General features: G+C 71.0%; 102 protein-coding genes, 4 pseudogenes and 1 riboswitch (2 of these 107 cut by a window edge). Of the genes and pseudogenes, 68 read left to right on the top strand and 38 right to left on the bottom strand.

Translation table 11 applies throughout. The features are described from left to right. Window positions 1-381, top strand: partial view of a D-alanine--D-alanine ligase family protein gene (locus ACFXI4_RS26365; protein ID WP_384995290.1) — the 3' portion only. Its footprint begins 777 nt before the window's first position; 381 of the gene's 1,158 nt are visible here — the last part of the coding sequence; the start codon falls outside the window, past its left edge; its stop codon occupies window positions 379-381. 251 nt (window positions 382-632) lie between these two features. Here the strand turns inward: ACFXI4_RS26365 and ACFXI4_RS26370 are convergent, their stop codons facing one another. Next, window positions 633-1,118 carry a DUF3515 domain-containing protein gene (locus ACFXI4_RS26370; RefSeq protein ID WP_384995292.1) on the bottom strand — a complete coding sequence of 162 codons (486 nt, stop codon included), beginning with the start codon at window positions 1,116-1,118 and terminating at the stop codon, window positions 633-635. Between the two features lie 20 nt (window positions 1,119-1,138). Next, the gene (locus tag ACFXI4_RS26375; RefSeq protein WP_352219363.1) at window positions 1,139-1,372 is read right to left on the bottom strand and encodes an Lrp/AsnC ligand binding domain-containing protein; all 234 of its coding nucleotides are present in this window, start codon (window positions 1,370-1,372) and stop codon (window positions 1,139-1,141) included. A 206-nt stretch (window positions 1,373-1,578) separates the two neighbouring features. Between ACFXI4_RS26375 and ACFXI4_RS26380 the strand changes: the two genes are divergently transcribed. Beyond that, window positions 1,579-2,544: a thiamine-phosphate kinase gene (locus ACFXI4_RS26380; protein WP_046733970.1), complete on the top strand. Its 966-nt coding sequence runs from the start codon at window positions 1,579-1,581 to the stop codon at window positions 2,542-2,544. Continuing rightward, complete coding sequence (gene thiD, locus ACFXI4_RS26385) at window positions 2,541-3,338, top strand: bifunctional hydroxymethylpyrimidine kinase/phosphomethylpyrimidine kinase (protein ID WP_384995297.1); 798 nt, start codon at window positions 2,541-2,543, stop codon at window positions 3,336-3,338. The genes ACFXI4_RS26380 and thiD overlap by 4 nt, the downstream gene beginning before the upstream one ends. 351 nt (window positions 3,339-3,689) lie before the next feature. Here the strand turns inward: thiD and rpmB are convergent, their stop codons facing one another. Further along, entirely contained in the window at window positions 3,690-3,875 is a 186-nt protein-coding gene (gene rpmB, locus ACFXI4_RS26390; RefSeq protein ID WP_384995299.1) for a 50S ribosomal protein L28, read from the bottom strand. A gap of 259 nt (window positions 3,876-4,134) precedes the next feature. Here rpmB and ACFXI4_RS26395 point away from each other — a divergent pair, with 259 nt between their 5' ends. Beyond that, window positions 4,135-5,808, top strand: a complete 1,674-nt coding sequence (locus tag ACFXI4_RS26395; protein ID WP_384995302.1) for a DAK2 domain-containing protein — start codon at window positions 4,135-4,137, stop codon at window positions 5,806-5,808. Window positions 5,809-5,827: 19 nt separating this feature from the next. On the opposite strand, the gene ACFXI4_RS26400 is transcribed toward ACFXI4_RS26395, so the two are convergent. After that, window positions 5,828-8,746: a tetratricopeptide repeat protein gene (locus ACFXI4_RS26400; protein WP_384995305.1), complete on the bottom strand. Its 2,919-nt coding sequence runs from the start codon at window positions 8,744-8,746 to the stop codon at window positions 5,828-5,830. Beyond that, a complete protein-coding gene (locus ACFXI4_RS26405) occupies window positions 8,746-10,572 on the bottom strand; it encodes an HSP90 family protein (protein WP_384995308.1) in 1,827 nt (608 codons plus the stop codon). Before ACFXI4_RS26405 ends, ACFXI4_RS26400 begins: the two co-directional genes overlap by 1 nt. A 172-nt stretch (window positions 10,573-10,744) precedes the next feature. Between ACFXI4_RS26405 and recG the strand changes: the two genes are divergently transcribed. The 8 genes from recG to mutM all read left to right on the top strand — a co-directional run bounded on the left by recG (window position 10,745) and on the right by mutM (window position 18,109). After that, on the top strand, window positions 10,745-12,961 hold the full coding sequence (gene recG / locus ACFXI4_RS26410) for an ATP-dependent DNA helicase RecG (protein WP_384995310.1): 2,217 nt from the start codon (window positions 10,745-10,747) through the stop codon (window positions 12,959-12,961). Window positions 12,962-13,098: 137 nt separating this feature from the next. Continuing rightward, window positions 13,099-13,686, top strand: coding sequence for a 16S rRNA (guanine(966)-N(2))-methyltransferase RsmD (gene rsmD, locus ACFXI4_RS26415; protein WP_362721236.1), 588 nt, complete (start codon window positions 13,099-13,101; stop codon window positions 13,684-13,686). A 26-nt stretch (window positions 13,687-13,712) separates the two neighbouring features. Beyond that, the gene (gene coaD / locus ACFXI4_RS26420) at window positions 13,713-14,192 is read left to right on the top strand and encodes a pantetheine-phosphate adenylyltransferase (protein ID WP_362721239.1); all 480 of its coding nucleotides are present in this window, start codon (window positions 13,713-13,715) and stop codon (window positions 14,190-14,192) included. Window positions 14,193-14,250: 58 nt separating this feature from the next. Next, entirely contained in the window at window positions 14,251-15,330 is a 1,080-nt protein-coding gene (locus ACFXI4_RS26425) for an ATP synthase F0 subunit B (protein WP_384995313.1), read from the top strand. Window positions 15,331-15,473: 143 nt separating this feature from the next. Continuing rightward, complete coding sequence (locus ACFXI4_RS26430; RefSeq protein WP_384995316.1) at window positions 15,474-16,124, top strand: YceD family protein; 651 nt, start codon at window positions 15,474-15,476, stop codon at window positions 16,122-16,124. Window positions 16,125-16,126: 2 nt separating this feature from the next. Next, complete coding sequence (rpmF, locus tag ACFXI4_RS26435) at window positions 16,127-16,300, top strand: 50S ribosomal protein L32 (protein ID WP_007493396.1); 174 nt, start codon at window positions 16,127-16,129, stop codon at window positions 16,298-16,300. Between the two features lie 8 nt (window positions 16,301-16,308). Next, complete coding sequence (rnc, locus tag ACFXI4_RS26440) at window positions 16,309-17,166, top strand: ribonuclease III (protein WP_384995318.1); 858 nt, start codon at window positions 16,309-16,311, stop codon at window positions 17,164-17,166. An 82-nt stretch (window positions 17,167-17,248) separates the two neighbouring features. Next, window positions 17,249-18,109, top strand: coding sequence for a bifunctional DNA-formamidopyrimidine glycosylase/DNA-(apurinic or apyrimidinic site) lyase (mutM, locus tag ACFXI4_RS26445; protein WP_362724981.1), 861 nt, complete (start codon window positions 17,249-17,251; stop codon window positions 18,107-18,109). Here the strand turns inward: mutM and ACFXI4_RS26450 are convergent. The 3 genes from ACFXI4_RS26450 to ACFXI4_RS26460 all read right to left on the bottom strand — a co-directional run bounded on the left by ACFXI4_RS26450 (window position 18,082) and on the right by ACFXI4_RS26460 (window position 20,135). Next, complete coding sequence (locus ACFXI4_RS26450) at window positions 18,082-18,486, bottom strand: winged helix-turn-helix transcriptional regulator (RefSeq protein WP_384995320.1); 405 nt, start codon at window positions 18,484-18,486, stop codon at window positions 18,082-18,084. The genes mutM and ACFXI4_RS26450 overlap by 28 nt on opposite strands. Window positions 18,487-18,601: 115 nt before the next feature. Next, on the bottom strand, window positions 18,602-18,790 hold the full coding sequence (locus ACFXI4_RS26455) for a hypothetical protein (protein WP_384995322.1): 189 nt from the start codon (window positions 18,788-18,790) through the stop codon (window positions 18,602-18,604). A 208-nt stretch (window positions 18,791-18,998) separates the two neighbouring features. Further along, window positions 18,999-20,135 carry a CAP domain-containing protein gene (locus tag ACFXI4_RS26460; protein WP_384995325.1) on the bottom strand — a complete coding sequence of 379 codons (1,137 nt, stop codon included), beginning with the start codon at window positions 20,133-20,135 and terminating at the stop codon, window positions 18,999-19,001. Window positions 20,136-20,323: 188 nt separating this feature from the next. On the opposite strand from ACFXI4_RS26460, the gene ACFXI4_RS26465 reads away from it, so the two are divergent. The 4 genes from ACFXI4_RS26465 (at window position 20,324) to ACFXI4_RS26480 (ending at window position 26,809) form a co-directional block, all read left to right on the top strand. Beyond that, window positions 20,324-20,605, top strand: coding sequence for an acylphosphatase (locus ACFXI4_RS26465; RefSeq protein WP_384995328.1), 282 nt, complete (start codon window positions 20,324-20,326; stop codon window positions 20,603-20,605). Between the two features lie 383 nt (window positions 20,606-20,988). Beyond that, entirely contained in the window at window positions 20,989-21,192 is a 204-nt protein-coding gene (locus ACFXI4_RS26470) for a hypothetical protein (protein ID WP_093498859.1), read from the top strand. A gap of 269 nt (window positions 21,193-21,461) precedes the next feature. Next, entirely contained in the window at window positions 21,462-25,085 is a 3,624-nt protein-coding gene (smc, locus tag ACFXI4_RS26475; RefSeq protein WP_384995331.1) for a chromosome segregation protein SMC, read from the top strand. Window positions 25,086-25,390: 305 nt separating this feature from the next. Then, entirely contained in the window at window positions 25,391-26,809 is a 1,419-nt protein-coding gene (locus ACFXI4_RS26480) for a sugar porter family MFS transporter (RefSeq protein ID WP_384995333.1), read from the top strand. Between the two features lie 130 nt (window positions 26,810-26,939). Here ACFXI4_RS26480 and ACFXI4_RS26485 read toward each other — a convergent pair whose 3' ends face one another. Both ACFXI4_RS26485 and ACFXI4_RS26490 read right to left on the bottom strand, forming a co-directional pair. Beyond that, window positions 26,940-27,911 (bottom strand): LLM class flavin-dependent oxidoreductase, encoded by a 972-nt coding sequence (locus ACFXI4_RS26485; RefSeq protein WP_384995336.1) that lies wholly within the window; start codon window positions 27,909-27,911, stop codon window positions 26,940-26,942. A gap of 94 nt (window positions 27,912-28,005) precedes the next feature. Beyond that, window positions 28,006-29,478 (bottom strand): purine-cytosine permease family protein, encoded by a 1,473-nt coding sequence (locus ACFXI4_RS26490; RefSeq protein WP_384995339.1) that lies wholly within the window; start codon window positions 29,476-29,478, stop codon window positions 28,006-28,008. A 128-nt stretch (window positions 29,479-29,606) separates the two neighbouring features. On the opposite strand from ACFXI4_RS26490, the gene ftsY reads away from it, so the two are divergent. Next, complete coding sequence (gene ftsY / locus ACFXI4_RS26495) at window positions 29,607-30,800, top strand: signal recognition particle-docking protein FtsY (RefSeq protein ID WP_384995341.1); 1,194 nt, start codon at window positions 29,607-29,609, stop codon at window positions 30,798-30,800. Window positions 30,801-30,971: 171 nt separating this feature from the next. Here ftsY and ACFXI4_RS26500 read toward each other — a convergent pair whose 3' ends face one another. Beyond that, window positions 30,972-31,628: a bifunctional DNA primase/polymerase gene (locus tag ACFXI4_RS26500; protein WP_362721355.1), complete on the bottom strand. Its 657-nt coding sequence runs from the start codon at window positions 31,626-31,628 to the stop codon at window positions 30,972-30,974. 457 nt (window positions 31,629-32,085) lie between these two features. On the opposite strand from ACFXI4_RS26500, the gene ACFXI4_RS26505 reads away from it, so the two are divergent. From ACFXI4_RS26505 to ftsH, 6 genes are all read left to right on the top strand, one after another. Continuing rightward, window positions 32,086-33,570, top strand: coding sequence for a hypothetical protein (locus ACFXI4_RS26505; RefSeq protein WP_384995344.1), 1,485 nt, complete (start codon window positions 32,086-32,088; stop codon window positions 33,568-33,570). A 356-nt stretch (window positions 33,571-33,926) separates the two neighbouring features. Further along, window positions 33,927-35,264, top strand: coding sequence for an ammonium transporter (locus ACFXI4_RS26510; RefSeq protein WP_362721349.1), 1,338 nt, complete (start codon window positions 33,927-33,929; stop codon window positions 35,262-35,264). Next, window positions 35,261-35,599 (top strand): P-II family nitrogen regulator, encoded by a 339-nt coding sequence (locus tag ACFXI4_RS26515; RefSeq protein WP_093498850.1) that lies wholly within the window; start codon window positions 35,261-35,263, stop codon window positions 35,597-35,599. Before ACFXI4_RS26510 ends, ACFXI4_RS26515 begins: the two co-directional genes overlap by 4 nt. A gap of 35 nt (window positions 35,600-35,634) precedes the next feature. Then, window positions 35,635-38,091 (top strand): [protein-PII] uridylyltransferase, encoded by a 2,457-nt coding sequence (locus ACFXI4_RS26520; protein WP_384995348.1) that lies wholly within the window; start codon window positions 35,635-35,637, stop codon window positions 38,089-38,091. A 93-nt stretch (window positions 38,092-38,184) separates the two neighbouring features. Continuing rightward, window positions 38,185-39,735, top strand: a complete 1,551-nt coding sequence (gene ffh / locus ACFXI4_RS26525; RefSeq protein ID WP_362726765.1) for a signal recognition particle protein — start codon at window positions 38,185-38,187, stop codon at window positions 39,733-39,735. A gap of 48 nt (window positions 39,736-39,783) precedes the next feature. Further along, a complete protein-coding gene (gene ftsH / locus ACFXI4_RS26530; protein ID WP_384995351.1) occupies window positions 39,784-41,727 on the top strand; it encodes an ATP-dependent zinc metalloprotease FtsH in 1,944 nt (647 codons plus the stop codon). Window positions 41,728-41,872: 145 nt separating this feature from the next. Here the strand turns inward: ftsH and ACFXI4_RS26535 are convergent, their stop codons facing one another. Further along, complete coding sequence (locus ACFXI4_RS26535) at window positions 41,873-42,733, bottom strand: SAM-dependent methyltransferase (protein WP_384995354.1); 861 nt, start codon at window positions 42,731-42,733, stop codon at window positions 41,873-41,875. A gap of 585 nt (window positions 42,734-43,318) precedes the next feature. On the opposite strand from ACFXI4_RS26535, the gene ACFXI4_RS26540 reads away from it, so the two are divergent. The 17 genes from ACFXI4_RS26540 (at window position 43,319) to ACFXI4_RS26620 (ending at window position 56,642) form a co-directional block, all read left to right on the top strand. Next, entirely contained in the window at window positions 43,319-43,921 is a 603-nt protein-coding gene (locus ACFXI4_RS26540) for a hypothetical protein (RefSeq protein WP_351323543.1), read from the top strand. Window positions 43,922-44,223: 302 nt separating this feature from the next. After that, window positions 44,224-44,643: a 30S ribosomal protein S16 gene (gene rpsP, locus ACFXI4_RS26545; RefSeq protein WP_362718974.1), complete on the top strand. Its 420-nt coding sequence runs from the start codon at window positions 44,224-44,226 to the stop codon at window positions 44,641-44,643. A 5-nt stretch (window positions 44,644-44,648) separates the two neighbouring features. Next, window positions 44,649-44,888: an RNA-binding protein gene (locus ACFXI4_RS26550; RefSeq protein ID WP_005479813.1), complete on the top strand. Its 240-nt coding sequence runs from the start codon at window positions 44,649-44,651 to the stop codon at window positions 44,886-44,888. 103 nt (window positions 44,889-44,991) lie between these two features. Further along, window positions 44,992-45,534: a ribosome maturation factor RimM gene (rimM, locus tag ACFXI4_RS26555; RefSeq protein ID WP_384995356.1), complete on the top strand. Its 543-nt coding sequence runs from the start codon at window positions 44,992-44,994 to the stop codon at window positions 45,532-45,534. 3 nt (window positions 45,535-45,537) lie between these two features. Then, entirely contained in the window at window positions 45,538-46,371 is an 834-nt protein-coding gene (gene trmD, locus ACFXI4_RS26560; protein ID WP_384995359.1) for a tRNA (guanosine(37)-N1)-methyltransferase TrmD, read from the top strand. A 140-nt stretch (window positions 46,372-46,511) separates the two neighbouring features. After that, complete coding sequence (gene rplS / locus ACFXI4_RS26565; protein WP_362718966.1) at window positions 46,512-46,862, top strand: 50S ribosomal protein L19; 351 nt, start codon at window positions 46,512-46,514, stop codon at window positions 46,860-46,862. Window positions 46,863-46,942: 80 nt separating this feature from the next. Continuing rightward, complete coding sequence (gene lepB / locus ACFXI4_RS26570; RefSeq protein ID WP_384995361.1) at window positions 46,943-47,656, top strand: signal peptidase I; 714 nt, start codon at window positions 46,943-46,945, stop codon at window positions 47,654-47,656. After that, on the top strand, window positions 47,649-48,737 hold the full coding sequence (lepB, locus tag ACFXI4_RS26575) for a signal peptidase I (RefSeq protein ID WP_384995363.1): 1,089 nt from the start codon (window positions 47,649-47,651) through the stop codon (window positions 48,735-48,737). The genes lepB (ACFXI4_RS26570) and lepB (ACFXI4_RS26575) overlap by 8 nt, the downstream gene beginning before the upstream one ends. Then, window positions 48,628-49,656 (top strand): signal peptidase I, encoded by a 1,029-nt coding sequence (lepB, locus tag ACFXI4_RS26580; RefSeq protein ID WP_362718958.1) that lies wholly within the window; start codon window positions 48,628-48,630, stop codon window positions 49,654-49,656. Before lepB (ACFXI4_RS26575) ends, lepB (ACFXI4_RS26580) begins: the two co-directional genes overlap by 110 nt. Before the next feature lie 187 nt (window positions 49,657-49,843). Further along, window positions 49,844-50,629 carry a signal peptidase I gene (gene lepB, locus ACFXI4_RS26585; protein WP_362718955.1) on the top strand — a complete coding sequence of 262 codons (786 nt, stop codon included), beginning with the start codon at window positions 49,844-49,846 and terminating at the stop codon, window positions 50,627-50,629. Further along, window positions 50,619-51,143, top strand: a complete 525-nt coding sequence (locus ACFXI4_RS26590) for an NUDIX hydrolase (protein ID WP_384995366.1) — start codon at window positions 50,619-50,621, stop codon at window positions 51,141-51,143. The genes lepB (ACFXI4_RS26585) and ACFXI4_RS26590 overlap by 11 nt, the downstream gene beginning before the upstream one ends. A 56-nt stretch (window positions 51,144-51,199) precedes the next feature. Further along, entirely contained in the window at window positions 51,200-51,508 is a 309-nt protein-coding gene (locus tag ACFXI4_RS26595; RefSeq protein ID WP_008745401.1) for a DUF2469 domain-containing protein, read from the top strand. Between the two features lie 131 nt (window positions 51,509-51,639). Further along, the gene (locus ACFXI4_RS26600) at window positions 51,640-52,011 is read left to right on the top strand and encodes a YraN family protein (protein WP_362718951.1); all 372 of its coding nucleotides are present in this window, start codon (window positions 51,640-51,642) and stop codon (window positions 52,009-52,011) included. Between the two features lies 1 nt (window position 52,012). Then, window positions 52,013-53,638 (top strand): YifB family Mg chelatase-like AAA ATPase, encoded by a 1,626-nt coding sequence (locus ACFXI4_RS26605; protein ID WP_384995370.1) that lies wholly within the window; start codon window positions 52,013-52,015, stop codon window positions 53,636-53,638. Then, entirely contained in the window at window positions 53,635-54,783 is a 1,149-nt protein-coding gene (dprA, locus tag ACFXI4_RS26610) for a DNA-processing protein DprA (RefSeq protein WP_384995373.1), read from the top strand. The genes ACFXI4_RS26605 and dprA overlap by 4 nt, the downstream gene beginning before the upstream one ends. Window positions 54,784-55,104: 321 nt before the next feature. After that, entirely contained in the window at window positions 55,105-55,947 is an 843-nt protein-coding gene (gene whiG, locus ACFXI4_RS26615; protein WP_362730496.1) for an RNA polymerase sigma factor WhiG, read from the top strand. 137 nt (window positions 55,948-56,084) lie between these two features. Further along, window positions 56,085-56,642, top strand: coding sequence for a TetR/AcrR family transcriptional regulator (locus ACFXI4_RS26620; protein WP_384995491.1), 558 nt, complete (start codon window positions 56,085-56,087; stop codon window positions 56,640-56,642). Between the two features lie 21 nt (window positions 56,643-56,663). On the opposite strand, the gene ACFXI4_RS26625 is transcribed toward ACFXI4_RS26620, so the two are convergent. Next, entirely contained in the window at window positions 56,664-57,254 is a 591-nt protein-coding gene (locus ACFXI4_RS26625; protein ID WP_384995494.1) for a murein hydrolase activator EnvC family protein, read from the bottom strand. 281 nt (window positions 57,255-57,535) lie between these two features. Between ACFXI4_RS26625 and rpsB the strand changes: the two genes are divergently transcribed. From rpsB to frr, 4 genes are all read left to right on the top strand, one after another. Further along, on the top strand, window positions 57,536-58,450 hold the full coding sequence (rpsB, locus tag ACFXI4_RS26630; RefSeq protein WP_384995377.1) for a 30S ribosomal protein S2: 915 nt from the start codon (window positions 57,536-57,538) through the stop codon (window positions 58,448-58,450). Between the two features lie 133 nt (window positions 58,451-58,583). After that, window positions 58,584-59,420: a translation elongation factor Ts gene (tsf, locus tag ACFXI4_RS26635; protein WP_362715577.1), complete on the top strand. Its 837-nt coding sequence runs from the start codon at window positions 58,584-58,586 to the stop codon at window positions 59,418-59,420. A 207-nt stretch (window positions 59,421-59,627) separates the two neighbouring features. After that, window positions 59,628-60,386 (top strand): UMP kinase, encoded by a 759-nt coding sequence (gene pyrH / locus ACFXI4_RS26640; protein WP_351323560.1) that lies wholly within the window; start codon window positions 59,628-59,630, stop codon window positions 60,384-60,386. Window positions 60,387-60,531: 145 nt separating this feature from the next. Beyond that, entirely contained in the window at window positions 60,532-61,089 is a 558-nt protein-coding gene (gene frr / locus ACFXI4_RS26645) for a ribosome recycling factor (protein ID WP_132889831.1), read from the top strand. A gap of 8 nt (window positions 61,090-61,097) precedes the next feature. Here frr and ACFXI4_RS26650 read toward each other — a convergent pair whose 3' ends face one another. After that, entirely contained in the window at window positions 61,098-61,400 is a 303-nt protein-coding gene (locus tag ACFXI4_RS26650) for a hypothetical protein (protein WP_384995381.1), read from the bottom strand. Window positions 61,401-61,421: 21 nt separating this feature from the next. Between ACFXI4_RS26650 and ACFXI4_RS26655 the strand changes: the two genes are divergently transcribed. Beyond that, window positions 61,422-62,471, top strand: coding sequence for a phosphatidate cytidylyltransferase (locus ACFXI4_RS26655; protein WP_384995384.1), 1,050 nt, complete (start codon window positions 61,422-61,424; stop codon window positions 62,469-62,471). 223 nt (window positions 62,472-62,694) lie between these two features. Next, window positions 62,695-63,882: a cytochrome P450 gene (locus ACFXI4_RS26660; protein WP_384995387.1), complete on the top strand. Its 1,188-nt coding sequence runs from the start codon at window positions 62,695-62,697 to the stop codon at window positions 63,880-63,882. A gap of 252 nt (window positions 63,883-64,134) precedes the next feature. Here ACFXI4_RS26660 and ACFXI4_RS26665 read toward each other — a convergent pair whose 3' ends face one another. Next, window positions 64,135-65,349 (bottom strand): PP2C family protein-serine/threonine phosphatase, encoded by a 1,215-nt coding sequence (locus ACFXI4_RS26665; protein ID WP_384995389.1) that lies wholly within the window; start codon window positions 65,347-65,349, stop codon window positions 64,135-64,137. Between the two features lie 339 nt (window positions 65,350-65,688). Between ACFXI4_RS26665 and rlmN the strand changes: the two genes are divergently transcribed. The 4 genes from rlmN to ACFXI4_RS26685 all read left to right on the top strand — a co-directional run bounded on the left by rlmN (window position 65,689) and on the right by ACFXI4_RS26685 (window position 70,726). Then, window positions 65,689-66,795 carry a 23S rRNA (adenine(2503)-C(2))-methyltransferase RlmN gene (gene rlmN / locus ACFXI4_RS26670; RefSeq protein WP_384995391.1) on the top strand — a complete coding sequence of 369 codons (1,107 nt, stop codon included), beginning with the start codon at window positions 65,689-65,691 and terminating at the stop codon, window positions 66,793-66,795. 17 nt (window positions 66,796-66,812) lie between these two features. Continuing rightward, window positions 66,813-66,920, top strand: a riboswitch (TPP riboswitch). Window positions 66,921-66,996: 76 nt separating this feature from the next. Next, the gene (locus ACFXI4_RS26675; RefSeq protein ID WP_384995394.1) at window positions 66,997-68,067 is read left to right on the top strand and encodes a thiamine ABC transporter substrate binding subunit; all 1,071 of its coding nucleotides are present in this window, start codon (window positions 66,997-66,999) and stop codon (window positions 68,065-68,067) included. 35 nt (window positions 68,068-68,102) lie between these two features. Then, entirely contained in the window at window positions 68,103-69,701 is a 1,599-nt protein-coding gene (locus ACFXI4_RS26680; RefSeq protein ID WP_384995496.1) for an ABC transporter permease, read from the top strand. Continuing rightward, window positions 69,701-70,726, top strand: coding sequence for an ABC transporter ATP-binding protein (locus ACFXI4_RS26685; RefSeq protein WP_384995397.1), 1,026 nt, complete (start codon window positions 69,701-69,703; stop codon window positions 70,724-70,726). The genes ACFXI4_RS26680 and ACFXI4_RS26685 overlap by 1 nt, the downstream gene beginning before the upstream one ends. A 90-nt stretch (window positions 70,727-70,816) precedes the next feature. On the opposite strand, the gene ACFXI4_RS26690 is transcribed toward ACFXI4_RS26685, so the two are convergent. From ACFXI4_RS26690 to ACFXI4_RS26720, 7 genes are all read right to left on the bottom strand, one after another. Beyond that, window positions 70,817-71,548, bottom strand: coding sequence for an LAETG motif-containing sortase-dependent surface protein (locus tag ACFXI4_RS26690; RefSeq protein WP_384995399.1), 732 nt, complete (start codon window positions 71,546-71,548; stop codon window positions 70,817-70,819). Window positions 71,549-71,686: 138 nt separating this feature from the next. Further along, window positions 71,687-72,817, bottom strand: coding sequence for an LOG family protein (locus ACFXI4_RS26695; protein WP_384995401.1), 1,131 nt, complete (start codon window positions 72,815-72,817; stop codon window positions 71,687-71,689). Window positions 72,818-72,833: 16 nt separating this feature from the next. Then, on the bottom strand, window positions 72,834-73,241 hold the full coding sequence (locus tag ACFXI4_RS26700; RefSeq protein ID WP_384995403.1) for a VOC family protein: 408 nt from the start codon (window positions 73,239-73,241) through the stop codon (window positions 72,834-72,836). Between the two features lie 109 nt (window positions 73,242-73,350). Beyond that, complete coding sequence (locus ACFXI4_RS26705) at window positions 73,351-74,673, bottom strand: hypothetical protein (RefSeq protein WP_384995405.1); 1,323 nt, start codon at window positions 74,671-74,673, stop codon at window positions 73,351-73,353. Beyond that, the gene (locus ACFXI4_RS26710) at window positions 74,655-75,395 is read right to left on the bottom strand and encodes an ABC transporter ATP-binding protein (protein ID WP_384995408.1); all 741 of its coding nucleotides are present in this window, start codon (window positions 75,393-75,395) and stop codon (window positions 74,655-74,657) included. The genes ACFXI4_RS26705 and ACFXI4_RS26710 overlap by 19 nt, the downstream gene beginning before the upstream one ends. Window positions 75,396-75,584: 189 nt before the next feature. Further along, the gene (locus ACFXI4_RS26715) at window positions 75,585-76,967 is read right to left on the bottom strand and encodes an aspartate aminotransferase family protein (RefSeq protein ID WP_384995411.1); all 1,383 of its coding nucleotides are present in this window, start codon (window positions 76,965-76,967) and stop codon (window positions 75,585-75,587) included. Continuing rightward, entirely contained in the window at window positions 76,952-77,470 is a 519-nt protein-coding gene (locus ACFXI4_RS26720; protein ID WP_384995413.1) for an Lrp/AsnC family transcriptional regulator, read from the bottom strand. The genes ACFXI4_RS26715 and ACFXI4_RS26720 overlap by 16 nt, the downstream gene beginning before the upstream one ends. Before the next feature lie 164 nt (window positions 77,471-77,634). Here ACFXI4_RS26720 and ACFXI4_RS26725 point away from each other — a divergent pair, with 164 nt between their 5' ends. After that, a complete protein-coding gene (locus ACFXI4_RS26725) occupies window positions 77,635-79,074 on the top strand; it encodes a gamma-aminobutyraldehyde dehydrogenase (protein WP_384995416.1) in 1,440 nt (479 codons plus the stop codon). 256 nt (window positions 79,075-79,330) lie between these two features. Continuing rightward, entirely contained in the window at window positions 79,331-80,524 is a 1,194-nt protein-coding gene (locus ACFXI4_RS26730; RefSeq protein WP_384995418.1) for a spermidine/putrescine ABC transporter substrate-binding protein, read from the top strand. Window positions 80,525-81,402: 878 nt separating this feature from the next. On the opposite strand, the gene ACFXI4_RS26735 is transcribed toward ACFXI4_RS26730, so the two are convergent. Next, on the bottom strand, window positions 81,403-82,215 hold the full coding sequence (locus ACFXI4_RS26735; protein WP_384995499.1) for an AraC family transcriptional regulator N-terminal domain-containing protein: 813 nt from the start codon (window positions 82,213-82,215) through the stop codon (window positions 81,403-81,405). Between the two features lie 342 nt (window positions 82,216-82,557). Here ACFXI4_RS26735 and ACFXI4_RS26740 point away from each other — a divergent pair, with 342 nt between their 5' ends. From ACFXI4_RS26740 to ACFXI4_RS26750, 3 genes and pseudogenes are all read left to right on the top strand, one after another. Next, window positions 82,558-83,640, top strand: a complete 1,083-nt coding sequence (locus ACFXI4_RS26740) for an aldo/keto reductase (protein WP_362723248.1) — start codon at window positions 82,558-82,560, stop codon at window positions 83,638-83,640. Window positions 83,641-83,686: 46 nt separating this feature from the next. Beyond that, the gene (locus ACFXI4_RS26745; RefSeq protein ID WP_384995421.1) at window positions 83,687-84,439 is read left to right on the top strand and encodes an SDR family NAD(P)-dependent oxidoreductase; all 753 of its coding nucleotides are present in this window, start codon (window positions 83,687-83,689) and stop codon (window positions 84,437-84,439) included. 199 nt (window positions 84,440-84,638) lie between these two features. Next, a pseudogene (locus ACFXI4_RS26750) lies at window positions 84,639-84,828 on the top strand (ATP-binding protein); the annotation flags it as partial. Here the strand turns inward: ACFXI4_RS26750 and ACFXI4_RS26755 are convergent. The 9 genes and pseudogenes from ACFXI4_RS26755 to ACFXI4_RS26795 all read right to left on the bottom strand — a co-directional run. Continuing rightward, window positions 84,829-85,707 carry an SDR family NAD(P)-dependent oxidoreductase gene (locus tag ACFXI4_RS26755; protein WP_384995423.1) on the bottom strand — a complete coding sequence of 293 codons (879 nt, stop codon included), beginning with the start codon at window positions 85,705-85,707 and terminating at the stop codon, window positions 84,829-84,831. It abuts the pseudogene before it with no gap. A 73-nt stretch (window positions 85,708-85,780) separates the two neighbouring features. Continuing rightward, window positions 85,781-86,704 carry a LysR family transcriptional regulator gene (locus ACFXI4_RS26760; RefSeq protein WP_362723252.1) on the bottom strand — a complete coding sequence of 308 codons (924 nt, stop codon included), beginning with the start codon at window positions 86,702-86,704 and terminating at the stop codon, window positions 85,781-85,783. 107 nt (window positions 86,705-86,811) lie between these two features. Continuing rightward, window positions 86,812-88,515 (bottom strand): NAD-dependent malic enzyme, encoded by a 1,704-nt coding sequence (locus ACFXI4_RS26765; protein ID WP_384995427.1) that lies wholly within the window; start codon window positions 88,513-88,515, stop codon window positions 86,812-86,814. A 367-nt stretch (window positions 88,516-88,882) separates the two neighbouring features. After that, window positions 88,883-89,590: a LuxR C-terminal-related transcriptional regulator gene (locus ACFXI4_RS26770; RefSeq protein WP_384995501.1), complete on the bottom strand. Its 708-nt coding sequence runs from the start codon at window positions 89,588-89,590 to the stop codon at window positions 88,883-88,885. 171 nt (window positions 89,591-89,761) lie between these two features. Further along, window positions 89,762-90,100 carry a hypothetical protein gene (locus ACFXI4_RS26775; RefSeq protein WP_384995430.1) on the bottom strand — a complete coding sequence of 113 codons (339 nt, stop codon included), beginning with the start codon at window positions 90,098-90,100 and terminating at the stop codon, window positions 89,762-89,764. Between the two features lie 217 nt (window positions 90,101-90,317). After that, window positions 90,318-90,494, bottom strand: a complete 177-nt coding sequence (locus ACFXI4_RS26780) for a hypothetical protein (RefSeq protein WP_384995433.1) — start codon at window positions 90,492-90,494, stop codon at window positions 90,318-90,320. A gap of 51 nt (window positions 90,495-90,545) precedes the next feature. Beyond that, a pseudogene (locus ACFXI4_RS26785) lies at window positions 90,546-90,821 on the bottom strand (glycerophosphodiester phosphodiesterase); the annotation flags it as partial. Window positions 90,822-90,838: 17 nt separating this feature from the next. Next, a complete protein-coding gene (locus tag ACFXI4_RS26790; protein ID WP_362726254.1) occupies window positions 90,839-91,531 on the bottom strand; it encodes a glycerophosphodiester phosphodiesterase in 693 nt (230 codons plus the stop codon). A 33-nt stretch (window positions 91,532-91,564) separates the two neighbouring features. Then, a pseudogene (locus ACFXI4_RS26795) lies at window positions 91,565-92,738 on the bottom strand (adenosine deaminase); the annotation flags it as partial. A gap of 62 nt (window positions 92,739-92,800) precedes the next feature. Between ACFXI4_RS26795 and ACFXI4_RS26800 the strand changes: the two are divergent. Then, window positions 92,801-93,523 carry a DUF4190 domain-containing protein gene (locus ACFXI4_RS26800; protein ID WP_384995436.1) on the top strand — a complete coding sequence of 241 codons (723 nt, stop codon included), beginning with the start codon at window positions 92,801-92,803 and terminating at the stop codon, window positions 93,521-93,523. A gap of 91 nt (window positions 93,524-93,614) precedes the next feature. Here the strand turns inward: ACFXI4_RS26800 and ACFXI4_RS26805 are convergent, their stop codons facing one another. Then, window positions 93,615-94,187 carry an NADAR family protein gene (locus ACFXI4_RS26805; protein WP_384995439.1) on the bottom strand — a complete coding sequence of 191 codons (573 nt, stop codon included), beginning with the start codon at window positions 94,185-94,187 and terminating at the stop codon, window positions 93,615-93,617. A 208-nt stretch (window positions 94,188-94,395) separates the two neighbouring features. Between ACFXI4_RS26805 and ACFXI4_RS26810 the strand changes: the two genes are divergently transcribed. The 8 genes from ACFXI4_RS26810 to ACFXI4_RS26845 all read left to right on the top strand — a co-directional run bounded on the left by ACFXI4_RS26810 (window position 94,396) and on the right by ACFXI4_RS26845 (window position 104,129). Continuing rightward, entirely contained in the window at window positions 94,396-95,931 is a 1,536-nt protein-coding gene (locus ACFXI4_RS26810; protein WP_384995442.1) for a gamma-aminobutyraldehyde dehydrogenase, read from the top strand. A 52-nt stretch (window positions 95,932-95,983) separates the two neighbouring features. Next, window positions 95,984-97,219 (top strand): PotD/PotF family extracellular solute-binding protein, encoded by a 1,236-nt coding sequence (locus tag ACFXI4_RS26815; protein ID WP_384995445.1) that lies wholly within the window; start codon window positions 95,984-95,986, stop codon window positions 97,217-97,219. A gap of 7 nt (window positions 97,220-97,226) precedes the next feature. Continuing rightward, the gene (locus ACFXI4_RS26820) at window positions 97,227-98,375 is read left to right on the top strand and encodes an ABC transporter ATP-binding protein (RefSeq protein ID WP_384995447.1); all 1,149 of its coding nucleotides are present in this window, start codon (window positions 97,227-97,229) and stop codon (window positions 98,373-98,375) included. Then, window positions 98,375-99,307 (top strand): ABC transporter permease, encoded by a 933-nt coding sequence (locus ACFXI4_RS26825; protein WP_384995449.1) that lies wholly within the window; start codon window positions 98,375-98,377, stop codon window positions 99,305-99,307. Before ACFXI4_RS26820 ends, ACFXI4_RS26825 begins: the two co-directional genes overlap by 1 nt. Next, entirely contained in the window at window positions 99,308-100,108 is an 801-nt protein-coding gene (locus ACFXI4_RS26830; protein WP_384995452.1) for an ABC transporter permease, read from the top strand. It begins immediately after the preceding gene. A 33-nt stretch (window positions 100,109-100,141) separates the two neighbouring features. Beyond that, the gene (locus ACFXI4_RS26835) at window positions 100,142-101,569 is read left to right on the top strand and encodes an NAD(P)/FAD-dependent oxidoreductase (RefSeq protein WP_384995455.1); all 1,428 of its coding nucleotides are present in this window, start codon (window positions 100,142-100,144) and stop codon (window positions 101,567-101,569) included. 127 nt (window positions 101,570-101,696) lie between these two features. Further along, the gene (locus tag ACFXI4_RS26840) at window positions 101,697-102,143 is read left to right on the top strand and encodes a hypothetical protein (protein ID WP_362716238.1); all 447 of its coding nucleotides are present in this window, start codon (window positions 101,697-101,699) and stop codon (window positions 102,141-102,143) included. A 216-nt stretch (window positions 102,144-102,359) separates the two neighbouring features. Beyond that, a complete protein-coding gene (locus ACFXI4_RS26845; RefSeq protein ID WP_384995458.1) occupies window positions 102,360-104,129 on the top strand; it encodes a chitinase in 1,770 nt (589 codons plus the stop codon). Here ACFXI4_RS26845 and ACFXI4_RS26850 read toward each other — a convergent pair. Together ACFXI4_RS26850 and gabT are read right to left on the bottom strand one after the other, a co-directional pair. Next, the gene (locus ACFXI4_RS26850) at window positions 104,068-104,934 is read right to left on the bottom strand and encodes a phosphatase PAP2 family protein (RefSeq protein WP_384995460.1); all 867 of its coding nucleotides are present in this window, start codon (window positions 104,932-104,934) and stop codon (window positions 104,068-104,070) included. The genes ACFXI4_RS26845 and ACFXI4_RS26850 overlap by 62 nt on opposite strands. A 222-nt stretch (window positions 104,935-105,156) precedes the next feature. Continuing rightward, complete coding sequence (gabT, locus tag ACFXI4_RS26855; RefSeq protein ID WP_384995462.1) at window positions 105,157-106,491, bottom strand: 4-aminobutyrate--2-oxoglutarate transaminase; 1,335 nt, start codon at window positions 106,489-106,491, stop codon at window positions 105,157-105,159. A 307-nt stretch (window positions 106,492-106,798) separates the two neighbouring features. Between gabT and ACFXI4_RS26860 the strand changes: the two genes are divergently transcribed. The 3 genes from ACFXI4_RS26860 to ACFXI4_RS26870 all read left to right on the top strand — a co-directional run bounded on the left by ACFXI4_RS26860 (window position 106,799) and on the right by ACFXI4_RS26870 (window position 112,288). Beyond that, window positions 106,799-108,967 carry an ATP-binding protein gene (locus ACFXI4_RS26860; RefSeq protein WP_384995464.1) on the top strand — a complete coding sequence of 723 codons (2,169 nt, stop codon included), beginning with the start codon at window positions 106,799-106,801 and terminating at the stop codon, window positions 108,965-108,967. Between the two features lie 131 nt (window positions 108,968-109,098). Further along, on the top strand, window positions 109,099-110,664 hold the full coding sequence (locus tag ACFXI4_RS26865; protein ID WP_384995466.1) for a PucR family transcriptional regulator: 1,566 nt from the start codon (window positions 109,099-109,101) through the stop codon (window positions 110,662-110,664). A gap of 175 nt (window positions 110,665-110,839) precedes the next feature. Next, complete coding sequence (locus ACFXI4_RS26870; RefSeq protein ID WP_362731467.1) at window positions 110,840-112,288, top strand: aldehyde dehydrogenase family protein; 1,449 nt, start codon at window positions 110,840-110,842, stop codon at window positions 112,286-112,288. A gap of 93 nt (window positions 112,289-112,381) precedes the next feature. Here ACFXI4_RS26870 and ACFXI4_RS26875 read toward each other — a convergent pair whose 3' ends face one another. Both ACFXI4_RS26875 and ACFXI4_RS26880 read right to left on the bottom strand, forming a co-directional pair. Further along, window positions 112,382-113,113, bottom strand: coding sequence for a dienelactone hydrolase family protein (locus ACFXI4_RS26875; RefSeq protein WP_384995469.1), 732 nt, complete (start codon window positions 113,111-113,113; stop codon window positions 112,382-112,384). 45 nt (window positions 113,114-113,158) lie between these two features. Continuing rightward, the gene (locus ACFXI4_RS26880; protein ID WP_384995504.1) at window positions 113,159-113,461 is read right to left on the bottom strand and encodes a hypothetical protein; all 303 of its coding nucleotides are present in this window, start codon (window positions 113,459-113,461) and stop codon (window positions 113,159-113,161) included. A 12-nt stretch (window positions 113,462-113,473) separates the two neighbouring features. Between ACFXI4_RS26880 and ACFXI4_RS26885 the strand changes: the two are divergent. Further along, window positions 113,474-113,762: pseudogene (locus ACFXI4_RS26885) on the top strand (hypothetical protein); the annotation flags it as partial. Window positions 113,763-113,786: 24 nt separating this feature from the next. Here the strand turns inward: ACFXI4_RS26885 and ACFXI4_RS26890 are convergent. After that, window positions 113,787-113,894, bottom strand: partial view of a sulfotransferase family protein gene (locus tag ACFXI4_RS26890; protein WP_384995472.1) — the final stretch only. The gene runs 1,080 nt beyond the window's last position; the window shows 108 of its 1,188 coding nt (coding positions 1,081-1,188); its start codon lies beyond the right edge, outside the window — the gene reads right to left on this strand; its stop codon occupies window positions 113,787-113,789.

Raw genomic sequence — 113,894 nt, forward strand, 5'->3', positions numbered from 1 at the left:
CTGGAGTTCGAGGACGGCCCGCGCGCCTCGGTGCCGGCCGAGATCCCGCCGGCCGACACGCACGCGTACTACGACTTCGAGGCCAAGTACATCGACTCGACCCCTGGCATCGTCCCGGCCCCGCTGACCGAGGCGGAGACCGCCGAGATCCAGGCGCTCGCGGTGGACGCCTTCGAGGCCGCGTCCTGCGAGGGGCTGGTCCGCGCGGACTTCTTCCTCACCGAGGAGGGCGATTTCGTGATCAACGAGATCAACACGATGCCCGGCTTCACCCCGATCTCGATGTACCCCCAGATGTGGCAGGCGACGGGCGTCAGCTACCCGGACCTGATCGACCGCCTGATCCAGGCGGCGCTGAACCGCTCGACGGGCCTGCGCTGACACGCCCCCTCAGCCGATGGCCGGGGAGGAGCAACCGCGCGACACGCCACGACGAACCGGCACACGACGCCGGTGAGCGGGATCTGGCGCGTCCGACCTCAGGGCGGCGGAGGGCGGCAGCGTGGTGGGGGCGCCTCCCGGCGGCCCGAAGGCCGGGGACGTGGACGACCGGCGACAACGACGCCCCTGGGGGTCCCCCTGCGGGGGAGGTCCGGCGGACTCCGCGTCCGGCCTGATCCGCCGGAGCGGCCTCAGTCGGCGATGCCCTCCGGGACCGCCTTCTTGATGGCCGGCGCCAGGTTCACCAATGGCGCCATACCGTCCCCGGTCCGCCCCGCGGGGATCGTCACCTCGACATACGCCTTCCGCAGCGTCGTCGTGAAGCGAAACGATTTGTCGGCCTCCTGCTCGAGCAGCCAGCCGACCCCGTCGACCTCGACCCCGTCGGCTTCGGGGTCGGCCATCTTCGCAGGCCGCTCGACACCGCAGCGCAGTATGATCGCGGGGTTCCCCCAGCCCGCCGTCAGCGCGGAGGCGGGCTCGGGGTCACGCCGGGCGAGCTTGTCCACCTTCTCCGGCAACCCCTCGTCGAGGTTCCGGCACAGCTCGGCAACCGCCGCACCCGGACGGGGAACCGCCGCCGACGGGCGGTCGTCTGCTGAAGAGCAGCCCGCTGCCGCGATCATCAGCACGACGAGCGCGGACAGACCGAATGGCCGGTGACGGAAGAAGTTCACCGGCCAAGCGTAGACGGGGGTTACAGATGGACGACCGGGCAGGTCAGGGTACGCGTGATGCCCTCCACTTGCTGGACTCTCGCGACCACGAGCCGGCCGAGTTCGTCGACCGTCTCCGCCTGCGCGCGCACGATGACGTCATACGGTCCTGTCACATCCTCGGCCTGGATGACACCAGGGATCTTGCTGATGATCTCGGCGACGGTCGACGCTTTGCCGACCTCCGTCTGGATCAGGATGTACGCCTGTACCACGGAACCTCCAGGGCGGCCACGAGGATCATGTGGGGAAAAGGAACGCCACGGTATCGCGTCGCCGCTCACCGCGGGGAGACCTGCGCGGACAGGGGCTTGCGCGCCAGGGTGCAGGCAGGACAGAAGTTGACGGTCACCTCGACCGTATCCAGGACGACGATGACGCGCGAGCGGGCACGGCAAGGCAGAGAAGGGGCGTAAGGGCAATGAAGGGCACTGTTGGTGAGCTGGGGGAGTTCGGGCTCATCAGGGAGCTCACCTCCCGTCTCACCACCACTCCGGCGGTCCGGGTCGGCCCCGGCGACGACGCCGCGGTGGTCGCCGCGCCCGACCGCAGGGTCGTGGCGAGCACCGACATCCTGCTGGAGGGCCGGCACTTCCGCCGCGACTGGTCCACGGCCTACGACGTGGGCCGCAAGGCGGCCGCCCAGAACCTCGCGGACATCGCCGCCATGGGTGCCGTGCCGACCGCGTTGCTGCTCGGCCTGGTCGTCCCCGCCGAACTGCCGGTGACCTGGCCCAGCGAACTGATGGACGGCATCCGGGACGAGTGCCAGGTGGCCGGTGCCTCGGTGGTCGGCGGGGACGTGGTCCGGGGCGACACGATCATGGTCTCCATCACCGCGCTCGGCGATCTGCGCAACCAGGAGCCGGTCACCCGGGCCGGTGCCCAGCCCGGTGACCTGGTGGCAGTCACCGGCTGGCTGGGCTGGTCCGCGGCCGGGTACGCGGTACTCTCCCGGGGCTTCCGGTCGCCGCGCGCCTTCGTGGAGGCGCACCGCCGCCCCGAGCCGCCGTACCACGCCGGCCCGGCGGCCGCGGGTCTCGGCGCCACCGCGATGTGCGACGTCAGCGACGGACTGATCGCCGACCTCGGCCACATCGCGGAGGCCAGCAAGGTGCGGATCGACATCCGCTCCGGTGCGATCGACGTCCCGACCCAGATGAACGACATCGGCCAGGCCGTCGGCGTCGATCCCATCCAGTGGGTGCTGACCGGCGGCGAGGACCACGCGATCGTGGCGACCTTCCCGCCGGACGTGAAGCTGCCCGCCCGCTGGAAGGTGATCGGCGAGGTCCTCAACCCGTCGGCGCTGCCCCAGGTGACCGTCGACGGGGCGCCCTGGACCAGCAAGGGCGGCTGGGACCACTTCGGGGACATCGAGTCATGACGCTCCCGCGGGTGCTGACGGTCGCGGGCTCCGACTCCGGAGGCGGGGCCGGGATCCAGGCCGACCTGAAGACGATGCTGGCACTGGGCGTGCACGGCATGAGCGTGATCACGGCGGTCACCGCGCAGAACTCCGTGGGCGTGCAGGGCGCTTGGGAGCTGCCGGTGGCGGCTGTGCGGGCCCAGTACCGCAGCGTGGCCGACGACATCGGCGTGGACGCGGTGAAGACCGGGATGCTCGCCTCGGCCGAACTCGTCGAGACGGTGGCGGAGTTGATCGCCGGTACCGACGCGCCCGTGGTCGTCGACCCGGTGGGGGTCTCCAAGCACGGCGACTCCCTGCTCGCGGCCTCCGCGCTGGACTCGGTGCGCACCAAGCTCCTCCCGCTGGCCACCGTGGCCACCCCCAACCTGGACGAGGTGGCCCAACTCACCGGTGTACAGGTCGAGTCGGAGTCGGATCTGCGCCGGGCCGCGGCGGCCGTGCTGGCGTACGGGCCGCGCTGGGTGCTGATCAAGGGCGGGCATCTGCCGGGCGAGGCAGTGGACCTGCTCACGGACGGCACCGACGAGTTCCGGCTGCGCGCACCCCGGCACGACAACCGGCACACGCATGGCACGGGCTGCACCCTCGCGTCCGCGATCGCCTCGCAGCTCGCGAAGGGACAGTCCGTGCCGGAGGCGGTGGCGGCGGCCAAGGAGTACGTCACCGGGGCGATCGCCGCCGGGTTCGCGCTCGGCGCCGGGATCGGGCCGGTGGACCACGGCTGGGCCCTGCGCCGGGACCCTCGGTAGGGGTACTCCCGTGGCGCGACGCGGGTGGCCGTCCTCTCCGTCGTCCTCTTGGGGAAACGGGCCGGCGGGCGGCACCCGGGAACCCGGCACCCGCGGTCCCGGACATCCTCTGGCGCCCCCTGGCGAAGTCCCGGATCCAGGTCTCGTACCCGGCGGACGCCGTGCGGCGGCCACCGTCCGCGAGGGCCGGCCCACCGGCGAGAAGACGGGCGCCGACGACCGCCACACCGCGCCGACGGGGACCCGGAAGCAGGTCTGCCCGAAGACGGGTACGGCAAAAAGCCGGTCCACCCTCGGGTGGACCGGCTCAGTGCGGCGAACCGGCTGTGGCCGCGCGCTAGCAGCAGTGCGTCAGCGCGAGATCTTGCCGGCCTTGATGCACGAGGTGCAGGCGTTCACGCGCTTCGGCGTCCCGCCGACCACGGTACGCACACGCTGGATGTTCGGGTTCCAGCGACGGGACGTACGGCGGTGCGAGTGCGAGATGTTGTTGCCGAAGCCCGGCCCCTTGCCGCAGACGTCGCAGTTGGCAGCCACGGGTCACTCCAAAGACTTCAGATGCACTTACGGTTGGATCCCGGCTTGCCGGGATCGAGATCCAGGGATCTGAGATCTTGAGTGGCGTTGCCAGGGGTAATGGCCCGATCGGATCGGGCAACCGGAGCAGCATACAACGGCCGCGACGGTTAGACGAAACTAGCATGGCAGCTCAGGGGCCCGCTCACGGCCCACTTCCGGTGGACGCCCTTGCGGGGTCTACGCTGCGACCACGTCGGGCCAGCTCAAGGAGGCGCAGGTGGCGCAGGTGCCGCAGACATTCTTCGATGCTCTCGCGGTACGCACCTGGTGCGGTCTCGCGCTCGGGGCGATCGGCCGGGCACGCGAGGAGATCGACGCGATCAACGTCTATCCGGTGGCCGACGGCGACACGGGCACGAACCTCTATCTGACGGTGGAGTCGGCCGCCGGGGCCGTGGAGGCCGTCTTCGCCGGCTACGAGCTGGGCGAGGAGGTCCCCACCCTGGCCGACGCGGTCCGCGCGATGGCGCACGGCGCGCTGATAGGCGCGCGCGGCAACTCCGGCACGATCCTGGCCCAGCTCCTGCGCGGCATGGCCCAGGTTCTCACCAAGGGTGAGACGACTCACAGCGAGGGCGAGCGGCTGCGGCTCGCCCTGCGGCACGCCGCCGACGCCGCCCGCCAGGCCGTGGCCCACCCCGTGGAGGGCACCGTGCTGTCGGTCGCCACGGCGGCGGCCGACGCGGCCCACGCGGCCGAGGGCGACGGCGGGGCGATCGTCCGGGCCGCCTACGAGGGCGCGTGCGAGGCGCTCGCCAGGACCCCGGGGCAGCTGGCCGTGCTGGAGCGGGCCGGCGTGGTCGACGCGGGCGGGCGGGGCCTGGTCGCGGTGCTCGGGGCGCTGGTGGAGGCGTTCACGGGGGAGACGCCGACGGCTTTCGACCTGCACGCCTACGGAGCGCTCCCGGTCGCGCACGCACGCGTGGACGCCGTTTCCGACGCCCGGGCCGAGGCGTGCGCCCAGTCGGCCACGGGCCCCGCCTTCGAGGTCATCTACCTCCTGGAGGCCGAGGACGCCGCGGTGGTGCGGCTGCGAGCCCGGCTCGACGCGCTCGGTGACTCCCTGGTCGTGGTCGGCGGCGACGGTCTGTGGAACGTCCACGTGCACGTCGACGACGCCGGCGCCGCCGTGGAGGCGGGCGTCGAGGCGGGCCGTCCGCACCGGATCCGGATCACGCACTTCGGCGCGGGGGACGTGCACACCGGCGCGGAGCCGCCGCGCGAGCGGGTGCAGCGGGCCGTGGTGGCCGTGGTGCCGGGAGAGGGGCTGGTCGGGCTGTACGGCGAGTCCGGCGCGACCACCGTGCTCGCGCGCCCCGGGGAGCCGCCCGCCAGCGGGGAGCTGGTGGACGCCGTACGACGGGCCCACGCGCGCGAGGTGGTGCTGCTGCCCAACGACGCCGACCTGCGGCACACGGCGGCCGCGGCGGCCGAGCAGGTCCGTGCGGAGGGCATCCGGGTCGCCCTCATCCCGACCCGCTCCGCGGTCCAGGGCATCGCCGCGCTCGCGGTGCACCAGCCGGACCGCCGCTTCGACGAGGACGTCGTCCAGATGACCTCGGCGGCCGGTGCCACCCGCTACGCCGAGGTCGTGGTCGCGGAACGGCAGTCCTGGACCATGGCCGGCATCTGCCAGGCCGGTGACGTGCTCGGCCTGATCGACGGTGACGTGGCCGTGATCGGCTCGGACGTGACCGCCACCGCCGAGAGCGTCCTGGACCGCATGCTCCAGGCCGGCGGCGAACTGGTCACCCTCGTCCTCGGCGCCGAGGCGCCCGAAGGCGTCAGCGAACGCCTCCAGGCACGGGTGCGCGAGGCCTACCTCGCCGTCGACACGGTGGTCTACGACGGCGGCCGGCAGGGGGCCCCGCTCCTCATCGGCGTCGAGTGAGCCCGCTGCGCACGCCTCCTCACGCCTCCGTGGGCTCCAGCAGCTGCCGGGCCTCCGCCCGCCGGGCCCGGACCGTCTCGTCGTCCGGGTCGGCGCCCTCGTAGGCGTCCAGCACCGCACGCGCGCGTGCCGCCGCGTCGGCCGGCCGGCTCAGGTCGGCCTCCAGCCAGCCCGCCGCGAGTTCGGCGCCGGTACGGCTGTGCAGCCCGTCCGCGCCCAGCTCGGCGAAGACGGCGATCGCGGCCGTCGTCTCGGCCAGCGCCGCCTCGAACGCGTCCCGGATCGCCGCGTCCTGCGCGTCCTCGGACACGGACCGGGCCAGCAGATCTCCGAACTGCCGGTGGGTGTGGCCCAGTTCACCGGCGAGCCGGTCCCGGGCCGCCGGGTCCCTGAGCCCCTTCAGTGCCGTCTCGCACTCCGTCACCGCGGCCGTCATCAGGTGCCGCGCGCCCGCCGTCCCGGCCTCCGTGCGCAGCGCCAGCCACGCCCGGGCCCGCAGTGAGCGGACCAGGAAGTGCACGTTGCCCATCGCCCGCCACAGCTCGCCCGCGCGCGTGTACGCCCGGTCCGCCTCGGCGGCCAGGCCCGCGTTGCCCAGCGACTCGGCGGCCAGGTGCGCGAGGGTGGCGTGGTCGTGCTGCTCGGGCCAGTGCCGGGCGATCTCGGCCGCCTGGAGCCGCCGTTCGGCCGCCGCGTGGTGCTCGCCGAGCTCGCTCAGACAGTCCCCGAGCCACCACTGGGTCTGCACGACCGCGCCGTCCCCGTGCGTCTCGGCGCTCAGGTCGGCCAGCGCCGACTCCAGCACCTCGGCGGCCTCCGCGAACCGCCCCTGCCGCAGCAGGAGGCCGCCCAGCTGGTGCCGCGCCCAGGCGCCCAGGGTGGAGCTCTCCCCGGCCTCGTCCGCCCAGTGCGCCGCCTGAAGGGCATGTTCGGCGGCCTCCTCGGCCGCGCCGCGGCCGCCGAGCACCTCGGCCAGCTGGAGATGCAGCTGCGCCCGCCCCACCGGCTCCACGTGCGGGCCGCCGTGCTCCAGGGCCGCGCGCAGCGCCCGCTCCGCCTCGGCCATGTCGCCCTGCTCATGGGCGAGCGCGGCCACCCGCACCTCGTACTCCACCGCGAACCACGGCAGCTTCGCACCGACGAACTGCGCCGACGCCTGCCGGAACAGCTCACCCGCCCGCTCGCCGTCGCCGGCCTGCTCGGCCAGTTCGGCGAGCATCGCCCGCCCCTCGGCCGCCCGGGACACCAGCCGGACGTCGGACCCGCCGCGCCCGCCGACCAGCGCCAGCAGCTCCCGTACGGCCCGCTCGGCGTCGGCGGTGCCCTCCGACCGCTCGTGGACCCGCCGCATCAGGATCCGCGCCCGGCTCATCAGCACGGACGCCGTCTGCCGTACGCCGGTGGCGTCGTCGGCGTACAGCGCGAGGATCCGGTCGTACGGCTCGCCGATCGCGGCCGTCGCCTCGTCCAGCTCCCCGGACAGCGCGCGGACGTAGGCGGCACGCGCGCGTGCCGCGATCGCCTCGCCCTCGTCACCGGCCTCCGCGTACAGCTCCGCCGCCCGCTCGAACAGCTCGGCGCCCTCGGGGCCGCGGCCCATCGCCGTGTGGTCGGCGATCTCCGCGCGGACGTAGGTGTCCACCTCGGCGCCTGCGGCACCCTCGGCGGCCTCCGCCACCGCCGCCCAGGCGTCCAGGGCGTGCGGCTGGAGGGTGTCCGAGAGCCGGCGCGCCTCGGCGAGCAGCGCGGGCAGCGACGGCCGCTCCGGCGCGGGCGCCCGCACCACCGGCGCGATGGGCCCGGCGGGCGCCGTCCGTGCCGCCCGCACGCCCAGCGGCAGCCGGTCCACCAGCGGCCGCTGGTCCATGCGCTCGCGCAGTTGGTCGCCGACGTGGGAGGTGCCGTTGCGGGCATCGAACCGCGCGGCCAGCTCCAGGGCCTCCGCGCGCGCGTGCCCGGCGAGTTCCGTGGCGGTCCACGCCCGCCCGGCGGGGCCCGGTACCCGCTGCGCACCGAGACCCAGCCCGGTCAGCCGGTCCATCAGCAGCGTCACCACCGCCAGGAAGTCCATCCGGGTGCGCGGCTGCCCGGTGTCCGTGAAGTAGGCGGGACGTTCCGCCAGCAGTTCGAGACCGCGCGCCTCGTTGCCGGTCAGCGCGCAGAACTCCACATGGTCCGCGAACGCGCCCCGCATGCTCTCCATGGGGCGGACGAGACGGAAACCGCGCAGGTGGTGCGCGCGGGCCTCGTCGACCCGGCCGAGCCGCAGCAGCGGGACCAGGGAGGAGGCCAGGACCGTGTGCGGCTCGTGGGCGCAGCTGTACTCGCCCTCCAGGACCGGCCGCCACAGCTGAAGCGCCTCGGCGTCGCGGCCGTTGCGCAGCTGCCAGCCGCCCTGCCCGTGCAGCTCGCACGCGTGGCAGTCGGCCATCCGGTCCCGGTCCGCCGCCAGCCAGGCCGTGTACGCCCGCTCCGCGCGCGGGAAGTCACCGATGTGCGCGGCGACACTGAACTCGGCGCTGCGCACCGCCCGCTCGGAGTGCCCGGCCAGCCGGTAGCGGTGCTCCATCTCGCCCAGCCACTTCTCGACCGAGGCGAGCGGGATGTGCGGCTGGTCGAGCATGCCGGCCGACATCCACTTGAAGACCCAGTGAAGGGAATGCGTCTCGTACTCGTCGAAGTCCCCGGGCCGCTCGTCCCACAGGCGCAGCAGACGCGCGAAGGGGACGAACATCTTGTCCTTCTCGGAGCTGTAGTTGTAGACCTTCAGCTGGTGTCCGAGCGCCTCGATCACGGCGAGCGGGACGTTCAGCTTCTCGGCCTCCGCCAGCAGCTGCTCCGCGCGCGCGTTGCGGGCGGGACCCTCCGGCTCCTCGGAGTTCTCGGCCATCGCGCGGCGCAGCGCGTCGAAGTCCGCGATCCCGCCGGTTTCCTCCATCAGCGGTCACCCTCCCCATGAGTGGCCCACTCCAGGAGGCCGATGAACGAGCGGTTGATCAGCACCGAGTCGGCGGGCCGCAGCGGGCGCTGGGCCATCAGCAGCGCCTGCCCGTAGAGCGATTCGCTCGCGGTGCCGATCAGCTCCGGATCCGTCAGGGAACTGATCCGCCGGACCAGCGGGTTGAGATGGTTGAGCACCAGCCGCGCCCGGGGCGCGCTGCCGCGCAGCGAGCCCAGGATGCCCGCCCACAGGTCGTCGGCCTGTTCCTCGGCCTCCGCACGGGCCTGCTCGTGCCGTGCGGCCCGGTCGTCCAGGTGCAGCGCGGGCACGGAGAGCGGGTGGAAGGCGCGCAGGACGACATCGCACCCCAGCGGGTCCAGCTTCGCCCGCGCGGCCCCGAGAAAGCCCGCCAGCGCCAGCTCCTCCGCCGGATCCACCGCGTCCAGGTGCGCGGTCACGGTGTCCGCGTCCAGCTCGGCGACCACCGTGCCGGGCCGCACCGAGGGCAGCGCCTCGACCAGCTCGCTGTCGTACGTGTAACCGCCGTTGATCACCCCGACGCCCTGCGCGGAGGCGATCGGCGCGACCTGCCGGTACTCCTCGACCGTCCGCGTGAAGTGCACCACCGGGTGGCGCTGTGCGAACTCCTCCAGGGACAGCTGCCCGTCGGTGGTCTCGAAGGGGAGCCACGGCAGCATCGTGCGCAGCATCTCCCGGTCGTGCCGGGCCAGCGACTTCACCCCGAGGTGGTGCACCGACAAGAACGCCGAGAGCCGTTCCGGATCGCCTGCGGCAAGGCCGGTCAGCCAGGACCGAATCCTTTCGCCGAGCGCCTCCCGTACGGCGGCCAGGGTCTCGTCCTCGTACAGCGACTCGCGCGAGGCGGTCGGCCGCAGACTGTCCGTGTCCAGGACGCAGCGCACGAAGAACGCCCAGTCCGGCAGCAGCTGTTCGGCCCGCTCGGTGAGCAGCATGCCCTTGAGGTGCACGCGATGGGTGGCCCGCTGGGCGGGACTCACCGCCGACGGCAGCACGTACGCCACACCCCGGATCCCGGCCAGCGGCACGTCCAGCGCGATCGAGTCCAGCGGCGCGAACCCGAACAGCTCCTGACAGTGCCGGGCCAGCGCCACCCGGCGGGTGCCGGGGGAGGGGTACGGCCGGTCCCAGGGCGCGGGCAGGTCGGTGACCGCCTCGTCCCCCACCCGGACGTCGTAGGGCAGCAGCGAACCGAAGTCCCGCGCCAGCGCGAGCACCCGCCGCTCGTCCAGCCACTCCGCCGCCCCCGCCCGCGCCACCAGATGCACGGTGGTGCCGGGCTCGGGCCGCGCCTCGGGCGCCAGCGTCCGCACCGTGTACGACCCGTCGTCGCGCGCCGTCCACTCCACGGGGGGCGCGTCCGGGGTGCGGGCGCTGCGGCTGACCACACGGATCCGTTCGGCGACCACGAAACAGGCCAGCAGTCCGATGCCGAACTGGCCCAGGAAGTCCGAGCGGGCCTCCTGCAGCCCGTCCGACCGCTTGGAGCTGCGCCCGATGGTCGCGAGCAGACCGTGCACGTCCGACTCGGTGAGCCCGACGCCGCTGTCCTCCACCCGCAGGGCGCTGCCGTCGGCGTACAGCCGCACCCGTGCCGGGGCGTCGGGCTGTTCGGCCCGTCTCGCGGTGATCGCGTCCACAGCGTTCTGCAGCAGCTCGCGCAGGTAGACCTTGGGACTGGAGTACAGGTGATGGGAGAGCAGGTCCACCAGACCACGCAGGTCGACCTGGAACGAATGAGGTGGCTGTGATGCCTGGGATGACTGTGAGGTCTGGGAGTCCATCGTCGCTGCGCCGGAGGGGGGAAGAAGACGTGGTCGGCGCGGGGTCGGGCGGTCCCGGGTGGGGTGGTGACCGCGGAAGGATGGCCGGAGCGCGCCATCCTATGACTCAAGACGGCCGCCTGACCAGGGGTTTCCCGAGACATATACGGCATTGTCAGTGGCGTGGTGTGCAATGGATCTCGTGCCCGCACTGGAAGAACCGCTGAAACAACCCCTGAAGTCAGTGCTCGGCCCAGCCACCGCGAAGGTGATGGCCGAGCACCTCGGCCTGCACACGGTCGGCGATCTCCTGCACCACTACCCCCGCAGATACGAGGAGCGCGGCCAGCTCACCCACCTCGCCGACCTGCCCATGGACGAACACGTCACGGTGGTCGCCATGGTGGCCGAGGCACGGCTGCACACCTTCGCCTCCGCCAAGGCGCCGCGCGGCAAGGGCCAGCGGCTGGAGGTCACGATCACCGACGGCAGCGGCCGGCTCCAACTGGTCTTCTTCGGCAACGGCGTGCACAAGCCCCACAAGGAACTCCTGCCGGGCACGCGCGCGATGTTCGCCGGCAAGGTCTCGGTCTTCAACCGCCGCCTCCAACTGGCCCACCCGGCCTACGAACTGCTGCGCGGCGACGACCCGGACGAATCGGTGGAGACCTGGGCCGGAACCCTGATCCCGCTCTACCCGGCCACCGCCAAGCTGGAGTCCTGGAAGATCGGCAAGGCCGTCCAGACGGTCCTGCCGAGCGCCCAGGAGGCCCTGGACCCCCTGCCGCCCGCCCTCTGCGAGGGCCGCGGCCTGGTCTCCCTTCCCGAGGCCCTGCTCAAGATCCACCGCCCGCACACCAAGGCGGACATCGCGCAGGCCCGCGACCGCCTCAAGTGGGACGAGGCCTTCGTCCTCCAGGTCGCCCTCGCCCGCCGCCGCCACACCGACGCCCAACTCCCGGCGGTGGCCCGCAGGCCCCGTCCCGACGGCCTCCTGACGGCCTTCGACGACCGCCTCCCGTTCACCCTCACGGACGGCCAGCAGAAGGTCTCGAAGGAGATCTTCGACGACCTGGCGACGGAGCATCCGATGCACCGGCTCCTGCAGGGCGAGGTCGGCAGCGGAAAGACGCTGGTGGCCCTGCGCGCCATGCTCGCGGTGGTCGACGCGGGCGGCCAGGCGGCCATGCTCGCGCCCACCGAGGTGCTCGCCCAGCAGCACCACCGCTCGATCACCGAGATGATGGGGGAGCTGGCCGAAGGCGGCATGCTGGGCGGTGCAGAGCACGCCACCAAGGTGGTCCTGCTCACCGGCTCGACGGGCACGGCCGCCCGTCGCCAGGCCATGCTCGACCTCGTCACCGGCGACGCCGGACTGGTGATCGGCACGCACGCGCTGATCGAGGACAAGGTCCAGTTCCACGACCTGGGCCTGGTGGTCGTCGACGAACAGCACCGCTTCGGCGTCGAGCAGCGGGACGCCCTGCGCGGCAAGGGCAAGAAGCCGCCCCACCTGCTCGTCATGACCGCCACCCCGATCCCGCGCACGGTCGCGATGACGGTCTTCGGCGACCTGGAGACCTCCGTGCTGGACCAGCTGCCGGCCGGCCGCTCCCCGATCGCCACCCATGTCGTCCCCGCCGCCGACAAGCCCCACTTCCTGGCCCGAGCCTGGGAGCGGGTGCGGGAGGAGGTCGTGAACGGGCACCAGGCGTATGTCGTCTGCCCCCGCATCGGCGACGAGGAGGACGACCCGAAGAAGGCGAGGAAGTCGGCCGAGGACGAGGCGGAGAAGCGCCCCCCGCTCGCCGTCCTGGACGTGGCCGACCACCTCGCCAAGGGCCCGCTGAGCGGCCTGCGGGTTGAGGTCCTGCACGGCCGTATGCACCCGGACGACAAGGACGCGGTGATGCGCCGCTTCGCGGCCGGCGACACGGACGTCCTGGTCGCCACCACGGTCATCGAGGTCGGTGTGAACGTCCCCAACGCCACCGCAATGGTGATCATGGACGCCGACCGCTTCGGCGTGTCCCAGCTGCACCAGCTGCGCGGCCGCGTGGGCCGCGGTTCCGCCGCCGGACTCTGTCTGCTGGTCACGGAGATGGCCGAGGCGAGCCCGGCCCGCCAGCGCCTGACGGCCGTCGCCTCGACCCTGGACGGCTTCGAGCTCTCCCGCATCGACCTCGAACAGCGCAGAGAGGGCGACGTCCTCGGCCAGGCCCAGTCGGGAGCCCGCTCCAGCCTCCGCGTCCTGGCGGTGATCGAGGACGAGGAGATCATCGCGGAGGCCCGCGAGGAGGCGACGGCGCTGGTGGCCGGCGACCCGGAGCTGACCGGCCTGACCGGTCTCCGAACGGCCCTGGACGCCCTTCTGGACGAGGAGAGGGAGCAGTACCTGGAGAAGGGCTGAGCCTGACGCGCCCCGAAAGGGTGCGGGGATCTGGGCGACAGGCCACGCCGGACCCGCAGCCGCCGTCGCACCAGGCACCCACCCCGGTCGGCCTGCCAGACTGAACCCGTGAAGCCGCCCCCGAAGAAGGACCCCCCATGACCCGCGTGATCGCCGGCCGGGCAGGCGGACGGCGCCTCTCCGTGCCGCCCGGCACAGGCACCCGCCCCACCTCCGACCGCGCACGCGAGGGCCTCTTCTCCACCTGGCAGTCCCTCCTCGGCGGCCCCCTGGACGGCGACCGGGTCCTCGACCTCTACGCCGGTTCGGGAGCCGTGGGCCTGGAGGCCCTCTCCCGGGGCGCCGGCCACACCCTCCTCGTGGAGGCCGACCCCCGGGCCGCCCGCGTCGTGCGCGAGAACGTGAGGAACCTGGGCCTGCCCGGCGCCGAGGTGAGGGCGGGCAGAGCGGAACAGATCGTCCGGACACCGGCGCCCGCGCAGCCGTACGACATCGTCTTCCTGGACCCCCCGTACGCGGTCTCGGACGACGATCTTCGGGAGATTCTCCTCACACTCCACTCGGGGGGCTGGCTAGCGCCCGAGGCGCTCGTCACCGTGGAGCGCAGCACCAGAGGCGGTGACTTCCCGTGGCCGGCCGGCTTCGAGGCCCTCCGGTCCCGTCGCTACGGCGAGGGAACGTTTTGGTACGGTCGCGCCGCCTCTACGTGCGAAGACGCACGATGACCGGACCGGAGAGCGAGGGATCACAAGTGCGCCGCGCCGTCTGTCCCGGGTCGTTCGACCCGATCACCAACGGACACCTCGACATCATTGCCCGAGCGTCCCGCCTCTACGACGAGGTCTACGTCGCGGTGATGATCAACAAGTCCAAGAAGGGCCTGTTCGAGATCGACGAGCGGATCGACCTGATCCGCCAGGTCACGGCCGACCACGGGAACGTCCGCGTCGAGGCGTTCCACGGCCTCCTCGTCGACTTCTGCAAGCAGCGTGAGATCCCTGCCATCGTCAAGGGTCTGCGGGCCGTCAGCGACTTCGACTACGAGCTGCAGATGGCCCAGATGAACATCGGTCTGTCGGGCGTGGAGACGCTCTTCGTGCCGACCAACCCCACCTACAGCTTCCTCTCGTCCTCCCTGGTCAAGGAGGTCGCCCAGTGGGGCGGAGACGTGTCGCACCTGGTTCCGGAGCCCGTCTTCGAGGCTCTCAACAAGCGTATTCACCGGGACTGATGGGGCTACAGTCGTCCCGTCCGTCTCCAACACAGCTGTAGAGAGTGGCGAGCGCAGGGTGGACGTACAGAACAAGCTCGACGAGATCGTGGCCACCGTCTCCGGTGCCCGGGCCATGCCCATGTCGGCGTCGTGCGTGGTCAACCGGGCCGACCTGCTCGCGATGCTCGAAGAACTGCGCCAGGCGCTGCCCGGCTCCCTCGCCCAGGCCCAGGAGCTGATCGGCGGCCGTGAGCAGATGGTCGAGCAGGCGCGCATGGAGGCGGAGCGGATCATCGAGACCGCGCACGCCGAGCGCGGTTCGCTGATCTCCGACACCGAGGTGGCCCGCCGTTCCCAGGCGGAGGCCGACCGGATCCTCGGCGAGGCCCGCAGGGAGGCCGAGGAGGTCCGCGCCGACGCGGACGACTACGTCGACTCCAAGCTCGCCAACTTCGAGGTCGTCCTCACCAAGACCCTCGGCTCGGTCGGCCGTGGCCGCGAGAAGCTCCTCGGCACCGGACCCGGCCTCGACGAGCAGGGTTACGAGGACGAGGACGCCCCCGAGCGCAGCCACGACCCGGAGACGCTGCGCCGGGACGCCGACGCCTACGTCGACGTCAAGCTCGGCGCCTTCGAGGCGGTCCTCGCCAAGACCCTGGAGGCCGTCGGCAAGGGCCGCGCCAAGCTGCACGGCCGGATCGCCTCCGACGCCCTCGGCGCCCTGTCCGACGACAACACGACCTTCCAGCACTCCAGCGACGCCGACTACCTCGCCGACCTCGCGGCCCTCGCCGACCAGGACGCCCAGGCGGCGCAGCCCGAGCAGCAGCCGGTCGCCGCCCAGCAGCAGCCGCAGTACGACCAGCAGCCGGCGCAGCAGCCCGTCGCGCAGGACCCGTACGGCTACCCGCAGCAGCAGGACCCCTACGGCGGCTACCCCCAGCAGCAGCCCGCCTACGCGCAGCAGGACCCCTACGGCTACCAGCAGGCCGACCCCTACGCCTACCAGGGCTACGACACCGGCCAGCAGCCCGTCTACGATCCCCAGCAGCAGGCCCAGCACCAGGCGTACGCCCTCGACGAGACCAGCCTCTTCGACACCGGCATGATCACGCCGGAGCAGCTGAGGGCCTACGAGCAGGGCCGCGGCCTGTAGGAAGGGGCCGGAGGACGGCGGATTGGGCCGACAGCGAAAGGTCCAGTATCCTGGCTCTTCGGTCGCGTCCACATCCGCGATCACCGCTGCCCGGAGACGTCTTCCGGACGGCGTCCCTCTGAACTCGAAGATCGAAAGCAGGAATGGCTCCTCACGCACGTCTCGACCACCGCGACCCGTTCGTGTTCGACACGCACGAGCTGGGGCGGCGTCCTGGCGCGCTGCAGCGCCTGACCCGCACGATCGACGCCCCCGAGGACTTCGGTATCAAGGGGGTCATCGGAGTGCCGGAAGGTGCCCCGGTGGAGCTGGACCTCCGTCTCGAGTCGGTCATCGAAGGGGTGCTCGTCACAGGCACCGCCCGTGCACAGGCCGAGGGGGAGTGCGTAAGGTGTCTGGAGCCGGTCGAGCAGGAGCTCGAAGCGGACTTCCAGGAACTGTTCTCGTACCCTGACGCCGACGACCGGGGCCGTGTGATCGCGGAACCGGGCGACGACGCCGAGGACGACGAGGACAGGTACTTCATCGAGGACGGCTTGTTCGACCTCGAACCCGTGCTGCGGGATGCGGTGGTGCTCGCACTGCCGATGCAGCCGGTGTGCCAGGACGACTGTGCGGGACTGTGCTCCGAGTGCGGAGCCCGGCTCGCGGACGACCCGGACCACCACCACGACGCCGTCGACATCCGTTGGGCGGCTTTGCAGGGACTCGCCGGTTCCACCAAGGACGGCGAGAAGGTCGAGATGAGCGGCGCTGACGCGGAAGCGGGCGTCGACGAGAAGCAGGAGAAGTAGCCGTGGCTGTTCCGAAGCGGAAGATGTCGCGCAGCAACACGCGCCACCGCCGGTCGCAGTGGAAGGCTGCGGTCCCCACCCTGGTTGCGTGCGAGCGCTGCCACGAGCCCAAGCTGCAGCACATCGCGTGCCCGTCGTGCGGCACCTACAACAAGCGCCAGGTCCTCGAAGTCTGAGCGGCCAGGTGAGAGGCACTGTGTCCAGTCCCAAGAAGGCGGATGACGCCAAGGCGGATCCATCTGCCAAGAAGAAAACGGACAGCACGGCCTCGTCCCACACGCTTCTGGAAGGGCGGCTCGGCTACAAGCTCGAGTCCGCCCTTCTGGTGCGTGCGCTGACCCACCGTTCCTACGCGTACGAGAACGGCGGCCTGCCGACGAACGAGCGGCTGGAGTTCCTCGGTGACTCCGTCCTCGGCCTCGTCGTCACGGACACGCTGTACAACACCCACCCGGACCTGCCCGAGGGCCAGCTGGCCAAACTCCGGGCAGCGGTGGTGAACTCGCGTGCGCTCGCGGAAGTGGGCCGCGGTCTCGACCTGGGTTCCTTCATCCGGCTCGGCCGCGGTGAAGAGGGCACGGGCGGCCGGGACAAGGCGTCCATCCTTGCCGACACCCTGGAAGCGGTGATCGGTGCGGTCTATCTCGACCAGGGCCTCGACTCGGCGTCCGAGCTGGTACACCGGCTCTTCGACCCGCTGATCGAGAAGTCCTCGAACCTCGGAGCCGGCCTGGACTGGAAGACCAGTCTCCAGGAGCTCACCGCGACGGAGGGCCTCGGCGTGCCCGAGTACCTGGTCACGGAGACCGGCCCCGATCACGAGAAGACCTTCACTGCTGCCGCCCGCGTCGGAGGCGTCTCGTACGGCACCGGCACCGGCCGCAGCAAGAAGGAGGCGGAGCAGCAGGCCGCCGAGTCCGCCTGGCGCGCCATCCGCGCCGCGGCGGACGAGCGGGCCAAGGCCGCCAAGGCGGCAGCGGCAGCCGAACAGGCCGCCGCGGCCGAGGAGGACGACGGCTCGTCGTCCGCCGCCTCCGCCTGAAGAACAGCGCGACGATCCGAGCGCCCGGCCCCTTCGCGGGGCCGGGCGCTCGGACCGTCCAGGGTCCTGCACGGGAGACGCGATGCCCGAATTGCCCGAGGTCGAGGTCGTACGGCGTGGCCTGGAGCGATGGGTCGCCCACCGTGTCGTGGGCGAGACCGAGGTCCTGCACCCGCGTGCCGTACGGCGGCACCTCGCCGGTGCCGACGACTTCACGCACCGGCTCAAGGGCCACCGCGTCGGCACTCCGAGCCGGCGCGGCAAGTACCTGTGGCTGCCGCTGGAGGACACCGGCCAGTCGATCCTCGCCCACCTCGGCATGAGCGGCCAGCTGCTGGTGCAGCCCCATGAGTCACCGGACGAGAAGCACCTCAGGATCCGCGTCAGGTTCGCCGACGGCCTGGGCACCGAACTCCGGTTCGTCGACCAACGGACCTTCGGCGGGCTGTCGTTGCACGACAACACCCTCGACGGGCTGCCGGACGTCATCGCGCACATCGCCCGTGATCCCCTCGACCCGCTCTTCGACGACGAGGCCTTCCACCAGGCGCTGCGCAGGAAGCGATCGACCATCAAGAGGGCGCTGCTCGACCAGTCGCTGATCAGCGGGGTCGGCAACATCTACGCGGACGAGGCGCTCTGGCGGGCCCGGGTCCACTACGAGCGTCCGACGGCCGGCTTCACCCGCCCGCGCACCGCCGAACTCCTCGGCCATGTGCGGGACGTGATGAACGCGGCCCTGGCCGTCGGCGGTACCAGCTTCGACAGCCTCTACGTCAACGTGAACGGCGAGTCGGGATACTTCGACCGCTCGCTGGACGCCTACGGGAGGGAGGGACTGCCCTGCCGGCGCTGCGGTACCCCGATGCGCAGGCGGCCCTGGATGAACCGGTCCAGCTACTTCTGCCCGACGTGTCAGCGGGCGCCGCGCGTCTCGTCGTAGCGTCCGCGGGCGGCCAGCACCTCGTCCATCCGGCTCTCCACGAAGTGGACGACGGACAGCAGGCGGTCGGCGACCTCGCGGCCGAGCGGGGTGAGTTCGTAGTCGACCCGCGGCGGGTTGGTCGGCTGGGCCTCGCGGTGCACCAGGCCGTCGCGCTCCAGTGCCTGGAGGGTCTGGGAGAGCATCTTCTCGCTGACGCCGTCCACGCGCCGGCGCAGCTCGTTGAACCGGAACGACCCCTCGTGCAGCGCGCTCAGCGTCAGCCCGCCCCAGCGGCCCATGACGTGTTCGAGCGTGCTGCGCGAGGGACAGGCCCGGGCGAAGGCGTCGTACGCAGGACGCTCTTCCTCGGGACGGTCCTCGGTGCTGATGGTCATGCGTCAAGATTAGGCGAACGCAGCGCTAACCAACAGGGTGCGCTAACCACTGGTTAGCGCACCCTCACGCGGGTGCGCCCCGCAGCACGTGGCTGCGGGGCGCACCCACTGGGGTTCAGTCGACCATCTGCCCGTCGTACGAGCCGCCCTTGCAGAGGTTGGTCGCCCAATTGACCGTTCCGCCACCCTGCTCGCACTCACCCGGGGTGAGGCTGGCGGCGGAGGCGGTGGTGGCGCCTGTGAGGCCCAGTCCGGCGAGGGCTGCCGCGGCGATGGCGGCGGCGAGGAACCGTCGAATGCGCATGTCGTTGGCCTTTCACGGATTGCCTCGGTTAGGACACCAATCAGCTTGATGTTCCTCCGTATGGGCGACACGTCAGGTTGGGCCGTTCGGGTGACAGTGCGGGCGGATGCGTCTGTCGGCCGCCGCCGTGGGATCTTCGCTCACATCCGCGGCGGACGGCCCGGAATCCGGCCAGGACGATTCCCGGACCCACTGGCCCGCGGTTATCTCAGTAGCCGAAGTCCTGCGTCCACCAGGGGCCGCCCGAACCGAGGTGCACGCCGACCCCGAGGGTCTTGAAGTCGCAGTTCAGTATGTTGGCGCGGTGGCCCTCGCTGTTCATCCAGGCGTCCATGACGGCCTCGGCGGTGGCCTGGCCCCGGGCTATGTTCTCGCCGCCCAGGTTGGATATGCCGACGGCCGCGGCCCGGTCCCACGGCGTCCTGCCGTCCGGGTCGGTGTGGTCGAAGAAGTCCCGCGCGGCCATGTCCTCGCTGAACGACTCGGCCAGCCCGGTCAGCGAGGAGTTCACGGACACCGCGCTGCAGCCGACCTTGGCCCGCTCCTCGTTCACCAGCTTGAGCACCTCGGCCTCGGCGGCGGCCGCCTCGGACACGGTGACCGGCACCGCGGTCTTCACCGGCGCCCTGGTGGCCGTCTTGGCGGGCGCGGGCGTCGCCTTGCCGGACGGCGTGGCGCTGGGCTCCGGCTGCTCGGGCGCCGTCTTCGCCGGCGCGGGTGAGGCGGAGGTGGACGCCGGAGCGGGCGCGGCCGCCGTCCCGGTGGGCGAGCCGGAACGCTGGGTGTCCCGGCTGGTCGAGGAGCCGGTGTCCCGGCTCTGGGCGCTGCCGGAGGTGCCGCCCTGCTCGGCGGCCGTGTTGCTGGGCACCCCGTCGGCCTGCACCCGGTCGTCGCCGGTGGTGCTGGTGTTCCCGCCGAGCCTGTAGTTCTCCAGGCCCGGCACCACACCGGTGGCCACCGCGACGGTGCCGATGGCGACGGCCGCCGAGACTCCGAGCAGACCGGTGCGCATGGGCCGGGCGCCGGCCTTCTTCTTGCGCCGGTGTCCGCTGCCGCCCGCCGGGGAGCCGCCGATGACCGGGGCGAACTCCTCGGTGGAGAAGAGGGCCGTGCCGTCGGCCCGGGCGTAGTCGTCGTGGGTCTCGTACAGGTAGGCGGAGCTGCGCGCGTTGGCGTCGGCGTAGGCCTCCTGGTGCAGGTAGGCCGCGGTACCCGTCCCGAAGCGGAGACCCGCGTACGACTCCTGCGGGTCGAGGCCGCCCGTGTAGGGGCCGTCGCTCTCCGTGCCCCCCATGGCGCGGCCCGTGGCGGCGCGGCCGGCGGCGGAGCGTCGGTGGCGTCCCATGTCCTTGCCCTCTTCCCTCGTCCTCGCGGTAGCGGTCGACCAGGGGCCGGTGTGGCCAATGACTCCTTCTGGTCGACCAGCCTCACTCGATCGAGTGAGTTTCAGATGAGATTCATTGGGTCGGGACGGTACCGCATGGCGGTGGGGGCGGAAGCGTTCCGCGTGACATTGGCCGTTAGGTTGCACTCATGAGCGAGGATGTGCGGCTGGTCGCCTGGGTTCGTGGCCGGGTACAGGGTGTCGGTTTCCGCTGGTTCACACGGGCCAGGGCGCTGGAGATCGGCGGCCTGAGCGGTTTTGCTCTGAATCTGGGCGACGGCCGCGTACAGGTGGTCGCCGAGGGCTCCCGGACGGGCTGCGAAAGCCTGCTCGACTGGCTCCAGGGCGATGACACGCCCGGGCGGGTGGAGGGTGTCACCGAGATCTGGGACACACCCCGCGGCGGCTACGACGGCTTCGCCATCCGCTGACCCCGTCCCGCGCAGACCCGCGGGCGCAACCCTCGTGACCTGCCACCGGCATGTGCACAAAGTGGGAATGGCCTGGTGGTTGCCAAGAATCGCATGTCGTGGCAGGCTCCGCGGATAAAGCTGATCGCCGTGCTCCGAGGGCCCCGCGGGAGTCGCGGCGCCGCCGGTCCTGAGCCGCGCGTGCCCGGGTTCGCCCGCCAATACAGGGCGTGATCGTGTTGACCGTCAAACTTTTTGGTGAGACGCTGAAAGCCCCGCGCACCTTAGCTGTTTGGCATGGAGCAACAGGCGAGTAACACTCGGATGTGTCAAGCACCGCGGGTGCGATTCCCTCACGACCCACACCGCTACGGTCGGTCACTCAGTGTGGAGGACCATCCATCATGGCAAAGGCGCTTCTCGGTTACGTCGGCGGCTCTGACCCGCGACTCCTCGCCGAGATGCGACGGCTCCAGCAGCGTGTCCAGGACCTCGAATCCGAGCTCGTACGGATTCAGGCAGAGAACGACGCGCTGACGGCTGCCGCTTCTCCCGACAGGATCATGGAGAGCATCGACGCAAACCAGGCGGAGCCTGCGCTCACCTGATCGCTGCATCGCTCCACAACAGCACATGCGGCGGTCGGGCAGCCTTTTCAACCGCTACGTTGTCAAGATCTGCAAGGGACGCCCCGGCGTCCCTTCTTTTCTTCCTGCTCCCCTGGTATGCCCCCGCGCCCCCGCGCCCGGCACCTTCCAGCCCCGCGCATCCTTTCACCTTCTTTAACGTCTGATGTGCCCTGCATGTTCATGCGCGAAACCGCGAGGTTGCGAGGGGTCGTGGAGTGCGGTAGCGCCGCCGGGTAAAGTCCCACGGCGTGCATCTCAAGGCCCTGACCCTTCGCGGGTTCAAGTCGTTCGCCTCGGCGACCACGCTCCGGTTCGAACCGGGGATCACGTGCGTCGTCGGTCCGAACGGCTCGGGCAAGTCCAACGTCGTGGACGCGCTCACCTGGGTCATGGGCGAGCACAGCGCCAAGTCGCTGCGCGGCGGCAAGATGGAGGACGTCATCTTCGCCGGCACCACCGGCCGCCCCCCGCTGGGCCGCGCCGAGGTGTCCCTGACCATCGACAACTCCGACGGCGCGCTGCCCATCGAGTACGCCGAGGTCACCATCACGCGGATCATGTTCCGCAACGGCGGCAGCGAATACCAGATCAACGGCGACACCTGCCGCCTCCTGGACATCCAGGAACTGCTCTCCGACTCCGGCATCGGCCGCGAGATGCACGTCATCGTCGGCCAGGGCCAGCTCGACTCCGTCCTGCACGCGGACCCGATGGGCCGCCGGGCCTTCATCGAGGAGGCGGCCGGCGTCCTCAAGCACCGCAAGCGCAAGGAGAAGGCCCTCCGCAAGCTGGACGCGATGCAGGCCAACCTCGCCCGCGTGCAGGACCTGACCGACGAGCTGCGACGTCAGCTGAAGCCACTCGGCCGCCAGGCGGCGGTGGCTCGCCGGGCCGCCGTCATCCAGGCCGACCTGCGCGACGCCCGCCTGCGCCTGCTCGCCGACGACCTCGTACGCCTGCGCCAGGCGCTGCAGAGCGAGATCGCCGACGAGGCTGCCCTCAAGGAACGCAAGGAGGCCGCCGAGCAGGAGCTGAAGAAGGCCCTCCAGCGCGAGGCGCTCCTGGAGGACGAGGTGCGGCAGCTCAGCCCGCGCCTGCAGCGTGCTCAGCAGACCTGGTACGAGCTGTCGCAGCTGGCCGAGCGGGTGCGCGGCACCGTCTCGCTGGCCGACGCCCGGGTGAAGAGCGCCACCTCCGCGCCGCCCGAGGAACGGCGCGGCCGCGACCCCGAGGACATGGAGCGCGAGGCCCACCGCATCCGTGAGCAGGAGGCCGAGCTGGAGGCGGCCCTGGAGGCGGCCCAGCACGCCCTCGACGACACCGTCGCGCACCGCGCCGAACTGGAGCGCGAACTGGCCGTGGAGGAACGGCGCCTGAAGGACGTGGCCCGCTCCATCGCCGACCACCGGGAGAGCCTGGCCCGGCTGAACGGCCAGGTCAACGCCGCTCGTTCCCGGGCAGGCTCGGCCCAGGCGGAGATCGACCGGCTGGCCGCCGCCCGTGACGAGGCACAGGAACGGGCGGTGTCGGCACAGGAGGAGTACGAGGCACTCAAAGCCGAGGTCGACGGACTCGACGCCGGTGACGAGGAACTGGCCGCACAGCACGACCGGGCCAGACACCGGCTCGCCGAGGCGGAGGCGGCCCTGACCGCGGCCCGCGAGGCGTCCACCGCGGCGGAACGCAGGCGCGCCGCGACCCAGGCCCGTCACGAGGCGCTGGCGCTCGGCCTGCGCCGCAAGGACGGCACCGGCATACTGCTCGGCGCCCGGGACCGCCTCACCGGTGTCCTCGGCCCGGCGGCCGAACTGCTCACGGTGACCCCGGGCCACGAGACGGCCCTGGCGGCGGCCTTCGGCACCGCGGCCGACGCCGTCGCGATGACGGCTCCCGCGTCGGCGGCAGACGCGATCCGCCTGCTGCGCAAACAGGACGGGGGCCGAGCGGCCCTGCTGCTGTCGGGAGCCCCCGAGACGCCCCGGCCCGAAGCGCCCCACAGGGGCGCGGGGAACGGCGAGACCGGCCACGACGTACCCGCGGCCGACCGGCGGCCTCCGGCGGCACCCCCCGCCGGGCACTTCGCGGCCGACCTGGTGCGGGGCCCGGCCGACCTGATGCCCGCCGTACGGCGGCTGCTCCGCGACATCGTCGTCGTCGACACCCTCGAAGCCGCCGAGGACCTCGTCTACCGCCACCCCCACCTCACCGCCGTCACCGCCGAAGGCGACCTCCTCGGCGCGCACTTCGCGCACGGCGGCTCCGCGGGCGCCCCCAGCCTCCTCGAAGTACAGGCGTCCGTCGACGAGGCGGCCGCCGAACTGGAGGAGCTGGCGGTCCGCTGCGAGGCGCTGGCCGAGGCCCAGCGGACGGCCCAGGAGTATCGCAAGGACTGCACCGCCGAGGTCGAGGAGCTGGCGGAACGCCGCCGCGCCGCCGACCGGGAGAAGTCGGCCGTGGCCCAGCAGCTCGGCGGCCTCGCCGGACAGGCGCGCGGCGCGGCAGGTGAGGCGGAACGGTCCACGGCGGCGGCCGCCCGCGCCCAGGATTCCCTCGACAAGGCCCTGGAAGAGGTCGAGGTACTGGCCGAGCGGCTCGCCGTGGCCGAGGAGATGCCGGTCGAGGAGGAGCCGGACACCTCGGCCCGGGACCGTCTCGCCGCCGACGGCGCCAACGCCCGCCAGACCGAGATGGAGGCCCGCCTCCAGGTCCGTACCCACGAGGAGCGGGTCAAGGGTCTCGCCGGCCGCGCCGACTCCCTGGACCGCGCCGCCCGCGCGGAACGCGAGGCACGCGCGCGTGCCGAGCAGCGCCGGGCCCGGCTGCGCCACGAGGCCGCGGTCGCGGAGGCCGTCGCCGCCGGCGCCCGCCAGCTGCTCGCCCACGTCGAGGTCTCGGCCGGCCGGGCCGACCGGGAACGCGCCGCCGCCGAGGCCGCGAAGGCCCGGCGCGAGCAGGAACTGGCCGCCGCCCGCACCACCGGCCGCGACCTCAAGGCGGAACTCGACAAACTCACGGATTCAGTTCACCGGGGTGAGGTACTCGGCGCCGAGAAGCGGCTGCGGATCGAGCAGCTGGAGACCAAGGCGCTGGAGGAACTCGGTGTCGAACCGGCGGGACTCGTCGACGAGTACGGACCGCACCAACCGGTGCCGCCCTCGCCCCCCGCCGAGGGCGAGGTGCTGCCGGAGGACCCCGAGCACCCGCGCAACCAGCCCAAGTCCTTCCACCGGGCCGAACAGGAACGCCGGCTCAAGGCGGCCGAGCGGGCCTACCAGCAGCTGGGCAAGGTCAACCCGCTCGCCCTGGAGGAGTTCGCGGCCCTTGAGGAACGGCACAAGTTCCTCAGCGAGCAGCTGGAGGACCTGAAGAAGACCCGCACCGACCTGCTTCAGGTGGTGAAGGAGGTCGACGAGCGTGTCGAGCAGGTCTTCACGGAGGCCTTCCGGGACACCGCCCGCGAGTTCGAGGGCGTCTTCAGCAGGCTCTTCCCGGGCGGCGAGGGACGGCTGATCCTGACCGACCCCGACAACATGCTCACCACGGGCGTGGACGTCGAGGCCCGGCCGCCGGGCAAGAAGGTCAAGCGGCTCTCCCTGCTCTCGGGTGGCGAGCGTTCGCTGACCGCCGTGGCGATGCTGGTGTCGATCTTCAAGGCGCGGCCCAGCCCGTTCTACGTCATGGACGAGGTCGAGGCGGCCCTGGACGACACCAACCTCCAGCGGCTGATCCGCATCATGCAGGAGCTCCAGGAGTCCTCCCAGCTGATCGTGATCACCCACCAGAAGCGCACGATGGAGGTCGCGGACGCGCTGTACGGCGTGTCCATGCAGGGCGACGGTGTGTCCAAGGTCATCAGTCAGCGGCTTCGCTGACGCCGGGTCCCGGCGGGGTTCCCTCCGCGTGCGGTGCGGTGTGGTGCGGCCGCGGCCGGTTGCGCGCATCCCCGCGCCTTCGGGGAGATCATCTCTCTATCTTCTTCAAGAAGTGAACGCATCTCTCTTGCGTGGTATCTGCAACTTCACACCGTACCGACTATTGACTTCAAAACTTGAAGGCATAGTCTCTGCAACGTTGCTTTTACCTTCAGGTATGAGCGGTGTGGAGTTCTGCGCCACTCAACCTGAGAGGGCTCACCCCCACCCCCGGCAGTGCTGCCGGGTGGCCCGAGGAGTTTTCTGTGACCAGCACTGCGCAGGCACCCCATTCAGGAGCCGGGACGGCTCACCCCGATCATCTCGGGCATGTCATCTTCATCGCGGCGGCCGCCGCGATGGGCGGTTTCCTCTTCGGCTACGACAGCTCCGTCATCAACGGTGCCGTCGAGGCCATCCGAAGCCGCTATGACGTCGGGTCCGCCGCCCTGGCCCAGGTCATCGCCATCGCCCTGATCGGCTGTGCCATCGGCGCCGCGACCGCCGGCCGGATAGCCGACCGGATCGGCCGTATCCGCTGCATGCAGATCGCCGCCGTGCTGTTCACCATCAGCGCCGTCGGTTCGGCGCTGCCCTTCGCCCTGTGGGACCTGGCCTTCTGGCGGATCATCGGCGGCTTCGCCATCGGTATGGCCTCCGTGATCGGCCCCGCCTACATCGCCGAGGTCGCCCCGCCCGCCTACCGGGGCCGCCTCGGTTCCTTCCAGCAGGCCGCGATCGTCGTCGGTATCGCCATCTCCCAGCTGGTCAACTGGGGTCTGCTCAACGCCGCCGACGGCGACCAGCGCGGCAAGCTGATGGGCCTGGAGGCCTGGCAGGTCATGCTGGGCGTCATGGTGGTCCCGGCCGTCCTGTACGGCCTGCTCTCCTTCGCGATCCCCGAGTCCCCGCGCTTCCTGCTCTCCGTCGGCAAGCGTGAGCGCGCCCGCGAGATCCTCGAAGAGGTCGAGGGCGGCAAGGCCGACCTGGACGCCCGCGTCGCCGAGATCGAGCACGCGATGAAGAGCGAGCACAAGTCGACGTTCAAGGACCTGCTCGGCGGCTCCTTCTTCTTCAAGCCGATCGTCTGGGTCGGCATCGGTCTCTCGGTCTTCCAGCAGTTCGTCGGCATCAACGTCGCGTTCTACTACTCCTCGACCCTGTGGCAGTCGGTCGGCGTGGACCCGGCGGACTCGTTCTTCTACTCCTTCACGACGTCGATCATCAACATCATCGGCACCGTGATCGCGATGATCTTCGTGGACCGGATCGGCCGCAAGCCGCTCGCCCTCATCGGCTCGGTCGGCATGGTCGTCGGTCTCGCCCTGGAGGCCTGGGCCTTCTCCTACCACCTGGTCGACGGCAAGCTCCCGGCCGCGCAGGGCTGGACCGCGCTGGTGGCCGCGCACATCTTCGTCCTCTTCTTCGCCCTGTCCTGGGGTGTCGTCGTCTGGGTCTTCCTCGGCGAGATGTTCCCGAACCGGATCCGTGCCGCCGCGCTCGGCGTGGCCGCCTCCGCGCAGTGGATCGCCAACTGGGCCATCACCGCGAGCTTCCCGTCGCTGGCCGACTGGAACCTCTCCGGCACCTATGTGATCTACACGGTCTTCGCGGCCCTCTCCATCCCGTTCGTCCTCAAGTACGTCAAGGAGACGAAGGGCAAGTCCCTGGAGGAGATGGGCTGACCTCGCCCCGAGGTCCCCGACTCGAGGAGGGGGGCCAAGTCCCCGCTGCCCCTCTCCTCGTATCCCCCCGTCGCCCCGCCCGGTCACTGCCCGGGCGGGGCGACGGTCCGTTTCCGCACGGCGGTCCTGCCTAGGCCCCCAGCGCCGGAAGTACGGACTCCCCGAACAGGCGCAGGCTTCGCCAGCCCTCCTCCACGGGCATGCCGCCCGCCAGCGGGTGCAGCACCAGGTTGTCCAGCCCCGCCGCCACGCACTCCTGCGGCGTGAGGATGCGGTAGACGCCCTCCGCGCGGAGTTCCTCCACCGTCGTGGCCGCCGAGCGCACCGCCGAGCGGATGTCCCCCGACTGCCAGGACGCGTACGTCCGCGCCTCGTGCAGGAAGTGCTGCCCGTACCGGGCCCACGCCCGGTCGGGATCCTCGGCGATGTGCAGCAGCGGCGTCTCCTGCGTGGGCATCATCGTCCAGCCCTCGGTGCCGTACTCGGTGAGCTTCTCCTTGTAGTACGCCTCCAGCTCGGGCAGATGCGCGCTGGGGAAGAACGGCAGGCCGAGCCGGGCGGCACGGCGGGCGGCGGCGTGGGAGGAGCCGCCGACCAGCAGCAGCGGGTGCGGCTCGGTGAAGGGCCGCGGTGTGACCCGTACGGTACGGCCCCGGTACTCGAACTCCTCCCCGGTCCACGCCTTGAGCAGCGTCTCCAGCACTTCGTCCTGCAACCGCCCCCGCCGTTTCCACTCCACGTCGAACAGGGCGTACTCCTCCGGCCGGTAACCGATCCCGGCCACCGTCACCAGCCGCCCCCCGCTGAGCAGATCGAGCACCGCGATGTCCTCCGCCAGCCGCAGCGGGTCGTGCAGCGGGCCGATCACCGCCGACACGGTCACCGCGATGTTCCGCGTGGCTCCGAAGACGGCGCCCGCGAAGGCGAACGGCGACGGCAGCCAGTTGTTGTCCACCCCGTGGTGTTCCTCGGTCTGGACGGTGGTGACCCCGTGTTCGTCGGCGTACGCGGCCATCTCAACGGCGGCCCGGTAGCGGGCGCCCAGGGAGGCGGAGTCGGCTCCGGGCTCGACGAGGTTGAAGCGAACGACCGAGACGGGCATGGGAGTTCCCCTTCACCTAGGGCCTGCCGTGTGGATCACGGCGCAGACGCGGGGTCCGGCGCGCGGGTGTGCGGGGACAGTAGCTGACGGTGCGTCAGACGGCCAGAGGTGCGCGCCCCCCGGCCGACGCGGGCACCACCGCCGGCTTCGGCAGCACCGCGTACAGCAGACCCGAGACGACGATCGTCGCGATCCAGCCCAGCCCGTACCGGCCGACGGGGTTGTTCGCGGCGAACGGGCCGGTGAACCAGTCGGACCTGGTGAACAGGGATCCGGCCAGCAGGCCGAGCGCCCAGGCCGTGACGGCGGCGGGGGAGAAGCCCGCCCGGTACCAGTAGGCGCTGGCGCGGCTGGTGTCGAGGAGCGCCGTGGCGTCGTACTCCCGCCGCCGGAGCATGTCGACCCCGAAGACGCCCACCCATGCCGAGAACGCCACCGCCAGCAGCGACAGGAAGGCGATGAACGTGCCCATGAACGAGGTCGCCGCCAGCATCAGCACCCCGGCGAGGACCAGTGAGATCACCGCGTTGACGGCGACAGCCCAGTGGCGGGGGATCCGGAAGCCGAGGGTCTGCGCGGTGAAGCCCGCCGAGTACATCGACATCGCGTTGATCAGGAGCATGCCCGCCAGGGCGACGAGCAGATAGGGGACCGCGAGCCACAGCGGGAGGATCTCGCCGAGGAAGGAGACGGGGTCGCCCGCCCGGGCGAGCTCCGGCATGCCGGACGCCATCACCGCGCCCATCAGGACCATCGGCAGGACGACGATCACGGCGCCGCCGACCGTGTTGCACACGATCGCCGCCGAGGACGCCGTGGACGGCAGATACCGCGTGAAGTCCGGCGAGGCCGGCGCCCAGCTCATCCCGCCCGCGGCGATCAGCCCGATGCCGGTGATCATCGCCGCTGTGGAACCGGCGTGCTGTGCCAGCAGCCTGCTCCACTCCGTCGTCGCGATCAGCCGGCCGAGGACCAGCAGCGTGAAGGCCCCGAACAGCCAGGTCGCCCACCGGTTGCAGCGCCGCACCGCCCTGATGCCCATGCCCGAGATCGCGAACGTGGTGATCACGAAGAGAAGGAGGGTGGCGATGATCAGGACGGGGCCGCTCCGGACCCCGAAGAGGATGTCCAGGACCGTCAGCAGCGCATAGGCGCCGGTCACCGCGTTGATCGTCTCCCAGCCCCAGCGCGCCACCCAGATCAGCGCACCGGGCAGCAGGTTGCCGCGCTGCCCGAAGACCGCGCGGGAGAGGGTCATACCCGGCGCGGCACCACGTCGGCCCGCGATGCCGATCAGTCCGACCAGGCCGTACGACACGGTCGGGGCCGCGATGCCGGCCGCCAGGGCCTGCCAGAAGTTCAGTCCGAACAGCACCGCCAGGGTCGCGCCCATGGTCAGCAGCAGGACGGTGATGTTGGCGGCGATCCAGGTGGGGAGCAGTCCGCCGGGTGTGGCGGTGCGCTCGGAGTCCGGGACGGGTTCGAGGCCCCGGGTTTCGAGGCCGTGCCGCTCCAGCGACTCTTCCAGATGTTCGAGGGCGCCATCGTGGTGGGCGGTGGTCCTCATGGGCAGTCATCGTACTTTAGTCCAATGAATACCCCCCAAATGGGCATGCCGATTCGGAGCATCGCCCGGAAACTCCTTCGCGAGGGAGCAAAGTCGTGCCCGGGGGAGGGATGGATACTGGACGCGTTATGGAAACCGTCATCCTTGCTGTAGTCATCGCCGTGGTCGTGCTCGGTGCGCTCGGCGGGCTCGTCATCGGCAGCCGGCGCAAGAAGTCGCTGCCCCCGCCGCCGCCCGCCGCGCCCGACATCACCGCGCCCCCGGCCGAGCCGCACGTCGGCGACGAGGCCGAGACGCCGCGCGACGAACCGCGCCGGACGATAGAGGAGGTCGACCTTCCCGACGGCTCGGCTCCCGTCGTCGTAGAAGAGCCACCGGCTCCCGAGATCGAGATCCCCGAGCCCACGGCCGGCCGTCTGGTCCGGCTGCGCGCCCGGCTCTCCCGCTCCCAGAACGCGCTCGGCAAGGGGCTGCTCACGCTGCTCTCGCGCGAGCACCTCGACGACGACACCTGGGAGGAGATCGAGGACACCCTGCTCACCGCCGACGTCGGTGTGCAGCCCACGACCGAGCTGGTCGAACGGCTGCGCGAGCGCGTCAAGGTGCTCGGCACCCGCACCCCCGTGGAGCTGCGCGCCCTGCTGCGCGAGGAACTGCTCAAGCTGGTCGGCACCGAGGCCGACCGCGTGGTGAAGACCGAGCCCGCCGACCGCAAGCCCGGCATCGTCATGGTCGTCGGCGTGAACGGCACCGGCAAGACCACCACCACCGGCAAGCTCGCGCGGGTGCTCGTCGCCGACGGCCGCACGGTCGTCCTCGGCGCCGCCGACACCTTCCGGGCCGCCGCCGCCGACCAGCTCCAGACCTGGGGCGAGCGGGTGGGCGCCTACACCGTGCGCGGGCCGGAGGGCGGCGACCCCGCCTCCGTCGCGTTCGACGCGGTGAAGGAGGGCAAGGAGATGGGGGTGGATGTCGTGCTGATCGACACCGCCGGGCGTCTTCACACCAAGACCGGGCTCATGGACGAGCTCGGCAAGGTCAAGCGGGTCGTCGAGAAGCACGCCCCGCTGGACGAGGTGCTGCTCGTCCTGGACGCCACCACCGGCCAGAACGGCCTGGTGCAGGCGCGGGTCTTCGCCGAGGTCGTCGACATCACCGGCATCGTGCTCACCAAGCTGGACGGCACGGCCAAGGGCGGCATCGTGATCGCCGTCCAGCGCGAACTGGGCGTACCCGTCAAGCTCATCGGCCTCGGCGAGGGCGCGGACGATCTGGCGCCGTTCGAGCCGGAGGCGTTCGTTGACGCCCTTATCGGGGAGTAGCGGCCGGGCAGTGAACGTGCCGGCCCGCGTGAGAGGCGCCCGTTCCCGACGTGTGGTCGGGGACGGGCGCCTCCGCATGGCGGGCCGCGGTGGCCCGGCCGACGCGAAGAAGGGCCCCGCCGCACGGTGCGGATGCGGCGGGGCCCTCCGCTGCCGGCCCGGCGAAGCCGGCTACGCCCGCGACCGGTGCGCCACGTAGGCGAGCGTGCCGAGCAGCAGCCGGGCCGCCGGCGGCCGGGTCGCCGAGTCCAGGGCCGGCGGCCGCAGCCAGCGCACCGGGCCCAGGCCGCCCCGGTCCGACGGCGGCGCGGTGATGTACGCGCCCGGACCGAGGCCGCGCAGGTCCAGGGAGGCCGGGTCGTCCCAGCCCATGCGGTAGAGCAGTTCGGGAAGTTCGGCGGCGGCGCCGGGGGCGACGAAGAAGTGGGCCAGGCCCTCGGGGGTGGCGGTGACCGGGCCGATCGGCAGGCCCATCCGCTCCAGCCGGACCAGGGCCCGGCGCCCGGCGGGTTCGGCGACCTCGATGACGTCGAACGCCCGGCCGGCCGGCAGCATCACCGCCGCGCCCGGGAACTCGCCCCAGGTCTTGGTGACTTCGTCGAGCGTGGCCCCGGCGGGCAGCCGGGGCGCGAAGTCCAGGGGATGGGCTCCCGGCGCGCCGCAGTCGGCGAGCCCGCACGAACACGCTCCGGCCGCGGCCCGGGCCCCCGGGACCACGTCCCAGCCCCACAGGCCGGTGAACTCGGCGACGGCGGTGCAATCCGATGAACGGCCGCGCCTGCGCGTGCCGGAGCGGATCTCGCGAATGCCGCCGATCGTGAAGCCCATGCCCCCTCCAACGGGTCCGCCGTGCCGGTGGTTACGACACGGAGCGGGACGGAAACGGAACGTGACGCTACGGCTCCGCTTTCCCTCGCGCCCGCAAGGTCAAGGCGGCGCCTGGAGGCGCCGCCGGTGGTGCACCTGGGGTTGTGCGCCCCCGAGTGCACCGCTCCGCCTACTCCCGGCCGTCCTATGTCAAGTGAATCGCGCCAGCGCCATCGTGGGTTCATTCGAAGGGGTGGCGAATGGTGGCGTTTCCGGGATCGCCATGGCTGGAGCAGTGATCGTAGGATTACTTTGAGTGCACGAGGCCTGGGGGCACATGCACTCATGGGTATGCCGGAGGCAACTAGGCATCCCGTTCGAAGGGTGAGAACTGGCGGACGGGAAGCCGTATTTACCGGCATTCTGATAGGGCTTGGCGCATCCGGCATCAAGTGGTCTCAGGGATGGGGGCGTTCCAGTGGGCGGCAACGGCGGAAGCGGGACGACCGCGGCCAGTACGGACAAGCGCCCCAATGAGCTGCTCAACTCGTGGTTCGTGCGCAGTGGCTGGTCCAAGGGCGAGCTGGCGCGGCAAGTGAACCGCAGAGCGCGCCAGTTGGGGGCCAACCACATCTCGACCGACACGTCGAGGGTGCGCCGCTGGCTCGACGGGGAGAACCCGCGCGAGCCGATCCCCAGGATCCTCTCCGAGCTGTTCTCCGAGCGCTTCGGCTGCGTCGTATCGGTCGAGGACCTCGGTCTGCGGGCCGCCCGCCAGTCACCCTCGGCGACCGGCGTCGACCTGCCCTGGACGGGCCCGCAGGCGGTGGCCCTGCTCAGCGAGTTCTCGCGCAGCGACCTGATGCTGGCGCGGCGCGGCTTCCTCGGAACCTCGCTGATCCTGTCGGCGGGCCCGTCCCTCATCGAACCCATGCAGCGCTGGCTCGTCCCCTCGCCCACCGCCCCGCACCAGGACCCCGAGCCGGCGGCCGACCCCCGCCGCCCGGGCCGTCTGTCCAGGCCCGAGCTGGAGCTCCTGGAGTCCACCACGATGATGTTCCGCCAGTGGGACGCCCAGTGCGGCGGCGGCCTGCGCCGCAAGGCGGTCGTCGGCCAGCTGCACGAGGTCACCGACCTGCTCCAGGAACCCCAGCCCGAGGCCACCACCCGCAAGCTCTTCAAGGTCGCCGCCGAACTGGCCGAGCTGGCGGGCTGGATGTCGTACGACGTCGGGCTCCAGCCCACGGCCCAGAAGTACTTCGTGCTCGCGCTGCACGCGGCCAAGGAGGCCGGCGACAAGCCGCTGGGCTCGTACGTCCTGTCCAGCATGAGCCGTCAGATGATCCACCTCGGCCGGCCCGACGACGCCCTGGAGCTGATCCACCTCGCCCAGTACGGCAGCCGGGACTGCGCGAGCCCGCGCACCCAGTCGATGCTGTATGCGATGGAGGCCCGCGCCTACGCCAACATGGGCCAGCCCGGAAAGTGCAAGCGCGCGGTCCGGATGGCCGAGGACACCTTCGGCGAGGCCGACGAGTGGGACGATCCGGATCCGGACTGGATCCGCTTCTTCTCCGAGGCCGAGCTCCACGGCGAGAACAGCCACTCCTTCCGCGACCTGGCCTACGTCGCCGGCCGCAGTCCCACCTACGCCTCCCTGGCCGAGCCACTGATGCAGCGGGCCGTGGAGCTGTTCGCCAAGGACTCCGAGCACCAGCGGTCGTACGCGCTGAACCTCATCGGCATGGCCACCGTGCACCTGCTGCGCGGCGAGCCCGAGCAGAGCACGGTTCTCGCCTCCGAAGCCATGGGCATCGCCAAGAAGGTCCGCTCGGAACGCGTGAACACTCGTATTCGAAAGACGGTGGACGCGGCCGTCCGTGACCACGGCGACCTCGCCGCGGTCATCGACCTCACCGAACAGCTCGCCGTCGACCTGCCGGAGACCGCCGAGGCGGTCTGAACCCCGGCACACCCCAGACCCCGGCCGCGGCCGGCCCTCCCGAACTGCCCGACTCGGCTCCCCCATGCCAGGTCATCGGAAGGCCGCCGCGGCCGGTTCTCCTCGTCTCCGCCGTGTCGCGGAGACGACCGGGAGAAGGTTGCGCCACGATAACGATCCCGCGGCCCGGCATCTGGCAATTCATCGACGCGTAACACACAGGGCGTCTTCGTCACTCCGGCGAAACAACGAGGGGCAACGACCGAAACCGCGCTGCGCCAGTCTCGTGGCGCATAACCGGCCCACCCCCCGCTTGAACCGGACCGCTCTCAGGCATCGCCCGCACCCGGGCCGTACCAATCGACGAGGAGACGCCGATGGCACCAGCCATCATGCTTGCCGCGGAGGGACCCAAGCTGTCCTCCGCGAACACAGGCTTCATGCTCATCTGTTCCGCCCTGGTGCTGCTCATGACGCCGGGACTCGCCTTCTTCTACGGAGGCATGGTCCGCGTCAAGAGCACCCTGAACATGCTGATGATGAGCTTCGTCAGCATCGGGATCGTCACCATCCTGTGGGTTCTCTACGGCTTCTCCCTTGCCTTCGGCTCCAGCAACGGCTTCATCGGGTTCAACTCCGACTGGCTGGGGATGAGCAACGTCGGTCTGACGGAACTCTGGGACGGCTACACGATCCCGATCTTCGTGTTCATGGTCTTCCAGATGATGTTCGCGGTCATCACACCGGCCCTGATAAGCGGTGCCATCGCGGACCGCGTCAAGTTCTCGGCCTGGGCGCTCTTCGTCGCCCTGTGGCTCACGATCGTCTACGTCCCGGTCGCGCACTGGGTCTGGGGCGCCGACGGCTGGGCCTACAAGCTCGGTGTGATCGACTTCGCCGGTGGTACCGCGGTCCACATCAACGCCGGTGCCGGCGCCCTCGGTGTGATCCTGGTCATCGGCAAGCGCGTCGGCTTCAAGAAGGACCCGATGCGCCCGCACAGCCTTCCGCTGGTCATGCTCGGCGCCGGTCTGCTGTGGTTCGGCTGGTTCGGCTTCAACGCCGGCTCCTGGCTCGGCAACGACGACGGCGTGGGCGCGCTGATGTTCGTCAACACGCAGGTCGCCACCGCCGCCGCCATGCTGGCCTGGCTCGCCTACGAGAAGATCCGGCACGGCGCGTTCACCACGCTGGGCGCCGCCTCCGGCGCGGTCGCCGGTCTGGTCGCGATCACCCCGTCCGGTGGCGCCGTCTCCCCGCTCGGCGCGATCGCCGTCGGCGCCATCGCCGGTGTCGCCTGCGCCGCGGCCGTCGGACTGAAGTTCAGGTTCGGCTACGACGACTCCCTGGACGTCGTCGGCGTCCACATGGTCGGCGGCATCATCGGCTCCCTGCTCATCGGCTTCTTCGCCACCGGCAAGGGCCAGTCCACCGCGACCGGCGTCTTCTACGGCGACCACTCCTTCACCCAGCTGTGGAAGCAGTTCGCCGGTGTCGGCGCGGTCCTCGCCTACTCCCTGGTGGCCTCCGCGGTCCTCGCCTTCCTCCTCGACAAGACCATCGGCATGCGGGTCTCCGAGGACGAGGAGGTCTCCGGCATCGACCAGGCCGAGCACGCCGAGACTGCATACGACTTCAGCGGCACGGGCGGCGGTGTCATCGGCTCCGTCTCCGCCGCGGCCCTGGCCGGCACGAGCAAGAAGGTGGACGCATGAAGCTCATCACCGCCGTCGTGAAGCCGCACCGGCTCGACGAGATCAAGGAGGCCCTGCAGGCCTTCGGCGTGCACGGCCTCACGGTCACCGAGGCCAGCGGCTACGGGCGGCAGCGCGGCCACACCGAGGTCTACCGTGGTGCGGAGTACACGGTCGACCTGGTGCCCAAGATCCGCATCGAGGTGCTGGCCGAGGACGAGGACGCCGAGCAGCTCATCGACGTCATCGTCAAGGCCGCCCGCACCGGCAAGATCGGTGACGGCAAGGTCTGGTCCCTCCCGGTCGAGACCGCCGTACGGGTCCGCACGGGCGAGCGCGGACCGGACGCACTGTAGAACAGAACCATCTGAATACAGGCAGGAGTCGCTGGGTGACGGGTACGGATGTTCGGAACGACGCAGAGGACACGGGACCCAGCGGCTACGCGGCGGCCCGGCTGCGCCTCCTCACCGAGGGGGCGCGGTCCGGGCCGTCGCGCCGTACCGCCCTCGCCGAACTCACGGACGACTGGCTGACCGGCCTGTTCGCGGCGGCCACCGAGGGCATCACCGGTGGCGTCTCCCTGGTCGCCGTCGGCGGCTACGGGCGCGGCGAGCTCTCCCCGCGCAGCGACCTCGACCTGCTGCTGCTCCACGACGGCGGCGACTCCGGTGCGGTGGCCGCCGTCGCCGACCGGCTCTGGTACCCCGTCTGGGACCTGGGCCTGGCCCTCGACCACTCGGTGCGCACGTCCGCCGAGGCCCGCAAGACCGCCGGTGACGACCTCAAGGTCCAGCTGGGCCTGCTGGACGCCCGCCACATCGCAGGCGACCTGGGCCTGACCTCCGGACTGCGCACCGCGATCCTCGCCGACTGGCGCAACCAGGCGCCCAAACGTCTTCCCGAACTCCAGGAGCTCTGCGTCGAGCGCGCCGAACGCCACGGCGAGCTGCAGTACCTGCTGGAACCGGACCTGAAGGAGGCCCGCGGCGGGCTGCGGGACGCCACCGCGCTGCGCGCCGTCGCCGCCTCCTGGCTGGCCGACGCCCCCCGCGAGGGCCTCGCCGACGCCCGCCGGCGCCTGCTGGACGTCCGCGACGCCCTGCACCTGGCGACCGGGCGGGCCACCGACCGCCTCGCCCTCCAGGAGCAGGACCAGGTCGCCGCCGAACTGGACCTCCTCGACGCGGACACGCTGCTGCGCCAGGTCTACGAGTCCGCGCGGGTCATCTCGTACGCCAGCGACGTCACCTGGCGTGAAGTGGGGCGCGTGCTGCGGTCGCGCGCCATGCGGCCACGGCTGCGCGCCATGCTGGGCGGCGGCAAACCGCTCACCGAGCGCTCCCCGCTCGCCGAAGGCGTGGTCGAGCAGGACGGCGAGGTGGTGCTTGCCCGCGCCGCCCGCCCCGAACGCGACCCCGTCCTGCCCCTGCGCGCCGCGGCCGCCGCCGCGCAGGCCGGCCTCCCGCTCTCCCTGCACGCCGTACGGCGCATGGCCGCCACCACGCGAGCCCTGCCCACGCCGTGGCCCGCCGAGGCGCGCGAGCAACTGGTCACCCTCCTCGGGTCCGGCCGTCCCACCGTGGACGTGTGGGAGGCGCTGGAGGCCGAGGGCCTGATCAGCCGGCTGCTGCCCGACTGGGAGCGAGTGCGCTGCCGGCCGCAGCGCAACGCCGTGCACATCTGGACCGTCGACCGCCACCTCATCGAGACCGCCGTCCGCGCCTCCGAGTTCACCCGCCGCGTGCACCGCCCCGACCTGCTCCTGGTCGCCGCGCTGCTGCACGACATCGGCAAGGGCTGGCCCGGCGACCACTCGGTGGCGGGCGAGATCATCGCCAAGGACGTGGCGGCCAGGATCGGCTTCGACCGCGCGGACGTGGCGGTCCTGTCGACGCTCGTACGACACCACCTGCTGCTCATCGAGACCGCCACCCGGCGCGACCTGGAGGACCCGGCCACCGTCCGGCTGGTCGCCGAGGCGGTCGGCAGCCAGGGCACCCTGGAGCTGCTGCACGCCCTCACCGAGGCCGACGCACAGGCCACCGGCCCGGCCGCCTGGTCGTCCTGGCGCGGCTCGCTCGTCGCCGACCTGGTCAAGCGGGTCTCGGCGGTCCTCGCCGGGGACACCGCCGACGAGCCCGAGCCGGGTGCGCCCACGGCCGAGCAGGAGCGGCTGGCCATCGAGGCCTTCCGCACCGGCGGCCCGGTGCTGGCCCTGCGCGCCCAGACCGAGCCCGCGGCCACCGACGAGGAGCCGACCGGCGCCCCCGAACCGCTCGGCGTGGAACTGCTCATCGCCGTACCGGACCAGCCGGGCGTCCTGCCGGCCGTCTCCGGGGTCCTGGCCGTGCACCGGCTCACCGTCCGCACCGCCGAGTTCCGCTCCCTCGACCTCCCGGACGACGTCGACCACGGCACCGTGCTGCTCCTGGACTGGCGGGTCGCCGCCGAGTACGGCTCCCTGCCCCAGGCCGCCCGCCTCCGCGCCGACCTGGTCCGCGCCCTGGACGGGTCCCTGGACATCGCCGGACGTCTCGCCGAGCGGGACGCGGCCTACCCGCGGCGCCGGGGCTGGGTGGCCCCGCCGCCGCGGGTGACGGTGGCTCCCGCGGCCTCCCGGCACGCCACGGTGATCGAGGTACGGACGCAGGACGCCCCCGGGCTGCTGTTCCGGATCGGGCGGGCGCTGGAGGACGCCGGGGTACGGGTACGCAGCGCGCACGTCAGTACCCTCGGCTCCAACGCCGTCGACGCCTTCTACGTGACCGGCGCCGACCACGCGCCGCTGCCCGCGGAGGAGGCCGGCTCCGTGGCGCGCAAGCTGGAGGAGACGCTGAGGGCCTGACCGCACGGTTGTGCACGGCGGGGACCACTTCCTTGCGCGGCCGGATACCCTGGAAGACGCTCACCGCCCCCGACTCCGAGGACCGACGCCGCCGTGTTCGACACTCTCTCCGATCGCCTTTCAGCGACCTTCAAGAATCTGCGCGGCAAAGGGCGTCTGAGCGAAGCGGACATCGACGCCACGGCGCGGGAGATCCGCATCGCGCTGCTCGAGGCCGACGTGGCCCTTCCCGTCGTCCGCACGTTCATCAAGAACGTCAAGGAGCGGGCTCTCGGCTCCGAGGTCTCCAAGGCCCTGAACCCGGCCCAGCAGGTCCTGAAGATCGTCAACGACGAGCTGGTCACCATCCTCGGCGGCGAGACCCGCCGGCTGCGGTTCGCCAAGCAGCCGCCCACCGTGATCATGCTCGCCGGTCTCCAGGGCGCCGGTAAGACCACCCTCGCCGGAAAGCTCGGCCACTGGCTCAAGGGGCAGGGCCACTCCCCGCTCCTGGTCGCCGCCGACCTCCAGCGCCCCAACGCCGTCAACCAGCTCAGCGTCGTCGCCGAGCGCGCCCAGGTCGCCGTCTACGCGCCCGAGCCGGGCAACGGCGTCGGCGACCCGGTCAAGGTCGCCAAGGACTCCATCGAGTTCGCCAAGCAGAAGGTCCACGACATCGTGATCGTGGACACCGCCGGCCGCCTCGGCATCGACCAGGAACTGATGCAGCAGGCCGCCGACATCCGGGACGCGGTCAGCCCCGACGAGATCCTCTTCGTCGTCGACGCGATGATCGGCCAGGACGCCGTCACCACCGCCGAGGCCTTCCGTGACGGCGTCGGCTTCGACGGTGTCGTCCTGTCCAAGCTCGACGGTGACGCCCGCGGTGGTGCCGCGCTCTCCATCCGCCAGGTCACCGGCAAGCCGATCATGTTCGCCTCGAACGGCGAGAAGCTCGACGACTTCGACGCCTTCCACCCGGACCGGATGGCTTCCCGCATCCTCGACATGGGTGACCTGCTCACCCTGATCGAGCAGGCGGAGAAGACGTTCAGCCAGGAAGAGGCCGAGAAGATGGCCTCCAAGCTGGCGTCCAAGAAGGGCCAGGACTTCACCCTGGACGACTTCCTGGCCCAGATGGAGCAGGTCAGGAAGATGGGCAGCATCAGCAAGCTGCTCGGCATGCTGCCCGGCATGGGCCAGATCAAGGACCAGATCAACAACCTGGACGAGCGGGACGTCGACCGCACCGCCGCGATCATCAAGTCGATGACCCCGGGCGAGCGCCAGGACCCGAACATCATCAACGGCTCCCGCCGCGCGCGTATCGCCAAGGGTTCCGGTGTCGAGGTGAGCGCGGTCAAGGGGCTCGTCGAGCGGTTCTTCGAGGCCCGCAAGATGATGTCCCGCATGGCCCAGGGCGGCGGGATGCCGGGCATGCCGGGGATCCCGGGCATGGGCGGCGGCCCCGGCCGTACCAAGAAGCAGCCGAAGCAGGCCAAGGGCAAGCAGCGCTCCGGCAACCCGATGAAGCGCAAGCAACAGGAGCTGGAGGAGGCCCAGCGCCGCGAGGCGGCCGCCCAGGGCGGGAACGCCTTCGGGGTGCCGCAGCAGGGCGCCCAGGACTTCGAGCTGCCGGACGAGTTCAAGAAGTTCATGGGCTGATACCCACCGTGCGCGTGCCGGGGTTGGTCGGTGTCGTACCTTCCGCATATGACCAACCCCGCGCCGCCGCGCAAGTCGCCCGACCAGCCCTGGCGTACCGAGGGTGCCCCCGAGGAGCCGTCGAAGCCGCCGCCCGGCGGGCCCAGGATGCGCGGCGGGTGGTGGCGGTTGATCATGACCGCGCTGGTGGTCTACCTGCTCGCCAACCTGGTGCTGTCCTACTTCGACCAGGCGAACGAACCGACGATCTCGTACACCGAGTTCAGCAGGCAGGTGAACGCCGGCAACGTCGACAAGATCTACGCCAAGGGCGACTCGATCCAGGGGCAGCTCAAGAAGGAGCAGAAGAACCCCGAGGGCGAGGGGAGCTACACCAAGTTCAACACCGAGCGGCCCTCCTTCGCCGACGACGACCTGTGGGCCAACCTGACCAAGCACAACGTCACGGTCACCGCCGCACCGGTCGTCCAGCACCGCAGCTTTCTCGCCAACCTGCTGATCTCGCTGGCGCCGATCATCATTCTCGTCGCGGTGTGGGTCTTCATCGCGCGCCGGATGAGCGCGGGACTCGGCGGCGCGGGCGGCATGCTGGGACGCAAGGCGCCGCCCAAGCCGGTCGAGCTGGAGCCCGGACAGCAGCGGACCACCTTCGAGGACGTGGCCGGCATCGACGAGGTCGAGGGCGAACTCAACGACGTCGTCGACTTCCTGAAGAACCCCGACGCCTATCGCAGGATGGGTGCCAAGATGCCGCGCGGCGTGCTGCTGGCGGGCCCGCCCGGCACCGGCAAGACGCTGCTGGCGCGGGCCGTGGCCGGTGAGGCGGGGGTGCCGTTCTTCTCGGCCTCCGCCTCCGAGTTCATCGAGATGATCGTCGGCGTCGGCGCCTCCCGGGTCCGCGAGCTGTTCGCTGAGGCCCGCAAGGTCGCCCCCTCCATCATCTTCATCGACGAGATCGACACCATCGGCCGGGCCCGCGGTGGCGGCGCCTCCATGGGCGGACACGACGAGCGCGAGCAGACCCTCAACCAGATCCTCACCGAGATGGACGGCTTCTCCGGCTCCGAGGGCGTCATCGTCATCGCGGCCACCAACCGCGCCGACATCCTCGACCCCGCCCTCACCCGGCCCGGCCGCTTCGACCGGGTGGTCCAGGTGTCACCCCCGGACCGCACCGGCCGCGAGGCCATCCTGGAGATCCACACCCGCCAGATCCCGCTCGCCGAGGGTGTCGACCTCGCCCAGGTCGCCCGCACCACCCCGGGCATGACCGGCGCCGAACTGGCCAACCTCGCCAACGAGGCCGCCCTGCTCGCCGTCAAGCGCAAGCAGGACGAGGTCACCCAGGCCGACCTCTCGGAGGCCCTGGAGAAGGTCCAGCTCGGCGCCGAACGGCCGCTGGTGATGCCCGAGGAGGAGCGCAGGCGCACCGCCTACCACGAGAGCGGACACGCTCTGCTCGGCATGCTCCAGCCCGGCGCCGACCCGGTCCGCAAGATCACCATCGTGCCGCGAGGCCGCGCGCTCGGCGTGACCCTGTCCACACCGGACGCGGACAAGTACGCGTACACCGAGGAGTACCTGCGCGGCCGGATCATCGGCGCGCTCGGCGGAATGGCCGCCGAGCAGGTGGTCTACGACGTGATCACCACCGGTTCGGAGAGCGACCTGGAGCAGGTCACCAACATCGCGCGCGGGATGGTCTCCCGCTGGGGCATGAGCGAGGAGGTCGGCCGCCTCTCCGCGCTCCCGAACGACGCCCAGCAGGCCTACGGACTCGCCGCCGCGCCCCAGACCCTCGACGCGATCGACACCGAGATGCGCCGGATCGTCGACGAGTGCTACGAGGAGGCCCGCCGCAAACTCCGCGACCACCGCGACCAGCTGGACGCACTGGCCCAGGCCCTGCTGGAACGCGAGACCCTGGAGGAGGCGGACGCCTACCGCATCGCGGGCATCCCTCGCCTGACCAAGACCTCCGACGAGACCTGACCGCCCCGGATCCGAGCGGCCCGCACGGGCGCGGGGCTGTATCGGCTTGCGGCATCGACTTGCGGCTCCGCCGCGTGGGCGCGACCAGCCCCCACGGCGCCGCACACACATATCGGCCAACCCGGCGGAGCGAACCGGCGGAGCGTCAGCGCACGCGGGCGATCAGATACCGGAAGACGTTCGGCATCCACACCGTGCCGTCCGGCCGCTGGTGCGGGTGGAGCGCTTCGGTCAGCTCCTTGTCGACCTGCTCCTGATCGGTCGCCGCGATCGCCGCGTCGAACAGTCCGGTCGACAGCAGCCCCCGTACGGCACTGGCCGTGTCGGCGTACCCGAACGGGCAGGAGACCCGTCCGGACCCGTCGATCCGCAACCCGGCCCGCTGGGCGACCTCTTCCAGGTCGTCGCGGCAGGCCGGCCGCCAGCTGCCCGCGCTGCGCAAGGGATCGGCCAATTTCGCGGCCACCCGCAGGACGGACGAGGTCGCGCAGCGTTCCGGCGGTCCCCAGCCGACCAGCACCACGGCCGCCCCGTGCGCCGCCGTCGGCGTCGCCTCGGCGAGCAGTCCGCCGAGCCCTTCGGCGTCTCCCGCCAGGCAGCCGATCGGGTCGAAGGCGGTGATCAGGGTGTACGCGGGCGCCTGCGGGTCCGCCGCGTCCGCCGGGCGGCCTTCGACGATCCGGGGACCGCCGCCCCGCGCGCGTGGCCCGCGGGAAGGCTCGGGCAGCAGGCGCTCACGGGCGAGGGCGAGGCGGTCGGGGCAGGAGTCGACTCCGGTGACCGCGGCCCCTCTGGCCGCCGCCATCAGCAGGGCCAGACCCGAGCCGCAGCACAGGCCCAGCAGCCGGGTGGCGGGACCCACTTCGAGTCGCTCGTGGACGGTCTCGTAGAGCGGCACCAGCATCCGCTCCTGGATCTCTGACCAGTCACGCGCGCGTGCGCCCAGGTTCACGCGGGGTGCGGAGTCCGCGTGAGACGGGTGATGCCGCACGAGCGTAGGTGTCATAGGTAAGCGCCCCAATCCGCCGAGAGTTACGCACTGACCGATTCCGTGGTCCCCGTGTCGTGCGCTCGCACTTCCCACGTATGCCAGGTAACTCCGGGCTCGCGGTGGCGTCCAGAGGTCGCGGCTGCCCGCTTGTGCATGGACTATGACTGTGGCGAGATTTCACATCCCCGCAACTTGTGGCTCTACCATCGGACCCACGACACGGCGGTTCTGGCCATGGTCGGCGGCCACGTCGGCCGCACGGTGTCCGGTCGCGGGAGAGGGGCCGGTGCCGGATGACGACGGGATCCGAGTAACGTCGGAGCCGTCGCGGGCGCTGAGCGAGATGGCGTGTCCGCCACGAGAGCGACCGAAAGGCCTCTTGCGCATCCACGGACCATCGCCATGACGGCTTCTACGCCGGAGTACGTGCCGGGCCGTACGTCAGGCTACGCACCGGCTTGGTACGAGCTGTGAGGCTTCTCCGCAGATCAGCGCACCCGTACTCGTCTCCACGCTTCAGTGCCAACTGACGGGTACGTGCAAATTATTTGGGATGCCCCGGAATAGGAACACAGTGGCACTCCCGCTCGTTCTCATTACGTGAGCACGACACAGACACCACCTGTTCTCGCCGCGGAGCTGGCAGAGGCGTGGGCCGACATTCAGCGGTACCACCCCGAGCTGCCGGACCTCGCCGCGCCGGAGTCCCTGATCGGAGAGTCGTCGTCCGCGTGCGGACACGAGCTCTCCTTCGAACGACTGCTCCATGAGGCAGTCCACGGCATCGCCGCAGCCCGTGGAGTGCGCGACACCTCCCGGGCCGGCCGCTACCACAACCGCAGATTCCTCGCGATCGCCGAGGAGCTGGGCCTGGACCACCCCGACGAACCGCACCCCAGCAGTGGCTTCTCGCTGGTCACGCTCAACCCCGAGGCCAAGCGGCGCTACCGGCCGACCATCGAGAGGCTGCAGCGCGCTCTCAAGGCCCATACGGTGGCGACCTCCGCCGACACCTCCCGTACCTTCCGCGGCCCGGCCGCCCGCCACGGCTCGTCCGGTGGTGGCGTCCGGGTCAAGGCGGTGTGCGACTGCGGACGCAACGTCCGGGTGGTGCCGTCGGTCCTCGCCCAGGCGCCCATCGTGTGCGGCGGGTGCGGCAAGCCGTTCCGCATCCCGGAGGTCGTGGGAGCGGCGGCGAGCTGAGCACACGGCTGCTCGTGGCAGTCGTAGCCATCGCTCATCGCCGCACCCCGGTCTCCGCGCAGGCAGCGCACCCGACGCGCCTCACCTCCGCGCCGGGTGCTCCTGCGGCGTGCCCAGGGCCCGGCGCCTCGCCGTCGTCCAGAGCGACCCGCGGGGTGTGGCACAATGGCTAGCTGTACTCGACAGCCGCACAGGACCCCTCTCTCCTCCGGCTGACGCGTCCATCGGGCACTCGGGTACCGCAACCCCACGCGGCAATCTCGCCGTGCCCAAACACGTCAAATCCAGGAGAACCCACTCCAGTGGCAGTCAAGATCAAGCTGAAGCGTCTGGGCAAGATCCGTTCGCCTCACTACCGCATCGTCGTCGCCGACTCCCGCACCCGTCGTGACGGCCGTGCGATCGAGGAGATCGGCAAGTACCAGCCGACCTACAACCCGTCGGTCATGGAGGTGGACGCCGAGCGCGTCGCCTACTGGCTCGGTGTCGGTGCCCAGCCGACCGAGCCCGTGCTCGCCATCCTCAAGAAGACCGGCGACTGGCAGAAGTTCAAGGGCGAGCCCGCCCCGGCGCCGCTGCTCGTCGCCGCGCCGAAGGCCGCGCGTCCGACGTTCGAGGCGCTCGGCGGTGACGACGAGGGCAAGGGTGAGGCCATCACCCAGAAGAAGAAGGCTGAGAAGAAGGACGAGGCCGCGGCTGAGTCCGAGTCGACCGAGGCCTGAGCACCATGCTCGAAGAGGCGCTTGAGCACCTCGTGAAGGGCATCGTCGACAACCCCGACGATGTGCAGGTCGCCTCGCGCGACCTGCGCCGCGGGCGCGTGCTGGAGGTCCGGGTGCACCCCGACGACCTCGGCAAGGTGATCGGCCGCAACGGCCGTACCGCTCGCGCCCTGCGTACCGTCGTGGGCGCCATCGGCGGTCGCGGAGTCCGGGTCGACCTCGTCGACGTGGACCACGTCCGCTGACGCTTCATCGCAACCGGCTCGGGCCGGGGAGGGCCACTGGGCCGTCCCCGGCCCGTAGTCGTATGGCTGGTCGTACGAGTCCTATGACAGGAGAACAAGCACAGTGCAGCTGGTAGTCGCACGGATCGGCCGCGCCCACGGCATCAAGGGCGAGGTCACCGTCGAGGTACGTACCGACGAGCCGGAGCTCAGGCTCGCGCCCGGCGCCGTACTCGCCACCGATCCCGCCTCGACGGGACCGCTGACCATCGAGACGGGCCGGGTGCACAGCGGCCGTCTGCTCCTGCGCTTCGAAGGGGTCGAGGACCGTACCGGCGCCGAGGCCCTGCGCAACACCCTCCTGATCGCCGAGGTCGATCCGGAGGAGCTGCCCGAGGACGAGGACGAGTACTACGACCACCAGCTGATCGACCTGGACGTGGTCACCGTGGACGGCACCGAGGTCGGCCGGATCACCGAGATCTCGCACCTGCCCTCCCAGGACCTGTTCATCGTGGAGCGGGCCGACGGCAGCGAGGTGATGATCCCGTTCGTCGAGGAGATCGTCACCGAGATCGACCTGACGGAGCAGAAGGCGGTCATCGCGCCCCCGCCGGGCCTGATCGACGACCGGGCCGAGATCGCCTCCGCACGGGAAGAGTCGTAAGAGATGCGCCTCGACGTCGTCACGATCTTCCCCGAGTACCTGGAACCGCTGAACGTCTCGCTCGTCGGCAAGGCACGCGCGCGTGGACAGCTCGACGTGCGTGTGCACGACCTGCGGGCCTGGACCCACGACCGCCACAACACCGTCGACGACACACCGTACGGCGGCGGACCCGGCATGGTCATGAAGACCGACCCCTGGGGCGAGGCCCTCGACACCGTCCTCGCCGACGGCTATGAGACGGGTGCGCACGCCCCCGCCCTGATCGTGCCCACCCCCAGCGGCCGCCCCTTCACCCAGGAACTCGCGGTCGAACTCTCCGAGCAGCCCTGGCTGGTCTTCACACCGGCCCGTTACGAGGGCATCGACCGGCGGGTCATCGACGAGTACGCCACCCGGATGCCGGTCCACGAGGTGTCCATCGGCGACTACGTGCTCGCCGGCGGCGAGGCGGCCGTACTCGTCGTCACCGAGGCCGTGGCCAGGCTGCTGCCCGGCGTCCTCGGCAACGCCGAGTCGCACCGGGACGACTCCTTCGCGCCCGGCGCGATGGCCAACCTCCTGGAAGGCCCCGTCTACACCAAGCCGCCCGAGTGGCGGGGGCGTGACATCCCGGAGGTGCTGCTCAGCGGGCACCACGGGAAGATCGCCCGCTGGCGCCGTGACGAGGCCCTGAAACGCACGACGGCGCACCGGCCCGACCTGATCGAGCGCTGCGAGCCCCAGGCGTTCGACAAGAAGGACCGCGAGATGCTCTCCGTCCTGGGCTGGGAACCGGACCCGCAGGGAGCGCCCCACGGCCGATTTTGGCGCCGGGCCCCCGGCGTGGAAGAATAGGCGGCTGTTGTGCCGTGAACCGTCCGGTGTGCGCCCCTGCCACAGGGGGAGACGACGCCCACCCCGACGGCCCGGCCCATCTCCCGAGAACCTCTAGTTCCGTTGATGACCTGTGGCATCAGCGAAGAAAGCAGAAGAAAATGGCTCACCTGCTCGACACCGTCGACTCCGCGTCGCTGCGCAGCGACGTCCCGGCCTTCCGCCCGGGTGACACCGTCAACGTCCACGTCCGCGTCATCGAGGGCAACCGCTCCCGTGTGCAGCAGTTCAAGGGCGTTGTGATCCGCCGCCAGGGCAGCGGTGTCCGCGAGACCTTCACGGTCCGCAAGGTCTCCTTCTCCGTCGGCGTCGAGCGCACCTTCCCGGTGCACACCCCGATCGTCGAGAAGATCGAGCTCGTCACCCGCGGTGACGTGCGTCGCGCCAAGCTGTACTACCTGCGCGACCTGCGCGGCAAGGCCGCGAAGATCAAGGAGAAGCGCGACAACTGATCGCGCGACCGGCTCGCGATCGACAGGCGAGCGAGCCGATAAGAAAGTGCCTTACCGGGGCCGGATAACATCTGGCTCCGATGGACACCGAAGCACAGCCGACGGAGCGCGACCGCTCCTCCAGCCCCGAACCAGAGGCCGCGGAGGACCGGTCGCGTTTCGCGTTCCTGACGCGGGTCGCCGACTGGCTGCCCGGCGGCTGGATCACCCTGACCCTCTTCACCTGCCTGGCGTTCTTGCTCGTCCTCAACACGTTCGTGGCGCAACCGTTCCAGATTCCCAGCGGATCCATGGAACAGGGATTGAGGATCGGGGACCGGGTTCTCGTAAATAAGTTGGCGTACCGTTTCGGTGCCGAGCCGCGCCGGGGCGATGTCGTCGTGTTCGACGGCACCGGGTACTTCGGGGACGCCGACTACATCAAACGCGTTGTCGGTGTGGGAGGAGACCTCGTGGTCTGCTGCGACAAGGAGGGGAGGATCAAGGTGAACGGCCGGCCGGTCGACGAGACCGCGTTCCTCTATCCCGGGGACACCCCGTCCACCGTGCCCTTCTACGTCGAGGTACCCGAGGGGACGCTCTTCGTCCTGGGGGACCACCGCGGCGACTCCAGCGACTCCCGCGACCATCTGGGCTCGCCCGGCGGCGGCATGATCCCCGTCGGGGACGTGATCGGCCGGGCCGACTGGATCGTCTGGCCGTACGCGCACTGGACCCACCTCACCCGTCCCGCCGCCTACGCGCGCGTGCCGGCGGCACAGGGGTCGAAGGGGGCGGGAGCGGCCCATGGGTAACCGCGGCAAACCGCGCGGCGTGCCCAGCGACGCCACCGCCAATCTGCTGCCCACCGGGCTCAGGCGTTCCTCCGGCCCGACCGGCGGCCGGTCCCGCGCGGAGCGGCGCAAGCTGCAGCGCAAGGTCAAGCGCAAACGCCGGCGCTCCGCGGTACGGGAGATACCGCTCCTGGTCGGTGTGGCCGTCCTGATAGCCCTCGTGCTGAAGACGTTCCTCGTCCAGGCCTTCGTGATCCCCTCCGGTTCGATGGAGGAGACGATCCGCATCGGCGACCGGGTACTGGTCGACAAGTTCACCCCGTGGTTCGGCTCCGAGCCGCACCGCGGTGACGTCGTCGTCTTCCACGACCCGGGCGGCTGGCTGGCCGACGAGCAGACCACCAAGGCGAACGACCCGGTCGTCGTCAAGCAGGTCAAGGAAGGGCTCACCTTCATCGGCCTGCTGCCCTCCGCCAACGAGAAGGACCTCATCAAGCGGGTCATCGGCGTCGGCGGCGACCACGTCAAGTGCTGCGACGCACAGGGCCGGGTCACCGTCAACGGCGTACCGCTGACCGAGGGCGACTACCTCTATCCGGGGAACGCGCCGTCCGCCACCGAGTTCGACATCACCGTCCCGCAGGGGCGGCTGTGGGTGATGGGCGACCACCGCGGCAACTCGGCCGACTCCCGGGCGCATCAGGACACCGACTACGGCGGCACGGTCCCGGTGAGCCTGGTGGTGGGCCGTGCCAAGTGGATCGGCTGGCCGTTCGGGCACTGGAGCTCGCTGGACGAACCTAAAACCTTCGCAAGCGTTTCCAACTCCGTGTCGGGGTCGACCGCGGCTCCCCTGCTGTCGCATAGGGTTGCCTCCGACGATCCGAACGGATACATCCAACTCCCGACCCCTGCGGAACTCCCGCTCGTTATGGGAGTGGTGGGCCTGCGCCGGGGATGGCGCGGGCGGCGGCACGGAGTAAGGAGTTGGCGTGGGGGATGTGGCGGTTGGCGCACGGTCGGGACACGACGGCGAGGAGCACAGCGGGCGCCCCGTGGAGAATGTCCCCCCCGTCGACGGTGGTTCCACCTCCGGGAATGACGGTGGTCCGGCCGGAGACGGCGGTCCGGCGGACGGCCCGTACCCCCGCGGTGGCGGCGGGGACACGGGCGGGGGCACGGGCGACACGGCGGCGTCCGCACCGAAGAAGCCCCGTTCCTTCTGGAAGGAACTGCCGATCCTGATCGGTATCGCGCTGGTCCTGGCGCTGCTGATCAAGACGTTTCTGGTGCAGGCGTTCTCGATCCCGTCGGACTCGATGCAGAACACCCTCCAGCAGGGTGACCGCGTCCTGGTCGACAAGCTCACCCCGTGGTTCGGCTCCAAGCCGGACCGCGGCGAGGTCGTGGTCTTCCACGACCCGGACGACTGGCTGGCCGGCGAGCCCACGGCTCAGCCGAACGCGATCCAGACGTTCCTCAGCTGGATCGGCCTGATGCCGTCCGCCGAGGAGAAGGACCTCATCAAGCGGGTCATCGGCGTCGGCGGCGACACCGTCTCCTGCAAGAACAGCGGCCCGCTCATGGTCAACGGCCACGCGCTGAACGAGCCGTATGTGTACCCGGGCAACACCCCGTGCAGTGTCGACGACCAGGGCGGCCAGTTCACGGTGAAGGTGCCCAAGGGCTACATCTGGGTGATGGGCGACCACCGCCAGAACTCCCGCGACTCCCGCTACAACCAGTCCGACAGCCATCACGGCATGGTCCCGGTCAAGGACGTCGTCGGCCGTGCCATCGTCAAGGCCTGGCCGATCAACCGGTGGGGCACCCTGCCCGTCCCGGACACCTTCGACCAGAGCGGCATCAACACGCAGTCGTCCGCCGCGGCCTCCCTCTCGGTGGCCCCGGAGGGCGTGGCCGTCGCGGCGGTCCTGCCGGTCGTGGTGTGGCGCCGCCGGCGGGGCGAGCGGATCCAGTCGAAGTTCGAGAAGCGCCCTGCTGCCGCCGGCAAGCGCTGACCGGCCCGTGTGAAGCCCTTGGGGAGCTTGTGACCAGGGGCGGGAAAGAAGGGCTGCCCCTGCCCGGTACCGCCTGCTGCCGCCGGCAAGCGCTGACCGGCCCGTGTGAAGCCCTTGGGGAGCTTGTGACCAGGGGCGGGAAAGAAGGGCTGCCCCTGCCCGGTACCGCCGGGTAGGGTGCGGCCTCATGGGTGGCGAGAGCACGATACGTACGGCCCCGCGCAGCGGAGGCACCAGCACCGGTACGGCGCAGGCCGGCAGCAGGCTCGGAAATCGCTTGTCCGGGATCGCCGTCGCGCTGGGCATCGTGCTGTTCCTCGGCGGGTTCGCCTGGGGTGCCGTGGTCTACCGGCCGTACACCGTGCCCACCAGTTCCATGACTCCGACGATCGACGCCGGCGACCGGGTCCTCGGCCAGCGCGTCGACGGCAGCGAGGTGCGCCGGGGTGACGTCGTGGTCTTCCACGACACGAGCTGGGTCTCCAACGCGGACGTCGTCAAGCGTGTGGTGGCGGTCGGCGGTGACACCGTCGCCTGCTGCACGAACGGCAAGCTGACCGTCAACGGCAAGCAGATCGACGAGCCGTACCTGCCGGCGGGCAGCCAGGCCGAGCTCCAGGGCTTCCCGACGGTCACCGTTCCCAGAGGCCGGCTCTTCCTCCTCGGTGACGAGCGCCAGGGGTCCCTGGACTCCACCGCGCACCTCACGGACGCGGCCAAGGGCACGGTGGCCCGCAGCGCCGTGCGCGCCCGGGTGGACTCCGTCGTCTGGCCGATGAAGGGCCTGCTCAAGCGCCCGACCGGGTTCGAGACGCTCGGTGCCCTCTCCCAGCCGGGCCCGCTGCGGATCATCGAGTTCATGATCGTGGCCGGTGCCGTGCTGGTGCTCGCCGGCGGCGCCTACGGCCCGATCGCCGGCCTGATGGGCCGCTCCCGCACCCGCGGCCGCACGGAGTCCGCCGGTGCCCGCTGAGGCGCTTGTGGAGGGTGCCCCGGGCGCTCCGCGCAAGGTGGCCCGGGTGGTCCTGCTCGACCCCGACGACCGCATCCTGCTCCTGCACGGCCACGAACCGGACGATCCGGCCGACGACTGGTGGTTCACGCCCGGCGGCGGACTGGAGGGCGAGGAGACCCGTGAGCAGGCCGCACTGCGGGAACTCGCGGAGGAGACCGGCATCACGGACGTCGAACTCGGCCCGCTGCTGTGGCGGCGGATCTGCTCGTTCCCGTTCGCCGGCCGCCGCTGGGAGCAGGACGAGTGGTACTACCTGGCCCGTACGGCGCATACGTTTGAGGTGACACCCGAGGCCGGCGCCCTGACCGAGCTGGAGCGGCGCAGTGTCGTCGGAGCACGTTGGTGGACGTGCCGGGAACTGACCCGGGCACATGAGACGGTGTATCCGACCAGACTCGCCGAGCTGTTCCGTAGGCTGCTCGACGAAGGTCCCCCCGTCAGGCCCGTCACCCTTGACACGGAAATCGTCTAGGGGCGCGCGGGACTGGCGCACAATGGTGGGATCGCACGGCTGAAGGGGAACATGCCATGAGCGCCGAGGACCTCGAAAAGTACGAGACCGAGATGGAGCTGAAGCTCTACCGGGAGTACCGCGATGTCGTCGGTCTGTTCAAATACGTGATCGAGACCGAGCGGCGCTTCTACCTCACCAACGACTACGAGATGCAGGTCCACTCGGTCCAGGGTGAGGTGTTCTTCGAGGTGTCCATGGCGGATGCCTGGGTCTGGGACATGTACCGGCCGGCCCGGTTCGTGAAACAGGTTCGCGTCCTGACGTTCAAGGACGTGAACATCGAGGAGCTGAACAAGACCGACCTGGAGCTCCCGGGCGGGTGAGCCGGGCTCCCGGGGCGACGACGGGTGTCACTCGTGTGAGTGACGGAGTTGTCCACAACCGCTGAGTAACCCACCAAGATCCACTTGACGGTGGCGGATGCGTGACGGTTGGCGCCGGAGGTGGTGCCGACATGAACACGAACCGGGCGCGCAGCGCACTCGGCAAGTACGGCGAGACGCTGGCCGCGCGGCGGCTGACGGAGGCCGGTCTGACGATCCTGGAGCGCAACTGGCGCTGCGGCAGGACCGGCGAGATCGACATCGTGGCGCGGGACGGGGACGTCCTGGTGATCTGCGAGGTCAAGACCCGGCGGGCGGGGCTCTTCGAACAGCCCATGGCCGGGGTGACCCCCGTGAAGGCGGAGCGCCTGCGGGGCCTCGCGGAACACTGGATCCACGCACACGGGGGAGCGCCGCCGGGCGGTGTCCGCATCGACGTGGTCGGCGTGCTCCTGCCGCAGCGCGGGGCGCCCGTGGTGGAGCACGCGCGGGGGGTGGCCTGAGATGGGGTTCGCACGGACGTGCTCGGTGGCGCTGGTGGGCGTCGAGGGCGTGGTGGTCGAGGTCCAGGCCGATCTGGAGCCCGGCGTGGCGGCGTTCACGCTCGTGGGGCTGCCGGACAAGAGCCTCACGGAGAGCAGGGACCGGGTCAGGGCGGCGGTGGTGAACTCGGGGACCGCCTGGCCCTCGAAGAAGCTCACGGTGGGGCTGAGCCCGGCGTCGGTGCCGAAGGCGGGCTCGGGGTTCGACCTCGCCGTCGCGTGCGCCGTGCTCGGGGCAGCCGAGCGGATCGATCCGAGGGTGCTGTCCGACATCGTGATGATCGGGGAGCTGGGTCTGGACGGGCGGGTGCGTCCGGTACGGGGCACCCTGCCGGCGGTGCTGGCCGCGGCCGACGCCGGTTACGAACAGGTCGTCGTGCCGGAATGCGCCGCCACCGAGGCCGCGCTGGTGCCCAACGTCTCCGTGCTGGGCGTGCGCAGCCTCCGGCAGCTGATCGCGATCCTCGCGGACGAGCCGGTGCCCCACGAGGAGCCGGACGAGCCGGGACGCCCCGATCCGCTGCTCGCCGGCCTGCGGATGCCGGGTTCGGGCGCGGCCACCGGGATGCACGGCGCGCCAGCCGCACAGCAGGACCAGGGCCACGACCTGGCGGACGTCGTCGGCCAGCTGTCGGCCCGCACGGCCGTCGAGGTGGCGGCGGCGGGCGGCCACCACCTCTTCCTGGAGGGACCGCCGGGTGCGGGCAAGACCATGCTCGCGGAGCGGCTCCCGGCCGTGCTGCCCCGGCTGACCCGGGAGGAGTCGCTCGAGGTCACGGCGGTGCACTCGGTGGCGGGACTGCTGCCGCCGGGCAAACCCCTGGTCGACGCCGCTCCCTACTGCGCCCCGCACCACTCGGCCACCATGCAGGCCCTGGTCGGCGGCGGCCCCGGGATGGCCCGTCCCGGAGCGGTTTCGCTCTCTCACCGGGGAGTTCTCTTCCTCGACGAGACCCCGGAGTTCACCACCCGTGCGCTGGACGCGCTACGGCAGCCGCTGGAGGCCGGTCATGTGGTGATCGCGCGCAGCGCGGGCGTGGTGCGGTTCCCGGCGAAGTTCCTGATGGTGCTCGCGGCGAATCCGTGCCCCTGCGGGCGGTTCTCCCTCGCCGACGACTTCTGCGAGTGTCCGCCCTCGGCCGTCCGCCGATACCAGGCCCGGCTCTCCGGCCCGCTCCTGGACCGGGTCGACCTGCGCGTACAGGTGGACCGGCTGACACGGGCCCAGCTCGCCGAGCGGGGCGTCCGCGGCGAGTCCACAGCGATGGTCGCGGACCGGGTGCGCTCGGCCCGGGAGCGGGCGGCCCTGCGCCTCGCCGGAAGCCCCTGGCGGACCAACAGCCAGGTGCCCGGCCGTGAGCTGCGCAGCCGCTGGCACGCAGTGCCGGGAGCCATGGACGAGGCCGAGCGCAACCTGGAGCGGGGCGTGCTGACCGCCCGCGGTCTGGACCGTGTCCTGCGCGTCGCCTGGACGGTCGCCGACCTCGCCGGGCACGACCGTCCGGACGCGGCGGACGTGGCTCTGGCGCTGCAGTTGCGCACCGGGGTCCCGCGGGGCGTGCCGATGGTCATCGGGGCGTCGGCATGACCGACGACCGCACGCTGCTGGCCCGGGTCTTCCTCTCCCGGGTCGTCGAACCCGGTGACGAGGTGGCCGGACGGTGGATCCGGGAGGGGGGCGTGCACGAGCTGGTCCAGCGGCTCAGAAGCGCAGGCGAGGCCCTGCCGGGCGTCAGCGGCAAGCGGTGGGCGGGGCTGCTGGCCCGGGCGGGGCAGGCCGATCCCCGCGCGGACCTCGTCCTCGCCCAGCGGGCCGGAGCACGGTTCGTCGCCCCCGGTGACACCGAGTGGCCCACCCAGCTCGACGACCTCGGTGACGCCCGTCCCCTCGGGCTGTGGGTGCGGGGCAGGCCGAGCCTGCGGGTGTGGGCGCTCCGGGCCGTCGCCGTCGTCGGGGCGCGGGCCTGCACCGAGTACGGGGCGCACATGGCGGCCACCCTCGCCGCGGGGCTCGCCGAGCGCGGCTGGGTGGTGGTGTCCGGCGGTGCCTACGGCGTGGACGGCGCCGCCCACCGCGGAGCCCTCGGCGCCGGCGGTGCCACCGTCGCGGTGCTGGCCTGCGGGGTCGACCGGCCCTACCCCCGAGGGCACACCGAGTTGATCGGCAGGATCGCCGAACAGGGCCTGGTGGTGGGGGAGTTGCCGCCCGGTGACCATCCGACGCAGAGCAGGTTCGTGCTCCGCAACCGGGTGATCGCGGCGCTGACCAGGGGGACCGTGGTAGTGGAGGCCGCCCACCGCAGCGGCTCGCTGGTCACCGCGCGGGCGGCACAGCGGCTCGGCCGGTTCACCATGGGCGTGCCGGGACCCGCCACGAGCGGCCTCTCGGCCGGGGTGCACGAACTGCTGAGGGGGGAGGCCGCCCTCGTCACGGACGCCGCGGAAGTCGTCGAACTCGTGGGCGACATGGGCGAGCTGGCACCGGCCAGGCGCGGTCCCGTCCTCCCGCGTGACCTGCTGGAACCCGGCGCCAGGCGGGTCCTGGCCGCGCTGCCGGGGAGTCGGCCGGCGTCACCCGAAGAGGTGGCGCGAGGCGCTCAGACGTCCGAGGACGAGGCCGTCGCCCGACTGTACGAACTCCGAGCACTTGGTTACGTCGAACGACACGGCGACGGCTGGAAGTTGACACGCCAGGCGGTGATCTCGGTCCGCGAGGGTCGCAGTCCGTGCTGACCGAGCGTGTTCGGCCGTCCGGGGGAAGACCCGACACCCTTGGGAATTCCCGGAGTTGACACCTCCGGCCGATCACGCAGAGCGATGTTCCGTGCGCGGCCGGACGCGCCGTGCGGGGGGTTCGCGCGGGGGTGGAGCCTCGGTGTTCGCGCACCGCGACTCCCCAGTCACGCTACGCTCACGAAAGCCCTGACGCAGACCGCGCCAACCTGCACCAGACGTACACCTCGCCCAACCCGCACCTCTCATCCCCGCCCACCCCCTTCACGGCGCATCACGGCACTTCCTGGCACTTCACGGCAGAACGGCACAAGGCGACGAATGCCCCAGCACACCTCCGGGTCCGACCGGGCGGCGATCCCCCCAGCCGCCCGCGACGGTGGCAGCGTGCGGCCGCCCGCTCCCTCGACGCTCGACGAGCTGTGGCGGTCGTACAAGGCGACGGGGGACGACCGGCTGCGGGAACAGCTGATCCTGCACTACTCACCGCTGGTGAAGTACGTGGCGGGACGGGTGAGCGTCGGCCTGCCGCCCAATGTGGAACAGGCCGACTTCGTCTCCTCCGGGGTGTTCGGGCTGATCGACGCGATCGACAAGTTCGACGTCGACCGGGAGATCAAGTTCGAGACGTACGCGATCACCCGGATCCGGGGCGCGATGATCGACGAGCTGCGGGCGCTGGACTGGATCCCCCGGTCCGTACGGCAGAAGGCGCGCAACGTCGAGCGGGCGTACGCCACGCTGGAGGCCCGGCTGCGCAGGACCCCCTCGGAGAGCGAGGTGGCCGCCGAGCTGGGCATCGAGGTCGAAGAACTCCACGCCGTCTTCAGTCAGTTGTCGCTGGCCAACGTGGTGGCGCTGGAGGAGCTGCTGCACGTCGGAGGCGAGGGGGGCGACGGCCTGAGCGTCATGGACACGCTGGAGGACACCGCCGCGGACAACCCCGTGGAGGTGGCCGAGGACCGGGAACTGCGACGGTTCCTGGCGCGGGCCATCAACACCCTGCCGGATCGGGAGAAGACCGTGGTGACCCTCTATTACTACGAGGGACTCACGCTCGCCGAGATCGGCAACGTGCTCGGGGTCACCGAGAGCCGGGTGAGCCAGATCCACACGAAGTCCGTGCTGCAGCTGCGGGCGAAGCTGGCGAGTTTCGGCCGCTGAGCGGCGCCTCCCCGGTCGCTGAACTGCGGGTTCTGGCGCGTGCCGGCCGGAGTGACCCGTGTCCCGGCCGTGCTGTCTCCCGTCCGGCGCGGCGCGTCCGTACAGTGGTCGACGTGCCAAGGATTCGAGCGGCCTCCGTGGCCGAGCACCGGTCGATGCAGCGAGCCGCCCTGCTGGACGCGGCGCGGTCCCTCCTGTCGGAGGGCGGGACGGAGGCGCTGACGTTCCCCGCGCTCGCCGAGCGGACGGGGCTCGCCCGCTCCTCGGTGTACGAGTACTTCCGATCGCGGGCCGCGGTGGTCGAGGAGCTGTGCGAGGCCGACTTCCCGGTGTGGGCTGCGGAGGTCGAGGCCGCGATGGAGCGGGCGGGTTCCGGCGAGGGCAAGGTCGAGGCCTACGTGCGGCAGCAACTCGCGCTGGTCGGGGACCGGCGGCACCGGGCGGTGGTCGCGATCTCGGCGAGCGAGCTGGACGCGGGGGCGCGGGAGAAGATCCGCGCCGCGCACGGCGGGCTGGTCGCGATGATCGTGGACGCGCTGGGGGAGCTGGGTCACGAGCAGCCCCGGCTGGCGGCGATGCTCGTGCAGGGGGTGGTGGACGCGGCGGTTCGGCGTATCGAGCTGGGTGCGGCCGAGGATCCGACGGTCATCACCGAGGCGGCCGTGGCCATGGCCCTGCGGGGCGTGCGGGGCTGAGACGGGGTGAAGCGCTCCGGTTCACCCTTCCGGTAGCGGGACGCCCAGGACCGGCAGCAGCCTCGACGGACCCCCGTTCAGCAGCCGCGGCGGCAACAGCAGCAACGGGTTCACGTACACGTCCCCCCTGAGCAGACCCCAGTGCACACACGCACTCGCACCGCAGTGCGCGCCCGCCGTCGCCACCTGTTCCACGGTCCCCACCACCTGCCCCGCCGTCACCTCCTCCCCCTTGCGCACCCGCGCCGTCACCGGTTCGTACGTCGTGCGCAGGTCCGTCCCGGCGAGCAGCACCGACACCACGCCCCTGCCCGCCACCCGTCCGGCGAAGGAGATCCGGCCCGCCGCCACCGCCCGGACCGCCGTGCCTGGCGGGGCGCCCAGGTCGATCCCGCGGTGGCCGGGGCCGTACACCGTCGCCGGCGGCTCCCAGCCCCGCAGGACCGGCGGCCGCGTCCCCACCGGCCAGGCGCGGCCGATCGCCGGGACCGCCCCCGCAGGGGGCGGGGGATCCTCCGCCCAGGCCGCCCAGGCCCCTGCCCGGGCGAAGGTCCAGAGCCAGGTCCCTGTCACCATGAGCAGCAGTGGCAGCCACCGCATCGTTCGTCGCATCACGCACATGACCGAACCGTCCCGTAAACCGCCGATCATGGCCGGTACCTGTGGATTACTCACGGGTTGTGGACAGCGGCGTCACCCGGCGCCCCGCGGGTCCCGTACACTTCCCTTGGCGATCCGGGTCACCGGGTCGACTTCGCACGCCCCGACACCAGGTCAGTAACACGGCCGGGGTCAGCGCTTCTCGGTCCTTCGTGGCACAGCGCAAACGGGCGTCAGGCGCGGGAACCGTCCGGTACCCGCGGCACAACCGAGACATTCAAGGAGATACGGCCATGGCCGTCGTCACGATGCGGGAGCTGCTGGAGAGCGGCGTCCACTTCGGTCACCAGACCCGTCGCTGGAACCCGAAGATGAAGCGCTTCATCTTCACCGAGCGCAACGGCATCTACATCATCGACCTGCTCCAGTCGCTGTCGTACATCGACCGCGCCTACGAGTTCGTCAAGGAGACCGTCGCCCACGGCGGCACGGTCATGTTCGTCGGCACGAAGAAGCAGGCGCAGGAGGCCATCGCGGAGCAGGCCACCCGCGTCGGCATGCCCTACGTCAACCAGCGCTGGCTGGGCGGCATGCTCACCAACTTCTCGACCGTCTACAAGCGTCTGCAGCGCCTCAAGGAGCTCGAGCAGATCGACTTCGAGGACGTCGCCGCGTCCGGTCTGACCAAGAAGGAGCTTCTCGTGCTGTCGCGCGAGAAGGCCAAGCTGGAGAAGACCCTCGGCGGTATCCGCGAGATGCAGAAGGTGCCCAGCGCCGTCTGGATCGTGGACACCAAGAAGGAGCACATCGCGGTCGGCGAGGCCCGGAAGCTCAACATCCCGGTCGTCGCCATCCTCGACACCAACTGCGACCCCGACGAGGTCGACTACAAGATCCCGGGCAACGACGACGCGATCCGCTCCGTCACCCTGCTCACCCGCGTGATCGCCGACGCCGTGGCCGAGGGCCTCATCTCCCGCTCCGGTGTCGCCACCGAGGGCAAGGAGAAGGCCGCCGGCGAGCCGCTGGCTGAGTGGGAGCGCGACCTGCTCGAGGGCGAGAAGAAGGCCGACGAGCCCGAGGTCCAGACCTCCGCCGAGACCGAGAAGGTCGCCGACGCCGAGCAGGCCGAGGCTCCGGCTGCCGCCGAGGCCGCTGCCGAGGCCCCCGCGGCCGAGGCTGCCGCCGCGGACGCCGAGCAGGCCTGACCCGTCAGCGTTGACGGCGGGGGCAGCGACATCCCGAACGCCCCCGCCGTTCATCCACAGATTCGCGTTCCACATCTCCGTGTGGTTCGTGGATCGGGCAGATCTCCCGACTTCGAGAAAGACTTAACGACTCATGGCGAACTACACCGCCGCTGACGTCAAGAAGCTCCGCGAGCTCACCGGCGCCGGCATGATGGACTGCAAGAAGGCCCTGGACGAGGCCGAGGGCGACGTCGACAAGGCTGTCGAGGCGCTCCGCATCAAGGGCCAGAAGGGCGTCGCCAAGCGCGAGGGCCGCTCCGCCGAGAACGGCGCCGTGGTCTCGATCATCGCCGACGACAACTCCTCCGGCGTCCTCGTCGAGCTGAAGTGCGAGACGGACTTCGTCGCCAAGGGCGAGAAGTTCCAGGCCGCCGCCAACGCCATCGCCGAGCACGTCACCAAGTCCTCCTACGCGGACCTGGACGCACTGCTCGCCTCCGAGATCGAGCCCGGCAAGACCGTCCAGGCGTTCGTGGACGAGGCCAACGCCAACCTCGGCGAGAAGATCGTCCTGGAGCGCTTCGCGCAGTACGCCGACGGTTTCGTGCTCGCGTACATGCACCGCACGATGCCCGACCTGCCCCCGCAGATCGGTGTCCTCGTCGAGCTCGACAAGCCGAACGCCGAGGTCGCCAAGGGCGTCGCCCAGCACATCGCCGCCTTCGCGCCGAAGTACCTCTCCAAGGATGAGGTGCCGGCCGAGGTCGTCGAGTCCGAGCGCCGTATCGCCGAGGAGACCACCCGCGCCGAGGGCAAGCCCGAGGCCGCGCTCCCGAAGATCGTCGAGGGTCGCCTCAACGGCTTCTTCAAGGACGCCACGCTGCTCGGCCAGCCGTACGCGCTCGACAACAAGAAGTCCGTCCAGAAGGTTCTGGACGAGGCCGGTGTCACCCTGAAGCGCTTCACGCGCATCAAGGTCGGCATCTGAGTCCGTACCGCGATCGACGCGCGACCCGTGGGGAAATCCCGATAGGGTCGGTCGACAGCAGCCGTCCGGTACCCGGCCAGACCCAGGGTCGTGACGGACGGCAGCAGATCTGACGAGGAGGCCATTGCCGCGCATGGGCAGCGAAAAGCGACCCCACCGGCAATGGTCTTCTTCGTATGTGCACCACGTGAAAGAGGCGGGATCTCCATGACCACCAAGGCTCAGAAGAGCGACGACGGCAAAGTACGCGGCCGGTTTCTGCTGAAGCTGTCCGGAGAGGCGTTCGCCGGTGGCGGCGGCCTGGGCGTGGACCCCGACGTCGTGCACAAGATCGCCCGCGAGATCGCGGCCGTCGTCCGCGACGGCGCGGAGATCGCCGTCGTCATCGGCGGCGGCAACTTCTTCCGCGGTGCGGAGCTCCAGCAGCGCGGCATGGACCGGGCCCGCTCGGACTACATGGGCATGCTCGGCACGGTGATGAACTGCCTGGCCCTCCAGGACTTCCTGGAGAAGGAGGGCATCGACAGCCGGGTGCAGACCGCGATCACCATGGGTCAGGTCGCCGAGCCGTACATCCCGCTGCGCGCCGTGCGCCACCTGGAGAAGGGCCGCGTGGTCATCTTCGGCGCCGGAATGGGCATGCCGTACTTCTCCACCGACACCACCGCCGCCCAGCGCGCCCTGGAGATCGACGCCGAGGCGCTGCTCATGGGCAAGAACGGCGTGGACGGGGTCTACGACTCCGACCCCAAGAAGAACCCGGACGCCGTCAAGTTCGACTCCCTCGGCTACGGCGAGGTCATCACCCGCGAGCTCAAGGTCGCCGACGCCACGGCGATCACGCTCTGCCGCGACAACAGGCTGCCGATCCTCGTGTTCGAGCTGCTCGTGGAGGGCAATATCGCGCGAGCGGTCAAGGGTGAGAAGATCGGCACGCTGGTGGGTGACCAGGGCGGCCGGGCCTGACCGGCACCGCCTGACGCACCCTGACCGGGGGATGGACAATGTCCTGCCGGTCGGGAACCGTGCAGGAAACAAGACGCGACGCAGCCGGCCGCCGCCCGCACAGGAACCGCAGCCGGGCCTTACTCAAGACACGCAGGAGCAAGTGGTGATCGAAGAGACCCTCCTCGAAGCCGAGGAGAAGATGGAGAAGGCCGTCGTGGTCGCCAAGGAGGACTTCGCCGCGATCCGTACCGGTCGTGCGCACCCGGCGATGTTCAACAAGATCGTGGCCGACTACTACGGCGCGCCGACGCCGATCAACCAGCTGGCCTCGTTCTCCGTGCCGGAACCGCGCATGGCGGTCGTGACCCCGTTCGACAAGACCGCGCTGCGCAACATCGAGCAGGCGATCCGCGACTCGGACCTGGGTGTCAACCCGAGCAACGACGGCAACATCATCCGGGTGGTGTTCCCGGAGCTCACCGAGGAGCGCCGCCGCGACTACATCAAGGTCGCCAAGGGCAAGGCGGAGGACTCCCGGGTGTCCATCCGTTCCGTGCGCCGCAAGGCCAAGGACGCCATCGACAAGCTGATCAAGGACGGCGAGGTCGGCGAGGACGAGGGCCGTCGCGCCGAGAAGGAGCTCGACGACACCACCGCGAAGTACGTCGCGCAGGTGGACGAGCTCCTCAAGCACAAGGAAGCGGAGCTTCTCGAAGTCTGATGAACGACTCATCCTGGGGAGCGCCGCCACACGCCGGTCCGCAGGCCGGGCAGCCCGGGTACTGGGGGCCGACCGGTCAGGGGTACGGCCAGGGTCCTGCCGAGGACCGGGCGTACGACGGCCAGGGTCCAGTCCAGGGCCAGGGCTACGACCAGGGCCCGGTCCAGGGCCAGGGTTATGCCGACGGTTCCGGCCGCGGCCAGGGCTACGACCGGGTTCCCGGCCAGGGGTACGACCAGGGCTACGCCCATGGCTACGGCCAGGGCCATGTCCAGGGAGCCGCCCCGGCGGGTCCCGCGTACGATGCGCATGACGCGCAACAGACTCGCCCCATGCCCATCGTGCCCGACGACGTACCCGCGTACGGCGGAGACCAGGACGACGACCGGGGGGCCGCTCGGCTGAACGGCCCCCTGTTCCGAGACGAGACGTTCCAGGACGGTACGTTCCGTGACGGGACGTACCGTGACGACACCTCGTCGGCGCAGCCTCTGCCCACCGCGGCGGCGCCGCAGAATCCGGAGCCCATGCCCGACGCCTCGCAGCCGGCGCCCGCGCCGCAGAAGAAGAGCGCGGGCCGGGACCTGGGCGCGGCCATAGGTGTCGGCGTCGGACTGGGCGTCGTGATCGTGGCGTCCCTGTTCGTCGTCAAGGCCGTCTTCGTCGGCGTGGTCGCGGTCGCCGTCGTGGTGGGCCTGTGGGAACTGACCAGCCGGCTCCAGGAACGCAAGGGCATCAAGGCGCCCCTGGTCCCGCTGGCGCTGGGCGGTGCGGCGATGGTGGTCGCCGGCTACGCCCGCGGTGCCGAGGGCGCCTGGGTCGCCCTCGCGCTCACCGGGCTGGCGGTCCTGGTCTGGCGGATGACGGAACCGCCGGAGGGCTACCTCAGGGACGTCACGGCGGGTCTCTTCGCGGCGTTCTACGTCCCGTTCCTGGCGACCTTCGTCTCCATGATGCTCACCGCCGACGACGGCCCCCGCCGGGTGATCACCTTCCTGCTCCTCACGGTGGTCAGCGACACCGGCGCCTACGCGGTCGGCTGGCGTTTCGGCACCCACAAGCTCGCTCCGCGCATCAGCCCCGGCAAGACCCGCGAGGGCCTGGTCGGCGCGGTGCTGTTCGCCATGGTCGCGGGCGCGCTGTGCATGCAGTTCCTGATCGACGACGGCACCTGGTGGCAGGGTTTGCTGCTGGGCCTCGCGGTCGCGGCCAGCGCCACCCTCGGCGACCTCGGCGAGTCCATGATCAAGCGGGACCTGGGCATCAAGGACATGGGCACCCTGCTCCCCGGTCACGGCGGAATCATGGACCGACTGGACTCCCTGCTGCCGACAGCTCCGGTCGTGTGGCTGCTGATGGTGCTCTTCGTCGGCAGCGGCTGACGTACACCTGGTGTGTCCGGGCCCCCGTCCTGCACAGGGCGGGGGCCCGTCGGCCTGCCCGGCCCCGGATGACGCAACAGAAATCGCATGGCCCCTCCGGTCGGAGCAGACTCCCTGTGAGGACGCCGCGTCCTCCGACGCGGTCCTCCGACGCGCAGGGAGTACGCCCCTGCCCCTCGACCCGGCCCCGGCCGCCACCCCGGACCCGCCCCCGCCGCCTCCGGTGCGGTCCTGGCCCGTCGACGACCTGCCCGCGCTCGACCCCGACCCGTTCCTCGACGAGATGCTGCGGGACGAGCCGGTCACGCGGATCAGACTGGCGCACGGCGAGGGCCACGCCTGGCTCGTCACCCGGTACGAGGACTGCCGTCTCGTGACCTCCGACCACCGCTTCTCCCGGGAACAGGTCGTCGGCCGTGACGTCACCAGCATGCGCCCGGAGCCCGTGGCCTCGCAGACGGCGGGCCTGCAGTACATCGACCCGCCCCGGCACAACCGGCTGCGCCGGGTCGTCGCCCGCGCCTTCACCGGGCGGGCCATGCAGCGGCTGCGGCCGATGGCCGAGCGCCGGGCCGCGGCACTGCTCGACGTGATGGCGGCCGCCGGGCCGCCCGCCGACCTCATGGAGCACCTGCACGGCCCCTTCCCGGTCGCCGTGGTCCGTGACTTCCTCGGCGTCGACGAGAAGGACTGGCATCGCTGGGCGGCGACCGGCGAGGCCCTGCTGTCCGCCGGTGCCGACTCCGAGGAGCGCACCAAGGAGGCCGCCCGGACCACCCGGACCCGGATCGCCGAACTGCTCCGGCACCGGCGCGATGAATCCCGGGAGGACCTCGCCGGAGTGCTGGCGCTGGCCACCGTGGCCGGCGAGATCACCGAGGACGAGGCGATCTCCCTGGCCACCGCGATCCAGGTGAGCGGCGGTCACGCGGTCCGCAACAACAGCGGCTCGATGATGTACGCGTTGCTCACCCACCCCGGCCATCTGGAGCGGCTGCGCCGTGAGCCGGAGCTGCTCCCCAGGGCCGTGGACGAGCTCTTCCGCTACGTCCCGCACCGCAACGGCGTCGGCATCCCGCGGGTCGCCGTCGAGGACGTCGTGGTCGGCGGCCAGACGATCCGGGCCGGTGAGGTCGTCTACAACGCGTATGTCGCCGCCAACCGCGATCCCGCGGTCTTCCCCGACCCCGACGAGCTGGACTTCGACCGCGCCGACGGCCCCCACCTGGCGTTCGGACACGGTCCGCACCACTGCATGGCGGCGATCATGGCCCGTATGGAGGCCGAGATCATGATCGGCTCGGTCCTGACCCGCTTCCCCGGCATCCGGCTGGCCGTACCCGCCGAGGAGGTCGAGTTCCAGCTGCACGGGCTGATCCGCGGGCCGCGCACACTGCCGGTGACCTGGTGACCGGCAGGCGTTCCGCACGGTCATCCGAGCGGGGATCACCATCCCCGGCTCCCAGGAAAGCCGTGCTCTCGCAAGCGGGTCTCCGCTGGTCATCCGTGCTGGTCCCCATACCACTCGAACGAGGGAGCAGCCGGCGCGGCTCCGGATGTCGTAAATCAGGCAGGCGTCTTTCCGCCCCGTCAGGCATGTGTGCGGGCGGGTCCTGTGCCGCATCGGCGGGCGGAGAACTGCCGTGCGAGCACTGAGACACCCTCACAGGCTGACGACGACCAGGGCGGTGTCGTCTGTGACGCCTTCGGCGGGGATCAGGTCGTTCATCACGGCATCGGCGAGTGCTTCGGGGGTGGTGAGTTCCCTGTGGCGGATCAGGGCGTCGGTGAGTTGGCCGAGTCCGGTGTCGATGTCCTGGTGGCGGCGTTCGATGAGGCCGTCGGTGTAGAGCAGGAGGGTGCCGCCGTCGGTGAAGGCGGTGGTGGCTTCCGGCCGCGGGCTGGACTCGAGGACGGCATCCAGCGGCGGATCGGTCGCCCGGTCCAACAACTCCACAGTGCCGTCGCCGCGAAGAAGGACCGGAGGGGGGTGGCCGGCGCTGGAGTAGGTGATGAGGTGGCGGCTGAAGTCGACGAAGGCGGTCACCGCCGTGGTCGACTCGGCGCCGGTGACGCAATGCGCGTACCGGCCGAGGACCTCGAGGGCCTGGGCGGGGCCGGTGGCGACCAGGGAGGTGGCGGACAGGGCGCTGCGGAGCCGACCCATGATGCCCGCGGCCTCCAGGCCGTGGCCGACGACATCGCCCACTGCCACGGCGATCTTGTCGCCGTCCTGGAGTTGGACCAGGTCGTACCAGTCGCCGCAGACATTGAGGGAGCCGACCGCGGGCCGGTAGCGGACGGCGTACCGGTGATGGCCGATCGGGGGCGGAACGGGGAGCATGGCGCGCTGCAGGGCGAGGGCGACCTCACGCTCACGGGCATGGGCGCGACGCAGGCGCTCGTTCACTTCGTGCAGCTGCCGCATCCGGCTGAAGAGCTCGGCCTCGAGCCGGCGTGAGCCGTCCGGCCGGCTGGTGGCGCGCAGGAGTTCAGTGACTTCCTCGACGCGGTGGATCACCAGGGCGATGTGGCCGTCGGGCGCGAAGAGGGGCGCGTTGACCGAGCTCCAGTAGCGTTCCTCCCAATGGCCGGGGCGCTGCGCGGATTCCACGTCGTAGCGCTGCAGGTCCATGTCGATCTCGCGGTTGGCCAGGACCGCGCGCAGGGATGTCTCCAGGTGGCGGGCGCTGGAGGCTGCCGGGTCCTGCGGGCTGCCGGGGAAGGCGTCGAAGAGGTAGCGGCCCACCACCTGGTCGCGGCTGCGTCCGGCCTGGCGCAGCCACGCGAGGTTGGCGTCGGCGAAGACCAGATCGGGAGTCAGCAGAGCGACTGCGCCCGGCAGTGCCTGGAACACTGCCGCGTAGTCGATATTCATGGATGCAGGATATGGATGAATGGTGTGATTCACGCTTACCGGCGTCCTCCTGACGGAGACCCGGGCCTTTCTCTGCCGGCGGCAGCCCGGTCAGGAAGCCAAGGCCCTGGTTACCGCAAGCCAAGGCCCTGGTGGACGGGGAGGTCCTCCGGCGCACCGCCCGCAACCGTCAGGTCAAGGGCCGGCTCGGTGAGTGGCCGACAGCCGACGAGCGATCTCCGCCGGGCCGTCCCTGGGTCGTCCCGTGCCGCTCGGCGATGACAGGTGACCCTGCCGACGGCAGGCGTGGCGAGCGCCCGCCCCAGGTCACCCGATTGGATCTGCGACACTGGTAGCGCCATGCCTAAGCCCGGAGAACTTACCTTTGTCGCGCCGCGCGGAGCCAAGAAGCCGCCGCGGCATCTCGCCGACCTCACGCCCGCCGAGCGCAAGGACGCGGTGGCCGAGATCGGTGAGAAGCCGTTCCGCGCCAAGCAGCTCTCGCAGCACTACTTCGCGCGGTACACGCACGAGCCCGAGCAGTGGACGGACATTCCGGCCGGCTCCCGGGACCGGCTGCGGGACGCGTTGTTCCCCGAGCTGATGACCGTCGTGCGGCATCTGTCGACCGACGAGGGGACGACACGCAAGACGCTGTGGCGGCTGTTCGACGGCACGCTCGTGGAGTCCGTGCTGATGCGCTACCCGGACCGGGTGACCATGTGCATCAGCTCACAGGCGGGGTGCGGGATGAACTGCCCGTTCTGCGCGACCGGCCAGGCGGGCCTGGACCGGAACCTGTCCGCCGCCGAGATCGTCCACCAGATCGTGGACGGGATGCGGGCGCTCAGGGACGGGGACGTGCCGGGCGGCCCGGCGCGGCTCTCCAACATCGTGTTCATGGGCATGGGCGAGCCCCTCGCCAACTACAAGCGCGTCGTCACCGCCATCCGCGCGCTGACCGACCCGGCCCCGGACGGCCTGGGCCTGTCCCAGCGCGGGATCACCGTGTCGACGGTCGGGCTCGTGCCGGCCATCCACCGGTTCGCCGACGAGGGCCTCAAGTGCCGGCTGGCGATCTCCCTGCACGCCCCCGACGACGAACTGCGCGACACCCTGGTCCCCGTGAACACCCGGTGGAAGGTGCGCGAGGTCCTCGACGCGGGGTTCGAGTACGTCGAGAAGAGCGGGCGTCGGCTGTCGATCGAGTACGCCCTCATCCGGGACATCAACGACCAGGCGTGGCGGGGCGACCGGCTGGGCCGCCTGCTCAAGGGCAAGCCCGTGCACGTCAACCTCATCCCGCTGAACCCGACACCGGGCTCGAAGTGGACCGCCTCCCGGCCCGAGGACGAGAAGGCGTTCGTCGAGGCGATCGCCGCGCACGGTGTGCCCGTCACCGTCCGGGACACCCGCGGGCAGGAGATCGACGGGGCATGCGGTCAGCTCGCGGCGACCGAGCGGTAGGATCGGGACACATTTTCATATTCCGACAGGGGAGCGCCACAGCGCTGAGAGTGCGGCAATCGGGCCGCAGACCCTCTGAACCTCGCCCAGGTCATTCTGGGTAGGAAGTTCGGTCATCACTCAAGCTGTTGTGCCCTGCCCGGGTGGTTCCACCGGGTGGGGCCGCGTCTCTTCCTGGTCCACCCCAGGAGGAAAACACCAGTGCACACCAAGACCTTCTTGGCCGCGGCCGTCGGGCTCGGTCTCGTCACGCTGTCCGCGTGCGGGTCGTCCTCCGGCGATGCCGCGGACTCCAGGACCGTCACCCTGGTCAGCCACGACTCGTGGGCCGTCTCCAAGAACGTGCTCCAGGACTTCGAGAAGCGGTCCGGCTACAAGGTGCACGTCCTCAAGGACGGCGACGCAGGTCAGGCCGTCAACAAGGCCGTCCTCACCAAGGACAACCCGCAGGGCGACGTCTTCTTCGGCGTCGACAACACCCTGCTGTCCAGGGCCCTCGACAACGGGCTCTTCCAGCCGTACGAGGCCAAGGGGCTGGACCGGGTCGGCGCCGGCTACCAGCTCGACGCCGCCAAGCACCGGGTCACGCCCGTCGACTACGGCGACATCTGCGTCAACTACGACAAGGCCTACTTCAGCGAGCACAGGCTGACCCCGCCCGCCTCCTACGCCGACCTCGTCAAGCCGCAGTACAAGAACCTCCTCGTCACGGAGAACGCGGCCACCTCCTCGCCGGGCCTGGGATTCCTGCTCGGCAGCGCCGCCCAGTACGGCGACGGCGGATGGCAGGGCTACTGGAAGAAGCTCAAGGACAACGGCGTCAAGGTCGTCGACGGCTGGGAGCAGGCCTACAACGAGGAGTTCTCCGGCTCGGCCGGCGGGAAGAAGGCCAAGGGCGACCGGCCGCTCGTCGTGTCGTACGCCTCCTCCCCGCCCGCCGAGGTCATCTACGGCGACCCGAAGCCGAGCACCGCGCCCACCGGCGTCGCGACCGGCACCTGCTTCCGGCAGATCGAGTTCGCCGGGCTGCTGAGCAACGCCGGGAACACCAAGGGCGGCAAGGCGCTCATCGACTTCCTGGTCTCCAAGGAGTTCCAGGAGGACATGCCGTTGAACATGTTCGTGTATCCGGTCCTCAAGGGGGCGGCCGTGCCCGCCGAGTTCACGAAGTACGGGCCCGCCGCCCAGGACCCCGAGACCATGGCGCCCGAGAAGATCGCCGCCAACCGTGACCAGTGGGTCAAGACGTGGACCTCACTCGTACTCAAGTAGCGGGCGGGCGCGGCAGCGCGGCGCGGCTCGGCCTGATGGCCGTGCCCGTCGCGTTCTTCGCCGTCTTCTTCGCCTGGCCGGTCGCGGCGATCGTCACGCGCGGGCTGAAGACCGACGGGGGGTGGCGGCTCGGGCGGATCGCCGATGTCGTCGGCCAGTCGGACATCCGGCACGTCCTGTGGTTCACCACCTGGCAGGCGCTCGCCTCCACCGGGCTCACCCTGCTGGTGGCGCTGCCGGCCGCCTATGTCTTCGCCCGCCTGGACTTTCCGGGCAGACAGGTACTGCGGGCCGTGGTGACGGTGCCCTTCGTGCTGCCGACGGTGGTGGTCGGTACGGCGTTCCTGGCGCTGGTCGGCCGCGGCGGCCTGCTGGACGAGCTGTGGGGCGTACGACTGGACACCACTGTCTGGGCGATCCTGGTCGCGCACGTCTTCTTCAACTACGCGGTCGTCGTACGGACCGTGGGCGGACTGTGGGCGCAACTGGACCCGCGGCAGGAGGAAGCCGCGCGGATGCTGGGCGTCTCGCCGTTCGGCGCCTGGCGGAAGGTCACCCTGCCGGCGCTGGCGCCCGCCGTGGCCGCCGCCGCGCTGATGGTCTTCCTGTTCACCTTCACGTCCTTCGGTGTGGTGCAGATCCTCGGCGGACCGACCTTCTCCACCCTCGAAGTGGAGATCTACCGGCAGACCTCCGAGATCTTCGACCTCGCCACGGCCGCCGTCCTGACGATCGTGCAGTTCGTGGCGGTCGGCGCGATCCTCGCCGTGCACGCGTGGACGGTACGGCGGCGGGAGAGTGCGCTGCGGCTGGTGGACCCGTCGGTGACGGCGCGCCGGCCGCGTGGGGCCGGGCAGTGGGCGCTGCTCACGGGCGTCCTCGCGACCGTCGCCGTACTCCTCGTGCTGCCGCTGGCGGTGCTGGTGCGGCGGTCGCTCGACGGGGGATTCGGCTACTACCGGGCGCTGGGCGACGCCGACGGGGGCACCTTCCTGGTCGCGCCCGTCCAGTCGGTGGTCAATTCCCTCGAGTACGCCGTCGCCGCGACCGCCGTCGCCGTGGTGATCGGCGGGCTGGCCGCCGCCGCGCTGGCCCGGCGGGACGCGGGGCGGCTGGTTCGGGGCTTCGACGCGCTGCTGATGCTGCCGCTCGGGGTGTCCGCGGTGACGGTCGGCTTCGGGTTCCTGATCGCGCTCGACAGGCCGCCACTGGATCTGCGGCAGTCCTGGATCCTGGTGCCGCTCGCGCAGGCGCTGGTCGGGGTGCCGTTCGTGGTCCGCACCATGCTGCCCGTGCTGCGTGCCGTGGACGAACGGCTGCGGGAGGCGGCGGCCGTGCTCGGGGCCTCGCCGTGGCGGGTGTGGCGGGAGGTCGATCTGCCGATGGTGCGCCGGGCGCTGCTGGTCGCGGCGGGCTTCGCCTTCGCGGTGTCGCTCGGGGAGTTCGGGGCCACGGTGTTCATCGCCCGGCCGGACAACCCGACCCTGCCGGTGGCCGTGGCGCGGCTGCTGTCCCGCCCCGGCGATCTCAACTACGGCCAGGCGATGGCCCTTTCCACGATTCTGATGGTGGTGTGCGCGGTGGCGCTGCTGGTGCTGGAACGGCTGCGGACCGACCGGACGGGGGAGTTCTGATGCCGCTTCTCGAACTGGAGCAGGCCACCGTGCGGTTCGGCGGGCGGGCCGTGCTCGACGCCGTGGACCTCAAGGTCGCCGAGCACGAGGTGGTGTGTGTGCTCGGGCCGAGCGGGAGCGGCAAGTCGACGCTGCTGCGGGTGGTGGCGGGGTTGCAACCGCCCGATGCGGGCCGGGTGTTGCTCGACGGGCAGGACCAGGCGCGGGTACCGGCGCATCAGCGCGGGGTCGGGCTGATGTTCCAGGACCATCAGCTGTTCCCGCAGCGTGACGTGGGCGGGAACGTGGCCTTCGGGCTCCGGATGCGCGGTGCGGGCAAGGACCGGCAGGCCGAGCGGGTCGGTGAGCTGCTGGAGCTGGTCGGGCTGCCGGGGGCGGCCGGGCGGGCGGTGGCCGGGCTCTCCGGTGGTGAGCAGCAGCGGGTGGCGCTCGCCCGGGCACTGGCGCCCCGGCCCAGGCTGCTGATGCTCGACGAACCGCTGGGACAGCTCGACCGCTCGCTGCGGGAGCGGCTGGTGGTCGAACTGCGCGAGCTGTTCGGGCGGCTGGGTACGACCGTGCTCGCGGTCACGCACGACCAGGGCGAGGCCTTCGCGCTGGCCGACCGGGTGGTGGTGATGCGGGACGGACGGATCGCCCAGTCCGGCACCCCCCTCGATGTCTGGCAGCGGCCCGCCGACGCGTTCGTGGCGCGCTTCCTCGGCTTCGACAACGTGGTCCCGGCGACCGTCCAGGGGGCGGTCGCGGTGACGCCGTGGGGGAAGCTCCCGGTGCCCGGGAACGCGCCACAGGGGCCGCGCACCGTCCTGGTGCGGCCCGCGGGCGTGCGACTGGTGGCGGCCGGCGAGGGGCTGCCCTGCGCGGTGACCGCGCGCACCTTCCAGGGCACCCATGTCACCGTCCACCTCCAGCCCCGGGACGGCGGCCCGCGCCTGGCGGCGGCCTGCGCGCTGCGGGAGGCGCCGGCGGCCGGGGACACGGTGGGCGTCGAGTTCGACGCGGCGGAGACCGTCGTACTGGGCTGACGGCCTGGAGCACGGCCGAGGCCCGTCCCCCGGGGATGCGGGGACGGGCCTCGACGGTGTGCGAAGAGATGCAGTACCGCGGCTGGTGCGTCAGCTTCCGCTGTTCGCCCCACGACGGCGCATGCCGAACCACACGGCGCCGCCACCGACCACGACGAGCGCGCCCGCGACGCCGGCGATCAGGCCGGTGTTGGAGTTGGCACCGGTCTCGGCGAGGTTCGACTCACCGACCGCCGGGGACGGGGCGTTGTCCGACGCGCCCGCGGGGGCGGTGCTGCTGCTCTCCGAGGCCGACGGGGCCGGGGAGTCGGACTCGGCCGGGGTGGACGCGGACTCCGTCGGAGCCGGCGTGGCCGAATCCGACGGGGAGGGGCTGGCGCTCTCGTCGGACTTGCACGCCGTCGACGGGGTCGTCAGGTTGGGCGTGATGTCCTTGTCGATCTGGATCTTGCCGCTGTCGACCTTGACGTGAACGCGGTACTCCGCGTTCGGCTTCCAGGCCTCGGAGAAGGTGACCGTGGTGCCCGCGCGGGACCCCTTGACGGTCTGGGCGGTGCCGACCTGGTTGGCGTCGGCGCCGTTGCTCTCCAGGAAGACCGTGATGGTGGCCGAAGTACCGGAGGCGTCGATGTCCTTGACGTTGATGACACCGTTGGTGCCGTCGCAGGTGGCCTCGGCGGAGAAATCGGAGATGTTGCACGCGAGCGCGGAACCGGAGACGCCCAGCGTCAGCGCGGCCGACGCGGCGGCGACACCCAGGATGCGCACGGAACGACGTGCACTGCGGCGGGATATGGACACGTTTGTCCTTACTGAGTGCATAACTGCGGGGGGCTTGAAGGGGAGTTGACGCATCGCGAGGTGAGGCATCAGCAACCCCGGGAGACTCACAGGTCTATAAGTGTGCCGTAAGTACTGTCAATGCATATGCGGTCCACAGGTGTTGACTTTGCCTGCTTATTAACTGTCGAGACGTTTCAGCGCCTCGGAAGCCTGCTCGATCCGGTCAACCAGGGCGATACGGGACGCCATCGGCCGCTCCCGGGCAAGCGAGGTCAACAGCTGCCAGGCGGGCAGCCGTTCGCTCCAGTGCGCCTGGTTCACGAGCACCATCGGGGTCGGCTCGCCCCGTGACCCGTAGTAGTTGGGTGTCGCGTTGTCGAAGATCTCCTGCACGGTCCCGGCGGCGCCCGGCAGGAACACCACGCCGGCGTTGGAGCGGGCCAGCAGGCCGTCCTCGCGGGTGGCGTTGGCGAAGTACTTGGCGATGTGCGCGGCGAAGGCGTTCGGCGGCTCGTGGCCGTAGAACCAGGTGGGGATGCCGACCGAGGCACCGCCGTCCGGCCAGCGTTCGCGGACCTCGAAGGCCGCCCGGGCCCAGTCGGTGACCGAGGGCCGGAACGACGGCGCCTTGGCGAGGATCCGCAGCGCCTCCTCCAGCATCCCGTCGTCGAAGGGCGCCGCGTACGCGCCCAGGTTCGCCGCCTCCATCGCTCCCGGACCGCCCCCGGTGGCCACCGTGTAACCGGCGCGCGCCAGCTCCCGGCCGAGCCGGGCGGCCCCGCCGTACTCCGCCGTGCCGCGCGCCATCGCGTGCCCGCCCATGACGCCCACCACCCGGGCGCCGTCGAGGAGTTCGTCGAGCGCGTCGGAGACCGCGTCGTCGTGGATCGAGCGGAGCATCGAGGCGAATATGTCGCCGTCCGCCTTGGTCCGCTGGAACCAGGCGTACGAACGGGCGTCCGGGGTCGCCTCGTAGCCCTCGCCGAGCGCGTCGAACAGTTCGGCGGGTGTGTAGACGAAGGCGCGGTACGGATCGAAGGGGAGGCCGGGGACGGGCGGGAACACCAGGGCGCCCGAGGCGCGGACCCGGGCGGCGGCCTCGGCCGACATCGGGCAGCCGAGGAAGACCGCGCCGGCGGTGTCGGTGGTGAGCAGGGCGTCCGTACGGTCCGTCAGGTCGACGGTCTGGACGCGGTACTGGGCGAGCGTGGCGTGCGTGGCGACGACCTCGTCGAACTCGGCGAGGGACTCGATCTCACGGTCGTGGGCGGCACGGTGGGGCTGCGGCTGGGCGGGTGTCTGATGCACCCGCCCACCCTAGGCGTCAGCCCTGCACGGCCGCCGGGTCCATCCACACGACCTCCCAGCTGTGGCCGTCGAGGTCGTCGAAGGAACGGCCGTACATGAAGCCCTGGTCCTGGACGTCGTCGTTCGCCGTGCCGCCCGCCGCGACCGCCTTCTCCACCAGTTCGTCGACCTTCCCGCGGCTCTCCGCGCTCAGACAGATCAGCACCTCGCTGGTCTTGGTCGAGTCGGCGATCTCCTTCTTGGTGAAGTCGGCGTAGCGCTGCTTGCTCAGGAACATCGCGATGATCGTGTCGCTGATCACGACACAGGCGCAGTTGTCGTCGCTGAACTGCGGGTTGATCGAGTAGCCGAGCTCCGTGAAGAACTTCCGCGACGCGGCGACGTCGGCGGTGGCCAGGTTCACGAAGATCATCTGCTGGTACATGGGGGTCTCTCCCTCGGATGTCGTGCGGTTCGGGGGGACAGACCGAAGACGGGTGCGAAAGTCATCGGCGGGTTCGGATTTTGCTGCCGCGGTTCGTCCCTACGACGTCTCAGCGGCTGAGGGGCAGCGCGGCGAGGTCGGCGACCAGCAGGGTCGGCGGGGCGAAGAAGGCCAGCAGGGCGCCGGTGCGCAGGGCCGCGGCGCTGCGCAGCGCGGTGGCCGGGGCGCCGAGGCGGAGCAGGGCCGCGGTGGTGTCGGCGCGGGACTGGCGGGCCTCCACGGCCGCGGTCAGCAGGGTGGCCAGCGCACAGCCGGCGACCACGACACCGCCGAGGGTGGTGAGCGGGCCGAGGGCGAGGGCGTCGCCGTCGTCGTAGAGCGTGAGGGCCGCAAAGCCCGCGGACGCCACCGCGCAGACGACGCCGAGCGGGCGGCCGATCCGGGTGGCCTCCGCCATCAGGCCCCGGCCGGCCAGCAGGCGGAGGGCGCCGGGACGGAGGGTCTGCAGCAGGCGGCCGCAGAGGTGGGTGAGGCCGGGGGCGGCGAGGACCAGGCCCAGGGCGGTGAGCGCCCAGCCGGCGAGGACGCCGACGGGGCTCACGGCCAGGCCGCCGGGGAGGGTGGTGCGGGGGGTGGCGCCGGCGTAGGACTCCACGGCGAGGCCCGCGGCGAGTACGGCGATGCCCCAGGGCAGGCCGCTGGGCGACTTGCCGAGCGCCGTCGGCTCCGGTGCGGCCGCGGGGGGCGGGGCTTCCCCCGCCGGCGCCTGCCGGGTGGCGTCCCCGGCGGGGACGTCCGCGGCCGGCGCCGCCGTGCCGGTGGCGCGGCCTGCCGTGGACGGTGCCGCGGGGCGCGGCACGGCGGTGAAGAGGCGGGCCCCGAAGCGTCCGTACACACCCGCCCGGTCCGCCGGCCCCGGCAGGTCCCTCGGGCGCAGGGTCACCGCCACCGCCGCGGAGGCGAGCACCGGGAGCACGGCCAGGAGGGTCAGGGCCGCCGGGACGGGCAGGGACCTGTTCGCCGCCAGGAAGTCCTTCGCCGCGCCGTCGAAGGGCATGCCCGTGAGGTCTCCGCGCAGGTGCAGGAAGACCAGGAGGGCCAGCAGCGAGCCCAGGGTGCAGGCCAGGGCCGTGTTCAGGGCGGCGACGGCCATCAGGCGGCCCGGGCCCAGTCCCAGGGCGGACAGGCCCGGGCGCGGCCTGGTGCCGGGGTCGGTGCGGGCGACCGCGATCGCGAGGTACACCGTGGCGGCGAGCGGGATCGCGCACCACGACAGGCGCAGCAGCGCGGCCGTGGAGTGGGTCGGGTGGACCATCGCGTAGCCGAGGGCGGACAGCAGCAGGAAGCCCGTACCGCCGGCCGCCGCGGCCACCAGGAGGCGGCGCAGGTGGACGGCCGGGCGGGCGGCGCGGCTCATACGGAGAGCGAGCACTCGGCCCGGCCTTCCGTCTCGGGGACCGGCGGCAGGTGGAGGGTGTTCACCCGGCGCCCGTCCAGGAGCGCGACGGTGCGGTCGGCGAGCGCCGCCGTCTCGGCGTCGTGCGTGGCGAGGACGACCGTGATGCCGTGCGAGCGGGCCGCCGTGGTGAGGGTGCGCAGCACGTGGGCGCGGTCGGCGCGGTGCAGCGGCGCGGTCGGTTCGTCCGCGAAGAGGATCGTGGGGGAGGGGGCGAGCGCGCGGGCGACGCAGACGCGCTGGCGCTCGGACTGCTGGAGCTCCGCCGGGTGGCGACGGGCCCGGTCTCCGACGTCGAGGCGCTCCAGCCACTCCAGTGCGGCCACCTTGGCCCGGCGGCGGCCGGTGCCCCGCAGCATCAGCGGCAGGGCGGTGTTCTCCCAGACGTTCAGCTCGGGGACCAGCGCGGGGGCCGGGTCGATCCAGCCGAAGCGGTCGCGGCGGAGCCGCTCGCGGGTGAGCGGGCCCATCCGGTGTACGGCCATGCTGTTGAACCAGACCTCGCCGTGCTGCGCCGGGACCAGACCGGACAGGCACCTCAGCAGCGTGGTCTTGCCACTGCCGCGCGGGCCGCTGACGGCGAGGATCTCGCCCTCCCGCACACCGAGCGAGACACCGGTGACACCGGGCGAGCCGTCCTGGTGGCGGAAGTGCAGGGAGCGTGCCCACAGCACGTCGTTGTCCGGCGGGGCCTCCATGGGCGTACACCTCGGTTCTGATCCGTTTCCGCGCGTCCGATCCCCCGTCCGGGGGAACGAAGGCTGGGCCGATCGGTCACGTGCACGCTAGGCAGGTCGGGGGCCGAGCCCGGACAGCACACGGCCCCGGGCCTCCGTTCTCACTCGAACGGACGGCACCGGGGCCGGATCGGACCGCTGATCCGATGATCAGAGCTTCGTCCACGCCTCCGTCAGCGTGGCGCGCAGGATCTGCTCGATCTCGTCGAAGGTCTCCTGGTCGGAGATCAGCGGCGGGGCGAGCTGGACGACCGGGTCGCCGCGGTCGTCGGCACGGCAGTACAGGCCGTTCTCGAACAGCGCCTTGGAGAGGAAGCCGTACAGGACGCGCTCGGTCTCCTCGTCGTTGAAGGACTCCTTGGTGTTCTTGTCCTTCACCAGCTCGATGCCGTAGAAGAAGCCGTTGCCGCGGACGTCGCCGACGATCGGCAGGTCGTGCAGCTTCTGCAGGGTGGACAGGAACGCGCCCTCGTTGTCGAGCACGTGCTGGTTGATGTTCTCGCGCTCGAACAGGTCGAGGTTGGCGAGACCCACCGCCGCGGAGACCGGGTGGCCGCCGAAGGTGTAGCCGTGCAGGAAGGTGTTGTCGCCCTTGTAGAACGGCTCGGCGATCCTGTCGGAGACGATGCAGGCGCCGATCGGGGAGTAGCCCGAGGTCATGCCCTTGGCGCAGGTGATCATGTCCGGGACGTAGCCGAACTTGTCGCAGGCGAACATCGTGCCCAGCCGGCCGAAGGCGCAGATGACCTCGTCGGAGACGAGCAGCACGTCGTACTTGTCGCAGATCTCGCGGACCCGCTGGAAGTAGCCGGGCGGGGGCGGGAAGCAGCCGCCGGCGTTCTGCACGGGCTCCAGGAAGACCGCGGCGACGGTGTCCGCGCCCTCGAAGAGGATCTCCTGCTCGATCTGGTCGGCGGCCCAGCGGCCGAAGGCCTCCGGGTCGTCGCCGAAGAGCGGGGCGCGGTAGATGTTGGTGTTCGGGACCTTGTGCGCGCCGGGGACCAGCGGCTCGAAGGGGGCCTTCAGGCCCGGCAGGCCGGTGATGGACAGGGCGCCCTGCGGGGTGCCGTGGTAGGCGACCGCGCGGGAGATGACCTTGTACTTGGTCGGCTTGCCCTGCAGCTTGAAGTACTGCTTGGCGAGCTTCCAGGCGGTCTCCACGGCCTCGCCGCCGCCCGTGGTGAAGAAGACCTTGTTCAGGTCGCCGGGGGCGTAGTCGGCCAGCCGCTCCGCGAGCTCGACGGCCTTCGGGTGGGCGTACGACCACACCGGGAAGAACGCCAGTTCCTGGGCCTGCTTGAAGGCGGTCTCGGCGAGTTCCGTGCGGCCGTGACCGGCCTGGACCACGAACAGGCCCGCGAGACCGTCGAGGTAGCGCTTGCCCTTGTCGTCGTAGATGTAGGTGCCCTCACCCCGGACGATGGTCGGGACGGGCGAGTTCTCGTACGAGGACATGCGGGTGAAGTGCATCCACAGGTGGTCGTACGCGGTGCGGCTGAGGTCCTTCTGGGTCACGGTTATCGGGTTCCCCACATGTAGGTCTGCTTCTTCAGCTTCAGGTAGACGAAGCTCTCGGTGGAGCGCACGCCGGGCAGCGCCCGGATGCGTTTGTTGATGACGTCCAGCAGGTGGTCGTCGTCCTCGCAGACGATCTCCGCGAGGATGTCGAACGAGCCCGCGGTCATCACCACGTACTCGACTTCCGACATGGCCGTCAGCGCGTCCGCGATCGACTCGACATCGCCCTCGACGTTGACGCCGACCATCGCCTGCCTGCGGAAGCCCACGGTGAGCGGGTCCGTCACGGCGACGATCTGCATCACGCCCTGGTCCAGCAGCTTCTGGACGCGCTGGCGCACGGCCGCCTCCGACAGGCCGACGGCCTTGCCGATCGCGGCGTACGGCCGGCGGCCGTCCTCCTGGAGCTGCTGGATGATGGCGAGGGAAACGGCGTCCAACTGCGGGGTGCCGTTCCTGGACTCGCGGGAGGAGTCCCTCTGGTCTGCGCTTCGACTGGCCACGGCCTCACTGTGCACGACGTCTCGACGGTTCCGCAAGGCCGTAGCGATGAAATTCGTTGTTTACGGTAGCTGGTATTGCGGATTTCGCAGAGGGGATGCCGGTGGGGGTGTTGAAAACGTGGGATCTCGGATTACTGTGGTGTCTCAGTCAATGGACACCCGAACTTGGAGGGCCGGCAGTGAGCACCGAGCTGCGTCGTCTGCGCAACTACATCGACGGTGAGTTCCGGGACGCCGCCGACGGACGGACCACCGAGGTGGTCAACCCCGCGACGGGCGAGGCGTACGCGACGGCGCCGCTGTCCGGGGCGTCGGACGTCGACGCGGCCATGGCGGCCGCCGCGGCGGCCTTCCCGGCGTGGCGGGACAGCACGCCCGCCGAGCGCCAGAAGTACCTCCTGAAGATCGCCGACGCGTTCGAGGAGCGCGCCGAGGAGCTCATCGCGGCCGAGGTGGAGAACACGGGCAAGCCCGTCGGGCTGACCCGCTCCGAGGAGATCCCGCCGATGGTCGACCAGATCCGCTTCTTCGCGGGTGCCGCGCGGATGCTGGAGGGCCGCTCGGCCGGCGAGTACATGGAGGGGCTCACCTCCATCGTCCGCCGCGAACCGATCGGTGTCTGCGCGCAGGTCGCGCCCTGGAACTACCCGATGATGATGGCCGTGTGGAAGTTCGCCCCGGCGCTCGCCGCGGGCAACACGGTCGTACTCAAGCCGTCCGACACCACCCCGGCGTCGACGGTCCTGATGGCCGAGATCCTCGGCGGCATCCTCCCCAAGGGCGTCTTCAACGTCGTCACCGGCGACCGTGACACCGGCCGTCTCATGGTCGAGCACCCGACTCCGGCGATGGCCTCCATCACCGGCTCCGTGCGCGCCGGCATGCAGGTCGCCGAGTCCGCCTCCAAGGACCTCAAGCGGGTCCACCTGGAGCTGGGCGGCAAGGCGCCGGTCGTCGTCTTCGAGGACACCGACATCGCCAAGGCCGTCGAGGACATCTCCGTCGCGGGCTTCTTCAACGCCGGCCAGGACTGCACGGCCGCCACCCGCGTCCTCGTCCAGGAGTCCATCCACGACGAGTTCGTCGCCGCGCTCGCCAAGGCCGCGGCCGAGACGAAGACCGGGCAGCCGGACGACGAGGACGTGCTGTTCGGCCCCCTGAACAACCCCAACCAGCTCAAGCAGGTCTCCGGGTTCATCGAGCGGCTGCCCGCCCACGCCAAGGTCGAGGCCGGCGGACAGCGGGTCGGCGACAAGGGCTACTTCTACGCCCCGACCGTCGTCTCCGGGCTCAAGCAGGACGACGAGATCATCCAGAACGAGGTCTTCGGGCCGGTCATCACCGTCCAGTCCTTCACGGACGAGGACCAGGCCACCGAGTGGGCCAACGGCGTCGAGTACGCGCTGGCCTCCTCCGTGTGGACCAAGGACCACGGGCGGGCGATGCGGATGTCCAAGAAGCTGGACTTCGGCTGCGTGTGGATCAACACGCACATCCCGCTGGTCGCGGAGATGCCGCACGGCGGGTTCAAGAAGTCCGGCTACGGCAAGGACCTGTCGGGGTACGGGTTCGAGGACTACACGCGGATCAAGCACGTGATGACGTCGCTGGACGCGTAGGTCCGGATGCGGCGCGGTGGGGGCCGGGGCTGGTCGCCCGGGTTCCCGCGCCGCCGGGTACGTGGCGCTGCCCGGGGACGAGGAGTCCCCGGGCAGCGCTTTGCCGTCGGCCCCCGGTGACCGGCCGTGCGAGCCCCCGGTGACCCGCCGTGCAAGCCGTGTCGACCCAGGTCATCGACAAGGTGTCCGGTCCGCGTCAGAGGGCTCGACGCAGCGTCGATTGCCCGGCCGCGGGCAGGCGGGACATGCTTCAGGTGTGCCCCAGAATCCCTCTCGAACGCCCGGGCCGTCCCGTCGCTCCCTGTTGCGCGCGCTCGGCGGTGCCGCCGCGCTGGGCGCCCTGGCCGGCTGCGGGGTGCCCGCCGCCTACGTCAAGGCCGACGACCGCGACGTCACCGACGTGTCCGCCCGGGACCGCAGGCTGGTCTTCGCGAACTGGCCGCTGTACATCGACGTCGACGACGACGACCCGAACAAGCGGCCCACCCTCGACGCCTTCGAGAAGCAGACCGGGATCTCCGTCGACTACATCGAGGAGATCAACGACAACGACGAGTTCTTCGGCAAGATCAGCCCGGCGCTGATGAACCACCAGTCCACCGGCCGCGACCTGATCGTCATCAGCGACTGGATGTGCGCGCGGTTCGTCCGGCTCGGCTGGGTCCAGAAGATGGACCGCGCCCACCAGCCGAACGTGGCGAGGTACCTGGACCCGCTGCTCCGCTCGCCCGCCTTCGACCCGGGCCGCCGGTACACGGTGCCCTGGCAGTCGGGCATCACCGGCATCGCCTACAACCACCGCAAGCTGGGCCGCGAGATCCGGCACGTCAAGGACCTGTGGGCGAGCGACCTCAAGGGCCGGGTGACCCTGCTCTCCGGTCTCGACGAGGCGTTCGCGCTGCTGATGCAGGGCAACGGAGTGGACATCACCCAGTGGACCGCCGACGACTTCTACGACGTCTGCGACGAGGTGGACAAGCAGGTGGCCCGCGGCCAGATCCGCCGCTTCACCGGCAACGACTACACCAAGGACCTGGTCAGCGGCGACGTGCTGGCCTGCCAGGCGTACTCCGGTGACGTGATTCAGCTGCAGGCCGACAACCCCGACATCCGCTTCCTCGTCCCGGAGGAGGGCGCGGAGCTGTGGTCGGACTCCCTGATGATCCCGGACCGCGCCGACCACAAGGTCAACGCCGAGCGCCTGGTCGACCACTACTACGAGCCCGAGGTCGCCGCCCGGCTGGCCGCCTGGGTCAACTACGTCTGCCCCGTCCCGGCGGCCCGGCAGGTGCTCGCCGACTCCAAGGACAAGGACACCGCGGCCCTCGCCGAGAACCCCCTGATCTTCCCGAACACGGCGATGCGCAGGCGCCTCGCCATCGCCCGCGACATCACCTCGGCCGAACGCGTGGACTTCGCGAAGCGGTGGAACAAGATCGTGGGGCTGTAGGCGCCGGCCTGTGGTCGCCGGGCCGGCCGGGGACCATGCGTGAGGCCGGTGATCTGCTCGGCGATCATCCCGAAGCCCGGCGGCACCGGGTGAAGAAGCACGATGTCCGGGCTGCCCCGCAGGCTCCTGCCACCCGTGACGAGTCCGCACGGGCTCGGCAGCCGGAAAAGGAGAACGGCGAGCTACGGCGGGTGAACGAGGTACTCGAGGCCGCGGCTGTTTCTTTCGCACCGGCACCCGCCCGCGACCCGCGCGCCGAACCTTTCAGCGGCGCCTCACCGTGAGGCGGGCCGTCACCGATCACCCCGGCGTTCGGTGGACGGGGACACGGCCGTGCTCACCTGCTCCCTGATCGGGCAGCCGGGCCGTTCGCCACGGTGTCGGCGCTCCTCAAGGGCACCCCCGCAGTGCGTCCCCCAACCCTGTGGACGAAGCCGGTGTCTCCTGTTCGGTGACGGCCCGCCTCAGGGCGTGGCGCCGGCCGGCCCATCGCTGATCAACAGGTGGAGGCGGTTCAGGTGGCGCGCACGCCGGGCCTGTTCGTGGACCAGGCCGGGGCAGCAGGGGTGAGCCTTGGCTTCGCTCCGACCAGTGCACGGTCGATGTCGTCAGCCGTGATAGCAGTGCAGGACAGGGTCTTGAGCACGGAGTATCGCGACTCCACGCTCACCCGTGAAAGCGACTGCCGCACGGTGAGCGGCGTGACCGGCTGCCTAAGGGCTGTCCCGTAATCCCCGGCGGGCGCACGACGACAGCTACGGCACCTCGCAGCGTTGTCGGGCTCGCCCGAATACGCCCAGTATGAGGACGACCCTCCGCCTTGCGATGCACCGCATCTGACGCCGCGCGCTGATCCACCAGGGATTACGGGACAGCCCTTACTCCCGCACCATCTCAGCGGTTTGGAGGCGTTGTGCGTCCTGAACCGGTGGGACTCCGAACATACGCCGGTACTCGCGGCTGAACTGCGACGGGCTGTTGTACCCCACGGTGGCACCAATCGCGGCGACGTCATGTGGCGCTGCGATGAGTTGCAGGCGGGCCTTTTGCAGTCGCAGCTGCTTCTGGTATTGCAGCGGACTCATGGCGGTCACCGCGCGGAAGTGCCGGTTGAGTGAAGAGACGCTTGTGTTGACTTCGTCGGCGAGGTCGTCGATCCGGATCACTTCGTCGTAGTGGGCCGTGATCCATGTGATGGCGCGGGCGACGAGGGACACACGGCTATCGGCCAGGCCGATCTGTCTGACCAGGCCGCCTTGGGGTCCGTTCAGCAGGCGCCAGTGAATCTCGCGTTGCACGCCAGGAGCGAGAATCGCGAGGTCACGTGGCTCGTCCAGCAGGCGCAGCAGTCGGGCGACAGCATCCAGTAGTTTGTCGTCGGCGTCGCTGGTAGCGATGCCGGGCCCGTCGTGAGGGCGGAACGCAGTGGAGCCGGCCTCCATCAGCAGTTCGGCGATGGTCGCGGATCGTAGCGGCAGTCCGAACGCGAGAAACGGCTCGTCGAACGTGGCGCGTGTGATCTGAGAGGTCAGCGGGAGATCGACGGTCACAACGAGGTACTGGCTCGCGTGGTAATCGAGAATGCGGTCATTGAGTATGGAGCGTTTCGCCCCCTGGAGGACCAGAGCGAACGTGGGCTCGACGACCACGCCCAGAGGTTCGGTCACATGCCGGGCCGAGAACACCGTCATTCCTTCGATCGCCAACGGTCGCTGGCTGACTGCGGCGAGTCGCGCAATCCGGTGACGCAGTTCATCAAGGTGGTCCACTACGCCAGGAGACCATGAGCGCCTGCGCTCGGGCAACGTGATGCACGCAGGTTTGAGCGTATCGTGCAAGGAATTGCGCAGGCTGTTCTAGGTGGCTTGCGCCGAGTGGGCTCCAATGGAGGAACACAGAGAAACGGTATCCACGCCGCCGCCTCATGGCTCCGGTCGCCAGATCGCGGGCGCGGACGGATGACCGATACGCCGAAGCCGGGGGCATGCCGTTTCGCGTGGTGACGTACATCCCCATCAGCTTGGAGATTCACAATGACCCTCGATTCCTTCGCCACGCTGGGCCGCTCGGGGCTGCGAATAAGCCCGTTCACGCTGGGAACAATGACATTCGGTGAGGATCACGGTTGGGGTTGCAGCCCGGAAGAGGCCAGGAACATCATCGCCGCCTATCTGGACAGGGGCGGCAACTCGATCGACACGGCCAACATCTACACCAACGGCCATGCCGAGAAGATCGTCGGCGACTACTTCGCCGAGCGGCCCGGACTTCGCGATCGAGTCGTTCTGGGCACGAAGTTCTTCGGCAACCTGTACGAAAATGACCCCAACGGCGGCGGAGCCGGCCGTAAGGCAATCGTGCAGCAGCTCGAGAACTCGCTCCGACGCCTCCAGACCGACTATGTCGACATTTACTGGCTGCACAACTTCGACCCCTCCACGCCCGTGGAGGAGACCCTTCGCGCCCTGGACGACTTGGTCAGCGACGGCAAGGTTCGCTACGTCGGCTTCTCCGACGTGCCCGCGTGGGCGACGGCCGAAGCAGCCACCATCGGGCGCTTCCGAGGCTGGGCTCCCATCACCGCATTGCAACTGGAGTACTCCCTGCTCGAGCGGACCTCGGAGGGGGAGCTCCTCCCCATGGCCCAGGCCCTGGGCATGGGTGTCATGGCCTGGGGGCCGCTGAAGAGCGGGTTCCTGTCCGGTAAGTACTCCAGCAGCAGCACCCTCCCCGTGGACACTGCCCGCGCACAACTGGTCGGCACCCCCAGCGAGACCGACTACATCGTCATTGACGCCCTCAACACCGTCGCCGGCGAGGTGGGCGCGAGTCCCGCCCAAGTAGCCCTGGCCTGGGTCCACGCGCGATCCGGAATTGCCTCCACTCTGATCGGCGCGCGTCGCCTGGACCAGTTTGAGGCCAATCTGGGCGCTCTGGAGGTCGCCCTCACCGAGACTCAGCGCGCCACCCTCGACGAGGTGTCCGCTCCCGCCCTGAACTTCCCGGCTGACAACAACAGGATGCTGGCCCGCATGCTGCAGTTCACGGGAGCGACAGTGGACGGAGTCCCGTCGATCGTGTCGCCGCTGCTGCAGATCAGCGACGCCCGCTACTGACCTCGGTTCCAGTTCCCGAGATGCAATGTGAAAACGAAGGACAGATATGACCAAGCAGTTCGCTGACAGGTCGGTGCTCATCACCGGCGGTGGGAGCGGCATAGGGCGGGCGTCAGCCCTGGCGCTGGCCGCCGAGGGGGCGCTGGTGACGGTCGCGGGCCGTACGGTGGAAACCCTGCAGGAGACCGTCAGCCAGATTGAGGCCCGCGGTGGCTCGGCTCGCTACGTGGTGGCGGACATCACCGACGAGTCCCAGGTGGAAATGGCCGTCCGCACTGCGGCCGACGGCACCGGCCGCCTAGACCTTGCCGTGAACAACGCGGGCTATGACGGCGAGTACCAACTCACCACGGAATACTCGACCGAGATGCTCGACCACATGATCGCCCTCAACGTGCGCGGCGTCTTCCTGTCGATGAAGTACGAGCTGCAGCACATGGTCGCTCAAGGGGCCGGCGCGATCGTGAACATGTCCTCAGGTGCGGGGCTGGTGGGCGTCGCGGGGTTCTCTGGCTATACGGCCACCAAGGCTGCGGAGATCGCGATGACCAAGAGCTCCGCGCTTGAGGCCGCACCGCACGGCATCCGCATCAACGCCGTATGCCCCGGCCTCGTGGACACTCCCATGATCGCAACCCTGGACGACCAGACGCGGAAGTCACTCGCCGACGCTCACCCCCTCGGCAGGATCGCCCGTGCCGAGGAGATCGCCGACGCTGTCGTTTGGCTCTGCTCCGGCAAGTCGAGCTTTGTCACCGGCATCGCACTGCCCGTCGATGGCGGCTACTCCGTTCCCTGACCCTGGGACCGGAATCTCCGGACATCCTGTGGCCATCTGCCATGGGGGATGGCCACAGGTTCCGTTGTTGGAATCGACCAAGCGACGGCCTGGCAGGGATAGGTCTCGGCCGCAGTCTTTGAGTCGACGCTGCAGGGGCTGGGCGTCTGGCGACACTCCGTATCCGGTGCTGTGACCGCATGGGTCGCCGGCAGCGGTCGTGCAGGATTACGACTTCTCGTTCCAGCCCGAGCTCGCCCCCCACGAGGTCAAGGACCTGGCCCCCCTCTCCTTCGTCGAGGCCAAGGCGACGCAGCCCTGCTCGGACCGCCGGGAGTGGGCGGCGCCTGACCAGCAAACTCGGAAGCTACCTGCGGCCAGCCGTCCTCGTCCTGGACGAAGTCGGCTACTTAGTCAGTCGGCCGGGCGCCCTCGGGGAGTTCGGCCGGGTAGTCCTGGTCGGAGTCGGCCGAGCGGCTCACCTGTTCCCAGGTGCCGGCCTCCTCCAGTTGGGCACGCGAGTAGCTCTGCGCCATCTCGACGGCGTCGACGCCGAGGAGCAGGTGCGTGGGCGGGTTCGGTGACTTGACGACCCGGACCAGGATCTCCCCGGCACGCCTCGGGTCGCCGGCGGCGGCACCGCCCAGCCGGCGGACCATCTCCCCGACGGTCGGCTCGTACTCCGGGGCCACCTCGGGGATCCGCATCGAGGGGCCGGCCCAGTCGGTGGCGAAGCCGCTGGGTTCCACGACCAGGCAGTGGATGCCGAAGGGCGCGGTCTCGGCCGCGAGGACCCGGGTGAAGCCGTCCACGGCGAACTTGGCGGCCTGGTAGGAGCCGAGGCCGGGGGTGGAGCCGACGCGGCCGCCGATGGAGGAGAACTGCACGATGGTGCCGCCGCCCTGGGCCCTGAGGAGCGGGAGCGCGGCGGTGGAGACGTTGTAGACGCCCCAGAAGTTGGTGTCGAACTGGCGGCGGAAGTCCTCCTCCGGGGTCGTCTGCACGGCGGCGAGGTTGGCGTATCCGGCGTTGTTGACCACGACGTCGACCCGGCCGAAGCGGTCGACGGCGGCCCGCAGGGCGGCCTCGGCGGCGGGCCGGTCGGTGACGTCGAGTGCGACGGGCAGGACGCGGTCGCCGTACTTCTCGACGAGGCCGTCCAGCTGCTCGGGCCTGCGGGCGGTGGCGACGACGTCGTCGCCGGCCTCCAGGGCGGCGATCGCGAGGTTTGGTCCGCCGCCCCGGGGGGTGGCGGGGATGTAACAGGTGTGAGTGGTGGGGGAAGTCATGACGGCAGCACAACACGGTTTCGTTATTAGTGCAACCGTGTTGTGTTAAGCGTCTCGTCGGGCGCCGCGGTGTTCAGGGGTGCCGTGGCACTCCGCCCGTCCCGGCCGTCGTGTTCAGGGCGTGGTCGATGAAGCGCCGGGCGGCCGGGGGCAGGGAGCGGGCGGCCAGGCGGGCGACGCCGATGTCCCGCGCGGCCCGTACGTCGGTGAGCCTGAGGTAGCGGATGGGCAGGTCCGGGTTGGTCTCCGGGGCCGCGGTGGCCTCCGGCGCGGCCGGGATCAGGGAGACGCCGAGACCGGACGCGACGAGTCCGCGCAGCGTCTCCACCTCCTCGCCCTCGAAGCCGACCAGGGGGCTGAACCCGGCCTGGTGGCACAGGGTCTCGGTGACACTGCGCAGCCCGTAGCCCGGCTTGAGCACGATGAACTGCTCGTCGGCCACCTCGGCCAGCCGCACCCGCCGTCGCTGCGCGAGCCGGTGCCGGGCGGGGACCGCCAGCCACAGGGGCTCGACCAGGAGCCGCCGCCAGGTGATCAGCGGATGGCCGGGGTCCTTGCCGGTGATGATCAGGTCCGCGGTGGAGTCCAGGAGGTGCTGGGCGAGACCGTTCTCGTCGGCCTGGTGCAGTTCGAACCGGACGGCGGCGAAGCGCTGCCGGAATCCGGTGACCAGTGTGGGTACGAGCCAGGTGCCCAGGGTGTGCAGGAAGGCCAGCGAAACCACGCCCGTGTCGGGGTCGACGACCTCGGCCACCGCCCGCCGTCCCCGGTCGTAGCTGTCCAGCAGGGTGTCGACGTACTCCTTGAACACGCGCCCGGCCGGGGTGGGCCGCAGGACCCGGCCGACCCGCTGGAGGAGTTCCGCGCCGACCTCGCCCTCCAGCCGGTTCAGGGCCCGGGAGAGCGCGGGCTGGGTGATGTGCGCGGCCGCCGCGGCCTCGGTGACGGTCGCCCCCTCGGCCACGGCCTGGAAGGAGCGCAGTACCTGGAGATCCATGCTCCTATTCTCCCGCCGCATCGGACGGGCCGTACGCAGACCGTGGGTGCATGTGGGGGAGTGGTGCGGGAATTGCTCCGCCGGCCGCCGCCGGGGCGCGCGGTGGGTCAGACGGCCTTGATCGGCGGGTAGACGGGCTTCCATATCGCCGCCCGCACCCGGTCCTGCACCGAGTCGTCCACCGCCACGCGCGCCACCCCGTCGTCGGCGGCGGCGCGGGCCACCGCGACCGCCACGGCGACCGAGGTCTCGCGCAGCTGGTCGGTGAGGGGCAGGATCGGCGCTCCGGGGCCGGTGGCGTCGGTCCGGCCGGCGACGGCGTGCGCGGCGGCGGCCAGCATGCCGTCGGTGACCCGGGTGGCCCGGGCGACGATCGCGCCGAGTCCGAGGCCGGGGAAGATCAGCGCGTTGTTGGCCTGCCCGATCTCGTACCGGACCCCGTCCTGCTCGACCGGGCGGAACGGGCTGCCGGTGGCGATCAGGGCGCGGCCGTCCGTCCAGGCCAGCAGGTCGGCCGGGACCGCCTCGGCCAGGTCGGTCGGGTTGGACATCGGCAGCACGATCGGGCGGTCGGTGTGGGCGGCCATCGTACGGACGATGTCCTCGGTGAAGGAGCCGCCCTGGCCGGAGGTGCCGATCAGGACCGTCGGCCGCACCCGCGCGACGGTCTCGGCCAGTGCGACGCCCCCGATCTTCTCGTCCCGGTGCCAGTCGGCGACCTCGGCGGCGGGACGGGCGTAGGGGACCTGGAAGTCGCGCAGCCCCTCCTGGTCGTCGGTGAGCAGGCCGAAGCGGTCCACGGCGTAGATGCGGGCGGTGGCCTCCTCGGCGGTCAGCCCGTCGGCGACCATGGCGTCGCGCAGCTGGTCGGCGATGCCGATGCCGGCGGTGCCCGCTCCGAAGATCACCGCGCGGTGGTCGCGCAGCGCGATCCCGCTGGCCCTCACCCCGGAGAGCACGGCGGCGAGGTTGACGGCGCCGGTGCCCTGGACGTCGTCGTTGAAGGTGAACTCGTTCGGACGGTAACGCTCCAGGATCCGGCGGGCGTTGGCGGCGCCGAAGTCCTCCCAGTGCAGCAGGGCGTCAGGGAAGAGCCGGCGGGCGGTGGTGACGTAGGCGTCGATGAAGGCGTCGTACGTCTCCCGGTCCACCCGCGGGTGCCGGTTGCCCAGGTAGAGCGGGCTCTCCAGGAGTTCCTGGCGGTTGGTGCCGACGTCCAGCATGACCGCCAGGGTGCGGTTCGGGTCGATGCCCGCGGCGGCGGTGTAGACGGCGAGCTTGCCCACCGAGATGTCGATACCGCCCACGCCCCAGTCGCCGATGCCGAGGATGGCCTCGCCGTCCGTGGCGACGATCAGGTCGACGTCGTTGGGGCCCAGGCCGGTGGCCGTGAGCGCGCCCTCGATGTCCTCCGGCTCGTCCACCGACAGGTACACGCCGGCCGGGCGCCGGTACTCGTTGCTGTAGCGCTGGATCGCCCGGCCGACGGTCGGCGTGTAGACGATGGGCAGCATCTCGTCGAGGTGGTCACCGAGCAGCCGGTAGAAGAGCACCTGGTTGCGGTCGTGCAGCGCGGTGAGATTGACGTTCTTGGCCAGGTCGGTCGGCTGGGCCGCGTATTGCTGGTACGCCCGCTCGGCCTGTTGTTCCAGGGTCAGCACCGCCGTCGGCACGAGGCCCACCAGGCCCAGTGACCGCCGTTCCTCCCGGGTGAAGGCGGTGCCCCGGTTGAGGCGGGGCTGGGAGAGCACGGCACGGCCGCGCGCGGTCGTCTCGATGTGCCCCTCGGCTGCGTTCCACTGGGTCCTCATGATCGGCTCCTGGTCGGAGGAACAGGTGATGTCCGCAAGCCTCGGCCGTCGGCACGCATACGTCCAATGCCTGCATGGACGCCAATCGATGACCAGGAGGCATGTCCGGCGCGCCATCTGCACGCTTTGCGAACCCCTGGCGATCGGCCGGTCAGCGTTTCATGACGTGGCTCGCGGCGGGTCGCCTGTTCCATTACCCGAGGGCATTCCTCACCGGCGGAGGCTTGTGCTCGCTGAGCAAAGAGGAGCCCCGGAAGGCGGCCCGTGCCCTCGCGCCGAGGACGTGCCGGCGACGGTCTGCTTGCCGGCGGGCTCCGCCGCGGAGACGCCGGCCCGCCGGATCCCGACCGTGGTCGGCGGGGATCCCCTAGGCCGCCGGCCGGAGCAGTCCCGACTCGTACGCGAAGGTCACCGCCTGCACGCGGGCGCGGGCGCCGATCTTCGCCAGGACGTTGCTGACGTGGGTCTTCACCGTGGTCGGGGCGATGGACAGCCACTGCGCGATCTCGGCGTTGGACCAGCCGGAGGCCACGGCGACCAGGACATCGTGCTCGCGCCCGGTGAGGGCGCCGAGCCCCGGAGTGCGGGGGAGGGGGCGGACCGTGTGCTGCTCGCGGACCGCGTCGATGAGCGCACGTGTCAGACCCGGCGTGATGACGGCGTCCCCGGCGGCCACCACCTTGATGGCAGCGGTCAGTTCGGCCGGGTCGGCGTCGTCGAGCAGGAAGCCGCCGGCGCCCGCGCGCAGGGCGGCCCAGGCCTCCGCCTCCTGCTCGGCCGGGGTCAGCACCAGGACCCGGGGGGCGAGGGTCTCCTCCGCGGCGGCGGGGAAGCCGGGGGTCCGGGTGGTCCTGGGGGCGGGGTGGGTGAGGCGCCGGATGGTCTCGGTGCCGGCCGCCCCTGACAGCCGGCCGTCCATGAGGACGACGTCCGGGCGGAGTTCGGCACTCGCACGGATCGCCCCGTCCCCGTCCGTCGCCTCTCCGGCGACGGTCAGGCCCGGCTCGGCGGTGAGGAGCATGCGCAGGGCGAGGCGCTGGAGGGATTGGTCGTTGACGACGAGTACGGAGACCATGCCTGTCTTCTCCATGCGAGGTCCGTTCCGTAAACGAAACTGTTTCGTTCACATGCTACGCCGGGATCGGCCGCCCCGGGAGAGGGGGTTCGCCCACTAGGTCCCCGCCGGAGCCGGATTCACTCCGACGTGTTCACCTGGCCCGGACCAGCCCCCTGTCGTACCCCGTGATCACGGCCTGGACCCGGTGCCGCGCCCCGGGCCTTCGCGATCGCGCGGCCACCCGTCCGTCTCCTCGATCGTGGCGTCGGTCGCGGCGACCGAGTGGACGAGGGTCCGGCTCAGGGCCCGGGTTCCGGCGGGCTCCGCGCCGCAGCCGTACCGGGAGCCCGACCTGAGCCGGTCCACCCGGCCGCCGTAAGCGAACCGCTGCAACCCGGCGCCGTGGACGGCTCCTTCGATGTGTGCCGGGGCCGTGGACATCTTCTCCGGCCACGGTCCCGGCGGCACGATCCGCCCGCGGAGGAGGGAGGCCGGCAGCCGTTCCAGGTCGGCGGCGGTGGAGATCATGTCGCCGGCCGCGAAAGCGGGCCTCCCGGATCCCGGCGGGGCGGAGTACGAGCCGGCCGGCCACGGAGGCGTACGAGCGCCCGGTCACCTACGTAGCGGTGCGCGTACTGCGCGACGAAGGAGCCGGCGAAGCCGTCGCCCGCCCGGACGCCGCTGGTGTGGTTGGGCAACTTCCCTACGGTGAGGCGCCGGAAGGCGGGGTTGAACAGCCCGGAAGTCAGTGCTGCACGGGGGCGCCGAGATCGACGCGGTGCTCCGGCGCGAGCGACGGCACCGCCGCCGTCACCTTCGTCGTCGAACCGGCCCGGAAGCGGGCGCCCGGGTCCGCCTCGCGGCGGCTCGTCAGGCCGTGCACGCCGACACTGCCGCGCCAGGTGCCGTCGGTGCCGCCCACCCGGACGAGTGCGGCGCGCAGGACCTCGGTGTGCGGACCGGCGGCGGTCGCTCAGCGGTCGGTGAGGTGGCGGCGGAGCGAGTCGAGCATGTCCACCCGGTTCGTGGTGACGGAGTCGACGCCCATGTCCAGCAGACGGCGCATCGAGCGGCGGGTGTCCGGGGTCCAGCACGAGACCAGGTGGCCGTTGCGATGGACGTGCTCGGTCAGGGCGTGGTCGAGCAGGGTGAAGCGGTAGTTGAGGTAGCGGGGGCGGATCACGTCCAGGAGTGCCGGGCGCACCGGCGCCAGTGTCTTGCGGGTCAGGGCGATCTCCGCCGCCGCGTCGGACCGGCGGCGGTCGCTCAGCGGTCGGTGAGGTGGCGGCGGAGCGAGTCGAGCATGTCCACCCGGTTCGTGGTGACGGAGTCGACGCCCATGTCCAGCAGACGGCGCATCGAGCGGCGGGTGTCCGGGGTCCAGCACGAGACCAGGTGGCCGTTGCGATGGACGTGCTCGGTCAGGGCGTGGTCGAGCAGGGTGAAGCGGTAGTTGAGGTAGCGGGGGCGGATCACGTCCAGGAGTGCCGGGCGCACCGGCGCCAGTGTCTTGCGGGTCAGGGCGATCTCCGCCGCCGCGTCCGCCGCCCGTACCGCCAGCATCGCCGCCGCGTCTCCCGTGTAGTAGACGCGGTCCGCCGCACCGCTCTCCCGGGCCACGGCGACGATCCTCGCCACCGCCCGCTCGCCCGGACCGCCGGGCAGGTCGATCATCACCCGGCTGTCCACCGCCGCCAGCGCCTCGGCGAGCGTCGGTACACCGCCCTCCGTGAGACCGCGCACCTCGTCCGCGGACAGCGCGCTCAGCGGGCGTTCGACCCCCCACAGGCGCTTCAGGGTCGCGTCGTGCAGGAGGACGGGGACGCCGTCACGCGTCAGCCGTACGTCGATCTCCACCGCGTCCGCGCCCTGTTGGAGCGCGGAACGCAGGGAGGCCGGCGTGTTCTCGCGGAAGCGGTAGGGGTCGCCGCGGTGGGCGACGGCGGTCACGGTCTGCATGGGCCCATGGTGTCAGGGTCGCGCAGCCGTTCTTCAGGGGGCGAGCCACGCCTTCGTGTACGCGTCGATCTCCGCCGAGATCCTCGCCTTGCCCGTCCGGTCCAGGAAGGACGCCTCCACCGCGTTCTTCGCGAGGTCGGCGACACCGCGCTCGTCGAGGGCGAGGAGACGGGCCGCGACCGCGTACTCGCTGTTCAGGTCGGTGCCGAACATCGGCGGGTCGTCGGAGTTGACGGTGACCAGCACGCCCGCGTCCATGAAGGCCCTGATCGGGTGCTCTTCCAGGATGCGGACCGCGCGGGTGGCGATGTTGGAGGTCGGGCACACCTCCAGAGCGATGCGGTGCTCGGCGAGGTGGGCGAGGAGCTTCGGGTCCTGCGCGGAGCTGGTGCCGTGGCCGATGCGCTCGGCGTGCAGGTCGGTCAGGGCGTCCCAGACGGTCTGGGGCCCGGTGGTCTCACCGGCGTGCGGGACGGAGTGCAGGCCGGCCGCGACGGCCCGGTCGAAGTACGGCTTGAACTGCGGCCGGGGGACGCCGATCTCGGGGCCGCCGAGACCGAAGGAGACCAGTCCCTCCGGACGGAGCCGGTCGTCGGTCGCGAGCCGGACCGTCTCCTCGGCGGCCTCCAGGCCCGCCTCGCCGGGGATGTCGAAGCACCACCGCAGTACCGTCCCGAACTCGGACTCCGCCGCCTTCCGCGCGTCCTCGATCGCGTCCATGAAGGCCCGTGCGTCGATCCCGCGCCGGGTGGAGGAGAAGGGGGTGATGGTCAGCTCGGCGTAGCGCACCTGCTGGCGGGCCAGTTCGCGGGCCACCTCGTAGGTGAGCAGCCGGACGTCCTCGGGCGTGCGGATCAGGTCGACGACCGAGAGGTAGACCTCGATGAAGTGGGCGAAGTCCGTGAAGGTGAAGTAGTCGGCCAGCGCCTCGGGATCGCTGGGCACCTTGGAGTCGGGGTGCCGGGCGGCCAGTTCCGACACGATCCGGGGGGAGGCTGAGCCGACGTGGTGGACGTGCAGTTCGGCCTTCGGCAGCCCGGCGATGAAGGCGTGCACATCGCGCGGCGCGGGTTCGGTGCGGTGGTCGGTCAAGGGTTCCTCCCCGGAACGGCGCCGGGCCGCCCTCGGCGGTGGTACGGCCGTGAGCTGGCGCCTTGCGCGGTGATCGGCTGATCGGTGATCCGGGGCCATCGTAGGCCGGACCGGCGTTCGAGGCGGACGGGCCTTAGCATGACGGCGGCACGCGTGCAGGAGAGGGGACATCGCGAGATGGCTGACGAGGCGCCGGAAGCTCCGAAGGTACGGCTGGACAAGACGGCTGCGGCGGGGGACGGAGCGGGAGCGGAGGCAGCGGTGCCGCCCTCGGTCCATGACCAGCGGACGGTCGCGGCGATGCCGGGGGCGGAGGAGGGGGCGAAGCCCCAGGGCTGGGCGAACCCCTACGCGGCGCCGTCGGACGCGGCTCCGGGCGTGGCGGCCGGCCCGTTCGCGGCTCCGGGTGCCGGTCCCGCGCCGAGCCCGTACACACCGCCCGCCCCGAGCCCCTACGCGCCGCCGTATCCGCAGAGTGCGGCGGTGCCGCCGCCGCCGATGGCTCCGGGCGGGCCCGGCCAGGTCCCCTACGGCTGTCCGGGCGCGCCCGGTCCCGGCCAGGGCCCAGGGTACGGCTACCCCGGGCAGCCGTTTCCGCCCTACCCCGTCGGGCCCGGGGGATACGGCGGCTGGCCCGGTGCGCAGCCGATGCCCGACAACGGGCTGGGCACGGGGAGTCTCGTCACCGGGATCATCAGTGTCGTCGGGTTCTGCGCCTGGCCGGTCGCGCTGGTGATGGGGGTGCTGGCCATCGTCTTCGGTTCGATCGGGCGGGCCCGGGTCCGGCGCGGGGAGGCCACGAACGGGGGGCAGGCGCTGGCGGGCATCATCTGCGGGTCAGTGGGTCTGCTGCTCGCCGTGGCGTTCATCGTGGTGATCGTGGTGGCGAGCACGCGTTGACAGGGGGTGGCGTGGCGAGCACGCGTCGGAGAGGGCGGCGGGGCGACGGCCGGCTGAGCGTGGCCGGGGGCCCGCCGCTGTCCGCGCCCCTTCACGTCGGGCCGGCCCCCGTCGCCCGCAGCCTCTCGCGTGCCTCCATCAGCGCGAACCCCAGCAGGTTCAGCCCCCTCCAGCGGGACGGGTCCGCCGCCGCCTCGTCCGTCGCCGCCAGTCCGATGCCCCAGACCCGGTCCACCGGACTCGCCTCCACCAGGACCCGGTCACCGGTGCCGAGCAGGTAGTCCCGCAAGTCCGGGTCGGCGGCGAACTTGTGCACGCTGCCCTCGGTCACGATCCCGAAGCGCTCCCGCCGCCATGTCTCCTCGTCGAAGTTCCGGACCAGCCGGCCCGCCTTCTTCGCCCCGGCGGGGTGTCCGGCCGCCACGGCCCGGCGCTCGGCCTCCGCGTCCCCGAACAGCCGGGCCTTTCCTGCCATCATCCAGTGCTCGGCGGTCGCGTACTCGACACCGTCGACCACGAAGGGTGACGGCCACCACTGGCTCAGGCAGCTCGCCGAGAGCTGTCCGTCCGGCCGCGGCCGGTGTCCCCAGAAGTGCAGGTACTTGATCCTGGCCCCCGCCCGGGCCGCCCTGATCAGGGCTTCCGCCGAATCGATCTTCGCCATGCACGGCAGTCTGGCAGGCACCACTGACACTCCGTCCTGCCTTTTCCACCCTGACTCGACACCTGGTCGACAGATTCCGTCGCGTAACCAAAAGGCAACAACGGAATCACTTGTTGGACTCCCTCTGCTCTGCCAGGATCGGCAGTCAATTCGAGCTGGAGCTACGCCACCCGCCTCTCGTGCGGGGTGACGGCGGAGGAGAGGCGACATGGACAACCCGGGCACCGCCACCCCGGAGACCTTCCCCGCGCAGGAGCGGCTCGCGGGCGGCGCACAGTACATCGCGGGACGGTTCGCCAAGGGCACGTCCGGGCGTAGGCACGCCGTCGTCGACCCGGCCACCGGCACGGACGTGTACACCTACGAGCTGGCAGGGGCGGACGACGTCGACCGGGCCGTGGCCGCCGCGCGGGACGCCTTTCCCGGGTGGGCCCGGTCGACACCGGGTGAGCGGTCGGACGCGCTCCACCGGTTCGCCGCCGTGCTCGCCGACCGCGCCGAGGAGTTCGCCCGCGCCGAGTCCCTCCAGTGCGGCAAGCCGCTCAAGCTGACTCGGGAGTTCGACGTACCGGGGACCATCGACAACACCGCGTTCTTCGCGGGCGCCGCCCGGCACCTCCAGGGGCAGGCGGCCGGGGAGTACTCCGGCGACCACACCTCGTACGTCCGCCGGGAGCCGATCGGTGTCGTCGGGTCGATCGCGCCCTGGAACTACCCGCTCCAGATGGCCGCGTGGAAGATCCTCCCGGCGATCGCGGCCGGCAACACGATCGTCCTGAAGCCGGCCGAGCTGACACCGCTGACCTCGCTGCTCTTCGCCGAGGCCGCCACCCTCGCCGGCATCCCCGACGGTGTCGTCAACATCGTCACCGGGACCGGGAAGGAGGCCGGTGAGCATCTCGTCGGGCACCCCGACGTCGCCATGACCTCCTTCACCGGCTCCACCGGGGTCGGCAAGCGGGTGGCTGAGGTCGCCACGGCGACCGTGAAGCGGCTCCACCTGGAGCTCGGCGGCAAGGCGCCGTTCGTCGTCTTCGACGACGCCGATCTGGAGGCGGCCGTCAACGGGGCCGTCGCGGGGGCGCTCATCAACACCGGTCAGGACTGCACCGCGGCCACGCGCGCGTACGTGCAGCGGCCGCTCTACGAGGCCTTCGTCGAGCGGACGGCCGCGCTGATGGAGACCGTGCGGCTGGGCGACCCGTTCGCGCCCGGCACCGACCTCGGACCGCTCATCTCGCATGCCCAGCGGGACCGGGTCGCCGGCTTCGTCGAGCGGGCGCGCGGCTACGCGCGCGTGGTGACCGGCGGCGAGCCCCCGCAGGACGAGCTGAAGAGCGGCGCCTACTACCGGCCCACGCTGATCGCCGACGCGCCGCAGGACAGTGAGATCGTCCAGGCCGAGATCTTCGGCCCGGTGCTGGTCGTTCTGCCGTTCGACAGTGATGATGAGGGCATCAGGCTGGCCAACGACACCCCCTACGGTCTGGCCGCCTCCGCGTGGAGCAGCAGTGTCTACCGGGCGAACCGCGCCACCCGCGAGATCAAGGCGGGGTGTGTGTGGGTCAACGACCACATTCCGATCATCAGCGAGATGCCGCACGGCGGCTACAAGGCGTCCGGCTTCGGCAAGGACATGTCGGTGTACTCGTTCGAGGAGTACACCCAGGTCAAGCACGTAATGTTCGACAACACGGCGGTGGCCCGGAAGGACTGGCACCGCACGATCTTCGGGGACCGATAGTCACACCTGAGGCCGCTCATCACGGCCCTCTTCCCGAAAGGGCATCAAGCGCATGAGGCAGTACGAGCCCGACCGCCTTTCGCCGGTCGTAGCGGCCGCGATGCGGCGCAGCCTCCGCACCGGCCGGGCCGCCCTGGCCCGCCGGTCGTTCCTGGGCGGTGCGCTCGCGGTGGGCGGCGCCGGGGTGCTGAGCGCCTGCGGCATCCCCGCGGCCGGCAAGTCCCAGGGCGGTGTCTCCGCCGACGACCACTCGGCCGAGGAGAAGGTCGTCAACTTCTCCAACTGGCCCGAGTACATCGACGTCGACGACAGCGGGAAGACCCACCCGACCCTTGACGCGTTCCGCAAGCGGACCGGGATCACGGTCAAGTACACCGAGGACATCAACGACAACGACGAGTTCTTCGGCAAGATCCAGCCGCAGCTCGCCGCGGGCCAGGACACCGGCCGGGACCTGATCGTCCTCACCGACTGGCTGGCCGCCCGCATGATCCGTCTCGGCTACGTCCAGAAACTGGACGCGTCGAACCTCCCGCACGCCTTCGCCAATCTGACGGACCAGTTCCGCAGCCCCGACTGGGACCCGGGCCGGGCCTACTCCTACCCCTGGCAGGGCATCTCGACCGTCGTCGCCTTCAACAAGAAGGCCCTGGACGGCGTCGAGGTGAAGTCGGTCTCCGACCTCCTCGACAACCCCGCGCTCAAGGGCCGGGTCGGGCTGCTGACCGAGATGCGGGACACCGTCGGCATGACCATGCTCGACATGGGCATCGACCCGGGCAGGTTCACCGGCGACAACTACGACGCGGTGATCGCCCGGCTCCAGAAGGCCGTCGACAAGGGGCAGATCCGCCGGTTCACCGGCAACGACTACACCTCCGACCTCAGCAAGGGCGACCTGGCGGCCTGCGTCGCCTGGGGCGGTGACGTCGTACAGCTCCAGGCCGACAACCCGGACGTCGCGTACGTCATCCCGGACAGCGGCTACATGACGTCCACCGACAACCTGATGATCCCCAACAAGGCGCGCCACAAGACGAACGCCGAGCGGCTCATCGACTACTACTACGAACCGGAACCGGCCGCGGAACTCTCGGCCTACGTCAACTACGTCAGTCCGGTCGCGGACGTGCAGCCGTACCTCGCCAAGATCGACAAGGGGGCGGCGAGCAACCCGCTGATCGTTCCCGACAAGGCCATGCAGGCCAGGTCCCATGCCTTCCGCGCCCTGAGCTCGAAGGAAGAGACGGCCTACCAGCAGAAGTTCGCGAAGCTCACAGGGGCGTGACGACACCATGACGACGACAGACAGCAGCGGCGACGTCCGCCTCACCGGTATCGGCAAGACCTACGACAACGGCTTCACCGCCGTGAAGCCGATGGACCTGACCGTGCCCCAGGGCTCCTTCTTCGCCCTGCTCGGAGCATCCGGCTGCGGCAAGACCACCACCCTGCGCATGATCGCGGGCCTGGAGGAGCCGACCAGCGGCACCGTGCACCTCGGCGACCAGGACGTGACCCGTCTGCCGCCGTACAAGCGGCCGGTGAACACGGTCTTCCAGTCCTACGCGCTCTTCCCGCACCTCGACATCTTCGAGAACGTCGCCTTCGGCCTGCGCCGGCGCGGCATCAAGAGCGTGAAGAAGCAGGTCGAGGACATGCTGGAGCTGGTCCAGCTCGGTGAGCAGGCGCGCAAGAAGCCGCACCAGCTCTCCGGCGGCCAGCAGCAGCGCGTCGCGGTGGCCCGGGCGCTCATCAACCACCCCAAGGTGCTCCTCCTCGACGAGCCGCTCGGTGCCCTCGACCTCAAGCTGCGCCGCCAGATGCAGCTGGAGCTCAAGCGGATCCAGACCGAGGTCGGCATCACCTTCGTCCACGTCACGCACGACCAGGAGGAGGCCATGACCATGGCCGACACCGTCGCCGTGATGAACGCGGGACGGGTGGAGCAGCTCGGCTCGCCCACCGACCTGTACGAGAACCCCAACACCACCTTCGTCGCCAACTTCCTCGGCACCTCGAACCTGATCGAGGCCGAGGTGGACACGAAGAGCGGCGACGACATCGTGCTCAAGGCCGGCGGCGGCAAGCTCGTCCTGCCCGAGGCACGATGTTCCGCGCCCACCACGACGGGCGGCAAGGTACTCGTCGGCATCCGGCCCGAGAAGATCTCCCTCACCCACGCCGACGACGCCGGCTCCATCCCCGAGGGCCGCAACCGGATCACCGGCAAGATCGCCGACGCCAGCTTCATCGGCGTCTCCACGCAGTACGTCATCGACAGCGCGGTCTGCCCCGAGTTCGCGGTGTACGTGCAGAACGTCGACCGCGACGGACGGCTGGTCCCGGGGGCCGACGTCGTCCTGCACTGGAGCCCGGCCCACACCTTCGGTCTCGACGCCGCCCAGGACATCGACGCCGGCACCGAGGAGGAAGCCGCCTGATGGCCACGCTCTCCGAGGCGCCGCCGCCCCTGGCGCCCGCCGAACCCGAGGCGACGAAGCCCCCGCGCAAGCGGGGCCGTTTCACGCCGTACTGGCTGCTGCTGCCCGGCCTGCTCTGGCTGGTGATCTTCTTCGCGCTGCCGATGATCTACCAGGCGTCCACGTCCGTCCAGACGGGTTCCCTGGAAGAGGGCTACAAGGTCACCTGGCACTTCGCGACCTACTGGGACGCGCTGAGCGAGTACTGGCCGCAGTTCCTGAGGTCCGTCTTCTACGCGGCCGCGGCGACCGTGCTCTGCCTGCTGCTCGGCTACCCGCTGGCGTACCTCATCGCCTTCCGGGCGGGCCGCTGGCGGAACCTGATCATGATCCTGGTGATCGCGCCGTTCTTCACCAGCTTCCTGATCCGCACCCTGGCCTGGAAGACGATCCTCGCCGACAACGGCCCGGTCGTGCACGTCCTGAACTCGCTGCACATCCTGAGCGTCACCGACTTCGTCGGCTGGACGGCCGGCGACCGGGTCCTCGCCACACCGCTCGCCGTGGTCTGCGGTCTGACGTACAACTTCCTGCCGTTCATGATCCTGCCGCTCTACACCTCGCTGGAGCGGATCGACGGGCGGCTGCACGAGGCGGCCGGCGACCTGTACGCGAAGCCCTGGACGACCTTCCGCAAGGTCACCTTCCCGCTGTCGATGCCCGGCGTGGTCTCCGGCACGCTGCTGACCTTCATCCCGGCGGCCGGTGACTACGTCAACGCCGAACTCCTCGGCTCGACCGACACCCGCATGATCGGAAACGTGATCCAGACGCAGTTCCTGCGGATCCTCGACTATCCGACGGCGGCCGCGCTCTCCTTCATCCTCATGGCCGCGATCCTCTTCATGGTCACGATCTACATTCGCCGGTCCGGGACGGAGGATCTGGTCTAAATGCCCTTCGTCAACTGGCTCAAGAAGCGTCTCGTCGTCATCGCGGGACTGCTCACCCTCGGATATCTGCTGCTTCCGAACGTCATCGTCACGGTGTTCTCCTTCAACAAACCGAAGGGGCGTTTCAACTACGAGTGGCAGCAGTTCTCACTCGACGCGTGGAAACAGCCGTGCGGAGTCGCCGACATGTGCGGCTCGCTCTCCATCAGCCTTCAGATCGCCGCCCTGGCGACCATCGGCGCCACGCTCCTCGGCACGATGATCGCCTTCGCACTGGTCCGCTACCGGTTCCGGGCCCGTGGCGCCGTGAACTCGCTGATCTTCCTGCCGATGGCGATGCCCGAGGTCGTCATGGCGGCCTCGCTGCTCACCCTCTTCCTGAACATGGGCGCCCAGCTGGGCTTCTACACGATCCTGATCGCCCACATCATGTTCTGCCTCAGCTTCGTCGTCACCGCGGTCAAGGCGCGTGTGATGTCGATGGACCCGCGCCTGGAGGAGGCTGCCCGGGACCTCTACGCCGGACCGGTGCAGACGTTCGTCAGGGTCACCCTCCCCATCGCGGCCCCCGGAATCGCGGCGGGCGCGCTGCTCTCCTTCGCGCTCTCCTTCGACGACTTCATCATCACCAATTTCAACGCGGGCTCCACCGTCACCTTCCCCATGTTCGTCTGGGGTTCGGCGCAGCGCGGTACACCCGTCCAGATCAACGTCATCGGTACGGCCATGTTCCTGGTCGCGGTACTGCTCGTGCTGGTATCGATGCTCCTCACCAACCGCCGCACCAGGCAAAAGGCATAAGGCACCAGAAAAACTCTGTAGGGAGTTGAAATCATGGCCCCAAGCGCCATGAGCCGTCAGGCAGATTGGACCACGTCTCTCTCCGAAGCACGGCCGGTCCCGTACTGGCTCGAAGACCCCGGCAAGCCGCCCGCGGAGCCCGCGCTCACCGGCCCCGACACCTGCGACCTGCTGGTCGTCGGCGGCGGATACAGCGGACTGTGGACCGCGCTCAACGCCAAGGAGCGCGACCCGGGGCGTGACGTGGTTCTGCTGGAGGGCCGTGAGGTGGGCTGGGCCGCCTCCGGCCGCAACGGCGGCTTCTGTGCCGCCTCCCTCACCCACGGCCTGGCCAACGGCCTGGCCCGCTGGCCGGGCGAGATCCACCGCCTCGAAGAGCTGGGCCGGCGCAACCTCGACGAGATCGAGGCCGCCGTCGCCCGGCACGGCATCGACTGCGAGTTCGAGCGCACCGGCGAGATCGACGTGGCCACCGAGCCCTACCAGGCCCGGGAACTGCGCGACTGGCACCAGGAGCTGGAGGGCGAGGGCCTCGCGGACGGCATCGAGTTCCTCGACGCCGACGCGCTGCGCGCGCAGGTCGACTCGCCCACCTTCGAGGCCGGTCTGTGGGACCGCCGGGGCGTGGCCATGCTCAACCCGGCGAAGCTGGTCTGGGGTCTCAAGCAGGCCTGCCTCGCCCTCGGCGTCCGGGTCTACGAGCACACGCCCGCCCTCGAACTGAAGGCGTACGGCGCCGGCATGGCCGTACGCACCCCGTACGGGTCGGTCCGGGCCCGGCGGGTCGCGCTCGGCACCAACATCTTCCCGAACCTGGTCAAGCGGGTCCGCGCCTACACCGTGCCGGTCTACGACTACGCCCTGATGACTGAGCCGCTCACCGCCGAGCAGCTCGGCGCCATCGGCTGGAAGAACCGGCAGGGCCTCGGCGACTCGGCCAACCAGTTCCACTACTTCCGCCTGTCCGCGGACAACCGGATCCTGTGGGGCGGCTATGACGCCATCCACCACTACGGCGGCCGGGTGCGCGCCGAGTACGACGACCGCCCGGAGACCTACGCCAAGCTCGCGGGGCACTTCTTCACCTGCTTCCCGCAGCTGGAGGGTGTCCGCTTCACGCACGCGTGGGGCGGCGCGATCGACACCTGCTCCCGTTTCTCGGCGTTCTTCGGCACCGCCCACCAGGGAAAGGTGGCGTACGCGGCCGGGTACACCGGTCTCGGCGTCGGCGCGACCCGGTTCGGCGCCGACGTGATGCTGGACCTGCTGGCCGGTGAGGAGACCGAGCGCACCCGCCTGGAGATGGTCCGCAAGAAGCCGCTGCCGTTCCCGCCGGAGCCGTTCGCCTGGACCGGCATCGCGCTGACCAAGTGGTCGCTGGCCCGCGCCGACGCCCACGGCGGCCGCCGCAACCTCTGGCTCAGGGCGATGGACCGGATAGGGCTCGGCTTCGACAGCTGACCCGTCCGTGGATGTGATCCAGGTCACTCCGAAAGGGTCACGAAACCCGCGTAATGCTCCTGGAAGACCTCCCTCTCTCCCCGTGACGCGACGCCCGCGTCGACGAGTGGGACTGGGAGGTCTTCTGATGACTGGGGCGAAGACGGCGGTCGAATGGCTGGCATCCGTCGCACCTGACCCCGAGGCGTGCCGGTGGGAATGGGAGCGCAACCCCCTGGGGATCGCGCTGCTGCCCGCCGGCCGGGCCTGGGACGTGCTGATCCTGCCGGGCGAGCTCGGCTACCCCACCCTCGACGTGCTCACCCGCGTCCTCGACCGGCCGGGGCCCGTCCTGGTCGACTTCGGGGACAGCCGGGTGGGCTTCTTCGTGCCGCCGGGCACGGCCGCCCGGTGGCTCGGCACCGGTATCCGCACGGCGGGCGCCGGCACCTGGATCGTCGTGCCGTATCCCGGCCGGTCGACCCAGGGGGTGCGGTGGCTGGTGGCGCCGGACGGGTCGGGGACGCTGACGGATCCGGCACTGCTGGAGCTGGCGATGCACGAGGCCGCGGCGGGTCTGGCCGACCGTGACTAGGTGCCGTTCGTATGAGGTCGCCGGTCGGGCGCGGGTGTGTGGCGGTTGTCCGCGCGGTTTCCCGCGCCTCCTGGCGGGGCGGCAGGTCCGTGGGGTGTCCGTTGCCGCAGCCCTTGACAGGCAAATTGGTCTGGACCAAATTGAGCGCGGCACACCCCACCTCCAATTCCCCCATTCACGGAGGCACTTGTGGTTCGCGCGAGACCTGTCCTCACCATGCTCACGGCCTTGCTGCTGGCCGTACCCGGTATCACCGCGCTCTCGTCGGCCGCCCGTGCGGCCGACGCGGACCTCGCCAGGAACGGCGGCTTCGAGTCCGGTCTCGACAACTGGAGCTGTACGGCCGGTACGACGGTCAACTCGCCCGTGCACAGCGGCGCCTCGGCACTGCAGGCGACCCCGGCCGGCAGCGACAACGCGCAGTGCACGCAGACGGTGACCGTGCAGCCGGGCGCGCAGTACACCCTGTCCGGTTACGTCCGCGGCTCCTACGTCTACCTCGGCGCGAGCGGCACCGGGACCACCGACGTCTCCACCTGGACCCAGTCCGCCCCCGACTGGCAGAAACTCACCACCACCTTCACCACCGGCGCCGCCACCACCAAGGTCACCCTGTACACCCACGGCTGGTACGGCACCGGCGCCTACAACGCCGACGACATCTCCCTCGTCGGCCCCGGCGGCAGCACCGGCCAGCCGCCCGCCGCGCCCACCGGCCTGAGGACCGGCACGATCAGCTCCTCCAGCGTCGGTCTGTCCTGGACGGCCGTCGCGGGCGCCACCGGCTACGCGATCTACCGCGACGGCACCAAGGTCCAGACGGCGACCGGGGCGTCGGCCACGGTCACCGGTCTCGCACCCTCCACCGCCTACAGCTTCCAGGTCACCGCCGTGAACGACGCCGGCGAGTCGGCGAAGTCCGCCGCCGTCACGGCCACCACCACCGCGGGTTCCTCCGGAGGCTCCGGTGATCTGCCCACCCACGCCCTGGTCGGCTACCTGCACGCCTCCTTCGCCAACGGCTCCGGCTACACCCGGATCGCCGACGTCCCCGACAGCTGGGACGTCATCGACCTGGCCTTCGGCGAGCCGACCTCGGCGACCTCCGGGGACATCCGCTTCAACCGCTGCCCGGTCACCGAGTGCCCGAACGTCGAGAGCGACGCCGACTTCAAAGCGGCGATCAAGGCGAAGCAGGCGGCCGGCAAGAAGGTGCTGATATCGATCGGCGGCGCCAACGGCCAGGTGCAGCTCACCACCGTCGCCGCCCGGGACGCCTTCGTCTCCTCCGTCTCGGCCATCATCGACACCTACGGCCTGGACGGCCTCGACATCGACTTCGAGGGCCACTCGCTGTCCCTGAACACGAACGACACGGACTTCAAGAACCCGACGACCCCGGTGGTCGTCAATCTCATCTCCGCGCTGAAGACGCTGAAGGCCAGGTACGGGACGAAGTTCGTGCTGTCCATGGCGCCCGAGACCTTCTTCGTGCAGATGGGCTACCAGTTCTACGGCACCGGCAAGTTCGGCGGCCAGGACCCGCGCTGCGGGGCGTACCTCCCGGTCATCTACGCGCTGCGCGACGACCTGACCCTGCTGCACGTCCAGGACTACAATTCGGGCCCGATCATGGGCCTCGACAACCAGTACCACTCCATGGGCGGCGCGGACTTCCACATCGCCATGACCGACATGCTGCTCACCGGCTTCCCGGTGGCGGGCGACGCGAACAACGTCTTCCCGCCGCTGCGCCCGGACCAGATCGCGATCGGCATGCCCGCCTCGACCAACGCGGGCAACGGCTACGTCGCCCCGGCCGAGGTCACCAAGACCCTGGACTGCCTCACCAGGAGGACGAACTGCGGCGCGTACACGACCCACGGCACCTGGGCCGCCCTGCGCGGCCTGATGACCTGGTCGGTCAACTGGGACCGGTTCTCGAACTGGGAGTTCCAGAAGACCTTCGACGCGTACTTCGGCTGACCACCGGCCACAGGGCCGTCAGCAGGACCGTGCACAGGCACCAGCTGGCCGCGACGTCCAGCGGCCAGTGGTAGCCGCGGCGGACCAGACCGTAGGAGACGGCGAGGACCAGGGCCGCGCAGACGGTGACGACGGTGCGGCGGGCGGCACGGGAGCGGAGCCAGGGAAGGAGGAGCAGGGCCGCGCCGCCGTAGGCGATCGCCGCCGTCGCCGTATGGCCGGAGGGGAAGTAGCCGACCGCCGGGGGCACCACGGGGGTCCCCGGACGGGCGGTCCACTCCTTGACCGGCACCACGACCGCCGGGACCAGGGCCATCAGGACGGCGGCCGCGGCGGGCGGCAGCCACCAGCGGTCTGTACCGGTGGCGCGGCCGCGCATCGCGGCGTATCCGATGACGATCACCAGGACCGGCACCGCGACCTGTGCGTTGCCGAGGTCGGAGAGCAGCTCGGAGAACCGGTCCGGGTGGACGAGTGCGCCGCTCAGCCGGCTGTCCAGGCGCAGCAGGGGGCCGTGGGCCACGACCTGCCAGGTGACCAGCGCGAAGAGGAGGGCCGGAAGGGCCACGAGCCCCAGGAGTCCCGCGAGGGAAAGGCCGGGGAAGCCGAGAAAGGAGGTCGGCCGCCCCGGAACAGGGGGGGTGGTTCCGAGGCGGCCGTCCGGATCGGAACGCCGCGCGCCCCGGGGGGTTTGGGGCGGGCGACCGTCCGATCGGTGAGGAGATCCGGAGCCGGAGGCACCGGTTGTGTGCGCGAGGGCACGACCAGGTCGAAGCTGGGGAGGCCCCGGCCTGAAGTCGCCCACAGTCCCCTGTGGGCGGGGTGTATCTCTCATCTGAGTAGAACCTACGGCAGGGCCAGGCATGGCGACAGGCGGAATCGCGTCCCGTCATCCACCTCGCACACGTTCTTCACACGGCCTGACGGGGGCCGCCCCAGCCCCCCGGATCACGCCAGGTGGGAGGGGAGGGGCGGCCATGGCACAGGGGTTCGGCCTCCTGTGGACGGGCTGGGTGAAGCCTGTGGGTCAGATCCGGGCGAAGGCCTGCTCGATGATGTCGAGGCCCTCGTTCAGCAGGTCCTCGCCGATGACCAGCGGCGGCAGGAAGCGCAGCACGTTGCCGTAGGTGCCACAGGTCAGGACCAGCAGGCCCTCCTGGTGGCAGGCCTTGGCGAGGGCCGCGGTCGCCTCCGGGTTCGGCTCCTTGGTCGTACGGTCCTTGACCAGCTCGATGGCGATCATCGCGCCGCGGCCCCGGACGTCACCGATGACGTCGAACTTCTCGGCCATGGCGGACAGCCGCGGCTTCATGATCGCCTCGATGGCCTTCGCCCTGGCGTTGAGGTCCTGCTCCTTCATGGTCTCGATGGCACCGAGCGCACCGGCGCAGGCGACCGGGTTGCCGCCGTAGGTGCCGCCGAGGCCGCCGGAGTGCGCGGCGTCCATGATCTCGGCGCGGCCCGTGACCGCGGCCAGCGGCAGACCGCCGGCGATGCCCTTGGCGGTGGTGATCAGGTCCGGGACGATCCCCTCGTCCTCGCACGCGAACCACTGACCCGTACGGCAGAACCCGGACTGGATCTCGTCGGCGACGAACACGATCCCGTTGTCCTTGGCGAACTGGCTGATCGCCGGCAGGAAGCCCTTGGCGGGCTCGATGAAGCCGCCCTCGCCGAGCACCGGCTCGATGATGATCGCGGCCACGTTCTCCGCGCCGATCTGCTTGTTGATCATGTCGATGGCCTGGGCGGAGGCCTCGGCACCGGCGTTCTGGGGGCCCGTGAGCCAGCGGTAGCCGTAGGCCACCGGCACCCGGTACACCTCGGGCGCGAACGGCCCGAAGCCCTGCTTGTACGGCATGTTCTTCGCGGTCAGGGCCATGGTGAGGTTGGTCCGGCCGTGGTAGCCGTGGTCGAACACGACGACGGCCTGCCGCCTGGTGTAGGCGCGGGCGATCTTCACGGCGTTCTCGACGGCCTCGGCGCCGCTGTTGAACAGCGCGGACTTCTTGGCGTGGTCACCCGGGGTGAGCTCGGCCAGCGCCTCGGCGACGGCCACGTAACCCTCGTACGGGGTGACCATGAAACAGGTGTGGGTGAAGTCGGCCAGCTGGGCGGCGGCCCGGCGTACGACGGCCTCGGCGGAGGCGCCCACGCTGGTCACCGCGATGCCGGAACCGAAGTCGATCAGGCGGTTGCCGTCGACGTCCTCGATGATGCCGCCACCCGCGCGCGCGGTGAACACCGGCAGCACGGAACCGACGCCCTGCGCGACCGCGGCGGTGCGGCGGGCCTGCAGCTCCTGCGACTTGGGGCCGGGTATGGCGGTGACGACGCGGCGCTCCTGCGGAAGTGCGGTCATGGGGGCTCCCTGATCAATCGTGCGTTCCGGGGCGCTGTGCGTGTCCGGCGGCCCCGGGGCGGATCCGGCGGTGCGTATCCGGACGCTCTCCTTCTTTCTTCGCAGGCTAGGGCCGGGTACGAGAGGTGGGCATGCTCCATGTGGGTGTTGTCGGGAGAGGGCGTTGTCCGTGGTGGACATAGGGCGCCGTGCGACGCGGGGATCCGGCCGACGGTTCCTCGGCCGTGTAAGCGGTGAACTCCCCTTCGGAGGGCGTTAGATTGACTCGCTGACGGTGGACGGAACGGCTGGTCAGGGGGAAAGGGCGATGGACAGCGACGGGACGCGGGACCCGCGGGGCACGCACGCGCATCCTGTGCCGCGTCCGGCGGGGCCACAGGACGCGGGCCCGGTGCCGCCGCGGCCGAGCCTGCCCCCGGGGACGCCGCACCTGCCGCCCGGGGCGCCTCCGAGGCCCGACGGCTCGGCCTTCGTGAGCTGGCTGCGGGCGCCGAGGCCGGAGGCCGCGCCCGGGGTGTGGCGGTTCCGGTACACGCCCAGGCCCGCGGAGGAGCCCGAGCGGATCCCGGCCCGGCAGCTGCTGAGCGGCGCGCTGATCGCGTTCCTGGTCGGCTGGCTGCTCTGGTCGCTGCTGTGGAACGGCTATCTGGGCGGCTGGTGGGTGGTGCCCCTGGAGCTGTTCACCCCGGACTCCTGGCGGCACAGCGACGACCGCGTCGGCAACGCCGTCCTCTGGTACACCTACTACACACTCATCGCCCTGGCCATCATGCTCGTGGTCGGCCGGCTGGGCCGCTGGGGCGAGGTCTGGCGCCGCTACGGCCCGCGGGCCTGGACCCGGGCCGCCGGTGCCCCCGCCGTCGAGCGGCCGCCCGTTCCCGAGCAGGACCCCGCCCAGTGGCCGTACCTGCGGGCCGCCGGGGCGCAGGAGGCCGCCGACCGGCTGGCCGCCGAAGCCCGGGCCGGGCTGATGGGGGACGTGGACCAGGCCCGGATCGCCCGGGCCTGGCAGGGCGTGCGCAGCGGCCGGCACACCATGGCTTCCTTCTCCGCCTCCGTGGTCAAGGACGGCGCCGCCGCCTGCCCGCACCCCTCGGGGGAACGCGACCTGCCCGCCCGGCACGCCCGGCACGACCTGGTCACCGGTCAGGTGCGGCTCGGCACCACCGCCGACGACCCCCGCAACCCCTACCTCTACCGCGGTACCGGCCTCGCCCTCGGCCCCGAGCTGCTCGGCACCTCCCTGCTCGCCGTCGGCCCGGCCGGCTCCGGCAAGACCGGCGCGCTGGTGCGCCCGCTCGCCGAGTCGCTCTGCCTGCACGCGCTGGCCGGCCGCGCCTCGGTGGTCGTCGTCGGCGCGGCCGGCGCCGGACTCGGACCCGCCGACTCCTACGACGTCGTGGTCCGTATCGCCCACCCCGAGTCCGTCTACGACCTCGACCTGTACGGCGGCACCAGCGACCCCGACGAGGCCGCCGCCATACTCGCCGAGGCCCTCGTCGGCGACCTCGCCGACCCGCACCCCGGCAGCGACAGCCGCCGCTCCACGACCGTCCTCGCCCAGTTGCTCGGCCCGTTCCGGGCGGTCCACGGCCGCTTCCCCTCCGTACCCGAGCTCCGCCGCCTCCTGGACGGCGCCCCGGGCCCGATGGCCGCGCTCCGCAAGGCCCTGACGGATACCGGACACGAGTCGCTGCTGCGTGAACTCGACGCGAGGGAACGGCAGATGGGTCATCCGGGGGACGTCGGATCGGTCCTGGCCGACCGTCTCGCCCTGCTCGACCGTCCGGCCTTCGCCGGGTTCTTCGACACCTCCGGCCAGACCCGGCCCTTCTCCCTCAAGGCCCTCGACCACCCGGTCCGGGTCCGTATCGACCTGCCCGAGCGCGGCCACGCCGACGCCTCCCGCATCCTGGCCCGGCTGGTGCTCGCCCAGTTCACGACGAGCGTGACGGTCCGGGACGACCGTTCGCTCTTCGCCTGCCTGCTCCTGGACGACGCGACGGGCGTGGTGACGCCGGAGGCGGTACGCGCTGTCCAGCGGCTGCGGTCGGCCAACGCGGGCGTGGCACTGACCCTGCGCACCCTGGACGACGTACCGCGCCCCCTGCGCGGGCCGCTGCTGGGTGCCGCCGGCTGCCGGATGGCCTTCTCCGGGCTGACCCCCTGGGACGGCCAGGACTTCGCCGAGGTCTGGGGCAAGGAGTGGATCGAGGCCCGGGACGTGACCGACCGCCAGATCATCGCGGAGACCCCGGCGGGCAAGGCGCTGCACGCCGTACGCCAGGTCATCACCGGCAAGGCGCCCACGGCCCGCGCGGTCACGGTCCGCCAGGTGGAGCGCGAACGCTGGTCGGCCTCCGAGCTCGCCCACGGCGTGCCTCCGGGCCATGCGGTCCTCTCCCTGACCTCCGTCAAGGGCGAGCACGCGCCGCCGCTGCTGGTGGACCTCAGGGGTGGCGCCGGCCGGGTTTGAACAGGGGGGCACACGCGACCGTACAGTGAGGCAGAATCGAGAGAGGTCGTTCATACGAGACGGCCAAAGGCCCACCGCCCTCTGTGCACGTCATCACGTGTTCCCGACCCAAGAGAAGATCTGACGGCCCGATGCCACCGACGCTCGCCTCGCTCGTCCACCATTCCGCGCTCAAACTGACCGTGCGCGCGGGCGAGGACCGCCTCGACGTGCCCGTGCGCTGGGCCCATGTCAGCGAGCTGGCCGACCCGGTGCCGTACATGGAGGGCGGGGAGCTGCTCCTGATCACCGCGCTGAAGCTGGACGCGGACGATCCGCAGGCGATGCGCCGGTATGTGAAACGCCTGGTGGGAGCAGGTGTGGTGGGCCTCGGCTTCGCCGTCGGGGTCAACTACGACGAGATCCCGGAAGCCCTCGTCGACGCGGCCGAGCAGGAGAACCTGCCGCTCCTGGAGGTGCCGCGCCGCACCCCCTTCCTCGCCATCAGCAAGGCCGTGTCGGCGGCGATCGCGGCCGACCAGTACCGGGCGGTGACGGCGGGTTTCGCCGCCCAGCGCGAACTGACCAGGCAGGCCCTGAGCGCCGGTCCCGAGGGCCTGCTCGCCGCACTCGCCGCGCAGGTCAACGGCTGGGCGGCGCTCTACGACGCCTCGGGCGCGGTCGTCGCCACGGCACCGGAGTGGGCGGGCCGCCGGGCGGCCCGGCTGACGGCCGAGGTGGAACGGCTGCGGGAGCGCCCGGCGCCGGCCTCCTCGGTGGTGGGCGCCCCGGACAACGAGGACCGGGTGGAGCTGCACTCGCTCGGCACCGGGCGCAGGCCCCGGGCCGCTCTGGCGGTCGGCACCGCGGCGGCCCTCGGCACCGCCGAGCGGTACGCCGTCCACTCGGCCATCGCCCTGCTCACGCTCACGACGGAACGTTCCCGTTCGCTGCACGAGGCCGAGCAGCGGGTGGGCGCGGCGGTGCTGCGCATGCTGCTCGCCGGCCAGCCGGACCACGCCCGGTGGGTCGCCGGGGATTTGTACGGCGGACTTCTCGACGCGCCCTTCCGGATGATCGTCGCCGACGCGGGCGGCGAGCTGCTCGCCGGTCTCGCGGAGGCCGTCGAGTCGGCCGCCGCACGCGCCGGGGAGGCGGTGCTGGTGGTGCCCGAGGGAGAGCGGCTGGTGGTGCTGGCCGCCGACGGCGGTGCTGCGGTGGGCGCGTGCGTCGACCACGCGGCGGCGCGCGAGACCGCGCGGACCGTATCGGAGCAGGACGCCGCCGCGGAGGACGACCTGGTCATGGGGATGTCCGCCCCGTCCGGCCCGATCGGCGCGGCGGCCGCCTACAAACAGGCCGAACAGGCACTGTCGGTGGCCCGGCGGCGCGGCCGGGTGCTGGTCGAGCACGAGCATCTGGCCGCCGGTTCCGTGCTGCCGCTGCTGGCCGACGACGCGGTCAAGGCGTTCGCGGACGGCCTGCTGCGGGCGCTGTACGAGCACGACGCCACGGGCCGCGGCGATCTGGTGGCCTCCCTGCGGGCCTGGCTGTCCCGGCACGGCCAGTGGGACGCGGCCGCTGCCGACCTGGGCGTCCACCGGCATACGCTGAGGTACCGGATGCGCAGGGTCGAGGAGATCCTGGGCCGTTCCCTGGACGACCCGGACGCCCGGATGGAGCTGTGGCTGGCTCTCAAGGCGACCTCGACGGAGTGACCGGCGCCGGAGAACCCCCGGAGCCCTGGAGAACACAGTCCGTGCGTCCCTGACAAAGAGGCGCACCCCCACTCCCCACCACTACACCCCGGACAAGCGCCGCTTCTCCTTCCCGCGCCTACGGTGGAGCTCGAAAGCCAAGAACATCCCCACACGCGGAAGGGCCGGGACTCTCATGACCGCCACCCACGCCTTCTGGCTCGCCGGCCGTCAGGTCACCGGCGAGGACACCTTCGACGTCACCAGCCCGTGGGACGGGCGCCTCGTCGGCAGGGTCAGCGTGCCCACCGACGCCCAGGTCGAGGAAGCCGTCGCCGCCGCGTACGCCGTACGGGACGAGTTCGCCGCCACCCCGGCCCACGTACGCGCCGCCGCCCTCGACCACGTCAGCCGGCGTCTGGCCGAGCGGACCGAGGAGATAGCCCAGCTGATCTCCGCCGAGAACGGCAAGCCGATCAAGTGGGCGCGCGGCGAGGTCGGCCGCGCCGTCTCCGTGTTCCGGTTCGCCGCCGAGGAGGCCCGGCGCTTCAACAGCGGCGAGGCCCAGCGGCTCGACACCGACCTCGGCGGCCAGGGCCGGCTCGCGCTGACCCGCCGGTTCCCGAAGGGCGTCGTCCTCGGTATCGCCCCCTTCAACTTCCCGCTCAACCTCTGCGCCCACAAGATCGCCCCGGCCATCGCCGCCGGCGCGCCGATCATCCTCAAGCCGGCGCCCGCCACCCCGCTGTCCGGCCTGATCATCGGTGACCTGCTCGCCGAGACCGAGGGCCTGCCGGCCGGGTCCTGGTCGATCCTCACGGTCGCCAACGACAAGATGGCCGCCCTCGTCCAGGACGAGCGGCTCCCGGTCATCTCGTTCACCGGTTCCGAGAAGGTCGGCTACTCGATCATGGACTCGGTCCCGCGCAAGCACTGCACGCTGGAGCTGGGCGGCAACGGCGCGGCCGTCGTCCTCGGCGACTGGGCGAGCGACGCCGACCTGGACTGGGCGGCCACCCGCATCGCCACCTTCTCCAACTACCAGGGCGGCCAGTCCTGCATCTCCGTGCAGCGGGTCATCGCCGACGCGTCCGTCTACGACCGGCTGCTCCCGCGCATCGTCGCCGCCGTGGAGGCCCAGGTCACCGGTGACCCCGCGGACGCGAAGACCGACGTCGGCCCGCTGGTCAGCGAGGCCGCCGCGGAGCGCGTGGAAGCGTGGGTGAAGGAGGCCGTGGAGGCCGGCGCCACCCTGGTCACCGGCGGCGACCGCGACGGCGCCGCCTTCGCGCCGACCGTTCTCACCGAGGTCCCGGCCGACACCACCATCTCCTGCGAGGAGGTCTTCGGGCCCGTCCTCACCGTGCAGAAGGTGTACGGCGAGGACGCGGCCTTCGCCGCCGCCAACGACTCCAAGTACGGCCTCCAGGCAGGCGTGTTCACCCACGACCTGCAGACCGCCTTCCGCGCCCACCGCGCCCTTGAGGTCGGCGGTGTCATCATCGGTGACGTCCCCTCCTACCGTGCCGACCAGATGCCGTACGGGGGCGCCAAGCAGTCCGGTGTGGGCCGCGAGGGCGTCAAGTTCGCGATGGACGACTACACCTACGAGCGGGTCCTGGTCCTCACCGGCCTCGCCCTCTGACCTGCCACGGACAGGACACCACGGCCGGAGCCCGCTGTGCGGGGGCTCCGGCCGCTGGTGTACCTCAGCCGCGTCCGGCCGCTCGGCCCGGCGTCACCTCAGGTGCCGGGCGAAGAACTGGGCCGCGGCGTCCCCCGCGAACTGCGGGACGCCGGTGTGCCCGCCCATGTTGGCGTGCAGCGTCTTCTCCTTGGAGCCGAAGGCGTCGAACAGGTCCAGGGCCGCCTGCCGGTCGTTGCCCTCGTCGTCCCACTGCAGCAGGACGTGCAGCGGAACGGTGACCCGACGGGCCTCCTCGAAGATGGCGCGGGGTACGAAACTCCCGGCGAACAGCACGGCGGCCGTGATGCGCGGCTCGACCGCCGCCAGCCGGGTCCCGACGGAGATCACTCCCCCCGAGTAGCCGACCGGGCCGCCGATCCCGGGCAGCGCGAGGAGGGCGTCCAGGGCGGTCCGCCATTCCGGGACCGCCTGGCCGACCAGCGGGAGGACGAGCCGGTCCACGATGTCGTCGCCGACCGGCTCGCCGGCCTCCAGCGCCCGACGCAGGTCGGCGCGGGCCTCCTCCAGGGCCGGGGAGCGGGGCCGGTCACCGCTTCCGGGGAGCTCGATGGTGGCCGCGGCGAAACCGTCCGCCGCGGAGTGCCGGGCCCGGGCCACCAGCCGGGGGTGCATCCGGTGCAGTCCGCCGGGGTGTCCGAGCAGGATCAGCGGCACCGGTCCGGACACGGATCCGGGTGTCCACAGGATGCCCGGGACATCGCCGAGGGTGAATGTGTGTTCGAGGACGCCGTCGTCGAGGCGTCGCTCCGAGGTGAGACGCATGGCCGTGCCTTTCGGGAATGCGCGTGAGCGGCGCTCCCGGACGACCTATCGCCCGGCCGTGACCCCGGAGGGGAGCACCCATGTCGTCAGTGTGTTCACGGGTACCACCTCCTGGTTCTCTCGCACGGCCGTCAGGAACGTAGCAGGGGCCGCCGTGGTCCGCCAACGGGTTTTCGCCGGCCCTTCCCGCCACCGGCCGCGCAGCCGCAGCCGGATGTCGTGCACGCCCGTGGCGGCGAAGCCCGCGGTCGGCGTGACGTAGGCGTACGGACCGGGTGTCGGCTCGGCGAGTGTCAGCACGGCCGCCGACGGCCTGCGGTCCAGGGCGAGTTCCAGCGAGCCCGACACCCGTACGCTCGTCTCTGGGTCGACAAGACCGGAGCCGTCGGCCCGCTCGGCACCTCGCAGGGCACGCTCACCCCGGGCGGCAACACCCGGACCGTCTACAAGGACAACAACGGCTCGGACGACGTCTACTCGTTCATCCGGCTCCAACTCCGGTTCCGGCACGGTCGGCATCCTGCCGGTCCTGTAGTGGATCAAGGACACCAAGGGCTGGTTCGGCGACGTGCAGTTCGGCTACGAGATCACCAGCTCGTCCGGTGGCCTGAACGTCACCGCCAACAGCCTGACCGTCAGCGGGGGTTGAGCAGAGCGGGCCGGTCCCGCACGGTCATGCCCGGTCGACCCGTGCGCGCAGCTCGTTGTAGTCCGCGAAGGCCGCGTCGACGTCCGCGCGGGTGAGGCCGTAGCGGGCCAGGTCGTAGCTGTGGACGCGGGT

The organism is Streptomyces sp. NPDC059224 (assembly GCF_042754285.1).
Lineage (GTDB): Bacteria > Actinomycetota > Actinomycetes > Streptomycetales > Streptomycetaceae > Streptomyces.

Bases quoted from the DNA above. Each gene is read 5' to 3' on its own strand.
- ACFXI4_RS26380 (WP_046733970.1), top strand. From the start codon at position 1,579: ATGAAGGGCACTGTTGGTGAGCTGGGGGAGTTCGGGCTCATCAGGGAG.
- thiD (WP_384995297.1), top strand. From the start codon at position 2,541: ATGACGCTCCCGCGGGTGCTGACGGTCGCGGGCTCCGACTCCGGAGGC.
- ACFXI4_RS26400 (WP_384995305.1), bottom strand. From the start codon at position 8,746: ATGGAGGAAACCGGCGGGATCGCGGACTTCGACGCGCTGCGCCGCGCG.
- ACFXI4_RS26405 (WP_384995308.1), bottom strand. From the start codon at position 10,572: ATGGACTCCCAGACCTCACAGTCATCCCAGGCATCACAGCCACCTCAT.
- recG (WP_384995310.1), top strand. From the start codon at position 10,745: ATGGATCTCGTGCCCGCACTGGAAGAACCGCTGAAACAACCCCTGAAG.
- rsmD (WP_362721236.1), top strand. From the start codon at position 13,099: ATGACCCGCGTGATCGCCGGCCGGGCAGGCGGACGGCGCCTCTCCGTG.
- ACFXI4_RS26430 (WP_384995316.1), top strand. From the start codon at position 15,474: ATGGCTCCTCACGCACGTCTCGACCACCGCGACCCGTTCGTGTTCGAC.
- mutM (WP_362724981.1), top strand. From the start codon at position 17,249: ATGCCCGAATTGCCCGAGGTCGAGGTCGTACGGCGTGGCCTGGAGCGA.
- ACFXI4_RS26450 (WP_384995320.1), bottom strand. From the start codon at position 18,486: ATGACCATCAGCACCGAGGACCGTCCCGAGGAAGAGCGTCCTGCGTAC.
- ACFXI4_RS26455 (WP_384995322.1), bottom strand. From the start codon at position 18,790: ATGCGCATTCGACGGTTCCTCGCCGCCGCCATCGCCGCGGCAGCCCTC.
- ACFXI4_RS26460 (WP_384995325.1), bottom strand. From the start codon at position 20,135: ATGGGACGCCACCGACGCTCCGCCGCCGGCCGCGCCGCCACGGGCCGC.
- ACFXI4_RS26465 (WP_384995328.1), top strand. From the start codon at position 20,324: ATGAGCGAGGATGTGCGGCTGGTCGCCTGGGTTCGTGGCCGGGTACAG.
- ACFXI4_RS26470 (WP_093498859.1), top strand. From the start codon at position 20,989: ATGGCAAAGGCGCTTCTCGGTTACGTCGGCGGCTCTGACCCGCGACTC.
- ACFXI4_RS26485 (WP_384995336.1), bottom strand. From the start codon at position 27,911: ATGCCCGTCTCGGTCGTTCGCTTCAACCTCGTCGAGCCCGGAGCCGAC.
- ACFXI4_RS26490 (WP_384995339.1), bottom strand. From the start codon at position 29,478: ATGAGGACCACCGCCCACCACGATGGCGCCCTCGAACATCTGGAAGAG.
- ftsY (WP_384995341.1), top strand. From the start codon at position 29,607: ATGGAAACCGTCATCCTTGCTGTAGTCATCGCCGTGGTCGTGCTCGGT.
- ACFXI4_RS26500 (WP_362721355.1), bottom strand. From the start codon at position 31,628: ATGGGCTTCACGATCGGCGGCATTCGCGAGATCCGCTCCGGCACGCGC.
- ACFXI4_RS26510 (WP_362721349.1), top strand. From the start codon at position 33,927: ATGGCACCAGCCATCATGCTTGCCGCGGAGGGACCCAAGCTGTCCTCC.
- ACFXI4_RS26515 (WP_093498850.1), top strand. From the start codon at position 35,261: ATGAAGCTCATCACCGCCGTCGTGAAGCCGCACCGGCTCGACGAGATC.
- ftsH (WP_384995351.1), top strand. From the start codon at position 39,784: ATGACCAACCCCGCGCCGCCGCGCAAGTCGCCCGACCAGCCCTGGCGT.
- ACFXI4_RS26535 (WP_384995354.1), bottom strand. From the start codon at position 42,733: ATGACACCTACGCTCGTGCGGCATCACCCGTCTCACGCGGACTCCGCA.
- ACFXI4_RS26550 (WP_005479813.1), top strand. From the start codon at position 44,649: ATGCTCGAAGAGGCGCTTGAGCACCTCGTGAAGGGCATCGTCGACAAC.
- trmD (WP_384995359.1), top strand. From the start codon at position 45,538: ATGCGCCTCGACGTCGTCACGATCTTCCCCGAGTACCTGGAACCGCTG.
- rplS (WP_362718966.1), top strand. From the start codon at position 46,512: ATGGCTCACCTGCTCGACACCGTCGACTCCGCGTCGCTGCGCAGCGAC.
- lepB (WP_384995361.1), top strand. From the start codon at position 46,943: ATGGACACCGAAGCACAGCCGACGGAGCGCGACCGCTCCTCCAGCCCC.
- lepB (WP_384995363.1), top strand. From the start codon at position 47,649: ATGGGTAACCGCGGCAAACCGCGCGGCGTGCCCAGCGACGCCACCGCC.
- lepB (WP_362718955.1), top strand. From the start codon at position 49,844: ATGGGTGGCGAGAGCACGATACGTACGGCCCCGCGCAGCGGAGGCACC.
- ACFXI4_RS26595 (WP_008745401.1), top strand. From the start codon at position 51,200: ATGAGCGCCGAGGACCTCGAAAAGTACGAGACCGAGATGGAGCTGAAG.
- ACFXI4_RS26600 (WP_362718951.1), top strand. From the start codon at position 51,640: ATGAACACGAACCGGGCGCGCAGCGCACTCGGCAAGTACGGCGAGACG.
- ACFXI4_RS26605 (WP_384995370.1), top strand. From the start codon at position 52,013: ATGGGGTTCGCACGGACGTGCTCGGTGGCGCTGGTGGGCGTCGAGGGC.
- dprA (WP_384995373.1), top strand. From the start codon at position 53,635: ATGACCGACGACCGCACGCTGCTGGCCCGGGTCTTCCTCTCCCGGGTC.
- whiG (WP_362730496.1), top strand. From the start codon at position 55,105: ATGCCCCAGCACACCTCCGGGTCCGACCGGGCGGCGATCCCCCCAGCC.
- ACFXI4_RS26625 (WP_384995494.1), bottom strand. From the start codon at position 57,254: ATGCGACGAACGATGCGGTGGCTGCCACTGCTGCTCATGGTGACAGGG.
- rpsB (WP_384995377.1), top strand. From the start codon at position 57,536: ATGGCCGTCGTCACGATGCGGGAGCTGCTGGAGAGCGGCGTCCACTTC.
- tsf (WP_362715577.1), top strand. From the start codon at position 58,584: ATGGCGAACTACACCGCCGCTGACGTCAAGAAGCTCCGCGAGCTCACC.
- pyrH (WP_351323560.1), top strand. From the start codon at position 59,628: ATGACCACCAAGGCTCAGAAGAGCGACGACGGCAAAGTACGCGGCCGG.
- ACFXI4_RS26650 (WP_384995381.1), bottom strand. From the start codon at position 61,400: ATGCGCATCGTACGCGGGACCCGCCGGGGCGGCTCCCTGGACATGGCC.
- ACFXI4_RS26655 (WP_384995384.1), top strand. From the start codon at position 61,422: ATGCCCATCGTGCCCGACGACGTACCCGCGTACGGCGGAGACCAGGAC.
- ACFXI4_RS26665 (WP_384995389.1), bottom strand. From the start codon at position 65,349: ATGAATATCGACTACGCGGCAGTGTTCCAGGCACTGCCGGGCGCAGTC.
- rlmN (WP_384995391.1), top strand. From the start codon at position 65,689: ATGCCTAAGCCCGGAGAACTTACCTTTGTCGCGCCGCGCGGAGCCAAG.
- ACFXI4_RS26680 (WP_384995496.1), top strand. From the start codon at position 68,103: ATGGCCGTGCCCGTCGCGTTCTTCGCCGTCTTCTTCGCCTGGCCGGTC.
- ACFXI4_RS26685 (WP_384995397.1), top strand. From the start codon at position 69,701: ATGCCGCTTCTCGAACTGGAGCAGGCCACCGTGCGGTTCGGCGGGCGG.
- ACFXI4_RS26690 (WP_384995399.1), bottom strand. From the start codon at position 71,548: ATGCACTCAGTAAGGACAAACGTGTCCATATCCCGCCGCAGTGCACGT.
- ACFXI4_RS26700 (WP_384995403.1), bottom strand. From the start codon at position 73,241: ATGTACCAGCAGATGATCTTCGTGAACCTGGCCACCGCCGACGTCGCC.
- ACFXI4_RS26710 (WP_384995408.1), bottom strand. From the start codon at position 75,395: ATGGAGGCCCCGCCGGACAACGACGTGCTGTGGGCACGCTCCCTGCAC.
- ACFXI4_RS26735 (WP_384995499.1), bottom strand. From the start codon at position 82,215: ATGACGGTGTTCTCGGCCCGGCATGTGACCGAACCTCTGGGCGTGGTC.
- ACFXI4_RS26740 (WP_362723248.1), top strand. From the start codon at position 82,558: ATGACCCTCGATTCCTTCGCCACGCTGGGCCGCTCGGGGCTGCGAATA.
- ACFXI4_RS26745 (WP_384995421.1), top strand. From the start codon at position 83,687: ATGACCAAGCAGTTCGCTGACAGGTCGGTGCTCATCACCGGCGGTGGG.
- ACFXI4_RS26755 (WP_384995423.1), bottom strand. From the start codon at position 85,707: ATGACTTCCCCCACCACTCACACCTGTTACATCCCCGCCACCCCCCGG.
- ACFXI4_RS26760 (WP_362723252.1), bottom strand. From the start codon at position 86,704: ATGGATCTCCAGGTACTGCGCTCCTTCCAGGCCGTGGCCGAGGGGGCG.
- ACFXI4_RS26765 (WP_384995427.1), bottom strand. From the start codon at position 88,515: ATGAGGACCCAGTGGAACGCAGCCGAGGGGCACATCGAGACGACCGCG.
- ACFXI4_RS26770 (WP_384995501.1), bottom strand. From the start codon at position 89,590: ATGGTCTCCGTACTCGTCGTCAACGACCAATCCCTCCAGCGCCTCGCC.
- ACFXI4_RS26775 (WP_384995430.1), bottom strand. From the start codon at position 90,100: ATGATCTCCACCGCCGCCGACCTGGAACGGCTGCCGGCCTCCCTCCTC.
- ACFXI4_RS26790 (WP_362726254.1), bottom strand. From the start codon at position 91,531: ATGCAGACCGTGACCGCCGTCGCCCACCGCGGCGACCCCTACCGCTTC.
- ACFXI4_RS26800 (WP_384995436.1), top strand. From the start codon at position 92,801: ATGGCTGACGAGGCGCCGGAAGCTCCGAAGGTACGGCTGGACAAGACG.
- ACFXI4_RS26805 (WP_384995439.1), bottom strand. From the start codon at position 94,187: ATGGCGAAGATCGATTCGGCGGAAGCCCTGATCAGGGCGGCCCGGGCG.
- ACFXI4_RS26810 (WP_384995442.1), top strand. From the start codon at position 94,396: ATGGACAACCCGGGCACCGCCACCCCGGAGACCTTCCCCGCGCAGGAG.
- ACFXI4_RS26815 (WP_384995445.1), top strand. From the start codon at position 95,984: ATGAGGCAGTACGAGCCCGACCGCCTTTCGCCGGTCGTAGCGGCCGCG.
- ACFXI4_RS26820 (WP_384995447.1), top strand. From the start codon at position 97,227: ATGACGACGACAGACAGCAGCGGCGACGTCCGCCTCACCGGTATCGGC.
- ACFXI4_RS26825 (WP_384995449.1), top strand. From the start codon at position 98,375: ATGGCCACGCTCTCCGAGGCGCCGCCGCCCCTGGCGCCCGCCGAACCC.
- ACFXI4_RS26830 (WP_384995452.1), top strand. From the start codon at position 99,308: ATGCCCTTCGTCAACTGGCTCAAGAAGCGTCTCGTCGTCATCGCGGGA.
- ACFXI4_RS26835 (WP_384995455.1), top strand. From the start codon at position 100,142: ATGGCCCCAAGCGCCATGAGCCGTCAGGCAGATTGGACCACGTCTCTC.
- ACFXI4_RS26840 (WP_362716238.1), top strand. From the start codon at position 101,697: ATGACTGGGGCGAAGACGGCGGTCGAATGGCTGGCATCCGTCGCACCT.
- ACFXI4_RS26845 (WP_384995458.1), top strand. From the start codon at position 102,360: ATGCTCACGGCCTTGCTGCTGGCCGTACCCGGTATCACCGCGCTCTCG.
- gabT (WP_384995462.1), bottom strand. From the start codon at position 106,491: ATGACCGCACTTCCGCAGGAGCGCCGCGTCGTCACCGCCATACCCGGC.
- ACFXI4_RS26860 (WP_384995464.1), top strand. From the start codon at position 106,799: ATGGACAGCGACGGGACGCGGGACCCGCGGGGCACGCACGCGCATCCT.
- ACFXI4_RS26865 (WP_384995466.1), top strand. From the start codon at position 109,099: ATGCCACCGACGCTCGCCTCGCTCGTCCACCATTCCGCGCTCAAACTG.
- ACFXI4_RS26870 (WP_362731467.1), top strand. From the start codon at position 110,840: ATGACCGCCACCCACGCCTTCTGGCTCGCCGGCCGTCAGGTCACCGGC.
- ACFXI4_RS26875 (WP_384995469.1), bottom strand. From the start codon at position 113,113: ATGCGTCTCACCTCGGAGCGACGCCTCGACGACGGCGTCCTCGAACAC.